The sequence below is a fragment of the Actinomadura nitritigenes genome, assembly GCF_017573545.1.
Taxonomy (GTDB): domain Bacteria; phylum Actinomycetota; class Actinomycetes; order Streptosporangiales; family Streptosporangiaceae; genus Spirillospora; species Spirillospora nitritigenes.
The window spans coordinates 287,997-403,339 of sequence record NZ_JAGEOK010000001.1 but is presented as its reverse complement, the minus strand read 5'-3'; the positions used below and the strand labels follow the sequence as shown (position 1 = coordinate 403,339).

At 75.1% G+C, this 115,343-nt stretch carries 96 protein-coding genes (1 of these 96 only partly in view); 46 read left to right on the top strand and 50 right to left on the bottom strand.

Going from position 1 to position 115,343, the window contains the following annotated elements; translation table 11 throughout:
- Positions 1-22: 22 nt before the first annotated feature.
- The 4 genes from J4557_RS01570 to J4557_RS01555 all read left to right on the top strand — a co-directional run bounded on the left by J4557_RS01570 (position 23) and on the right by J4557_RS01555 (position 3,197).
- Positions 23-1,312: a citrate/2-methylcitrate synthase gene (locus J4557_RS01570; RefSeq protein WP_208264473.1), complete on the top strand. Its 1,290-nt coding sequence runs from the start codon at positions 23-25 to the stop codon at positions 1,310-1,312.
- Positions 1,313-1,382: 70 nt separating this feature from the next.
- Positions 1,383-1,739, top strand: a complete 357-nt coding sequence (locus J4557_RS01565) for a hypothetical protein (protein WP_190865303.1) — start codon at positions 1,383-1,385, stop codon at positions 1,737-1,739.
- Positions 1,740-1,828: 89 nt separating this feature from the next.
- On the top strand, positions 1,829-2,185 hold the full coding sequence (locus J4557_RS01560) for a DUF3817 domain-containing protein (RefSeq protein WP_208264472.1): 357 nt from the start codon (positions 1,829-1,831) through the stop codon (positions 2,183-2,185).
- Between the two features lie 88 nt (positions 2,186-2,273).
- The gene (locus tag J4557_RS01555) at positions 2,274-3,197 is read left to right on the top strand and encodes a bifunctional helix-turn-helix transcriptional regulator/GNAT family N-acetyltransferase (RefSeq protein WP_208264471.1); all 924 of its coding nucleotides are present in this window, start codon (positions 2,274-2,276) and stop codon (positions 3,195-3,197) included.
- 749 nt (positions 3,198-3,946) lie between these two features.
- Here J4557_RS01555 and J4557_RS01550 read toward each other — a convergent pair.
- Positions 3,947-5,179 carry a PucR family transcriptional regulator gene (locus J4557_RS01550; protein ID WP_208264470.1) on the bottom strand — a complete coding sequence of 411 codons (1,233 nt, stop codon included), beginning with the start codon at positions 5,177-5,179 and terminating at the stop codon, positions 3,947-3,949.
- Positions 5,180-5,322: 143 nt separating this feature from the next.
- On the opposite strand from J4557_RS01550, the gene J4557_RS01545 reads away from it, so the two are divergent.
- Positions 5,323-6,621 carry an alkyl sulfatase dimerization domain-containing protein gene (locus J4557_RS01545; protein ID WP_243775093.1) on the top strand — a complete coding sequence of 433 codons (1,299 nt, stop codon included), beginning with the start codon at positions 5,323-5,325 and terminating at the stop codon, positions 6,619-6,621.
- 207 nt (positions 6,622-6,828) lie between these two features.
- Positions 6,829-8,247, top strand: coding sequence for an amidase (locus tag J4557_RS01540; RefSeq protein ID WP_208264469.1), 1,419 nt, complete (start codon positions 6,829-6,831; stop codon positions 8,245-8,247).
- 82 nt (positions 8,248-8,329) lie between these two features.
- On the opposite strand, the gene J4557_RS50675 is transcribed toward J4557_RS01540, so the two are convergent.
- Positions 8,330-8,800 (bottom strand): NUDIX hydrolase, encoded by a 471-nt coding sequence (locus J4557_RS50675; protein WP_208264468.1) that lies wholly within the window; start codon positions 8,798-8,800, stop codon positions 8,330-8,332.
- 166 nt (positions 8,801-8,966) lie between these two features.
- Here J4557_RS50675 and lon point away from each other — a divergent pair, with 166 nt between their 5' ends.
- Positions 8,967-11,363: an endopeptidase La gene (gene lon / locus J4557_RS01530; RefSeq protein WP_208264467.1), complete on the top strand. Its 2,397-nt coding sequence runs from the start codon at positions 8,967-8,969 to the stop codon at positions 11,361-11,363.
- A gap of 72 nt (positions 11,364-11,435) precedes the next feature.
- Here lon and J4557_RS01525 read toward each other — a convergent pair whose 3' ends face one another.
- Positions 11,436-13,079, bottom strand: coding sequence for a GMC oxidoreductase (locus J4557_RS01525; RefSeq protein WP_208264466.1), 1,644 nt, complete (start codon positions 13,077-13,079; stop codon positions 11,436-11,438).
- Positions 13,080-13,317: 238 nt separating this feature from the next.
- Between J4557_RS01525 and J4557_RS01520 the strand changes: the two genes are divergently transcribed.
- Complete coding sequence (locus J4557_RS01520) at positions 13,318-13,791, top strand: VanZ family protein (protein WP_243775092.1); 474 nt, start codon at positions 13,318-13,320, stop codon at positions 13,789-13,791.
- Positions 13,792-13,930: 139 nt separating this feature from the next.
- On the opposite strand, the gene J4557_RS01510 is transcribed toward J4557_RS01520, so the two are convergent.
- Positions 13,931-15,445, bottom strand: a complete 1,515-nt coding sequence (locus tag J4557_RS01510; protein ID WP_243775091.1) for a nitroreductase/quinone reductase family protein — start codon at positions 15,443-15,445, stop codon at positions 13,931-13,933.
- A 549-nt stretch (positions 15,446-15,994) separates the two neighbouring features.
- On the opposite strand from J4557_RS01510, the gene J4557_RS01505 reads away from it, so the two are divergent.
- The 8 genes from J4557_RS01505 to J4557_RS01470 all read left to right on the top strand — a co-directional run bounded on the left by J4557_RS01505 (position 15,995) and on the right by J4557_RS01470 (position 24,350).
- Positions 15,995-16,861: a Gfo/Idh/MocA family protein gene (locus tag J4557_RS01505; RefSeq protein WP_307799274.1), complete on the top strand. Its 867-nt coding sequence runs from the start codon at positions 15,995-15,997 to the stop codon at positions 16,859-16,861.
- Positions 16,858-17,709: a TIM barrel protein gene (locus J4557_RS01500; protein ID WP_208264463.1), complete on the top strand. Its 852-nt coding sequence runs from the start codon at positions 16,858-16,860 to the stop codon at positions 17,707-17,709. The genes J4557_RS01505 and J4557_RS01500 overlap by 4 nt, the downstream gene beginning before the upstream one ends.
- Positions 17,706-18,653, top strand: a complete 948-nt coding sequence (gene iolC / locus J4557_RS01495; protein WP_208264462.1) for a 5-dehydro-2-deoxygluconokinase — start codon at positions 17,706-17,708, stop codon at positions 18,651-18,653. Before J4557_RS01500 ends, iolC begins: the two co-directional genes overlap by 4 nt.
- Entirely contained in the window at positions 18,650-19,510 is an 861-nt protein-coding gene (gene iolB, locus J4557_RS01490) for a 5-deoxy-glucuronate isomerase (protein ID WP_208264461.1), read from the top strand. Before iolC ends, iolB begins: the two co-directional genes overlap by 4 nt.
- Positions 19,507-21,357, top strand: coding sequence for a 3D-(3,5/4)-trihydroxycyclohexane-1,2-dione acylhydrolase (decyclizing) (gene iolD, locus J4557_RS01485; protein ID WP_208264460.1), 1,851 nt, complete (start codon positions 19,507-19,509; stop codon positions 21,355-21,357). Before iolB ends, iolD begins: the two co-directional genes overlap by 4 nt.
- A gap of 61 nt (positions 21,358-21,418) precedes the next feature.
- Positions 21,419-22,438, top strand: coding sequence for a sugar ABC transporter substrate-binding protein (locus tag J4557_RS01480; RefSeq protein ID WP_307799272.1), 1,020 nt, complete (start codon positions 21,419-21,421; stop codon positions 22,436-22,438).
- On the top strand, positions 22,435-23,487 hold the full coding sequence (locus J4557_RS01475) for an ABC transporter permease (RefSeq protein WP_208264458.1): 1,053 nt from the start codon (positions 22,435-22,437) through the stop codon (positions 23,485-23,487). The genes J4557_RS01480 and J4557_RS01475 overlap by 4 nt, the downstream gene beginning before the upstream one ends.
- The gene (locus J4557_RS01470; protein WP_208264457.1) at positions 23,484-24,350 is read left to right on the top strand and encodes an ATP-binding cassette domain-containing protein; all 867 of its coding nucleotides are present in this window, start codon (positions 23,484-23,486) and stop codon (positions 24,348-24,350) included. Before J4557_RS01475 ends, J4557_RS01470 begins: the two co-directional genes overlap by 4 nt.
- A gap of 45 nt (positions 24,351-24,395) precedes the next feature.
- Here the strand turns inward: J4557_RS01470 and J4557_RS50670 are convergent, their stop codons facing one another.
- The 7 genes from J4557_RS50670 to J4557_RS01435 form a co-directional block, all read right to left on the bottom strand.
- A complete protein-coding gene (locus tag J4557_RS50670; protein ID WP_279575928.1) occupies positions 24,396-26,084 on the bottom strand; it encodes a serine/threonine-protein kinase in 1,689 nt (562 codons plus the stop codon).
- A gap of 15 nt (positions 26,085-26,099) precedes the next feature.
- Complete coding sequence (locus J4557_RS01460; RefSeq protein ID WP_208264456.1) at positions 26,100-27,782, bottom strand: serine/threonine-protein kinase; 1,683 nt, start codon at positions 27,780-27,782, stop codon at positions 26,100-26,102.
- A gap of 66 nt (positions 27,783-27,848) precedes the next feature.
- Positions 27,849-31,208 carry a hypothetical protein gene (locus J4557_RS01455; RefSeq protein ID WP_208264455.1) on the bottom strand — a complete coding sequence of 1,120 codons (3,360 nt, stop codon included), beginning with the start codon at positions 31,206-31,208 and terminating at the stop codon, positions 27,849-27,851.
- A gap of 41 nt (positions 31,209-31,249) precedes the next feature.
- Positions 31,250-34,426, bottom strand: a complete 3,177-nt coding sequence (locus J4557_RS01450; RefSeq protein ID WP_208264454.1) for a coiled-coil domain-containing protein — start codon at positions 34,424-34,426, stop codon at positions 31,250-31,252.
- On the bottom strand, positions 34,423-35,094 hold the full coding sequence (locus J4557_RS01445; RefSeq protein ID WP_208264453.1) for a DprA-like winged helix domain-containing protein: 672 nt from the start codon (positions 35,092-35,094) through the stop codon (positions 34,423-34,425). Before J4557_RS01445 ends, J4557_RS01450 begins: the two co-directional genes overlap by 4 nt.
- Positions 35,087-35,953, bottom strand: a complete 867-nt coding sequence (locus tag J4557_RS49160; RefSeq protein ID WP_243775090.1) for a hypothetical protein — start codon at positions 35,951-35,953, stop codon at positions 35,087-35,089. The genes J4557_RS01445 and J4557_RS49160 overlap by 8 nt, the downstream gene beginning before the upstream one ends.
- A 2-nt stretch (positions 35,954-35,955) precedes the next feature.
- Complete coding sequence (locus tag J4557_RS01435) at positions 35,956-37,161, bottom strand: hypothetical protein (RefSeq protein ID WP_208264452.1); 1,206 nt, start codon at positions 37,159-37,161, stop codon at positions 35,956-35,958.
- A 198-nt stretch (positions 37,162-37,359) separates the two neighbouring features.
- Between J4557_RS01435 and J4557_RS49155 the strand changes: the two genes are divergently transcribed.
- From J4557_RS49155 to J4557_RS01415, 3 genes are all read left to right on the top strand, one after another.
- On the top strand, positions 37,360-41,124 hold the full coding sequence (locus tag J4557_RS49155) for a LuxR C-terminal-related transcriptional regulator (protein ID WP_243775089.1): 3,765 nt from the start codon (positions 37,360-37,362) through the stop codon (positions 41,122-41,124).
- Between the two features lie 102 nt (positions 41,125-41,226).
- The gene (locus J4557_RS01420) at positions 41,227-42,732 is read left to right on the top strand and encodes an AMP-binding protein (RefSeq protein WP_208264451.1); all 1,506 of its coding nucleotides are present in this window, start codon (positions 41,227-41,229) and stop codon (positions 42,730-42,732) included.
- 98 nt (positions 42,733-42,830) lie between these two features.
- Complete coding sequence (locus J4557_RS01415; RefSeq protein ID WP_208264450.1) at positions 42,831-43,745, top strand: AMP-binding protein; 915 nt, start codon at positions 42,831-42,833, stop codon at positions 43,743-43,745.
- Positions 43,746-43,816: 71 nt separating this feature from the next.
- On the opposite strand, the gene J4557_RS01410 is transcribed toward J4557_RS01415, so the two are convergent.
- The 7 genes from J4557_RS01410 to J4557_RS01380 form a co-directional block, all read right to left on the bottom strand.
- Positions 43,817-44,491 (bottom strand): response regulator, encoded by a 675-nt coding sequence (locus tag J4557_RS01410; RefSeq protein WP_208264449.1) that lies wholly within the window; start codon positions 44,489-44,491, stop codon positions 43,817-43,819.
- Positions 44,488-45,747, bottom strand: a complete 1,260-nt coding sequence (locus J4557_RS01405) for a sensor histidine kinase (RefSeq protein WP_208264448.1) — start codon at positions 45,745-45,747, stop codon at positions 44,488-44,490. Before J4557_RS01405 ends, J4557_RS01410 begins: the two co-directional genes overlap by 4 nt.
- Position 45,748: 1 nt before the next feature.
- Positions 45,749-46,483: an ABC transporter permease gene (locus tag J4557_RS01400; RefSeq protein WP_208264447.1), complete on the bottom strand. Its 735-nt coding sequence runs from the start codon at positions 46,481-46,483 to the stop codon at positions 45,749-45,751.
- 12 nt (positions 46,484-46,495) lie between these two features.
- Positions 46,496-47,410, bottom strand: coding sequence for an ABC transporter ATP-binding protein (locus J4557_RS01395; protein WP_208264446.1), 915 nt, complete (start codon positions 47,408-47,410; stop codon positions 46,496-46,498).
- A gap of 181 nt (positions 47,411-47,591) precedes the next feature.
- Complete coding sequence (locus J4557_RS01390) at positions 47,592-49,025, bottom strand: aldehyde dehydrogenase (protein WP_208264445.1); 1,434 nt, start codon at positions 49,023-49,025, stop codon at positions 47,592-47,594.
- A 122-nt stretch (positions 49,026-49,147) separates the two neighbouring features.
- Positions 49,148-49,582 (bottom strand): cytidine/deoxycytidylate deaminase family protein, encoded by a 435-nt coding sequence (locus J4557_RS01385; RefSeq protein ID WP_208264628.1) that lies wholly within the window; start codon positions 49,580-49,582, stop codon positions 49,148-49,150.
- A 7-nt stretch (positions 49,583-49,589) separates the two neighbouring features.
- Entirely contained in the window at positions 49,590-50,276 is a 687-nt protein-coding gene (locus J4557_RS01380; protein ID WP_208264444.1) for a RibD family protein, read from the bottom strand.
- A 364-nt stretch (positions 50,277-50,640) separates the two neighbouring features.
- Between J4557_RS01380 and J4557_RS01375 the strand changes: the two genes are divergently transcribed.
- Both J4557_RS01375 and J4557_RS01370 read left to right on the top strand, forming a co-directional pair.
- Positions 50,641-51,771: an exonuclease SbcCD subunit D gene (locus J4557_RS01375; protein WP_208264443.1), complete on the top strand. Its 1,131-nt coding sequence runs from the start codon at positions 50,641-50,643 to the stop codon at positions 51,769-51,771.
- A complete protein-coding gene (locus tag J4557_RS01370) occupies positions 51,768-54,791 on the top strand; it encodes an AAA family ATPase (protein ID WP_208264442.1) in 3,024 nt (1,007 codons plus the stop codon). Before J4557_RS01375 ends, J4557_RS01370 begins: the two co-directional genes overlap by 4 nt.
- Before the next feature lie 35 nt (positions 54,792-54,826).
- Here the strand turns inward: J4557_RS01370 and J4557_RS01365 are convergent, their stop codons facing one another.
- A complete protein-coding gene (locus J4557_RS01365) occupies positions 54,827-55,618 on the bottom strand; it encodes an SAM-dependent methyltransferase (protein WP_208264441.1) in 792 nt (263 codons plus the stop codon).
- Positions 55,619-55,785: 167 nt separating this feature from the next.
- Complete coding sequence (locus tag J4557_RS01360) at positions 55,786-56,154, bottom strand: PH domain-containing protein (RefSeq protein ID WP_208264440.1); 369 nt, start codon at positions 56,152-56,154, stop codon at positions 55,786-55,788.
- A gap of 240 nt (positions 56,155-56,394) precedes the next feature.
- Here J4557_RS01360 and J4557_RS01355 point away from each other — a divergent pair, with 240 nt between their 5' ends.
- From J4557_RS01355 to J4557_RS01340, 4 genes are all read left to right on the top strand, one after another.
- Positions 56,395-56,592, top strand: a complete 198-nt coding sequence (locus tag J4557_RS01355) for a hypothetical protein (protein WP_208264439.1) — start codon at positions 56,395-56,397, stop codon at positions 56,590-56,592.
- Positions 56,593-56,675: 83 nt separating this feature from the next.
- On the top strand, positions 56,676-57,428 hold the full coding sequence (locus tag J4557_RS01350; protein ID WP_208264438.1) for a hypothetical protein: 753 nt from the start codon (positions 56,676-56,678) through the stop codon (positions 57,426-57,428).
- Between the two features lie 29 nt (positions 57,429-57,457).
- Entirely contained in the window at positions 57,458-58,315 is an 858-nt protein-coding gene (locus J4557_RS01345) for an alpha/beta fold hydrolase (protein WP_208264437.1), read from the top strand.
- A 206-nt stretch (positions 58,316-58,521) separates the two neighbouring features.
- Positions 58,522-59,943, top strand: coding sequence for an amidase (locus J4557_RS01340; RefSeq protein ID WP_208264436.1), 1,422 nt, complete (start codon positions 58,522-58,524; stop codon positions 59,941-59,943).
- A gap of 27 nt (positions 59,944-59,970) precedes the next feature.
- Here J4557_RS01340 and J4557_RS01335 read toward each other — a convergent pair whose 3' ends face one another.
- A complete protein-coding gene (locus J4557_RS01335; RefSeq protein WP_208264435.1) occupies positions 59,971-61,158 on the bottom strand; it encodes an ROK family transcriptional regulator in 1,188 nt (395 codons plus the stop codon).
- Between the two features lie 194 nt (positions 61,159-61,352).
- Between J4557_RS01335 and J4557_RS01330 the strand changes: the two genes are divergently transcribed.
- A complete protein-coding gene (locus J4557_RS01330; RefSeq protein ID WP_208264434.1) occupies positions 61,353-64,862 on the top strand; it encodes an alpha-N-acetylglucosaminidase TIM-barrel domain-containing protein in 3,510 nt (1,169 codons plus the stop codon).
- A gap of 80 nt (positions 64,863-64,942) precedes the next feature.
- On the opposite strand, the gene J4557_RS01325 is transcribed toward J4557_RS01330, so the two are convergent.
- From J4557_RS01325 to J4557_RS01300, 6 genes are all read right to left on the bottom strand, one after another.
- On the bottom strand, positions 64,943-65,263 hold the full coding sequence (locus J4557_RS01325; RefSeq protein ID WP_208264433.1) for a GroES family chaperonin: 321 nt from the start codon (positions 65,261-65,263) through the stop codon (positions 64,943-64,945).
- Positions 65,264-65,273: 10 nt separating this feature from the next.
- Positions 65,274-66,182: an NAD-dependent epimerase/dehydratase family protein gene (locus tag J4557_RS01320; RefSeq protein WP_208264432.1), complete on the bottom strand. Its 909-nt coding sequence runs from the start codon at positions 66,180-66,182 to the stop codon at positions 65,274-65,276.
- Positions 66,183-66,254: 72 nt separating this feature from the next.
- Positions 66,255-67,076 (bottom strand): serine protease, encoded by an 822-nt coding sequence (locus tag J4557_RS01315; RefSeq protein WP_208264431.1) that lies wholly within the window; start codon positions 67,074-67,076, stop codon positions 66,255-66,257.
- 17 nt (positions 67,077-67,093) lie between these two features.
- A complete protein-coding gene (locus J4557_RS01310; RefSeq protein ID WP_208264430.1) occupies positions 67,094-68,050 on the bottom strand; it encodes a DMT family transporter in 957 nt (318 codons plus the stop codon).
- Positions 68,051-68,172: 122 nt separating this feature from the next.
- Positions 68,173-68,940 carry an SDR family NAD(P)-dependent oxidoreductase gene (locus J4557_RS01305; RefSeq protein WP_208264429.1) on the bottom strand — a complete coding sequence of 256 codons (768 nt, stop codon included), beginning with the start codon at positions 68,938-68,940 and terminating at the stop codon, positions 68,173-68,175.
- Between the two features lie 22 nt (positions 68,941-68,962).
- On the bottom strand, positions 68,963-70,420 hold the full coding sequence (locus J4557_RS01300) for a flavin-containing monooxygenase (protein ID WP_208264428.1): 1,458 nt from the start codon (positions 70,418-70,420) through the stop codon (positions 68,963-68,965).
- 112 nt (positions 70,421-70,532) lie between these two features.
- Between J4557_RS01300 and J4557_RS01295 the strand changes: the two genes are divergently transcribed.
- From J4557_RS01295 to J4557_RS01280, 4 genes are read left to right on the top strand one after another with little or no spacing between them, the layout of a single operon-like run.
- Positions 70,533-73,040: a DUF4132 domain-containing protein gene (locus J4557_RS01295; protein WP_208264427.1), complete on the top strand. Its 2,508-nt coding sequence runs from the start codon at positions 70,533-70,535 to the stop codon at positions 73,038-73,040.
- Between the two features lie 50 nt (positions 73,041-73,090).
- Complete coding sequence (locus tag J4557_RS01290; RefSeq protein WP_208264426.1) at positions 73,091-74,593, top strand: DUF4132 domain-containing protein; 1,503 nt, start codon at positions 73,091-73,093, stop codon at positions 74,591-74,593.
- On the top strand, positions 74,593-76,923 hold the full coding sequence (locus tag J4557_RS01285) for a DUF4132 domain-containing protein (protein ID WP_208264425.1): 2,331 nt from the start codon (positions 74,593-74,595) through the stop codon (positions 76,921-76,923). Before J4557_RS01290 ends, J4557_RS01285 begins: the two co-directional genes overlap by 1 nt.
- Positions 76,920-77,312, top strand: a complete 393-nt coding sequence (locus tag J4557_RS01280; RefSeq protein ID WP_208264424.1) for a hypothetical protein — start codon at positions 76,920-76,922, stop codon at positions 77,310-77,312. Before J4557_RS01285 ends, J4557_RS01280 begins: the two co-directional genes overlap by 4 nt.
- Positions 77,313-77,342: 30 nt before the next feature.
- Here the strand turns inward: J4557_RS01280 and J4557_RS01275 are convergent, their stop codons facing one another.
- The gene (locus tag J4557_RS01275; RefSeq protein WP_208264423.1) at positions 77,343-78,008 is read right to left on the bottom strand and encodes a response regulator transcription factor; all 666 of its coding nucleotides are present in this window, start codon (positions 78,006-78,008) and stop codon (positions 77,343-77,345) included.
- 90 nt (positions 78,009-78,098) lie between these two features.
- Between J4557_RS01275 and J4557_RS01270 the strand changes: the two genes are divergently transcribed.
- Positions 78,099-78,971, top strand: a complete 873-nt coding sequence (locus J4557_RS01270) for an aldo/keto reductase (RefSeq protein WP_208264422.1) — start codon at positions 78,099-78,101, stop codon at positions 78,969-78,971.
- Here the strand turns inward: J4557_RS01270 and J4557_RS01265 are convergent.
- Complete coding sequence (locus J4557_RS01265) at positions 78,968-79,399, bottom strand: hypothetical protein (RefSeq protein ID WP_208264421.1); 432 nt, start codon at positions 79,397-79,399, stop codon at positions 78,968-78,970. The genes J4557_RS01270 and J4557_RS01265 overlap by 4 nt on opposite strands.
- A 141-nt stretch (positions 79,400-79,540) precedes the next feature.
- On the opposite strand from J4557_RS01265, the gene J4557_RS01260 reads away from it, so the two are divergent.
- Positions 79,541-80,098, top strand: coding sequence for a PadR family transcriptional regulator (locus tag J4557_RS01260; protein WP_243775088.1), 558 nt, complete (start codon positions 79,541-79,543; stop codon positions 80,096-80,098).
- 19 nt (positions 80,099-80,117) lie between these two features.
- Here the strand turns inward: J4557_RS01260 and J4557_RS01255 are convergent, their stop codons facing one another.
- A complete protein-coding gene (locus J4557_RS01255; protein WP_208264420.1) occupies positions 80,118-81,104 on the bottom strand; it encodes a diacylglycerol/lipid kinase family protein in 987 nt (328 codons plus the stop codon).
- Positions 81,105-81,268: 164 nt separating this feature from the next.
- Between J4557_RS01255 and J4557_RS49150 the strand changes: the two genes are divergently transcribed.
- Together J4557_RS49150 and J4557_RS49145 are read left to right on the top strand one after the other, a co-directional pair.
- Complete coding sequence (locus tag J4557_RS49150; RefSeq protein ID WP_243775087.1) at positions 81,269-82,198, top strand: alpha/beta hydrolase; 930 nt, start codon at positions 81,269-81,271, stop codon at positions 82,196-82,198.
- A gap of 41 nt (positions 82,199-82,239) precedes the next feature.
- A complete protein-coding gene (locus tag J4557_RS49145; protein ID WP_307799265.1) occupies positions 82,240-83,127 on the top strand; it encodes an amidohydrolase family protein in 888 nt (295 codons plus the stop codon).
- Positions 83,128-83,164: 37 nt separating this feature from the next.
- Here the strand turns inward: J4557_RS49145 and J4557_RS01245 are convergent, their stop codons facing one another.
- From J4557_RS01245 to J4557_RS01235, 3 genes are read right to left on the bottom strand one after another with little or no spacing between them, the layout of a single operon-like run.
- Positions 83,165-84,211, bottom strand: a complete 1,047-nt coding sequence (locus J4557_RS01245) for a cation diffusion facilitator family transporter (RefSeq protein WP_243775086.1) — start codon at positions 84,209-84,211, stop codon at positions 83,165-83,167.
- The gene (locus J4557_RS01240) at positions 84,208-84,597 is read right to left on the bottom strand and encodes an ArsR/SmtB family transcription factor (protein ID WP_190863600.1); all 390 of its coding nucleotides are present in this window, start codon (positions 84,595-84,597) and stop codon (positions 84,208-84,210) included. Before J4557_RS01240 ends, J4557_RS01245 begins: the two co-directional genes overlap by 4 nt.
- A 23-nt stretch (positions 84,598-84,620) precedes the next feature.
- The gene (locus tag J4557_RS01235) at positions 84,621-85,736 is read right to left on the bottom strand and encodes a DUF6777 domain-containing protein (RefSeq protein ID WP_208264419.1); all 1,116 of its coding nucleotides are present in this window, start codon (positions 85,734-85,736) and stop codon (positions 84,621-84,623) included.
- A 132-nt stretch (positions 85,737-85,868) separates the two neighbouring features.
- Between J4557_RS01235 and J4557_RS01230 the strand changes: the two genes are divergently transcribed.
- The gene (locus J4557_RS01230) at positions 85,869-87,677 is read left to right on the top strand and encodes a serine/threonine-protein kinase (RefSeq protein WP_208264418.1); all 1,809 of its coding nucleotides are present in this window, start codon (positions 85,869-85,871) and stop codon (positions 87,675-87,677) included.
- Here the strand turns inward: J4557_RS01230 and J4557_RS01225 are convergent, their stop codons facing one another.
- From J4557_RS01225 to J4557_RS01200, 6 genes are all read right to left on the bottom strand, one after another.
- Entirely contained in the window at positions 87,678-88,820 is a 1,143-nt protein-coding gene (locus tag J4557_RS01225; protein ID WP_208264624.1) for a VWA domain-containing protein, read from the bottom strand. It lies immediately after the preceding gene.
- Positions 88,821-88,882: 62 nt separating this feature from the next.
- On the bottom strand, positions 88,883-91,225 hold the full coding sequence (locus J4557_RS01220) for a DUF5682 family protein (RefSeq protein WP_208264417.1): 2,343 nt from the start codon (positions 91,223-91,225) through the stop codon (positions 88,883-88,885).
- Complete coding sequence (locus J4557_RS01215) at positions 91,186-92,295, bottom strand: ATP-binding protein (protein WP_425544042.1); 1,110 nt, start codon at positions 92,293-92,295, stop codon at positions 91,186-91,188. The genes J4557_RS01220 and J4557_RS01215 overlap by 40 nt, the downstream gene beginning before the upstream one ends.
- Complete coding sequence (locus J4557_RS01210) at positions 92,292-93,878, bottom strand: DUF5691 domain-containing protein (RefSeq protein WP_208264416.1); 1,587 nt, start codon at positions 93,876-93,878, stop codon at positions 92,292-92,294. The genes J4557_RS01215 and J4557_RS01210 overlap by 4 nt, the downstream gene beginning before the upstream one ends.
- A complete protein-coding gene (locus tag J4557_RS01205) occupies positions 93,875-95,173 on the bottom strand; it encodes an SWIM zinc finger family protein (protein ID WP_208264415.1) in 1,299 nt (432 codons plus the stop codon). The genes J4557_RS01210 and J4557_RS01205 overlap by 4 nt, the downstream gene beginning before the upstream one ends.
- A gap of 115 nt (positions 95,174-95,288) precedes the next feature.
- The gene (locus tag J4557_RS01200; protein ID WP_372442425.1) at positions 95,289-96,026 is read right to left on the bottom strand and encodes a M50 family metallopeptidase; all 738 of its coding nucleotides are present in this window, start codon (positions 96,024-96,026) and stop codon (positions 95,289-95,291) included.
- A 223-nt stretch (positions 96,027-96,249) separates the two neighbouring features.
- Between J4557_RS01200 and J4557_RS51460 the strand changes: the two genes are divergently transcribed.
- A complete protein-coding gene (locus tag J4557_RS51460) occupies positions 96,250-97,827 on the top strand; it encodes a CocE/NonD family hydrolase (RefSeq protein ID WP_208264413.1) in 1,578 nt (525 codons plus the stop codon).
- 225 nt (positions 97,828-98,052) lie between these two features.
- Here J4557_RS51460 and J4557_RS01190 read toward each other — a convergent pair whose 3' ends face one another.
- Complete coding sequence (locus J4557_RS01190) at positions 98,053-98,694, bottom strand: hypothetical protein (RefSeq protein ID WP_208264412.1); 642 nt, start codon at positions 98,692-98,694, stop codon at positions 98,053-98,055.
- Between the two features lie 18 nt (positions 98,695-98,712).
- On the opposite strand from J4557_RS01190, the gene J4557_RS01185 reads away from it, so the two are divergent.
- A complete protein-coding gene (locus J4557_RS01185) occupies positions 98,713-98,907 on the top strand; it encodes a hypothetical protein (protein WP_208264411.1) in 195 nt (64 codons plus the stop codon).
- Positions 98,904-99,836 carry a threonine ammonia-lyase gene (locus tag J4557_RS01180; protein ID WP_208264410.1) on the top strand — a complete coding sequence of 311 codons (933 nt, stop codon included), beginning with the start codon at positions 98,904-98,906 and terminating at the stop codon, positions 99,834-99,836. The genes J4557_RS01185 and J4557_RS01180 overlap by 4 nt, the downstream gene beginning before the upstream one ends.
- Here the strand turns inward: J4557_RS01180 and J4557_RS01175 are convergent.
- Positions 99,799-100,176, bottom strand: a complete 378-nt coding sequence (locus tag J4557_RS01175) for a hypothetical protein (RefSeq protein WP_208264409.1) — start codon at positions 100,174-100,176, stop codon at positions 99,799-99,801. The genes J4557_RS01180 and J4557_RS01175 overlap by 38 nt on opposite strands.
- Positions 100,177-100,466: 290 nt before the next feature.
- Here J4557_RS01175 and J4557_RS01170 point away from each other — a divergent pair, with 290 nt between their 5' ends.
- Both J4557_RS01170 and J4557_RS01165 read left to right on the top strand, forming a co-directional pair.
- On the top strand, positions 100,467-101,969 hold the full coding sequence (locus J4557_RS01170; protein ID WP_208264408.1) for a hypothetical protein: 1,503 nt from the start codon (positions 100,467-100,469) through the stop codon (positions 101,967-101,969).
- Positions 101,970-102,103: 134 nt separating this feature from the next.
- Positions 102,104-103,246 (top strand): CaiB/BaiF CoA transferase family protein, encoded by a 1,143-nt coding sequence (locus J4557_RS01165; protein ID WP_208264407.1) that lies wholly within the window; start codon positions 102,104-102,106, stop codon positions 103,244-103,246.
- A gap of 51 nt (positions 103,247-103,297) precedes the next feature.
- Here J4557_RS01165 and J4557_RS01160 read toward each other — a convergent pair whose 3' ends face one another.
- Together J4557_RS01160 and J4557_RS01155 are read right to left on the bottom strand one after the other, a co-directional pair.
- Complete coding sequence (locus tag J4557_RS01160) at positions 103,298-103,678, bottom strand: cupin (RefSeq protein WP_208264406.1); 381 nt, start codon at positions 103,676-103,678, stop codon at positions 103,298-103,300.
- Positions 103,675-105,117, bottom strand: coding sequence for an MFS transporter (locus J4557_RS01155; RefSeq protein WP_243775084.1), 1,443 nt, complete (start codon positions 105,115-105,117; stop codon positions 103,675-103,677). Before J4557_RS01155 ends, J4557_RS01160 begins: the two co-directional genes overlap by 4 nt.
- A 53-nt stretch (positions 105,118-105,170) precedes the next feature.
- Between J4557_RS01155 and J4557_RS01150 the strand changes: the two genes are divergently transcribed.
- Both J4557_RS01150 and J4557_RS01145 read left to right on the top strand, forming a co-directional pair.
- The gene (locus J4557_RS01150; RefSeq protein WP_208264405.1) at positions 105,171-105,830 is read left to right on the top strand and encodes a TetR/AcrR family transcriptional regulator; all 660 of its coding nucleotides are present in this window, start codon (positions 105,171-105,173) and stop codon (positions 105,828-105,830) included.
- A 249-nt stretch (positions 105,831-106,079) separates the two neighbouring features.
- Positions 106,080-106,937 carry an esterase/lipase family protein gene (locus J4557_RS01145; RefSeq protein ID WP_208264404.1) on the top strand — a complete coding sequence of 286 codons (858 nt, stop codon included), beginning with the start codon at positions 106,080-106,082 and terminating at the stop codon, positions 106,935-106,937.
- Positions 106,938-107,009: 72 nt separating this feature from the next.
- Here the strand turns inward: J4557_RS01145 and J4557_RS01140 are convergent, their stop codons facing one another.
- The gene (locus tag J4557_RS01140) at positions 107,010-108,149 is read right to left on the bottom strand and encodes an acyl-CoA dehydrogenase family protein (protein WP_208264403.1); all 1,140 of its coding nucleotides are present in this window, start codon (positions 108,147-108,149) and stop codon (positions 107,010-107,012) included.
- A gap of 60 nt (positions 108,150-108,209) precedes the next feature.
- Positions 108,210-108,860, bottom strand: coding sequence for a TetR/AcrR family transcriptional regulator (locus J4557_RS01135; protein ID WP_208264402.1), 651 nt, complete (start codon positions 108,858-108,860; stop codon positions 108,210-108,212).
- Between the two features lie 78 nt (positions 108,861-108,938).
- Between J4557_RS01135 and J4557_RS01130 the strand changes: the two genes are divergently transcribed.
- Positions 108,939-109,313, top strand: coding sequence for a hypothetical protein (locus J4557_RS01130; RefSeq protein ID WP_208264401.1), 375 nt, complete (start codon positions 108,939-108,941; stop codon positions 109,311-109,313).
- Positions 109,294-109,443, top strand: a complete 150-nt coding sequence (locus J4557_RS01125; protein ID WP_208264400.1) for a hypothetical protein — start codon at positions 109,294-109,296, stop codon at positions 109,441-109,443. Before J4557_RS01130 ends, J4557_RS01125 begins: the two co-directional genes overlap by 20 nt.
- Here J4557_RS01125 and J4557_RS01120 read toward each other — a convergent pair.
- From J4557_RS01120 to J4557_RS01100, 5 genes are all read right to left on the bottom strand, one after another.
- Entirely contained in the window at positions 109,440-110,693 is a 1,254-nt protein-coding gene (locus J4557_RS01120; protein WP_208264399.1) for an aspartate aminotransferase family protein, read from the bottom strand. The two genes, J4557_RS01125 and J4557_RS01120, sit on opposite strands and share 4 nt — an antisense overlap.
- A 71-nt stretch (positions 110,694-110,764) precedes the next feature.
- Positions 110,765-111,424 (bottom strand): GntR family transcriptional regulator, encoded by a 660-nt coding sequence (locus tag J4557_RS01115; protein WP_208264398.1) that lies wholly within the window; start codon positions 111,422-111,424, stop codon positions 110,765-110,767.
- A gap of 16 nt (positions 111,425-111,440) precedes the next feature.
- Positions 111,441-112,208: a maleate cis-trans isomerase family protein gene (locus J4557_RS01110; RefSeq protein ID WP_208264397.1), complete on the bottom strand. Its 768-nt coding sequence runs from the start codon at positions 112,206-112,208 to the stop codon at positions 111,441-111,443.
- 51 nt (positions 112,209-112,259) lie between these two features.
- Positions 112,260-113,021, bottom strand: coding sequence for a maleate cis-trans isomerase family protein (locus tag J4557_RS01105; protein ID WP_208264396.1), 762 nt, complete (start codon positions 113,019-113,021; stop codon positions 112,260-112,262).
- A gap of 16 nt (positions 113,022-113,037) precedes the next feature.
- Positions 113,038-113,520, bottom strand: coding sequence for a DUF3830 family protein (locus J4557_RS01100; RefSeq protein WP_208264621.1), 483 nt, complete (start codon positions 113,518-113,520; stop codon positions 113,038-113,040).
- A 260-nt stretch (positions 113,521-113,780) separates the two neighbouring features.
- Between J4557_RS01100 and J4557_RS01095 the strand changes: the two genes are divergently transcribed.
- Together J4557_RS01095 and J4557_RS01090 are read left to right on the top strand one after the other, a co-directional pair.
- On the top strand, positions 113,781-114,809 hold the full coding sequence (locus J4557_RS01095; RefSeq protein WP_208264395.1) for a D-2-hydroxyacid dehydrogenase: 1,029 nt from the start codon (positions 113,781-113,783) through the stop codon (positions 114,807-114,809).
- Positions 114,810-114,814: 5 nt separating this feature from the next.
- Positions 114,815-115,343, top strand: partial view of an amidase gene (locus J4557_RS01090; RefSeq protein ID WP_208264394.1) — the 5' portion only. 866 nt of this gene lie beyond the right edge of the window; 529 of the gene's 1,395 nt are visible here — the first part of the coding sequence; its start codon is at positions 114,815-114,817; its stop codon lies off the right edge, out of view.

The window sequence follows — 115,343 nt, the reverse complement described above, 5'->3', positions numbered from 1 at the left end:
AATCAATGTAGGTGGAGCGGGCATGGGCGAGAACGACCAGCTGGGCGGGTGGATCGACGCGGCGGCCGCCGCCGAACGGCTCGGTGTGAAGCCCGCCACGTTGTACGCCTACGTCAGCCGGGGCGTGCTGCGCCGCCGGCACGCCCCGGACGGCCGCCGCAGCCTGTTCGACGCCGCGCAGGTCGAGGAGCTGGCCCGGCGCGGCAGGCCCCGCCGGGGGCCCGGCCCGGGGGAGCTGGCGATCGAGTCGGCGATCACCGCGCTCGGCGCGGACCGTCCCTACTACCGGGGCCGCGACGTGCTCGGCCTGGCCGAGCACGGGCCGTTCGAGCGGGTCGCCGGCTGGCTGTGGACGGGCCGCGACGAGCCGGCCGAGGCGCCGTGGCGGGCGCGGGACGAGGGCGTCGCGGCGGCCGTCGCCGCGCAGTCCGGGCTGCCCGAGGGGCTGCTCCCGATGGACCGCCTCCAGGTGATCGTCGCCGCGCTCGCCGCGACCGACCCCCTGCGCCACCACCTCGACCCGGAGGGCGTCACCGCCACCGCCCGCGCCCTCATCGCGGGCCTCGTCGAAGCCCTCCCCGCGGCGGGTCGCCCCTTGGAGCGCGCCCATGACGACGACTCGCCGCAACCCGGCGGGGAGGGGGTGGCCGGGCGGCTGTGGGGGCGGCTGTGCCCGCGGCCGGGGGAGGCGGGGACGCTGCGCGCGCTGGAGGCCGCGCTGATCCTGCTGGCCGACCACGAGCTGGCGGCCTCGACGCTGGCCGCGCGGGTCGCCGCGTCCGTGCGGGCCGACCCGTACGCCGTCGTCGCGTCCGGGCTCGGCGTGCTCAGCGGGCCGCTGCACGGCGGCGCCTCCTACGGGGCGGAACGGCTGATCGCGGAGGTGGCCGACCCGGCGTCGGCCGCGCAGGTGGTCGGCGCGCGGCTGCGCGCCGGCGAGCGCGTCCCCGGGTTCGGGCACGTGGTGTACAAGTCGGGCGACGGGCGCGCGGCGCTGCTGCTGGACCTGGTCCGCGCGGCGGCGCCGGGGCACCCCCGGCTCGCCGCCGCCGAAGCCGTGCTGGACGAGGCGGAGCGGCGCCGGCTGCCCTCCGCGAACATCGACTTCGCGGTGGCGGCGCTCGGCGCGGTCGCCGGGTTCGTCCCGGGCGCGGGGGAGGCGGTGTTCGCGGTCGCCCGCACCGCCGGGTGGCTCGCGCACGCCATCGAGGAGTACGGCGGCGCGCACCCGCTGCGCCCGCGCGCCGTCTACACCGGGCCGCCGCTTCCGGACGCCGCCTCCGCACCCCGCCGCTCCGGGCGTTCGCGCTGACCACCGCACGGCCCGCGGCCATCCGGGGGTTGTGCACGGACGGCGCGGGACCGGGGGTACGCTCGTTGACGTGCGACGGTTCCTCACCCCGGCCTGGCTCGGCCTGCATGCGATCGCGGTCGTGCTCTGCGGCGCGTTCATCGGCTTCGGCTGGTGGCAGTACGACCGCGCCCAGGAGGGCAACGACCGCAGCTGGGCGTACACGTTCGAATGGCCGATCTTCGCGATCTTCGTGATCGTGATGTGGGTCAAGATGATCCGCGACGAGAAGGCCGGCGTGACCCCGGCGCCCAAGGTGATCGAGGAGCCGGCGGAGGCCGCGGTCAAGCGCGAGATCATCCGGCGCCAGGAGGAGGAGGACCCCGCGCTCGCGGCCTACAACCGCTACCTCGCGCGGCTCAACTCCCAGACCGACCGGCGCGGCTGACCGCGCCGCCGCGGGCGCCCCGGCCGCCGCGCGGCCGTCCGACGTGTGCGGGCCGCCGGAAGCGGCCGGCCGATGAAAGGGTGTGAACTGTGGAAGGCGCGGTGACCCGGTACCGGATCCTCGCCCTGCTCGTCGGCAGCCTCCTGGTGCTGCTGGTGATCGGCATGATCCTCAAGTACGGTCCGACCGACATGCCCGCGATGGCGGGCATCGTGGCGCCCGTCCACGGGCTGTTCTACATGGTCTACCTCGTCGCCGCCTACGACGTGTGGCGGCGGGCGGACTGGCCGCTGACCAAGATGGTGCTGATCGTGCTCGGCGGCGTCGTGCCGCTGATGACGTTCTGGGTGGAGCGCAAGGTCGTCACCGAGGCGCGCCAGGTGCGGCCCGCGGCGGCGGCCGAGCCCGAGCCCGAGCCGTCCGGCGCCGACTCGACCCGCGCCTGACCCTCCTTCCGCCTCGGCTCCTCCGGGGGCTGGATCCGGGGGCCTGCCCGGGAGTAACGTTTGACTCAGTCAAACGTGGAGGGCGAGCATGGAGGCGACGGCGGCGGACGTCGGCACGGTCCGGGCGTTCAACCGGTTCTACACCGGAGTGATCGGAGTGCTCGGCGAGGGCCTGGTGCGCTCCCCCTACTCCCTCACCGAGGCCAGGGTGATCTTCGAGCTGGCGCAGCGGGAGGACACCGAGGTGCTCGCCCTGCGGCGCGCCCTCGACCTCGATCCCGGCTACCTCAGCCGGATGCTGACCCGTTTCGAGAACGACGGCCTGGTCGTCCGCGAACGCGCGCCCGGCGACGCGCGCCGGCAGGTCGTCCGGCTCACCGACCGGGGCCGCGAGGTGCAGGCGATGCTGGACGAGCGGTCCAGCGCCGAGATCCGCGCGCTGCTGGGCGGCCTCGCCGAGGACGACCGCCGCCGGCTCCTCGGCGCGATGCGCACCGTCCAGGGGATCCTCGGCGGGCGCGCCCGCCCGGAGGGCGCCGTCCTGCGGCCGCTCGGCCCCGGCGACCTCGGGTGGGTCGTCGAGCGCAACGGCGCCCTCTACGCCGAGGAGTGCGGCTGGGACCGCACCTACGAGGCGCTCGTCGCCCGCGTCGTCGCCGACTACGTCCAGGATCACGACCCCGAGCGGGAGAGCGCCTGGATCGCCGAGGCCGGCGGCGAACGGGCCGGCGCGGTGTTCTGCGTCCGGCGCGAGGAGGACGTGGCCCAGCTGCGGCTCCTGCACGTCGAGCCCGCCGCGCGGGGCATGGGCGTCGGCGCGGCGCTGGTCGAGGAGTGCGTCCGCTTCGCCACCGACGCCGGATACCTCGAGATCATGCTGTGGACGACGGCGCTGCAGCGGCCCGCGCACCGGATCTACGAGCGGGCCGGGTTCATCCTGGAAGAGGAGGAGCCGCCGGTCGCCCGCTTCGGCGACGTGGTGCACGGCCAGGTCTGGCGCAAGAAGCTCTGACCCTCCTCGCGAGGGCTCCCGTGGAACGAACCGAGCCCGTGAAGGCGCTCTCGCCTTCACGGGCTCGGCTCCGCAGCGATCCCTTACTGCGTGTGGGCGGCCGGGACGGGGGTCGGACGGAGTTCCGGCCGCCTGGTGCACCGGCATGGCGCCGGCTCGGATCGGGGCTGATTCCCACCTCCCTTCCGTGCCCGGCCGGACGGGGGCGTGACGGCCCGTCCGGCTTCAGGGGGCGGGCACCGCAGGGGCGCCCGATCGAACGGGGGTTCCGGGGCCGGGCCGGCGGCGCAGGTCGGTGGGGCCGCCGGCCCGGCGGTGAGGGGCGCCGGCGCCGCGGGGGCGTACGGCACCGGCGCCCGATGGCGGTCGCGACGGGAGGCCCGGTCCGGTCCGGGGCGGCCGAGGACCCGAGGTGTGTCGCCGTGACCGGCCGGCAGGGCGCGCGTCGGGGGACGCCGCGTGCCCTGCCGGCCGGTGACGGGAACGCCCTCGGCCGCTCCGGCCGGGCCGTGCGGCGAACGGTCCGCGGGACCGGCGGGGCGGTGCTCACGCTGTGTGCCCTTCATCGCCCGCCTCCCCGGTCCGACCTGGGACTTTGCCGTCCCAGGAGCCTGTCGTTCACCCTGTGTCACGAACACGTTGCGGTAAGTACCCGCACGTCATGAGGGCGTAAACCGGGGGTGCCCAAAGAATCGTGATCGCGAAGCGGACTTTGCCAGCGCATTGCCCGGTGACAGCCGGATGATCCGTTACGCCCGGCGGCTCCGGTCGCGGAGAGTGAGCGCCGCGGCGCACAGCAGGACGCCGCGCGTGGTGCGGGGGTCGGCTCCGGTGAGGCGGGCGATGCGGGCGAGCCGGTTGTCGACCGTGTTGGGGTGCACGGCGAGCGCGGCGGCCGTCCTCCGGCGATCCATGTCCGCGTCGAGGAAGGCGCGGAGCGTGTCCAGCAGTTCGGGGCGCGCGCCGAGCGGGTCCAGGGCGGCGGCGACGGCGGGGCCGCTGTCGCCGGAACCGGTCAGGTGGTAGTCGAGCAGCACGTCGTCCAGCTCGTACACGCCCGCCGGGCGCCCGGCGGCCTGCGCGATGCCGGCGATCCGGCCCGCCCGCCGCGACGCGTCCGGGACGTCCGCCGTGCCCTCGGAGCGGGCCGCGCCGGCGATCAACGCCCCGGCCGCGGTGCCCGCCCCGGTGAGCAGCCGTTCCAGTTCGGGAAGGCGGTCCGCCGCGGCCGACGGCAGCAGGACGTGCACCCCGCGCTCGTCCCGCAGCGTCAGCGGCGTCCCCTCGCCGAACCCTTCGAGGCCCGCGCGGATCCGCCGCAGCACGCGGCGCTCGGCGATGCCCGCCCCGGCCGCGGCGCCCGCGCCCGCGAAGCGCAGGTGGAGCACCAGGTAGGCGTCCGCGAGCGGGATCCCGGACCGGTCCGCCGCCGCGCGCGCCGGCTCCCCGGCGAGGAGCGCCCGCGCCACCTCCCGGACGGCCTCGCGGCGCTCGTCCAGGATCGCCGCCCGCTCGGCCTGGTACGCCTCCGTCACCGCGACGACGACCCGGTTGGTGCCGCGCAGTTGCAGCCGCGCCAGCATCGGCAGCGCGGCCAGCTCGTCCGGGCGGGTCTCGGCGACCAGCGCGTCCCAGACGACCTCGGCGCCGATGTAGTACGAGGCCAGCAGGTTCGCCAGCGGCATGCCCTCCTCGGCGCGCTGCGCGGCGCGCTCGCGGAACGGCCGCAGGTCGTCCTCGTCCACCGGGGCGCCCTCGGCCATCCGCAGGAACCGCCTGATCGCGTACCGCGCGGTCGCCGCGATCTCCACGTCCCGCATGTCCGCCGGCAGGTCCGCGTACTCGGGGATCGCGGCGAAGCGCCGCTGCGTCAGCTCCCGCGCGAGCCGGTTGACCTGGCCCTCGCAGCGCGCCGCCAGGGCCGCCGCGACCCGCTGCACCCGGTCCTTCTCGATGACGGCCTCCCTGGTCGATTGTGACATGTCACAACTGAACCGGACGAACGCGGGAGAAGTGCCGGTTGTCGCGGCGCACCGCCTCGCAGGAGGGTGATCCGTACCACCCCCGCCGCCCGATCGGAGCACCGCCGCATGGCCGGACCGCTCGCCTGCTGAAGGGAAGCACCATGGACATCAAGGACTACGCGGATATCAAGGACTACGCGGACAAGGTCTGGCGCGGCGCCGCCGACGACAGCATCGTCCACACCGGCATGGGCGGCTCCGGCGTCATCGAGATCGCCGACGGCCTCGGCTGGCAGCCCGGCTTCGGCAACGTCATCGCCTTCCGCGGCCGGGACGAGCTGGTGCTGTTCGACACCGGCAACCAGCTGACGGCCGCGAGCCTGCACGACCGCATCCGCGCCTGGACCTCCGACCCGCTGACCCTCGCGTTCTACTCGCACGGCCACATCGACCACGTCATGGGGATGGGCCCGTTCGACGCCGAGGAAGGACCGCGCCCCCAGGTCGTCGCGCACGAACTCGTCCGCGACCGCTTCGACCGCTACGCCCTCACCGCCGGCTACAACTCCGTGATCAACCAGCGCCAGTTCCAGTCGCCCGGGCTGCGCTGGCCCACCGAGTACCGGCAGCCCGACGTCACCTACCGCGAGGCGCTGACCGTGACCCGCGCGGGCCTCACCTTCGACCTCTTCCACGCCAAGGGCGAGACCGACGACGCCACCGTCGCCTACGTCCCCGAGTACGGGCTCCTGCTGCCCGGCGACCTGTTCATCTGGCTCACCCCCAACTGCGGCAACCCGCAGAAGGTGCAGCGCTACCCGCGCGAATGGGCGCACGCCCTGCGCCGCATGGCCGCCCTCGGCGCCGAGATCATGATGCCGTCGCACGGCGCCCCCGTCTTCGGCGCGGACCGCATCGCGCAGGCCCTCACCGAGACCGCCGAATGGCTCGAGAGCATCATCGACCAGACCCTCGCGATGCTGAACGAGGGCCGCCGCCTCGACGACGTCGTCCACGCCGTCACCCCGCCCGCGCACCTGTCCGACCGCGTCTACCTGCGGGCCAGGTACGACGAGCCCGAGTTCATCGTCCGGAACCTGTGGCGCCTGTACGGCGGCTGGTACGACGGCAACCCCGCCCACCTCAAGCCCGCCCGCGACGCCGACCTCGCCCGGGCCGTCACGGCCCTCGCCGGCGGCGCCGCCAAGGTCGCCGACGCCGCCCGCCGCGCCGCGGACGGCGGCGACCTGCGCCTCGCCGCCCACCTCGCCGAGATGGCCGTCCAGGCCGACCCCGGCGACGCGTCCCTGCACGAGGTGCGCGCCGAGGTCTACGCCGCCCGCGCCGAGGCGGAGCCGTCCCTCATGGCCACCGGCGTCTTCACGTGGGCCGCCAACGAGTCCCGCAGCGCCACCGGCGGGACCGGCGCCCCGAGTACCCTCCCCGACCTCATGGGCTAGCCGGCCCGGGACAAACCACTCGTACCCGGCCGAGCCCCCGTGGCACGATGGGCCGTGATGAGCCGAGCGTAGGAGCACCTCGATCACCGAGGGGATGGTCCCCGGGCCCGCCGGGTCCGGTACCGCGACCATCGCCCCGGTCCGCGCTGTCACGAAACCGATGGTGATCGAGGTACGGGCGTCCAGGACGCCGGACAAGGGCTCTTCATGGAACTTCACGAGTACGCGCGGTACGACGCCGTCGCGATCAGCGATCTGATCAGGGCGGGGCACATCACCGCCGCCGAGGTCGAGGACGCCGCCCGGCAGGCCCTCGCCGCGGTGAACGGGACGGTGAACGGGCTGGCGCTGCCGGTCTTCTCGCCCGCGCTCGGCCGCGCCGCCGGCGGGGCGCTGGCGGGCGCCCCCTTCCTGATCAAAGACCACGGCCCGGTGGCGGCGGGCGTGCCGTTCTCCCTGGGCAGCCGCGCGCTGCCGGGCGTCGTCCCCGGGCACGACACCGACCTGATGGGCCGCTTCCGCGCCGCCGGGCTGGTCACCCTCGGCCTCACCACGGTGCCGGAGATGTGCCTGAGCTTCGCCACCGAGTCCGTCAGGTACGGCACGACCCGCAACCCGTGGGATCCGGGGCGGGGCGCGGGCGGGTCGAGCGGCGGCGCCGCCGCACTGGTCGCCGCCGGTGCGGTGCCGCTCGCCCACGGCAGCGACGGAGCCGGCTCCATCCGGGTCCCGGCGTCCTGCTGCGGGCTGGTCGGGCTCAAGCCGAGCCGGGGACGGGTGCCCTGCGGACCCGACGCGGGCGAGCCGATGCTCGGCATGGCGTACGAGTTCGCGCTCACCCGCACCGTCCGCGACGCCGCCCGCCTCCTGGACGCCGTCCAGGGCCCGGGGATCGGCGACAAGTACACCGCGCCGCCTCCGCGCCGCCCGTACGCCGCCGAGGCGGAGACGCCCCCCGGCCGGCTGCGGGCGGCGGTGCACACCGCGGCCTGGTCGGGCGCGGCGGTCGACGCGCAGGCCGCCGCGGCGGCGGTCCGGGTCGGGAGGGTGCTGGAGGAGGCGGGCCACGTCGTCGAGGAGGCGGGCCCGCTCGTCGACTGGGAGGCCGTCGTGCGGGCATGGACGGCCGAGGGCGTCGCGGTCGCCTCGACGCTGCTGCTGGCGCCCCGGCGACCGGACCCGGCCATGATGGAGGCGGTCTCGCGGCGCTTCCTGGAGGAGGCCGAGGCGTACACCGCGCTGGACATGCTGGCCGCGTTCGACGCCCAGAACCGGGTGACGCGGTCGGTGAGCGCGTTCTTCACCGACCACGACCTGCTCGTCACCCCGACGCTGGGGCGGTTGCCCGCGCCGCACGGCACCCTGGTCTACGACGACCCCGGGCACACCATGGCCGGCTGGCTGCGGACGCTGTCGGACTACGGCCCGTTCACCGTCCTGTTCAACATCACCGGCCAGCCCGCGGTCAGCCTTCCGCTCGGCACCGGCGACGGCGGCCTGCCGATCGGGGTGCAGATCGTCGCCCCCTACGGCCGCGAGGACCTGCTCTTCCAGGTGGCCGGCCACCTGGAGCGGGCGATGCCCTGGAAGGACCGGCGCCCGCCGGTCCACGCCGCGATCCTCTGACCGGGCGCGCTCCCGCCAGGGCACGATCGTGACCTCTCGCGCCGGGGACGCCGGAAGGGCGGCGTCCCCGTTCGCGGGCGGGCTAACCGCAGGCGAGGAGGGCGAGGGTCGTATCGAGGATCTGGGCGCCGGTGGGGGGTGCGGTGGCGGTGTCCCACCAGCGGATCGCGCTGATCTCGTCGTTGGGGACGAAGCCGGTGGGGCGGGCGGCGATCCGGCCGGTGAAGACGGCGGCGTACTCGTCGCGGGGCGGGTCGACGAGGTGGAAGCGGGCGTGGCCGGCGAGGTCGAGGGCGGGGAGGTGGAGACCGGTCTCTTCGTGGAGTTCGCGGACGGCCGCCTGCGAGGGGGTCTCGCCGGGGTCGATCCGGCCGCCCGGGAGTTCCCACTGGCGGCGGTGGCGGTCGAAGACCAGGAGGACGGACGTCCTGTGGCGGACGGCGACCAGGGCGGCGGGCATCGCGGCGTCGGTCGGTGCGTTGGACGTGGATACGGCAGGCAGGAACGCGGTCAGGACGTTGCCCTTCCCGTCCGTCGCCAAGGCCCGGTTCATGGGCCCAGGGTAGGCGGGGCTCGTGATCGCTGAGAGCGAACGTTGCTGAGGAAATTATTAGCTGCTCCGTTTTCTTGAGTGTGTATGACTCAACTTGGTGTTGGGTTCCCGGGCGACCGGGACGGTCCCTCCCGAGGGGGCCGCGACGAAGGACTTGGAGCTGAGCATGAGCGAGACCCTGACGCTGCCGGTGCTGCCCCTGGACGACGGGGCCGTTCTGCCGGGCATGGTGGTGCCCCTCGACCTGTCCGAGAGCGGGGAGGTGCGGGCGGCCGTCGAGGCGGCCAAGGCGGTGGCGCAGCCCAAGGGCCCCGGCATCCGGTCGGCGGGCAAGCCGCGGGTGCTGCTGGTCCCGCGGGTGAACGGGCAGTACGCCGGCGTCGGCACGCTCGGCGTCATCGAGCAGGAGGGGCGGCTGCCGGGCGGCGAGCCCGGCGTGGTCGTCCGGGGCGTGCAGCGGGTCCGGATCGGGACCGGGACGACCGGCCCCGGCGCGGCGCTGTGGGTCGAGGGCACGGCGATCGAGACCCCGCCGGCGAGCGGGCGCGCGCAGGAGCTGGCCAAGGAGTACAAGGGCCTGGTCAGCGCGATCCTGCAGAAGCGCGGCGCGTGGCAGGTCGTGGACGTGGTGCAGCAGATCGACGACCCCTCGACGCTGGCCGACAACGCCGGGTACGCGCCGTACCTGACGACCGAGCAGAAGGTCGAGGTGCTGGAGACGGTCGACGTCGTCGAGCGGCTCGAGCTGGTCATCGGCTGGACGCGCGACCACCTCGCCGAGCTGGACGTCGCGGAGACGATCCGCAAGGACGTCCAGGAGGGGATGGAGAAGACGCAGCGGGAGTTCCTGCTGCGGCAGCAGCAGGAGGCCATCCGCAAGGAGCTGGCCGAGCTGAACGGCGACCCCGCCGACGAGGAGGACGACTACCGCGCCCGGATCGAGGCCGCGAACCTCCCCGAGAAGGTCCGCGAGGCGGCGCTGAAGGAGGTCGACAAGCTGGAGCGGTCGTCCGACGCCTCGCCGGAGGGCGGCTGGATCCGCACGTGGCTGGACACCGTCCTCGACATCCCGTGGAACGAGCGGACCGAGGACGCCTACGACATCGCGGGCGCGCGGGCGATCCTGGACGCCGACCACGCCGGCCTCGACGACGTGAAGGAGCGGATCATCGAGTACCTGGCGGTGCGCAAGCGCCGCGAGGACCGCGGCCTCGGCGTCGTCGGCGGGCGCCGGAGCGGCGCCGTCCTGGCGCTGACCGGTCCTCCCGGGGTCGGCAAGACCTCGCTGGGCGAGTCGGTCGCGCGGGCCATGGGGCGCAGCTTCGTGCGCGTCGCGCTCGGCGGCGTGCGCGACGAGGCGGAGATCCGCGGCCACCGGCGCACCTACGTGGGGGCGCTGCCGGGACGCATCGTCCGGGCGATCCGCGAGGCGGGCTCGATGAACCCGGTCGTGCTGCTGGACGAGGTCGACAAGGTCGGCGCCGACTACCGGGGCGACCCGACGGCGGCGCTGCTGGAGGTCCTCGACCCTGAGCAGAACCACACGTTCCGCGACCACTACCTGGAGGTCGAGCTCGACCTGAGCGACGTGCTGTTCCTCGCGACCGCGAACGTGGTGGAGGCGATCCCCGGGCCGCTGCTCGACCGGATGGAGCTCGTCCAGCTGGACGGCTACACCGAGCACGAGAAGGTCACGATCGCCCGCGACCACCTGCTGCCGCGCCAGCTCGACAAGGCCGGGCTGGAGCCGTCGGAGGTGACGTTCGGCGACGACGCGCTGCGGCTGCTGGCCGCCGAGTACACCCGCGAGGCGGGCGTCCGGTCGCTGGACCGGTCGATCGCGCGGGTGCTGCGGAAGGTCGCCGCGAACGTCGCGCTGGAGAAGGCCGAGCTGCCGGTCGCGATCGGCGCGGACGACCTGAAGGACTACCTGGGCCGTCCCCGGTTCACCCCGGAGGTCGAGCTCAGCAGGTCGGAGCGGCGGACGGGCGTGCCCGGCGTCGCGACGGGCCTGGCGGTCACCGGCGCGGGCGGCGACGTCCTCTACATCGAGGCGTCGCTGGCCGACAAGGAGACCGGCGACACCGGCGTGACGCTGACCGGGCAGCTCGGCGACGTCATGAAGGAGTCGGCCCGGATCGCGCTCAGCTACCTGCGCTCGCGCGGCGCGGAGCTGGAGCTGCCGGTCGGCGACCTGAAGGACCGCGGCGTGCACGTCCACGTGCCCGCCGGCGCCATCCCGAAGGACGGCCCGAGCGCGGGCATCACCATGACGACGGCGCTGGCGTCCCTGCTGTCGGGGCGGCCGGTCCGGTCGGACGTGGCGATGACCGGTGAGGTGTCGCTGACCGGGCGGGTGCTGCCGATCGGCGGCCTGAAGCAGAAGCTGCTGGCCGCGTCCCGGCTCGGCATCACCACCGCGATCGTGCCGAAGCGCAACGAGCCGGACCTCGAGGACGTCCCGGCCGAGGTGCTGGACAACATGACGGTCCACGCCGTCAGCGACGTCCGCGAGGTGCTGGAGCTGGCCCTGGAGCCGGCCACCACGCCCGTGGCGGTCTGACCGACGAACGCGGAACGCCCGCACCGGATCCACCGGTGCGGGCGTTCCGCGTTCTCAGGTTCTCTGCGGGGTTCAGGCGAGGTCGGTCTTGATGATCTTCTCCATGTTCCGCTCGGCCAGCGCGGTGATGGTGACGAACGGGTTGACGCCGGTGCTGCCGGGGACGAGCGAGCCGTCGACCACGTAGAGGCCGGGGTGGCCGGGCAGCCGCCCGTAGGCGTCGGTGGCCTTGCCGAGGACGCAGCCGCCGAGCGGGTGGTAGACGAAGTCGTCGCCCCAGACCTTGTTGACGCCGAACATGTCCGACCGGTAGACGGTGACCGCCTTGCTGTTGATCTTGTCGAAGACGCGCTTGGCGGCGTCGATGGACGGCTGCGTCCAGGACGACTGCCACGACAGGTCGACCTTGCCGGTGCCGGAGTCGAAGGTGAACCTCGCCCGGTTCGGGTTCTTCGTGATCGCCAGGTACAGGCTGACCCACAGCTCCGTGCCGGCCGGGAACGGGGCGATCTCGGCGAAGACCGGGCCGTTCGGGTCGCTCCAGTTGTCGATGCCCATCGCCGGGATCGTGGACTGGTCGGCGCCGGTGGTGTCCCAGATGTGGTTGGCGCGGGCGACCATCACGTTCCCGTTGTTGCCCCAGCCGTCGCCCACCGCGTCGGGCAGGTCCGGCAGGCGCCCCTGCGCCTTCATGGCGACCAGCAGCTTCGGCGTGCCGACGCTGCCCGCGGCGAAGAACACCCGGTCGGCGGTGACGGTCTTGCGCGCGACGGTGTTGCCGGCCGTGTCGATCTGCGTCATCTCCACCGTGTAGCCGCCGCCCTGGGCGGGCGCCACACCGGTGACGGTGTGCAGCGGGCTGATGGTGAGCCGCCCGGTCGCGGCCGCCGCGGCCAGGTAGGTCTTGTCCAGCGAGCGCTTCCCGTAGTTGTTGCCGTAGATGACCTCCTGCGCGAGCGCCGACTTGGGCTTGGTGCCGGCGTCCTCCTGCTTCATGTAGCCGAAGTCGTAGACGTTGGGGACGAACGTGGTCCCGAACCCGGCCGCCTGGGCGCTGTCCCGTCCGACGCGCGCGAATTTGTACCACTTCGTGGACTCGAACCAGGACGTGTCGATGGCGTTGACGCCGAGCGCGGCGTTCGCGCGCGGGAAGTACGTGCCGTACATCTCGTTCGCGTCGACCGACGGCAGGATCTCCTCGAAGTACGCGCGCTTGGGCGTGACGGCCATGCCGCCGTTCACCAGCGAGCCGCCGCCGACGCCGCGGCCCTGGTAGACGCGCGTGTGGGCGAACGCCTCGGAGTCCAGGACGCCCGCGTACCGGTCGATGTTCTTGTTGGCGTCGACGCCGAGGAAGTACCCGACGGGCTGGTCGGTCCGGGTGCGGAACCAGTAGGACCGCCCGTCCGGGCTGAGCAGCGAGCTGAAGACCTTCCCGTCCGAGCCGGGCGTCGTCCAGCTCTGCCCCATCTCGACGATGTGGGTCTGGACGCCCGCCTGGGTCAGCCGCAGCGCGGCGACGGCGCCGCCGTAGCCGCTGCCGATGACCAGCGCGGGGACCCGGTCGCCGTCCGCGATCGCCTTGTCCGGCGCGGCCGCGGCGGCGGTCCGCCAGGAGGGCAGGAGCAGCGCTCCGGCCGCGACCCCGGCCCCGGTGAGGAACCTGCGGCGGGTGATCCCCGAATCCACGGCATGCTGCCGCCCATGACCGGCCATGACGCAACCTCTCTCACTGATGACATTCCGTGAGGGGGCCTCGCGCCGGCCACCCGCGATCAGATGTGACTCCGATCACGGCGAATCATGCGCTTGCTTGGTCAGTCCTGTCAACGCCCTGGTCCCGGCAGGATTCGGACATGCCGGAAACCGTCGCCCGGTCCCGGGAACGGTGCCCGTAATCCGCGGCGCGCATAGCCCGCGGCGGAACGGGGACCAGCGCGGGATGTTGGTGGAAATGTGGCAGCCGGCGGAGCGCGGCGAAAAGGTGTCCTGGTATGTGCTCGTCCTCCGCGCGTTCGTGGTGATGATCGCGCTCGCCATTCTCGGCGTCTTCTTCTATTTCGCCTTCCGGCTCACGCTGACACCCGTCCACGACAATGGCCAGGCGGGCGGGAACCTCCACCCCGGGCGTTCGCTCCGCTTCTATATGGACCGCCCGACGAAGGAGGCCTTCCTGCAGATCGGCGGGAACCTCGCGCTGCTCGCCCCCCTCGGCGTCCTGCTGCCGATCGTGTGGACGTCCCTGCGCGGTCCCCTCCGGCTCGCCCTCCTGACCGGCGTGCTCTCGCTGATCATCGAGACCGTCCAGGGCGCGGTCGTGATGGGCCGCGCCTTCGACATCGACGACGTCATCCTCAACGTCACCGGTGTGGTGATCGCCTACTTTCTGCTGGGCCGCCGCCTGTCGAGGACCCTCCGCGGCTCCTGAGAAAGGGCGCGGCTTCGACCTGGAGCATGTTCCGGCTCACAGCGTCGGAGGATGAGGCCGCCACGACCCGCCGATTCCGGATTCGGCGCGCGCGGCGGCGCCGGCACCGTTCTCCATGGTGTTAGGGAGCTCGACGCGGTCAGCGCGGAGCGAGCCGGAAGACCCGCAACTGGCGCTCGGCGCGTTCCACGTAGCGGTCGTAGACGGGCCAGACGGCGGTGAGGCGCGGCCAGGCCTCGGCGCGTTCGGCGTCGTCCAGGAGGTGGGCGGTGACCGGGGTGGTCGCCCCGCGGAAGCTCACCTCGGCCTCGGGGTTCTTGATGAGGTTGCCGGTCCAGGCCGGGTGCTTCTCGCGGCCGAAGTTCGAGCCGACGACGAGCCAGCCGTCGCCGTCCGGCAGGCACGCCAGGGGCGTCTGCCGGCGCAGGCCGCTGACGGCGCCGGTGGTGGTGAGGACGAGGCTCGGGACGAGGAGCTGGCCGAGCATGGCCCGGCCGCCGGTGACCTTGTGCAGGGCCCGGTCGACATGCGGCACGATCTTCGGGCCGACCTTGGCGAACCACGCGGCGCCGGAGATGCGCTGGAACAGCGGGCCCAGGGTCCGCTGGATCAGGGTGGGCTCGGCCATCGTGCGCTCCTCGGTGACGAGCCGGCCGGCCCGGCGGGGGTTGAGGTGTCCGCTCTCGGCCAGCCAGCGCAGGGCGTCCGCCACGGTCTCCTCGACGGGGCGCAGGGTGAGGTCCAGCGCGTCCAGGATCGGGCGGTCGTCGGTCGGGACGAGCGTGACCATGAACTCGGCGGCGTCGCGGGTCAGCGGGTAGTCGAACGGGCGGACGCGCTTGGCGGCGTCGAGGGCGGAGCCGAGCGCGAGCATCGTGCCGCTCGGCACCCGCACGCGGCGGCACTTCACACCGGTCAGCGCGTCGCAGAGGTCCGCGTACCGCAGCCAGGTGAGGTAGTGGCCGCCGAGCACCCACCGGCTCGGTTCCCGCCCGGACCCGACGGCGCGGGCCAGGGCGGTGGCGAGGTCGCGGACGTCGATGACCGACACGCCGCCGCCGGGCAGCGGCCACAGCTTGCCGAGCGCGGCGGCGAGGCCCTCGTTCAGCGCGTCGAGGTGGGGCTGGTCGGGCCCGCAGACGCCGCCGGGGTAGACGATCGTGACCGGGGCGCCGTCGTCCTGGAGGCCGCGGACGTACGTCTCGGCGGCCAGCTTGGACCGGCCGTAGCCGGTCCGGGGGCTCGCGAGCGGCGCGTCGGCGGTGATCACCGGGCCGGACGGGGGAACGAAGATCCCGATCGTGGACACGTGCACGACGGAGGCCAGGCCGCGGGCGACCGCGCCGCCGACCACGTTGCGGGTGCCGGTGACGTTGACCTCGACCAGGTCGCGGTGGGGGCCGGTGACGCCGATCGCGGCGGCGGCGTGGATCGCGGCGTCGCAGCCGTCCAGCGCGTCGGCCACGGCGGCGGCGTCGAGCATGTCGCCCGGCATCAGCTCGACCTCCTCCGCAGGGACGCCGATGGCCTGGAGCACCTTGGCGGTCTTGCCGGGGTCGCGGACGAGGGCGCGCGGACGGTGGCCCGCGGCGAGCAGGGCGCGGACGGTGTGGGAGCCGACGAACCCGGAGGCGCCGGTGACGAGGACCCGCATGGCATCAAACTAGCGCTTGGTGAGCACCGTGCGACAGCCAGGGCGCGGTGCCGCCGCCAGCCTAGTCGGCCGGGTTTCGGACACCTCATTTACCGGCGGCGCGCACGCCCGGCCGTTGACGCCCCTGGAACGCTCCAGCACACTCGGGACTCACCTGACCGCCGACCGGGGAGGGGTTCCATGAGGATCGGACTGGCCGGCGCGGGGCGCATCGGTGCGCGCCACGCCGCGGCCCTGTGTGAACTGCCCGAGGTGGAGGCGCTGGTCGTCGCCGACGCGGACGCCGCGCGCGCTCGGGCCCTGGCGGCTCGCCTGACCGGCGCCTGGAGCGGAGCTCCAGCGGAGCGTAAGGCGCCGGACAGGCCGCCTTTGCCGGGGGGTGTGGGGGGTCGTCCCCCCACAGAGATGCTGACCGGCGCCTGGAGCGGAGCGCCGGCGGAGCGTAAGGCGCCGGACGGGCCGCCTTTGCCGGGGGGTGTGGGGGGTCGTCCCTCCGCAGAGATGCTGACCGGCTCCGGCGGAGCGCCGGGCTCCTCGCGTGGGGGCGCCGTGGACGTCCGGGCCGCCGGTGAGGTGGCGGACCTGTTCTCCGCCGGGCTGGACGGCCTCGTGGTGGCCGCGGCGACGGACGCGCACGCCGACCTGGTGGAGCGGGCGCTCGAGGCCGGCTTGCCCGTCTTCTGTGAGAAGCCCCTCGCGTCCGATATTGATGGAACGTTCCAAATCGTGGCGTCCGCGAAGAGGGCCGGAGTCCCGGTGCAGGTCGGGTTCCAGCGCCGCTTCGACGCCGGGAACGCCGCGGCCCGCGAGGCCCTCGCGTCCGGGCGGCTCGGCTGGCTGCACACCGTCCGGTCGTGCAGCTTCGACCCCGCGCCGCCGCCCCCCGAGTACGTCCCGACGTCCGGCGGCCTCTTCCGCGACTGCGTCATCCACGACCTCGACCTGATCCGGTTCGTCACCGGCCGCGACGTCGTCCGGGTGATGGCGTCCGGCGCCAACCGCGGCGAGGACTTCTTCCGCGAGAACGGCGACGTCGACACCGGGGCGGCGCTGCTCGTCCTGGACGACGGGACCCTCGCGCAGGTGTCGGCCACCCGCTACAACGCCGCCGGGTACGACGCTCGCCTCGAGCTTTTCGGCTCCAAGGACAGCATCGTCGCCGGACTGGACGAGCGGACGCCCGCCACCGCGGTGCCCGAGCGCGGCGAGGGCCCCCGGGACCCCTACGCCGGGTTCCTCGAACGGTTCTCCGACGCCTACGACGCCGAGCTGCGCGCCTTCGTCGACGTCGTCGCCGGGCGGCGCCCCAACCCCTGCACGCCGGAGGACGCCCTGGAGGCGTTCTATCTCGCCGAGGCGTGCGAGCTGTCCATGCGCGAGGGCCGCATCGTCGGCGCCGAGGAGGTGCGGCGATGAGGATCGCCGGCGCCCCGATCTCGTGGGGCGTGTGCGAGGTGCCCGGCTGGGGACACCAGATGGCGCCCGCACGGGTGCTGGCGGAGATGCGCGACCTCGGGCTCGCCGCGACCGAGCTCGGCCCGGACGGGTTCCTGCCGGCGGCGCGGGACGAGCGGGAGGCGCTGCTGTCGTCCTACGGGCTGGGGCTCGTCGGAGCGTTCGTCCCGGTCGTCCTGCACGACCTGGACCACGACCCGATGCCGGAGATCGAGCGGGCGCTGGACGCGATGAGCGGCGTCCTCGTGCTGGCCGCCGCGACCGGGCTCGCCGGCTACGACGGGCGGCCCGCCCTGGACACCCGGGCCTGGGCGACGCTGCTGTCCAACCTCGACGCGATCACGGCGCGGGCGGCCCGGCGCGGCCGGCTCGCGGCGCTGCACCCGCACGTCGGGACGGTCGTGGAGACCCGCGCGGACGTCGAGCGGGTGCTGTCGGGGTCCGCGGTCCCGCTGTGCCTGGACACCGGGCACCTGCTCGTGGGCGGCACCGACCCGGCGTGGCTGACGCGGTTCGCCGCCGCGCGGATCGCGCACGTCCATCTCAAGGACGTCGACGCCGCGCTCGCCGAGCGGGTGCTCGGCGGCGAGGTGGCCTACTCCGACGCGGTGCGCGACGGCCTCTACCGGCCGCTCGGCGAGGGGGACGTCGACATCTCCGGCATCATCGCGACCCTGGAGGGCGCCGGATACGGAGGCTGGTACGTGATGGAGCAGGACGCCGTCCTGACGACGGAGCCGGCGGCGGGCGCCGGCCCCTGCGACGACGTCCGGCGCAGCCTCGACTACCTCGCGAAGGCGGCCTCATGACCGAGCCCCACGACCTGGTCACGATGGGGCGGGTGAGCGTCGACATCTACCCGGACCAGGTGGGCAGGCCGCTGGAGGACGTCGAGTCGTTCGGGAAGTACCTCGGCGGCAGCCCGACGAACGTCGCGGTCGCCGCCGCGCGGTACGGGCGCCGCGCCGCGGTCGTCACCCGGACGGGGGCCGATCCGTTCGGCCGGTACGTCCACAAGGCGCTCAAGGAGTACGGGGTGGACGACCGGTTCGTCACGTCCGTCCCCGGCCTGCCGACGCCGCTCGCGTTCTGCGAGATCTTCCCGCCCGACGACTTCCCGCTGTACTTCTACCGCTATCCGAAGGCCCCCGACCTGGAGATACACCCGCATGAGCTGGACCTGGACGCGATCGGGCGGGCTCGCATCGTGTGGGCGACGGTGACCGGGCTGTCGCAGCAGCCCAGCCGGGAGGCGACGCTGCTCGCGCTCGGCGCGCACACCGGCCACGCCGTCATCGACCTCGACTACCGGCCGATGCTGTGGGACGACCCGGGGGAGGCGCCGCACTGGGCGGGCCGGGCCCTGGAACGCGCGACGGTGGCGGTCGGCAACCTCGAGGAGTGCGAGGTGGCGGTGGGGGAGCGGGAGCCGGAGGCGGCCGCCCGCGCGATCCTCGACCGCGGTCCCGATCTCGCCATCGTGAAGATGGGGCCGGACGGCGTGCTCGCCGCGACGCGCGAGGAGACGGTGCGGGCGCCGGCCGTCAAGGTGGACGTGGCGAACGGGCTCGGAGCGGGCGACGCGTTCGGCGGCGCGGTATGCCACGGCCTGCTCGCCGGCTGGGACCTGGAGCGGGTCATCGCGTTCGCGGGCGCGGCCGGGGCGATCGTCGCCTCCCGCATCGCCTGCTCCGCCGCGATGCCGACCGAGGCCGAGGTGGACGCGCTGCTGGCGGAGAGGAGGACCGGATGAGGCACCACTTGCCGGCGGGCTCCGCGGCGGAGGGGCCGTACGGGGTGGTCGTGACGCCGGAGTCGGCGGGCTGGGCGCACACGGCGCTGCGCGTCCTCGACCTGCCTGACCCGGGCGGCCACACCTTCGGCACCGGCGACTTCGAGATGATCGTGCTGCCGCTGGCCGGGTCGTGCGCGGTCGAGTGCGACGGCGAGCGGTTCGAGCTGGAGGGCCGCGCCGACGTCTTCAGCCGGGTCAGCGACTTCGCGTACGTGCCGCGCGACGCGCGGGTGACGGTGCGGGGGCGGGGCCGGTTCGCGCTGGCCGCGGCCCGCTGCCAGGCGCGCCTGGAACCCCGCTACGGCCCGGCCGAGGACGTCCCCGTCGAGCTGCGCGGCGCGGGCCCGGCGAGCCGCCAGGTCAACAACTTCGGCACGCCCGAGGGGTTCCCGTTCGCGGAGAGGCTGATCGCGTGCGAGGTGCTCACCCCGGGCGGCTGCTGGTCGTCGTTCCCGCCGCACAAGCACGACGAGGAGGGGCCGGACGAGGCGGTCCTGGAGGAGATCTACTACTTCGAGGTGTCCGGCGACGGCGGCATGGCCTACCAGCGCGTCTACGGCACGCCGGAGCGGCCGATCGACGTGCTGGCGGAGGTGCGCGGCGGGGACGTCGTGCTGATCCCGCACGGCTGGCACGGCCCGTCGATGGCGGCGCCGGGCCACGACCTGTACTACCTGAACGTGATGGCCGGGCCGTCGCCGGAGCGCGCGTGGCGGATCTGCGACGATCCCGCGCACGCGTGGGTCCGCGGCACCTGGTCCGGGCAGGCCGTCGATCCGCGGCTGCCGCTCACCTCGGCGAAGGGACGGTCATGAGGCTCACGGTCGGGCAGGCGCTGGTGCGCTTCCTGGCGGCGCAGTGGTCGGAGCGCGACGGGCGGGAGCAGCGGTTCTTCCCGGGGTGCTTCGGGATCTTCGGGCACGGGAACGTGGCGGGGATCGGGCAGGCGCTGCTGGAGTACGGCGAGGAGATGCCGTACTACATGGCCCGCAACGAGCAGGCGATGGTGCACACCGCGTCGGGCTTCGCGCGGATGAACGACCGGTTGTCGGCGCTGGCGTGCACGACCTCGATCGGGCCGGGCGCCACCAACATGGTCACGGGTGCGGCGCTGGCGACGATCAACCGGCTGCCGGTGCTGCTGCTGCCGGGGGACGTCTTCGCGACCCGTCCGGCCAACCCCGTCCTTCAGGAGTTGGAGGACGGGCGGTCCCATGACGTGTCGGTCAACGACTGCTTCAAGCCGGTGTCGAAGTACTGGGACCGCATCAACCGCCCCGAGCAGCTCCCCAGCGCCCTGATGGCGGCGATGCGCGTCCTCACCGACCCTGCGGAAACCGGTGCCGTCACCTTGGCGCTGCCCCAGGACGTCCAAGCGGAGGCGTACGACTGGCCGGAGGAGCTGTTCACGCGGCGCGTCTGGCGCATCCCGCGCGCGCTTCCGGAACCGGCCGCGCTCGACGAGGCGTGTGCGCTCCTCCAAGCGGCGGAACGCCCGCTCATCGTGGCGGGCGGCGGCGTCATCTACTCCGGCGCCACCGACGACCTGCGCGCGTTCGCCGAACGCACCGGGATTCCCGTCGCGGAGACGCAGGCGGGCAAGGGCGCCCTGCCCTGGAACCACGCAAGCTCCGTGGGCGCCATAGGCGCGACCGGCACGACCGCCGCGAACGCCTTGGCGCGCGAAGCCGACGTCGTCATCGGCATCGGGACCCGCTACAGCGACTTCACCACCGCGTCGCACAGCCTCTTCCAGAACCCCGGCGTCCGGTTCGTCAACGTCAACGTCGCGCGGTTCGACGCCGCCAAGCTCGCGGGCACCATGGTCGTGGCGGACGCCCGCGAAGGAATCCGGGGCCTGAACGCCGCCCTCGACGGCTACGCCGTACCGGACGCCTACAAGCACGAGACCACGGCGCTCATGGCCCGCTGGAACGCCGCTGTGGACGAGGCGTACGCCCCGCAGGACCGCCCCCTTCCCGCCCAGTCGGAGGTCATCGGCGCCGTCAACGAGGTGAGCGGCCCCCGCGACGTGGTCGTCTGCGCGGCCGGGTCGATGCCGGGCGACCTGCACAAGCTCTGGCGGGCGAGCGACCCCAAGGGCTACCACGTCGAGTACGGCTACTCCTGCATGGGCTACGAGATCGCCGGCGGCCTCGGCGTGAAGATGGCCGACCCGTCCCGCGAGGTGTTCGTCATGGTCGGCGACGGCTCGTACCTGATGATGGCGCAGGAACTCGCCACCGCCGTCGCCGAGGACGTGAAGCTGGTCGTGGTGCTCGTCCAGAACCACGGGTTCGCCTCGATCGGGAACCTGTCGGAGTCGGTCGGCGCGCAGCGGTTCGGCACCCGCTACCGCGCCCGCACCGGCACCGGGCTCGACGGCGAGCGGCTCCCCGTCGACCTCGCCGCCAACGCCGCCAGCCTCGGCGCCGACGTCCTGCGCGCGTCCGGCGCCGCGGACCTGCGCGACGCGCTGCGCCGGGCCCGCGAGAGCGACCGGACGACCGTGGTGCACATCGAGACCGACCCGCTCTCGGACGCCCCCGGCAGCGAGGCGTGGTGGGACGTCCCGGTCGCCGAGGTCTCCGCGCTCGACTCCACCCGCGAGGCGCGCGCCCGCTATGAGAAGGAGGTCTGGTCGCGCCGCCGCCATCTGTGATCAACTCTCTGTCCCGGCTCACTTTCTCGGGGGAGAATCGGAGAGCGTCCGTATGAAAGGCGTGTTCGCGCGAACGTCGTTCAAAGGCCGTGCACCCGGCAGGGGCCGCGCGCCCGTCACCCGCCTGGCGGCGCTGACCCTGGCGGGGGCGCTGGCGCTCGGCGCGTGCAGCAGCTCCGGCGGCAAGAAGAGCGAGGAGAAGGCGACCGGCGGGAGCGGCCCCCGGCTGAAGATCGCGATGGTCACCCACTCGGCGCCCGGCGACACCTTCTGGGACATCGTCCAGAAGGGGGCCAAGGCGGCCGCCGCCAAGGACAACGTCCAGTTCCTCTACTCGGCCGACCCGGACGGGGGCAAGCAGGCGCAGCTCGTCCAGACCGCGATCGACCAGAAGGTCGACGGCATCATCGTCACCCTGGCCAAGCCCGACGCGATGAAGGACGTCCTGGCCCGCGCCACGGCCGCGAAGATCCCCGTCGTGTCGATCAACTCCGGCGCGGAGGACTCGGCGAAGCTCGGCGCGCTCGCGCACTTCGGGCAGGACGAGTCGATCGCGGGCGAGGCGGCCGGCGAGCAGCTGGCGAAGATCGGCGTGAAGAAGGCGCTGTGCGTGGTGCACGAGCAGGGCAACGTCGGCCTGGAGAGCCGCTGCGCCGGCGCGAAGAAGACCTTCTCCGGGCAGCTGCAGAACCTGTACGTGCAGGGCAGCGACATGCCGCAGGTCAAGTCGTCGATCACCGCCAAGCTCCAGTCGGACAAGGGCATCGACGGGATCCTGACGCTCGGCGCGCCGTTCGCCGCGACCGCCGTCGACTCGGTCAAGGAGACCGGCGGCAAGGCCAAGGTCGCCACGTTCGACCTGAACAAGGACCTGATCGCCTCGATCAAGTCCGGTGACATCCAGTTCGCCGTCGACCAGCAGCCCTACCTGCAGGGCTACGAGGCCGTGGACGAGCTGTGGCTCTACAGGACCAACGGCAACGTGCTCGGCGGCGGCCGTCCGGTGCTGACCGGGCCCGCGATCGTCACCAAGGACAACGCCGCCTCGCTGGAGGGCTTCGCCGTCCGGGGGACGCGGTGACGCAGGCGGTCGCCGAGCCGCCCGCGGCCGTGCCGGACGAACGGCTGGCGCGGCAGTCGCCCCTGCGGCGGCTGCTGCGCCGGCCCGAGTTCGGCGCGCTGCTCGGCGCGGTCGCGGTGTTCGTGTTCTTCTCGCTGGTCGCCGACGCGTTCCTGCAGGCCGACTCGTTCTCGACGGTGCTGTACGCGAGCTCGACGTTCGGGATCATGGCGGTCGGGGTGTCGCTGCTGATGATCGGCGGCGAGTTCGACCTGTCCGCCGGGGTCCTGGTGACGACGGCGGCGCTGGTCGCGACGCTGGTCAGCTACCAGCTCACCCTGAACCTGTGGGTCGGCGTCGCGATCTCGCTCGCCGTGACGCTGGCGATCGGCGCGCTGAACGGCCTGCTCTACATCAGGACGGGCCTGCCGAGCTTCATCGTCACCCTCGCGACCTTCTTCATGCTCGCCGGGGCGAACCTCGGCGTGACGAAGGCGGTCACGGGGAACGTCGCGTCCGACTCCGTCCGGGACATGGACGGCTTCGAGAGCGCGCGGAAGGTGTTCGCGTCCGACGTCGACATCGCCGGCGTCAACGTCAAGATCACGGTGTTCTGGTGGCTGCTGTTCGTCGCGGTCGCGACCTGGATCCTGCTGCGCACCCGCGCCGGCAACTGGATCTTCGCGGTGGGCGGCGCGGCCGGCAGCGCCCGCGCGGTCGGCGTCCCCGTCGCCCGCACGAAGATCGGCCTGTTCATGGGCGTGGCGTTCTGCGGCTGGTTCTCCGGGATGCACCTGGTGTTCGCGTTCGCGACCGTCCAGTCCGGCGAGGGCGTCGGCAACGAGTTCAACTACATCATCTGCGCGGTCATCGGCGGCTGCCTGCTGACCGGCGGCTACGGGTCGGCGATCGGCGCGGCGATCGGCGCGTTCATCTTCGGCATGGTGAACAAGGGCATCGTGTACGCCGAGTGGAACCCGGACTGGTTCCGGTTCTTCCTCGGCGCGATGCTGCTCATCGCCACCGTGGTCAACCTGATCGTGCGGCGCAGAGTGGAGCGGTCGACATGACGGCGGAGGCGCGGGAGGCGGGCGCGGCGGCGCCGCCGCTGGTCAGGCTGGCCGGCGTCGGCAAGAACTACGGCAACGTCATCGCGCTGCGGGACGTGGACCTGGAGGCTTCCGCCGGCGAGGTGACCTGCGTGCTCGGCGACAACGGCGCCGGCAAGTCCACCCTCATCAAGATCGTCGCCGGGCTGCACCGGCACGACCTCGGCACCTACGAGGTGCAGGGCGAACCGGTGGCGTTCTCCTCGCCGCGCGACGCGCTCGACCGCGGCATCGCGACCGTCTACCAGGACCTCGCGGTCGTCCCGCTGATGCCGGTCTGGCGGAACTTCTTCCTCGGCTCGGAGAAGCGCAAGGGGTTCGGCCGCATGGACATCGCGTTCATGCGCCGCACCGCCAAGGCCGAGCTGGCGGCGATGGGCATCGACCTGCGCGACGTCGACCAGCCCATCGGCACCCTGTCCGGCGGCGAGCGGCAGTGCGTGGCGATCGCCCGCGCCGTCTACTTCGGCGCGAAGGCCCTGGTGCTGGACGAGCCGACGGCCGCGCTCGGCGTGAAGCAGGCGGGGACCGTCCTGCGGTACATCGTGCAGGCGCGGGAGCGGGGCCTCGCGGTCATCTTCATCACCCACAACCCGCACCACGCCTACCCGGTCGGCGACCGCTTCCTGATCCTCAACCGGGGCCGCCCGATCGGCTACCGCACCAAGGACGGGATCACCCGCGAGGAGCTGACCGCGCTCATGGCGGGCGGCGCGGAACTGGAGGAGCTCGCGCACGAGCTGGACGCCGCCGTGTCCGGATCGGGCAGGCGCGCCGCGAGGGAACTGGCGGAGGGCGCCGACGACCTCCGCAGGACCGACTGATCCCGGCGCACGGCGGGCCGTCGAACGGACGGCCCGCCGTGCGCGTCAGGTCCAGGTGGCGCCGGCGAGGACGCGGTCGAGGCCGGGGATGCTCCACTGGTCGACGATCAGGATCTTCGACTGCGGCAGGTACCACAGCCGCTCCGTGTAGGAGACGGACGTGCGGCGCGTGGGACCGAACCCGTCCGGGTCGCGGCTGGTCTTGTCCCGCGTGTAGCAGGGGACGCGCCATTCGCGGTACTCCGCCTTGCGGTCGCCGACGGGCGCGAGCCGGTCGGCGGTCTTCACGGCGCCGTCCGCCACGCCGACGGCGCGCAGTTCGTCGTGGTCGGGGCAGTTCATCCCCTCGTCCTGCGTGAACATCGAGGCGTAGGTGTCGCTCCTGCGGTAGGAGCCGGCGATGTACCCCGAGGGATCGGTGAGCAGGCTCGGGCCGAACAGGTGGAAGCCCGGGCACCAGGTCTGGCTGGCGGCGAGCGACGCTTCGAGCGAATGGCTCTTCCCGCACTTCGTCCAGGCGCTCACGAAGTAGCTGTCGGGCTTGCCCCCAAGGTGCGCCTCGGACGGCATGTACGGGACCAGATGCGCCTTCCAGTAGGCGGGCGCGCGCACGGTCAGCGGTCCGATCCGCAGCAGCACACCGGACGGCGTGGGACTGGCCGCCGCGGCGGCGTGGTGGGACGCCGGGTCGGGCTGGGCGGCGCGGTAGGCGGCGGCTCCGCCGATCGTGGTGCCGGCGACGGCCGTGGCGGCGACGGCCACGGCCGCCTTGGTGCCGACGGCCGCGAGCACTCCGCCGGATCCCGCCGCGGCTCCCGCCGTCCCGGCTCCGGCCGCGGCGCCCGCGCCCGCGGCACCGGCCGGGACGAGGCCGGCGGCGGCCAGCGGGAACAGCGCGGCGAGCGCGACGGCTGCGCCCGCCAGGGCGCGGACGCCCCGCGACTCCCAGTCCGGCCCGTACGCGCCGCCCGCCACCTCGTCGAGCTGCCCGACGAACGCCGACGCGCTGACCGGGCGGTCCGCCGGGTCCTTGGCCATGCCGCGCGCGACGAGCGGGCGCAGCGGCTCCGGGACGTGCTCGGCCGGCACGGGGCCGCCGAGATGGCCCGCCATGATCGACGCGCGGTCCCCGCCGTACGGGCGGCGGCCGGTCAGGGCCTCGTAGAAGACGCACGTCGCCGCGTACACGTCGGTCGCGGGCGTGGCGGGCTCGCCGCGCCACTGCTCCGGCGCCATGTACAGCGGCGTCCCCGCGGCGGAGGCGCCGCCCGCCACGACGGCGATGCCGAAGTCGACGAGCCGGCTGCGGCCGTCCGCCGGGACGATCACGTTCGCGGGCTTGTAGTCGCGGTGGACGACCCCGGCGGCGTGCGCCGCGGCGAGCCCGAGGAGCGACCCCTTCAGCGCGCTGAGCGCCGCCTCCGGCTCCAGCGCCCCGTACCTGCGCAGGATCTCCCGGAACGGGACGCCGTCCACCGCCTCCATCACGATGGCGAGGTCGTCGCCGTTCTCGACGAGCCGGTAGAGCCGGGCCACATGGGGGTCGTCGACCCGGCCGAGCATCCGCGCCTCGTCGCGGAACCGGTCCCGCGCCTCCGGATCGGCGCCGGCCGCGAGGTACTTGATCGCGACCGGTGTGCCGCGGTCCGCGTGCCGCGCCAGCACGACCCGGCCCTGCGCGCCCCGTCCCAGCTCCCGCACCTCGTCGAACCCGGGCACCCGCCACTCCGCCATGGGGTGTCCCTCCCGTCAGGTCCAGGTCGCTTTCGCGAGGATCTTGTCGAGGTCCGGGGTGCCGAACTCGTCGAGGATGAGGAGGCGCGGCTCCGTCAGGTACCAGAACCGCTGGACGTAGGTCACGCTCGTGGGCTTGAACTGGTCGGCGCCCTGCAGGACGAGGCAGTGGATGCGCCACTCGCGGTACTGGGCCGTCCGCGTCCCGACCTTCGCGGTGCCCGTGCGGACCGGCTTGGCCCGGTCGGCCTCGGTGCCGATGCCGTTGAGGTCGCCCCGGTGCGGGCAGGTCCGCACGGCCTCGGTCTCCGGCCCCCAGGGGCGATTGGGGCTGAAGCCGCTCCAGCCGTTCTGCTGGTCGTTGCGCCACGGTTCGCCGATCACCACGAAGCCGGGGCAGTTGTTGTCGTAGGCCTTCCGGTTCTTGTCCTTCCGGGCGCCGATCGTGGACGGGGAGCACTCGCCAGGGGAGTTCACCCAGTAGTCGCCCTTGGGGCGGCCCGGCAGGTCGGTCAGCGGCGAGAGCCTCCAGTCCACCGGGGTCGTGAGGGTGAACGTGCCGAACGACATCCGCTGCCCGGACGGCGTCGGCGTGGCCGTCGCCGCGGCCGCGACGGGGGTGTGCCGGTCGCGGTCGGGGCGGGTCGCGGCGTAGACCCCGACGCCGACCGCGGCGGTGCCGGCGACGGCGGCGCCCGCGATCGCGACGCCCGCCTTGGTGCCGACCGCCGACAGGAGCCCGCCCGAGCCCGTCGCGGCCCCGCTCGTCCCCGCCGCGCCCGCCGCCCCCGCCGTACCGGCGCCCGCCGCGCCCGCACCGCCGGGCAGCAGGCCCGCGGCGGCGAGCGGGAACAGCGCGGCGAGGGCGGTGGCCGCGATGGCCAGGGCGCGCACCCCCCGCTGCTCCCAGTCCGGGCCGTACGCCCGGACGGCGATGCGGTCGAGCTCGCCGGCGAAGTGGGCGGCGCTCGGCGGGCGGTACGCGGCGTCCTTGGCCATCCCCTGCAGCACCAGCGCGCGCAGCGGCTCGGGGACCTTCTCCGCCGGGACGGGCGCGTTCGCGTGCTGCCCCATCAGCGCGACCCGGTCGTCCGCGCGGTAGGGCCGCTCACCGGCGACGCACTCGTAGAAGACGCACGTGGCGGCGTAGACGTCGGTGGCCGGGGTGGCGGGTTCGCCGCGCCACTGCTCGGGCGCCATGTAGGCGGGGGTGCCCGACCGGTCGCCCTCGCCCGTCCACACGGCGATGCCGAAGTCGATGAGCTTGCTGAGGCCGTCCGCGCGGACGACGACGTTGGCGGGCTTGTAGTCGCGGTGCACGACCCCCGCGGCGTGCGCGGCGGCGAGCCCGCGCAGCGACCCCTTCAGGACCAGCAGCGCCGCCTCGGGGGCGAGGGCGCCGTGCTCGGCCAGGACCCGCTTCAGGGAGACGCCCTCGACCGCCTCCATGATCAGCGCGGTGCCGTCCTCGGTCTCGACGAGCCGGTAGAGCCGCGCCACGTGCGGGTCGTCGACCCGGCCGAGCATCCGGGCCTCGTTGCGGAAGGCGTCCCTGGCGCGCGGATCGGCGTCGGCGGGCAGGTACTTGATGGCGACGGGCGCACCGGTCCCGCCGTGCCGGGCCAGCGCCACCCGTCCCTGGGCGCCGCGGCCGAGCTCGCGCACCTCCTCGAATCCCGAAACCCGCCACTGCGTCACCGGCCACCCCTTGGGTTCGTCCCGATCGGTCCACCATTGTGACGCGGCATACCGCCGGAAGGTTGGTCACTCCCGCGCGGTGAGGATGCCTCTCGCGGTGAACGCCACGTCCGGGTGCGGGTGGGCGCGCAGGGCGCGGAGCACCGAGCGCCACGAGGCGGGCCAGCCCGCGCGGGGGGCGTGGGCGCCGGTGAGCGCGGCGGCGAACAGCCCGCCCGCGAGGTCGCCGCGTCCGGCCAGCCGTTCCGCGTGGGGGAGGACCGCTTCGGGCTCGGGCGTGCCGGCGGGGACGGAGACGTACTCCGGGTAGTCGATCCACGTCTCGTCCGCCCACGGGACGAGGGCCTCGGCGACCTCCCGGGCCGCGAGGACCCCGCCGGCGCACCCGTCCGCGAGGGCGTCCAGCGCGGCGGCCGTGCCGGGGGCGTCCCAGCGCAGGGTCGCGGCGGCCAGTTCGCGGGCGAGGTCGCCGGGGAGGAGGCCGTCCAGGGCGGCGACGGCCCGCCCGGCCCGGTCGCGGTCGCGGTCCGCGGCGGCGCGCACCGCGCCGGCCAGCGCCGCCAGCCGCTGGAACGCGGGCAGGTCCCGTTCGGCTCCGGCGCTCGGCTCGTCGGGCGCGGCCGCCAGGCGGGCCGCGGCCGCGCCGAGTTCCGCCGCGCCGTAACCGGCGACGACGCAGCCGACCAGGGCGTCCAGGGCGGGCTTCCAGCCCTCGGTCACGGCGAGGTCGGTGACGAGACCGGCCAGTACCGCCGGAGCGTCCGGCGCCCACTGCGCCCACTGGGGGACGTTCGGCAGCGCGGCGGCGCGCGCCTCGGTGTCGTCGGAGCCCGCCACCCGCAGGACCAGCGAGGCGTAGAAGCCGCGGAACCGCTCCTCGACGGCCAGCGGCGGCGTTCCCAGCACCTGGCGGGCCAGGTCGCGCGGGCCGTCCGCGGCCTCGCCCAGGATCCGCCGCGCCACCGGGTCGGCCAGGTACGGGCGGACCGCCGAGGCGATCGCGGCGCGGACGTCCCGGTGCTGGCCGGGGTCGTCCCAGGCGGAGGCGACCAGGTCCAGGGCGTCCGGCACCCGGTTGTGCAGCAGGATCCGCAGCGCCTCCTTGCGCGCGGTGATCTTGCCTTCCCGGAGCGCCGGTCCCAGGACCGCCGCCAGCTCCGACGGCCGGACGAACCGGGCCGCACGGGTCATCGCGTACATGGCGACGTGCGCGTGGTCCGTGGCGGCGTGCGCGAGCAGATCCGGCAGGACGCCCTGCGGGGACGCCGTCCACGCCACGGCGGTCAGCGCGGTGCGCCGGATCCGGTCGTCGCCGGAGTCGAGGTAGGGGCGCAGCCGGGCCGCGTCCACGCCGGGGACCGTGCCCATGGTCCGGATCGCGCTCGCCCGCGCGTCGCCCGGCTGCTCCTCGTTCCCGGCCACGCGGGCGAGCAGGCCGAGGTAGGCGCCGCGCTGCCGGGACGTCCACCGCCGCATCCACGCCGCGGCCATGTGCGGGACGTAGGTGACGTCCGCGCGCTGGAACCGTCCGGGCGGTGTCGTCCCGCCGAGGACCAGGTGCAGCAGGTCGGTGCGCTCGCGGGCGATCGCGGCCAGGACGGCCGGGACCGCGACGGCCGACGGGTCCTTCGCGACGACCCGCCCGACGCGGTCGGCGCGGGTGCCCGGGGGAGCGAGCCACAGCCCGATGGCCTGCGTGAGGACGTCGTCGCTGCGCGCGTCGAGCGCCGCCTCCAGCGCGTCCTGGAGGCGCGTGACGTGGTGCGCGCGGCGGCCCAGCGCCCGGACGAGCACCAGCGCGAGCCGGTGGTCGTCGCGGCGCGCGGCCGCGTCGAGGTGGGGCGCGAGCGTGTCGGCGAGCCGGAACTCCTGGCCGTGCCGCAGCGCGCGGTCGAGGCGGCCGAGGAACACCGCGCCGGCATGGCCGATGAGCCGCTCGACCAGCTCCAGCCCGAACACGACCAGGTCGGCGTCGTCGCGGATCGCGCCCTGCCGGCAGAACGCGGCGGCGATCCGCCCGAGTGCCTGCCGGGTTATGTACGAGCAGTCGCGGGCGGCCAGCGCGTCGTCGGCGAACCGCGCCACCGCCGCCGCGTGCTCGCCGCGCAGCAGGCCCTCCGGGACGTTCGCGAGCGCGTTCAGCGCCGAGTACCGGACGGGGTCCTGCTCGTTGCGCAGCCGGACGAGCGACTCCAGCGTCGCGGTCAGCGTCTCGGGATCCCGGCTGCGGCCCGCGCACGCGATGAGCAGCGCGTAGCCGGTCGCGCGGTCGTCGGCGTCCGGGCGGCGGGTCAGCGCCTCCAGGACCGGCAGGCCCTCCTCGTACGGAAGGAACGCGCTGATGCTCCAGTAGCGCGCGGGCGTCTCGGCGACCCGGCGCAGGCGCAGCATCCGCCGCGCCTCCCGCGTCCGGAGCGCGCGCGGCAGGACGTCCAGGAGCGACTCGTCCAGCTCGACGGCCGACAGCTCCACCCCGGCCATCGCCGCGTCGAACACCCGCTCGCGGCGGGACGGCGGGAACGCCTTCAGCAGGAGGCGGAGCGCATGGCCGTCCTCGCGGACGACCCGCGCCACCCGCGCCACGTCGCCGTCGCCGAGGGCCGCCAGCCGGTCCCGGACGGACCTGCGCCCCAGCACCCGGCGCAGCGAGCGCTCGTACCGCTCGGAGGTCAGCAGCCGGATCATCCGGACCGGCTCCGCCTCCACCAGCACACCGGCCTTCGGATCCAGCGCGAACGGCAGGCCCGGGTCGCCGCCGAACCGCTCCAGCAAACCGACGACGCGTCCCGGGTCGTGCTGCACCGCCGCCGCGATGCCGGGCCCGTACAGCCCCCACAGCCCCGCGCGCAGCCAGTCAGCCGCCTCCGCGAGCCGCCGCTCCGCATGGTCCAGGACGACGCCGGGATGCGCGCCGCCGAGCGACGCCCAGTTCGGGACGGCGCGCGCGAACGCGTCGATCCGCTCGGCCGCCACCGGCGGGCTGCAGGCGGGCAGCAGCGCGGCGGCCTCCTCCACGCCCCAGCGGTCCGCGACCGGCCCGACGAGCGCGTCCGCCAGGTCCGCGCGGCGCCGCCTGCGGACGGCGTCGTAGATCTCCGAGCGGATCGCCGCGGGCGCGTCGCCGAGCCCGGCGAGGAACGGCTCCGGGCCGTTCCCGTGCAAGACGTACAGCCGGATCGCCCGGCACGCCAGCTCCGCGTCGGCGTCGCCCATGGCGCGGGCGATGTGCGCGAGCGACGCCTCGTCCCGCACGGCCGACGCGACGAACAGCGCCACCGACCGCTCGTAGTGGCCGCCGCCCGCCAGCTCGCCGAGCAGCGCCGCCGGCTCCGGCGTGCCGGCCCGCCGGCGCAGGTCCGCCAGGCGGCGGCAGCGCTCCCCGAACGGCAGCGGTTCGATCTCGGTCAGGAGCTCGTCAGCACGCATGCCGGGCATCCTTCCGAATTCGCCCGCCGCCTTCACATGATTTACGGCGCCTCGGTGGTCGCGCCGGTCGCGCCGGTGACGCCGGTCGGGCCGGCCACGTGGGCCCGCGCCCGGGTGACCGCCTCCGCCAGCTTCCGGACCCGCGGCTCGTGCTCGTCGTACCCGACGACGACCGGCGGCTCGTTGTACGGCATCGTGTCCGACGAGCGGCGCAGCTTCACGTACTGCCCGCACGCGTCGATCGCGTACGGCTCCATGTCGTCCTGCAGCGCGCCGATCACCGTGATGCCGTGCGTCTCGCCGATCTTGCGGAACAGCGCCACGGCCTCCTTGCGGTGCTCCTTGCCCAGGTTGCGGCCCAGCTCGTCCAGCACCAGGCACAGCCGACCGCCGCCGGAACTGGCCAGCGCCGCCGCGCACACCAGCTTGACCGCCTTCTCGTCCATCAGCGCGGTGTTCGCGCGCCGGTTGTACGGGACGTACCGCTGGCCGTCCGAGCGCCGCCACTTCGGCGTCACCCGCCAGCGCCACTCCCGCTCCGGATCGCCCGGCTGCTCCGGCGTCGGGAACTCCAGCGTCGAGCCGTACCCGCCGTACGTCACGTCCAGCTTCTCGAACTCCTCCGACACCCGCTGGAGCCGCGCCCGGATCGCCGCCGTCAGCGCCGTCCGGTGCGCCTCCGCGGCGCCCGCCGCCTCCGTCGCGCCCTTGCGCGCCTTCTCCAGGTCGGCGCGGCGCCCGGACAGCTGCACCTCGATCTGCCGCCGCTGGTGCTTCTCGTAGTCCTCCTGGCGGCGCAGATAGCCCTCCAGCGACTTCGCCAGCCGCAGGAACGTGGCCTGCTCGCGGTCGGTGCGGCGGCCCTCGCCCTCGGCGCGCTCCCGCAGCAGGAACCGCGTCTCCTCCGGCATGTCCTCATCGGACGGGCCGTCGGGGAAGACGCGCCGCAGCGCCTCCGCCAGGTGCTTCTCGGCGGTGTGCCACCACTCGGCGGGCGTCCACGTCGCCTCGTCGTCGCCGAGGCCGGACAGCCACTCGGCGGCGCCGTCCCGGGACCCGCCCCACTCCTTCTCAAGCTCCTCCAGGCCGAGCGCCGCGCGCTTGTCCGCCAGCTCCGCGGCCTTGCGCCGCACCCGGTCGCGGTCCCGGTCGTGCGCCTCCTTGCGTCCGCGCAGCCGGTCCACCTCCAGCGCGCGCGTGTCCGCCTTCGCCTGGAGCCGCCGCACGGCCTGCTCCGCCGACCCCAGCCGGGGGCCGAGCTTCGACTCGCTGCCCGCCAGCTCCTCCAGCTGCGCCCGCAACTCCGCCATGCGCTCGTGCACGGCGTCCAGCTCGTCCGCCGCCCGCGCGCCCGCGAGGCGGCGGCCCGCACGCGCCACGTCGGCGGCGGCGTCGGACGTCGCCTGCCGCGCGCTCTCCAGCGCCTCCTTGGCCGCCTCCAACGCGGCCCGCGCCGCCTGCACGCGCGCCACCCGCCCCGTCACCGGCTCGGGGAACCCGCCGACGATCACGACGCCCTTCCCGTCGCCGTCGAAGGCGCCGAAGAAGCGCGTCAGCGGCAGCGCGCACCGGACGCCCCCGGGATGTCCCGGCACCGGCTCGCCGCCCGGGTTCAGGTCACCGTCCGCCGGGACGATCATCGAGCCGGGCAGGCCCTTCAGCGCGTCCGCCGCCGCGTCCAGATCGGACGTCCCGACCACGACGGCCTCCCGGTACGGCCACAGCGCGGCCTCCCACCGGTCACGGACGTCCTCCGCCAGCTCCACCGCGTCCAGCAGCCCCACCGCCGCGATCCCGGCGGCGGCCAGCGCCCGGATCTGCGCGGGCGCGCTGCTCTCGCCCGCCTCCGCCTCCACCAGCGACCGCTCCGCCCGCGCGATGGAGCCGCGCGCCATCCCGAACTCCTGCTGCGCCTCGTCACGGCGCGCCTCCGCGTCGGCCAGCTCCGCCTTCGCGGCGGCGCCGTCCCGCCCGTCGGCCTCCCGCCGCCGGTCCTCCAGCGCCGACACCTGCCGCCGCAGCTCCTCCAGCCGGTTGCGGGCGACCGCCTTGTCCGCGCCGAGCTTGTCGGCCTGCCCCTTCAGCTCGGCGAGCGCGGCGCCCGCCTCGCCGAGCCGCGCGTCCAGCGCGCCGCCGGTGAGCTGCTCGATCTCCCGCTCCGCCGCCTTCGCCGCCGCGGCCAGCTCCTCCGCCTCGGCCCGCAGCCCCTCCTGCTCGGCGGCGAGCGCCGCGTCGGCCTCGGCCGCGTCCGCGAGCAGCCGCGCCTGCCGCGTCCGCCAGTGCCGCAGCGCCGCCGCGACCTCCTCGCGCGCCCGGTCGCGCCGGTCGAACGTCTTCAGCAGCGCCGCCGCCTCGCGCTCCCACTCCGCGAGCCGGTCCGCCGCCTCCGCCGCCTTCGCCCGCTCCCGGTGCTCCTCCGCCCGCGACTTCCGCTCGGCCTCCAGCTCCCGGTCCAGCCCGGTCAGCGCCGCGATCGCGCTGAAGATCCGCTCCGGGCTGATCTCGTTCAGCGGCTGCGACAGCAGGTTCGTCGCGACCTTCGAGCGCACCGACGTCGACAGGAACGACACGCACCGCACCTGGCCGCCGTACAGGACGCGGCTCAGGTCCTTCGCCACCAGGTCGCGGCGGCCGGCGCTGCGCGGCAGGCTCGCCCACAGCCGGTCCGCGAGCGCGACCCGTCCCGCCTCCGACGGCGCCGACGCGAGGTACACGCCCTCCTGCCAGCGGATCTCCAGATGCGGCGCGTCCACGTTCACCCGCAGCCACACGGTCAGCGCGGTCTCGCGGTCGCCGTCCCCGTCCTCGTCTCGCCCGTCCTCGCCGTCGTTCCGGCCGTCCGGGTCGGCCGCGTCGGCGTAGTCGAAGACGCCCACGATGTACCCGTGGTCCGCGCTCGCCCACTGGCTGTCGCCCTGCGCCGCCAGCTCCGCGTTGAACAGCAGCTCCGCCACCGCCCGCGCACCCGACGCGAACCGCCACTGCTCGTCGCCCAGCAGCGCCGTGATCGCCGCGATGAACGACGACTTGCCCGCCCCGTTGGAGTCCTTCGGGCCCTGCCCCGCCACCACGATCAGCGTGCCCGGGACGGTCGGCACCGGATGCGTCGACAGCCGCGAGATGTTCACCGCCTGCACCGCCACCAGCGTCCGGTCGCCGACGAGGTTCTCCGCGTCCCGGACGGGCCCCGGCACCAGCGGTTCCAGCACGGCCGTCATTCGCTCTCCCCCTGCTCGCGTTCCCGCCCCCGCCGCCGCGCCCGGATCGCCGCCGCCAGCGGCGAGTCCGGCCCCGCGGCCAGGATCAGCTCCTCCTGCAGCCGCCTGCGGGCCGCCGGCGTCAGCCGGTGGAACTGCGGCCCCGGCACGAAGCCGCCCGCCTGCGCGGGGTCGGCCGGGTCGGCGCCCGCCTTCACCTGCGCCACCAGCCCGGCCAGCCGCAGCCGCCGCAGCGCCGCGTCCAGCTCCCCGACGGGCAGCTGCGTCCGCCGCCTCAGCTCCTCCACCGGCGTCGGGTACGGCGACAGCCACGAGTCGTCCTCCAGCAGCCCCGCCGCCCGCGGGATCGCCACCGAATGGATCAGCACCAGCGTCAGCACCGCCCGCTCCCGCACCGGCGGCACGCACTCCTCGTCCTTCGCCAGCTCCGCCGCGACGTCGTCCCGGTATCCCGAGATCCACGACGTCTGCTCCGAGCGGACCAGCGTCCGGCCGCTCAGCGCCAGCATCTCCTCGACCGTCCGCCGCAGCGCCGGCTCCCGCAGCGCCGGGAACCGCACCTCCGGCACGGGCTCCGCGGCATGCTCCACCGCCATGTACGCCGCGACCAGCTCCGCCCGCCGCCGCTCGTCATAGCTCCGCAGCAGGCCCTCGAACAGCTCACTCACCGCCGCTCCCCGGACCTTCCTCGCGCGACCCGCCCTCGCGTGCGGGCCGGGGGCCGTCCTCCGGGTCCGGCTCGGCCTCGCCGGGGCCCGCCGGCGGCAGGTTATCCACAGGAAGAGATTTCTCCGCCGCCGGTGCCGGGGGCGCGGCAGGCTCGTTCACGGAAGGCGACCTGAACACCGCAGGAGGCGCGGATGACGCACGTTCACCACCCGCACTACCCGGCCCCGAAGGCTCCGCGGCCGACGCCGGCGCCTCGCCGGCGGCCGGTTCGGACGGACGGGGGGACGGAACGGCCGGAGGCCCGTCGAGCGGGTCCTGGGCGTGCGACTCCGCGGGAGGCGGCGGCGGTTCGGGCAGGCGGTGCAGGAGGGAGCGCAGCGACGACAGCGTGTGCTCCGCCCACAGGGAGACCCGCGGACCGGGACGGACGGTACCGCCCTTCGCGGCGGTGCCCTCGTCCAGGAGGAGCCACCCGGTGTCGGCCAGGCGGCGCAGCTCGCCGGTGGCCCACCGGCGCGCCAGGTCCGCGTCCCCACGGGACATGTCCGCGTAGACCTCCAGGACGGCCGCGACCGTGGCCGGCGCGCCCGGCCACGGAGCGTCGTCCAGCCGCGTCCAGCAGCACCGCAGCGCGGCGGCGAGGACGCGGCGCGCCTGGCCCGCGCGGTCCAGCGGCATGGGCGCGGTCTGGTACTCCTCCAGGAGCGCGGGCGTGGCGCCGTCCGGCCAGACCGGCAGCAGCCACACCCGGTCGCCGTCCGTGGCCGCGGCCGTGCCCGCCGGGACGGGATCGGCCGCCGCGACCGACGTGGCGCCGAGCACGCGGGCGCGGGCCCGCGCGAGAACCTGCGGGTCCACGGTCACGTCCTCTCGAACCATCCGGGCGTCACCCAGGTGGGCGCCCCGTCCGGGCGCACGTCCAGGCCGTCCGACCAGACGAGCCGGTACGGGAGCTCCGGGTGCAGGTGGGCCGACGACAGGTCGGCCAGCGTCCGGCGCGCGGTCACCCAGTCCTGCGCGAGGACGTCGTGCACGGCGACCCGGTCCCGCCCGCGCAGGACCTCCTCGGCCATGGCGCGCAGCCGCTCCATCGCGGTGATGTCGGAGCCGGTCTCCGACGACAGCCCGGTGTCGGGCACGGACGGCCGCGGCGGCGCCGGCCGGGGCGGGGTCGCGCGGGGCCCGTCCTCCACGGCGGTCACCACCGCGGACGGCTCGTGCCACGGCGCGGCGGCGTCGAACACGAAACCGTCCAGGACGGCCGCGAGCTCCTCGCGGCCGGCGGTGCGCGAGAAGGTGCGCCACGTCTCGGGCGGAAGCAGGGTGAGGTTGCGGGTCGTGCCCGCGGAGTCCGTCAGGCGCGCGGCCGCGCGCCGCGACGCGTCGCCGTAGGCGTAGATGGCGGCGCGCAGGTCCGTGCAGGTGCGGTCGAGCTGCGGCCACCGCCGCAGGATCGCCCCGTGCAGCCGCTCGGCGCGCAGCAGGATCTCCTCGGTGCCCCACAGCTTCGGCGCCTGCTCCCGCAGCTCCTCGATCGTCCCGTTGGTGAGGGTGACGAGCTCGACGCTCCACAGCCGGAACGCGCGGGCCAGGCCGTCCGCGCCGTCGCGCGCCTGCTCGGGCGTCATCCGCGGGTCGGCGACGTTGAGCTGCTCCAGCGCCAGGAGCCGGTGCATCTCGCTCTGCCCGCCGTCCAGCATCATCCGCCGGACGAACATCAGCCCGACCACGCTGGTGAACGACGCCCGGTACCGCAGCTGGTTCGGCTTGGGGAACACCTCCCGGACGGCGCCGAGCCCCTTCAGCACCCGCAGCCGGTTCTCGAACACCTCGGACGGGTACCGGCGGCACACGTACCGCATCTGCTCCCGGCTCAGCCCGTCCTCGCCCGCGTCGGCGAACGCGGCGAGCAGCGTCTCGGCGACGTCCACCAGCTCCGGATCGTCCACCACGGCGCCGCTGTCGCGCGCCAGCGCCGCGAACATCTGCCGGTACACGCCCAGCACGGCCTCGCCGACCAGCACGTCGTCGAGGCTGGCGGCCGCGTTGTCGGAGGCGGTGGACACGGCGCACTACGGTACGGCCCCGCGGCGCCCAAGGTGGAATCGGCGGCGGGACCGCCCGCGAGAAAGGGCCCCCGAAACCGCAGACGGAGCACGCAGGGCGATGACACACTCACAGAGCGACCCGGACTTCGCGGGCCGCAGGCCGCACCAGGGCACGGAGCGCGACGGGCCGGGCCCTTCGGACACGGCAGGAGGGGCATGACCGAGCCGAGATCTCCTCTGAGGACGAACCTCCCCGCCGAACCCAACGCCTTCGTCGGCCGCGAGCGCGACGTGGCCGACCTGCGCCGCCTCCTGGAGGGCATGCGGTCGGTCACGCTGTGCGGAGCCGGCGGCATCGGCAAGACGCGGCTGGCCCTGCACGTCGCGCGGACGATGCTGGACGCCCACCCCGACGGCGTCTGGCTCGTGGAACTCGCCGGCGTCCGCCCCGACGGCACGCCCGAACCGGTCGCGCGGCGCGTCGCGGCGGTGCTGGACGTGGCGGAGGAGGAGGGCCGCCGGACGGCCGACACGCTCGCCGACGCGCTGCGCGGACCGTCGGTCCTGATCGTCCTGGACAACTGCGAGCACGTCATCGAGGAGTGCGCGGAGCTGACCGGCCTGCTGCTGGCCCGCTGCCCGCGGATGCGGGTGCTGGCGACCAGCCGCGAGCCGCTGCGGATGGCGGGCGAGAACGTCTGGCGGGTCCCGCCGCTCGAACCGCACGAGGCGGTGCGCCTGTTCGCCGACCGGGCCCGCGCCGCCCGGCCCGGCTTCGACGTCACCGGCGGCGTCGAGGAGGTCACGCGGGCGCTGGACGGCATGCCGCTGGCGCTGGAACTGGCCGCCGCGCGCGTCCGGGTGCTGTCGGTCGAGCAGATGGCCGGCCGCCTCGCCGACCGGTTCCGGCTGCTCAGCGCCGGCGACCGGACCGCGCCGCCCCGGCAGCGGACGCTGCGCGCGGCGATCGACTGGAGCCACGACCTGCTCGACGTGCGGGAGCGGACGCTGCTGCGCCGGCTGTCGGTGTTCGCCGGCTGGACCCTCGAGCAGGCCGAGCACGTCTGCGCGGACGCCGCGCTCCCCGCCGAGGACGTCCTGGACCTGCTGACCGCGCTGGTCGACAAGTCCCTGGTGGCCGTCGTGGGGGAGCTGGCGGGGCAGGTCCGGTTCCGCCAGCTCGACAGCATCCGGGAGTACGCCGCCGAACGCCTCGCGGAGGCGGGCGAGGACGCCGGGTTCCGGACCCGGCACCGCGACGCGGTGCTGGAGGCCGCCGAGCACGACGGAAGGCTCGGGGTGGCGGAGGTGCCCGGTGCGTGGGCCGACCGGGTCGCGCTGTTCCGCCGGTACGACGCCGAGCTCGGGAACGTCCAGGCCGCGCTCGGCTGGTCGCTGGACCGCGGCGACATCGGCGAGGGCCTGCGGCTGTGCACCGCGCTGCGCACCTTCTGGATCGTCCGCGGACGCGTCGCCGAATGGGCCGGCTGGACGGACCGGTTCCTCGCCCGCTCGCACGGCGCCGACCCGCGCACCCTGGGCGCGGCGCTCGCGGGACGCGCGCAGCTGGCCGTCGGCGGCCGCGACTTCGCCCAGGCCGCCCGGTACGCCGAGGAGGCCCTCGACCCCTGCCGGGCCGCCGGCGACCCGTTCACGACGGCGTCCGCCCTGGTCACGCTGGCCGAGTCGCTCGCCCGCGCGGGCCGGTTCGAGGACGCCGCGGCGCGGCTGGACGAGGCCGACGCGATCGCCGCGGGGCCCGGCCGGGACTGGGTCCGCGCCTATGCCCGGATCACCCGCGGCTACCTGCTGATCCGCCGGGTCCGCCTCCGCGAGGCACGCGAGCACCTGGACGCGGGCGCGAGGCTGATGCGGGAGATCGGGCAGCTCTGGGGCGCCGCGCACGCCATCATCGGCCTCGGCCGGCTGGCCGAGCTCCGCGGCGACCCCGGCGCGGCCCGCGCCCACTACGCCGACGTCCTGCCGATCCTGGCGGAGATCGGGGCGCGGCCGGAGATGGCGCGGGCGCTCGCCGGCATCGGCCGGGTCGCGCTGGAGCAGGGGGACCCGGCGTCCGCCCGGGAGGCGCTGGCGGAGAGCCTGTCGCTGAGCCGTTCGTCCGGCATCCGCCTCGACGTCGCCCGCGCCCTGGAGACGTTCGCCGAACTGGTCGCCGTCGAGGGCGACGCGCGCGGCGCGGTGATGCTCGCCGGCGCCGCGGCGGCGCTCCGCGAGGCCACCGGCCGCCACCCCGCCGCCGGCGCCCGCCGCGAACGGATGCTGGAACCGATCCGCCGCCGCCTCGGCGAGCCCCTCGTCGCCCAGTTCTGGGGCGAGGGCCGCGCGATGTCCCCCGACGACGCGGTCGACTACGCCCTGCACGCCCGCAACGTCCCGTCCACCACCGGACCGGCCTCCGTCCCCTCCCCGCGCTCCAGCCAAGAAGCCGCACCCCCCGAACCGCGCCCCGTCCCAGACCAGCCGCGCGCCCCTCGCCGAGAGCAGACCCGGCCCCCGGGACCGCTCACCCGGGAACACCCGACGCCCCGTCCCACCCGAGAATCAACGACGAAACACGACCCGGACGCGCCCCGGGCCCCCGCCCCAGCGCAGGCCCCCGCCCCAGAGCAGGCCGTTGATCCGGGGCAGGCGCTTGATCCGGGACAGGCTCTTGATCCGGGGCAGGCTCTTGATCCGGGACAGGCCCTCGACCCAGCGCAGGCCGTTGATCCGGGACGGGCTCTTGACCCGGGGCAGGGTCCCGGCCCGGGGCAGGCCCTCGAATCGGGGCAGGGGCTCGGCCCGGGGCGGGCTCTTGACCCGGGGCGGGCTTCCGAAGCCGCCTCTCGGCCGCCGAGCGGCGGGCGGACAGGGGCACTTCAGCGCTCGCCTCATCCCGGCGAGGAACGGGAGTCGAGCGCACGGCGCAACCGGGAAAGCGCCGGCAGGGAGCCGGGCGCCGAGCCGCTGGCTGCGGCGCAATCGCCTTCGGGCGAGCCCGCCCGACGAGAGATGCCTCTTACTCGGGCGGGGGAGGCCGGCCCGCGCACGCCGGGCGGCGACCCCGCACGCGCAACGCAGCCTCCAGGAAGCGCGATGCCTTCCGAGGCCGCTCCGGAGTCGGCCACCGGCCGACTGGGGGAAGCCGACCGGCGAAGACCGCAGGACGAACCGGCGGACGCGTCACAAGGGCCGGTGGTGACGTGGTTCGAGGGCGAACGGGAGCCGAGCGCGAAGCAGGTACCGCAGCCGGGCGCGCAGGATGCCGGACGACGAGTGCCGGGTTCCGGGCGGGCATGCGCGTCGCGGGAAGCGGCGGCGATGCCGTTCGAGGACGAGCCGGGTCCGGGCGCGGTCGGGGCCCGGGAACCTGGCCGGCAGGAGCAGAGCGGGCCTCGAGTCCGGAGTGGCCGGCAGGAGACCGGCGGACGAGCGTCGAGCGTGGAGGAGGACGCGCCGCCAGGGTCGGCGATGCGGTCGGGAGTGCGAGGAGCAGCGGCGTGGAGTGGGGGCGAACCGGAGGTGGGTGCAGGCCGGGGCGGCGCCGGCCGTGAGACGGCGGCTGGTGAGCGGTCAGGGGTGTGGCGGGGGGCGGAAGAGGCGGGGCGGGTCCCGGACGGACGTGGGCCGGGCGCCGTCGGGGAGCGGGAAGCCGGCCGGGACCTTCTGGGCGGGGAGCAAGGAGGCGAGGCGCGGCATGCGCGTCCGTGGAGCGGCCCGGGTGGGGGCCGGGCGTTGGAGGGGCGGGCGTTGGAGGGACGTGCTCGGCCGTTCACGCCGCCGAGCACGCTGACGGGGCGGGAGCGGGAGATCGCACGGCTCGTGGCGCGCGGGCTGACCAACCGCGGGATCGCGGACGAGCTGGTGATCAGCCCGGCGACCGTCGCGCGGCACGTGACGAACATCCTGACCAAGCTGGGCTACTCGTCCCGCGCGCAGATCGCCGCATGGGTCGTGGAGACCCTCTCCGCCGAGGACTGAGGGGTGTGTACACATCGCGGAGCGGTGCGGAGGTGCCGAATACGACCATGCCTGCGTAGTCCGGTGCATGTGCTGACGCGGCGTCCACCATAGCGTCGGCGCATGATCTCCCAGGGTGTGGACGCGGCCTCCGCGTACCCCGGTGCGACCGTGACGCGGGCCGTGCTCGGCGGGGCCGGTTCCGGACCGGAGAAGTCCGCGCGGCCCGCCGTGGCCGACGCGTCGTCCGGCCGGTCGCTGACGTACGGCGAGCTGGCCGCGCGCACGGACGCGGCCGCGGCCGGGCTCGTGCGGGAGGGGATCCGGCCGGGCGACGTGGTGGGCCTGCACCTGCCGGGCGGCCCCGAGTTCGCCCTCGCGCTGCACGCGGTCACCGCCGCCGGCGCCGTCCCGTTCCCCGTGGGCGGGCTGCCCGCCGCCGAGATCGCGCGGCTGCTGGAGTCCGCCGGAGCCCGGACGGCGATCACCTGGCCGGGGCTCGCAGGCGGCGTCCGGGGACGGGACCGGCGGCTGTTCTGCTTCGGCGCGGAACCGGGCACGGAGCCGTTCTCGGCGCTGCTCACCGGTGCCGCGGCGCCGGTGGTCCCCGTCGACCCGGCCCGCGACCTCGCACTCGTCGCCTGCACCGGCGGTCCGTCCGGACCGCTCCGGACGGTCCGGCTCACCCATGCGGAGATGGTCGCCGGGCTGGTGCGGGTCGCCGAGGCCGGCATGGTCGGCTCCGCCGACACCGTGCTGACCGCGCTGCCGCTCACCGGAGTCCTCGGCCTGAACGGCGTCCTCAACCCGGGCCTGCGGCTCGGCGCCGCGGTCGTCGCCTTCACCGGCGGCCGCCACGACCTGCTGCGCGCGCTGCAGCGGTGGCGCGCCACCGTGGCGGTGCTGCCGCCGCCCCTGGTCGAGGCGCTCGGCCGCGATCGCACGGTCGGCCGCTACGACCTGCGGACGCTGCGCGCCGTCGTCACCGCGGGCGGGCCGCTCGCCGCCGAGGACGCGCGCGCCGCCGCGGCCCGGCTCGGCTGCCCGGTCAGGCAGGCGTACGGGATCGCCGAGGCCGCCGGCATCACGCACCTCAACCTGCGCGCCGCCGAGGAGGGCACGCTGGACTCCGTCGGGCGCGGCCTGCCCGGCGTGAAGTGGCGCGTCGTCCATCCGCGGACCGGCGCCGGCCAGCCGTCCTACCAGCCGGGCGAACTGTGCGTGCGGTTGCCGGTGACCCGGACCGCCGCCGTCCCCGCCCGCTGGCTGCCGACCGGCGACTCGGCGTTCGCCGACGACCACGGCCGCGTGTTCGTGCTCGGCCGGGTGGGGCGCGCCCGGCCCGAGCCGCCCGGCGAACCCGAGGCGGTGCTCGCCGCGCATCCCGCGGTGTCCGACGCCGCCGTCGCGCCCGTCCCCGACGAGGACCTCGGCCTGGCGCCGCACGCCTTCGCCGTCGTCACCGACGAGACCTCCGTCGACGACCTGCTCGCCTACCTCGACACCCACCTCGCCGGGCGCCGCGGGGTCGTCGCCGTGCACCTGGTCGAGGAGATCCCCCGCGACGCGGGCGGGAGCGTCCGGCGCCGGGCGCTCCTCGACCGCGCCGGCCTCGGTCGCCGCCCGTGATCCACCCGGGCGGCCGCACGTGGGCCTGCGGCGGCTACACATGTGTCTACATAGGTCTTCGGATGTGGCGGCGCCGGGGCCGGGCATACGGTCGCCGCATGCTGGACGGAGAGACCGGCGCGGTGGGCGTCGCCGACGCGACGGTGACGCGGGCGGTGCTGGCGGCGATGGGCGGCGGCGGCCGGACGGCGGTCGTCGACCGGGGGCGGACGCTCGGCCGCGCCCGGTTCGCGGAGGCGGTGCCCGCGGCGGCGCGGGGGCTCCGGCGGCACGGGGTGCGCGGCGGCGACGTCGGCGCGATCCACCTCGCGGACGCCTGCGACCTGGCGCTCGCCGTGCACGCGGCCGCCGCGGCCGGAGCCGTGCCCGCGCCGCTGCCGCCGCACGCGCCCGCGGACGAGCTCGCCGCGATGATGAACGAGGCGGGAGCGCGGTTCCTGATGACGGGGGAGGAGACCGCCGCCCGGTCGATGGCCGCGGCGGACGACTCGTACGTGCGGCAGGTCTTCGCGTTCGGGGACGTGCCGGGCGCCACCCCGTTCGGGCGGCTGCTGGAGGCGGGCGCCGGGTCCGGCGAGGCGCCGTCCCCCGATCCGCTGCGCGACGCGGCGCTGCGGCTGACGGGCCCGCGCGAGGACGTCACGCATGCCGACCGCCTCGCGGACCTCTACCGGCTGGCCGGCGCCGTCGCGCTCGGGGAGGACGACGTCCTGGTCTGCTGCGGTGCGGACGTGCCGGTGCGGACGTGGGTCGGGCTCATCGACCTGTGCCTCGTCCAGGGCGCCGCGTTCGCCGGGGTGCCGGAGCCGGGCGCCCGCGACCTGCTGGAGGCGATCCTGCGGTACGGGGCCACCGCCCTCGTCGTCGGCCCCGCGAAGCTGCGGGCGCTGGCGTTCGACCACGGCGCGGTCCCGGCGCGCGGGCTCCGCGTGCTGGTGGCGGGCGCACCGTCCGCGGAGGCGGCGCGCGCCTGCAGGATCCGGCACGGGTGGACGGTGTCGCCGCTGCCCTGAGCGGCCCGCTCGGGAGGGCCCGCTGCCGGGGGCAACACGCTCAGGAGGGCCCGCTATACCGAGCGGCCTGCTCAGGAGGACGCGGAACCGGGCTGGAGCAGGCCGCGGTCGAACGCCGCGGCGACCGCGGCGGCGCGGTCGTTCACGCCGAGCTTGCCGTAGATGTGCAGCAGGTGGGTCTTCACCGTGGCCTCGCTGATGAACAGCCGGGCGGCGGCCTCCCGGTTGGTGCTGCCGCGCGCGACCAGGCCGAGGACCTCCAGCTCGCGGGGGCTGAGCGGCTCCTCGCCGCGCGGCTCGGCGGGACGGGCGGCGGCGGCGCGCATCCGGCTCATCAGCCGCGCCGCCACCGACGGCGACAGCACGGACTCGCCGCGGGCGGCGGCGCGGACCGCGCGGAACAGCTCGTCCCGCAGCGCGTCCTTGAGCAGGTAGCCGGTGGCGCCCGCCTCGATCGCGGGCAGCACGTCGCTGTCGGTGTCGTAGGTGGTCAGCACCAGCACCCGGGCGGGCAGGCCGCGCTCGGCCATCCGGGTGATGGCGGTGACGCCGTCGGTGCCGGGCATCCGCAGGTCCATCAGCACGACGTCCGGGCGGAGGGCCTCGGCGAGCCGCACCGCCTCGGCGCCGTCGGCGGCCTCGGCGAGCACCTCGAAGCCGGGCTCCCCGGTGAACATGCCGCGCAGCCCGTCCCGCACCACGGGGTGGTCGTCGGCGATGAGCAGGGTGATCGCGCCGCCGGTCATCCGGCGTCCCCCATCGGGACGGCGGGGACGCTCGCGGAGATCGCGGTGCCCGCGCCCGGCTCGGACTCGATCTCCAGCGTCCCGGCGACGCGGGCGACGCGGCGGCGCATCGCGGTGAGGCCGTAGCCGCCGTCCGCGGTCGGCGCGACGCGGTCGGGGACGAACCCGGCGCCGTCGTCGCGGACGTCCAGGGTGATCAGGTCGCCCATGTACGACAGGGTCACCGCGACGCGGGACGCGCCGGCGTGCTTGGCGACGTTCGCCAGCGCCTCCTGCGCGGTGCGCAGCAGCGTCCCTTCGACCTCGGGGTGCATGGTCCGTACGGTACCGGTGGTCCTCACCTCGGCGGGCACGCCGTGCAGGGCCGTCCAGCGGCCGGCGACCTCGGCGAGCGCCTCGGGCAGCGCGGACTCCTCCAGCGACTGCGGCCGCAGCGCCTGGACGGACCGGCGGGCCTCGGCGAGGCTGTCGCGCGCCATCCGCTGCGCGACGTCCAGGTGCCGTTCCCAGGCGCCGTCGCGCTCGCGGGCCTGCCGGGCGGCCTGGAGCTGGGTGACGACGCCGGCGAGGCCCTGGGCGATGGTGTCGTGGATCTCGCCGGCCATCCGCTGCCGCTCGTCGTGCACGCCGGCCTCGCGGGCCTGCGCGAGGAGCTGGGCGTGCAGGCCGGCGTTCTCCTCCAGCGCCGCCTCCAGCCGTGCGTTCGCCTCGGCGAGCTCGGCGATGACGTCCCTGCGCCGGTCGGACTCCTCGCTGATGCGCCAGGCGAACAGGGTGATCCCGCCTGCCAGCAGCACGTTCACCGCGAAGACCAGCAGGTAGACGAGCAGATCCCCGCGGTCGATGTTCCCGATCCCGCCCAGCTGCGCCGCGGCGCCGAGCGCGGCGCAGACGACCACGGCGAGCGCCCGCCAGCGGGGCCCCAGCCAGAACGCGTGCATGTATCCGGTGATGATCGCGAACCCGTACATCCCGTTCACGGAGATCAGCGCACCGATCAGGCCGATCAGGACGACGAAGTAGGCGCCCGCGACGCGGGGGCGCTCCAGCCGGTCCGGATGGAGGACGGCGAACCATGTCACCCACGCGACCGCCGCCCCGCTCAGTCCGAGCTGGAGCGCGATCCTGCCGGGCGACCCGTGGTCCACCAGCAGCCCCAGCGCCGTCGCCAGCCCGAGCGAGACGTACGGGACGACGCCCAGGACGAGCCGCTCGCGGCGTTCCCAGGCGTCGACGTCGTACTGTTGTGCCGGCACGTCACTCCCACCGGAAGAGCCGGGCGGCGGCCAGGGTCGCGACCACCGCGTATGCGGCCATTATCGCCAGATGGAGGGGCTGCGGCGTGTGGCCCATCCAGGCGTCCCGCATGGAGCGGATGCCGGCGCCGAGGGGCGTGAGGTCGCAGATCCGCTGCAGGGTGCGCGGCATCTGGTCGTAGGGGATGTACACGCCGGCGAGGAACATGCTGGGGAAGAACAGGAGCGACCCGACGGCGTTGCCGGCCCGGCCGGTCGGCACGACGGCGCTGACGAGCGAGCCGAGCGCCAGCAGCGCGAGCAGGCACAGGACCGCGGCGAGCAGGAACCAGCCGAAGCCGCGCGGGACGGGGGTGCCGAACGCCGCCGCACCGGCGACGATCATGATGGCGGCGGTCACCGCGCCCGCCCCCGCGTTGATCACCAGCTGGGCGGTGAGCAGCGCCGACGGCCGGACGGGGGTGGCCCGCATCCGGCGCAGCACGCCGCGCTCGCGGTAGTCGGACAGCACGCCGGGCAGCATGATGAGGCTGAGGATCGCGAACGCGATGCCGGTGCCGAGGACGGCCATGTACTCGGTGGTGCTCTGCCCGCCGAGGTCCTTGGACGGCTTGGTGGCGTCCGGCATCAGCCCGAAGCCGAACAGCAGGGCGAGCGGGAGCACGACGGCGAACACGGGGGTGAGAGCTTCGCGCATCCGCATCCGGAGCTCGACGGCCAGGATCTTGCCGAACATTCTGCGGCTCCTTCAGTCGCGGGCGGACGGCCCGCCGGTCAGGGCGAGGTAGGCGTCGTCGAGGGTGCGCTGGTCGATGCGCAGGTCGGCGACCACCACGCGGTTGCGGGCGAGCGCGGAGGTGACGGCGGTGGCGAAGTCGCCGCGGCCGGTGACGGCCACGTAGGCGCCGGACCGCCGGACGTCGGTGACGCCGGGCACGCCGGCCAGCAGGGCGAGGTCCAGGTCGTCGACGGGCCGGAACCGCATCCGGCCGCCGCCCCCGGTGGTCTCCTCGATGAGCCGGCCGGGGCTGCCGGTGGCGACGATGCGGCCGGCGTCGAGGACGGCGAGCCGGTCGCACAGCTCCTCCGCCTCGTCCATGAAGTGGCTGATCAGCACGACGGTGACGCCGTCGTCGCGGATCCGGCGGATCAGGTCCCAGGTGGCGCGGCGGGCGTGCGGGTCCAGGCCGGTGGTCAGCTCGTCGAGGAACGCGACGCGAGGCGCGCCGACGAGCGCGAGCGCGATGTACAGCCGCTGCGCCTGCCCGCCGGACAGCTTGCGGACCCGGGCCTCCCGCTGGTCCTCCAGCCCCCATTGGGCGATCAGCTCGCCGGGGTCGCGGGGGGAGGCGTAGAAGGAGGCGTACAACTCGAGCGCCTCCCGCACCCTGATCGATCCGGGCAGGCCGGTCTGCTGCAGCTGGACGCCGATCAGCTCGTGCAGCCGGCGGCCGTCGGCCCACGGGTCGAGGCCGGCGACGCGGGCGGTGCCGCCGTCGGGGCGGCGCAGGCCCTCCAGGCACTCGACCGCCGTGGTCTTCCCGGCGCCGTTCGGGCCGAGGATCCCGAAGATCTCGCCCTCCTCGACGGAGAAGGACACCCCGTCCAGGGCGGTGCGGCCGCCGTACCGCTTGCTCAGGCCGTTCACCTCGATGATCGCCAACGCGGGCTCCTCCGGTCGTCTGCCAACGACCACAAGGCTCCCGGAGCGGCCCGCACCGGGGCATCGACCGACCGGCCACGCGGCGGCTGATCCGCCGCATCAACCGATCGGTGGACGGGGCTGAGACGTCGCGTGCCGTCCCGTGCAGGCGCTCACGGGACGGCACGCGGGTCGGGGGGCGTCAGGCGGGACGCGGGATGGACTTGTGCTCCAGGTAGGCGTTCAGGCCCTCCGGGCCGAGCTCGCGGCCGAGGCCGCTGTTCTTGAAGCCGCCGAACGGGGTGTTGGGGTCGAGGCTGTAGAGGTTCACGCCGCAGCTGCCGGTGCGGATGCGGCGGGCGACTTCGACGCCGTGGTCGACGTCGCCGGTCCAGACCGAGCCGCCGAGGCCGTAGTCGCTGTCGTTGGCGATCCGGACGGCGTCCTCCTCGTCCTCGTAGGGGATCAGGACGAGCACCGGGCCGAAGATCTCCTCGCGGGCGATCCGCATGTCGTTGCGGACGTCGCCGAACACGGTCGGGGCGACGTACCAGCCGCGGTCGTGCGGCCGGTTCAGGCCGCCGGTGATGACCTTGGCGCCCTCGTCCTGGCCGATCCGGATGTAGTTCTCCACGCGCTCCTGCTGCCGCTTGGCGACCAGCGGGCCGATCTCGCTGGAGTAGTCGGCCGGGTCGCCGACGGTGAGGCCGCCGACCATGGTCGCCAGGGCGTCGGCGACCTCGTCGTAGCGGCGGCGGGACGCCAGGATGCGGGTCTGCGCGGCGCACGCCTCGCCGTTGTTCATCAGCGACGCCATCTTGAAGCCCTCGATGGTGGAGGCGAGGTCGGCGTCGTCCAGCACGATCGCGGCGGACTTGCCGCCGAGCTCGAGGGTGACCCGCTTGAGCTGCTCGCCGCAGACCGCGCCGATCTTGCGTCCGGCGGCGGTGGAGCCGGTGAAGGACACCTTGTCGACGCCGGGGTGCGCGACCAGGTACGCGCCGACCTCGCGGCCCGCCGGGACGATGTTGACGACGCCGTCCGGGATGCCCGCCTCCTTGATCCACTCGGCCAGCAGGTAGCTGTCGAGCGGCGTCTCGGGGGACGGCTTGGCGACGACGGTGCAGCCGGCGATCAGCGCGGGCGCGAGCTTGAGCATCAGCGTGAACTGCGGCACGTTCCACGGGACGATCGCGGCGACGACGCCGACCGGCTCGCGGGTGACGGTGACGGGGCCGAGCATGCCGGGCCGCTCGTCCTCCCAGGCGTAGGTGCCGGCGAGGTCGACGTAGTACTGCAGCACCATCTGCGGGATCGCGGCCTGCCCGAACACCGAGAACAGGATCGGCGAGCCCATCTCCGCGGTGACGAGGTCGGCCATCTGCTGCTGCCGCTCGGCGTAGATCGCCGACAGCTTCCCGACCTTCTCGGCGCGCTCGGCGGGGGTCATCCGCGGCCAGGGGCCCTGGTCGAAGGCGCGCCGGGCGGCGGCGACCGCCGCGTCCATGTCGGCCTCGGTGCCGTCCGGCACCCGGCCGATGACCTCCTCGGTGTGCGGGGAGATGACCTCGATGGTGCCGGTGCCGGCCGGTGCCGTCCACTCGCCGCCGATGAACAGCCGATCGTGCTCGCGCATGCTGATGTGCCTCCTGCCGGGGGTCCGCGGAGAGTCCGGGGCGCATCCGCTGACCGAATGCTTGCTTGGCTCAGCATTGCACGCGGTCGAGGGGGGTTGGCAAGAGAAATGAGACTAGAGTCTCATCGAGCGAGCAGGTGCGCGTTCGGCTCCTGCGCCGCCCTCGCCAGCTCGGGCAGTTCCACCAGCTCCACGCCCGCCGCCTCCAGGATCTCCGCGCCCGTGCCCGCGACGAACACCGACGGCTCGCGCCAGGCGAACACCACCCGCCGCGCCCCCGACGCGACGATCAGCTCCGCGCACGGCCGCGGCCGCGACGCGCGGTTCCCGCACGGCTCCAGCGAGCTGTAGACGGTCGCGCCGCGCAGTACCCCGCCGGTCTTGGCGATCGCCGCCTCCTCGGCGTGGTCGTGCGGGTCGGCCTCCCGGGAGTGCCCGCGCGCGATCTCCCGGCCGTCCGCGTCGACGATCACCGCGCCCACCGAGAACGCCGTCCGGGACGGCGGGCACAGCGTCGCCAGGTCGCAGGCCAGCGCCAGCCACCCGGCGTCGTCCATGATCGCGTCAGCCACGCTCGCCGCCCGGCAGGTAGCGCAGTAGCGCGAGGTCGCCGATCCGGGTGATCTCCGCCAGCCGCATCGGCCGCTCCGGCGACTGCGGGAACACCCCCGACCGGACGAACCGCGGCGCCGACGGGTCGCCGACGAGGAACGGGGCCACGACCAGTTGCAGCTCGTCCACCAGTCCCGACGTGAGGAACAGCGTGTGGATCGCGCCGCCGCCCTCCACCATCAGCCGCCGCACGCCGCGCGCCGACAGGTCCGCCAGGACGGTCGCGAGCTCCAGCGGCTCGCCCGCGTCGACGACCTCGCCCAGCCCGCCGAGCCGCTCCGCCAGGCCCGTGGCCGTGCCGGACGGCGCGTACACCAGCTTGGGCGACTCGCCCGTGGTGAAGAACCGCGCGCGCGGATCCAGGTCGCCGCTCCATGTCAGCGTCACCTTGGTGAGGTCGGGCGGGAGCCCGCGCGAGGCCCGCCGCTCCCGCCGCGCCTGCGAGCGGATCAGCAGCTTCGGGTCGTCGGCGCGGACGGTCCCGGCGCCGACGAGGATCGCGTCGCAGCCGGCCCGCACCGCGTCGACGCGGTCGAAGTCCGCGGCGCTGGACAGCCGCAGCCGTTCCGGCGCCGCGTCGTCGATGTACCCGTCGACCGACATCGCGCAGCTCAGCAGCACGTAAGGACGATCACCCACCACCCCAGCCTAAAACCTGCCGCACCACCCCCAAGCCACCAGCACACCGGAAGCCGGAGGCGGGCCCGGCAACGCCCCGCGCCGAGCCGAGCCACCCAGCGAGCGCGCTGTCTGCCCGGTGGGGGCGAAGCCGAAGGCGAGTGGGGGGAGCGCACGGAGCCGAGCCACCGCGCGAGCGCGCTATCTGACCGGTGGGGGCGACGCCGAAGGCGAGCCCCCACCGGGAAGCTCGCGAAGCGAGGTCGCGCTCGCCCGATCACGGTCAGCGGGCGAGCCGCCAGGCGAGCCCGCTGGGCCGGGATTGAAGCCAACACGGCGTTTCTGCGCCGGATGTGTCGGACGGGGTGCCTATGGTTGCTGCGACATGCGAATCCTGCACACTTCCGACTGGCATCTCGGCAGATCGTTCCATCGCGAGGACCTGCTGGCCGCGCAGGCGGCGTTCGTCGACGACCTCGTCGCGACCGTGCGAGAGCAGCGGGTCGACTGTGTGCTCGTCTCGGGCGACGTCTACGACCGGGCGCTGCCCGCCGTGGACGCGGTGCGGTTGTGCGACGAGGCCCTGGCGCGGCTCGCGGAGCTGACGCGGGTCGTGCTGATCGCCGGGAACCACGACTCGGCGCGGCGGCTCGGGTTCGGCTCCGCGCTGATGGACGGGGCGGGCGTGCACGTCCGCACCGATTTCGCGCGCGTGGGGGAGCCGGTCGTCGTGGGGGACGCCGCGATCTACGGCGTCCCGTATCTGGAGCCGGAGCTCGTGCGGCATCCGTGGGGGCTGGAGGAGCGCACGCACGCGGCGGCGCTCACCGAGGCGATGCGGCGGGTCCGCGCGGACGCGGCGGGGCGTCCCGGCCTGCGCTCGGTCGTGCTCGCGCACGCGTTCGTGACCGGCGGCGAGAGCAGCGAGAGCGAGCGCGACATCTCGGTGGGCGGGTCGGCGCAGGTGTCGGCGTCGGTGTTCGACGGCGTGGACTACGCGGCGCTCGGGCATCTGCACGGCCGCTGGGCCATCACGGACCGCGTCCGCTATTCGGGGTCGCCGCTGGCGTACTCGTTCTCCGAGGAGCATCACGTCAAGGGGTCGTGGCTCGTCGATCTGCGCGAGGACGGCGTGGCGGCGGAGTTCGTGGAGGCGCCCGTGCCGCGCCGGCTGGCGCGCGTCCGCGGCCGCATCGACGACCTGCTGTCCGGTTCGCGGTACGAGGAGTACGAGGACCGCTGGCTGCAGATCACGCTGACCGACGAGCGCCGACCGTCCGCGGCGATGGAGCGGTTGCGCCGCCGTTTCCCGCACGCGCTGGTCCTCGGCTTCGAGCCGGAGGGCGGCGGCACCGGCGACGCGCGCACCTGGACGGAGCGGGTCCGCGAGCGGTCGGAACTCGACATCGCCGGCGACTTCGTCGCGGAGGTCACCGACGGTCCCGCGACGGAGGCGGAGCGCGCCCTGCTGGACGAGGCGTTCGAGCACTGCCGCCGGAAGGAGGCGCTGGCGTGAGGCTCCACCGGCTGGAGGTCGCCGCGTTCGGCCCGTTCTCCGGGACGGAGGAGATCGACTTCGACGCGCTGTCGGACGCGGGGCTGTTCCTCATCCAGGGCCGGACGGGCGCGGGGAAGACGAGCATCCTGGACGCGGTGTGTTTCGCGCTGTACGGGCAGGTCCCGGGCGTCCGGAACGCGGTGAAGGGGCTGCGCAGCGATCACGCGGCGCCCGGCGCGGGTCCGCGCGTGGTGCTGGAGACGACGATCCGGGGCCGGCGGCTGCGCGTGACGCGGTCGCCGGCGTGGGAGCGGCCGAAGCTGCGCGGGTCCGGCACGACGACCGAGCACGCCAAGGTGATCCTGGAGGAGTTCGAGCGCGGCGGCTGGACCGGGCTCACCACCCGGCTGGACGAGGCGGGGGACCTGATCTCCCGGCTGCTCGGGATGAACGCCGCGCAGTTCTGCCAGGTCGCGCTGCTGCCGCAGGGCGAGTTCGCAGGCTTCCTGCGCGCGGGCGCCGACGAGCGCCGCAAGGTGCTGGAGCGGCTGTTCGCGACCGAGGTGTTCACGCAGGTGGAGAAGTGGCTGGCCGACCGGCGCGCCGCGACGGGCCGGGAGGCGGCGGAGCTCGCCGCCGCCGCGTCCTCGATCGCGGACCGGATCGCGGAGGCGACGGGCGCCGCGCCGCCGCGCGGTGAGCGCGCGCCGGTCCCGGCGCCGCGCCGCGGCGAGCAGGCGCCGGAGCAGGCCGCGGACATGGAGGTGCTTCCGGCGTGGGCGGCGGAGCTGGCGGGCGAGCACGCCGACGTCCGCGCGACCGCCGGCCGGCTGCGCGACGAGGCGGACGCGGCGGTGCGGGCCGCGCGCGAGGCGCTGGAGGCCGGGCGGGAGGTGGCGGAGCGGCGCCGTCGGCGCGCCGACGCGCTGGCGCGCCGTGACGCGCTGGCCGCGCGCGCCGAGGAGCGGTCGCGGCTGGCGTCGGAGCTCGACGCCGCCGCGCGCGCCGACCGGGTCGTGCCGCTGGTGCGCGCCGTGCAGGACCGTCATGTCCGCGCGGGCCAGGCGCGTCGGTGGGCGGAGGAGACCCGTTCGCGGGTCGGGGCGCTGCTGCCGCCGAACGCGTCCGAGGACGTTTTGACGAAGGCCGAGCGCGCGCGCCGCGACGAGATGGCGCAGCTGGCGGACCGCAGGCAGGGGGCGGCGCGGCTGAGCGAGCTGGAGGCCGAGCGGGCGGAGCTGGACCGCGAGATGGCGCGCCTCGAGCCCGAGGAGGCGCGGATCGCGGCGGCGCTCGCCGACCTTCCCGGCATCGTCGAGACGCGCCGCGCCGAACTGGACGAGGCCCGCATCGCCGCGGCCGGGCGTTCGGGCGCCGAGGCCGCGGTGGCCGAGGCGCGGCGCCGGCTCGACGCGGCGCACCGCCGCGACCATGTCGGGCACCTGCTCGGCGAGGCGGAGGCCGCGCAACGCGACGCGGTCGACGCCGCGCAGGACGCCCGGCAGCACGTCCTCGACCTGCGGCAGGCGCGGCTGGACGGGATGGCGGCGGTCCTCGCCGAGGAGCTGGAGGACGGCGAGCCCTGCCGGGTGTGCGGCTCCACCGATCACCCGGCCCCGGTGACCTCGCTGGCGCTGATCCCGACCGAGGAGCAGGTCGACGGGGCGCAGGCCGCCGCCGACCGCGCGCAGCACGGCCGGGAGGACGCGGCGCGCCAGGTGGAGGCGCTGCGCACCGAGCGCGACGGCCTGCTGGAGACGGTCGGCGAGGAGGCGGCCGAGGCCCTAGCCGCCGATCTGGCCGAGGCGGAGGATGCGCTCGCCGCGGCGACGGCGCGCGCCGCGGAGGCCGACCGGCTGGAGAGCGTCCTGCACCGCGACGAGCAGGAGCTGGAGCGGGTCCGCGACGCCCGGGACGGCAACGTCCGGGCGCTCACCGCGAACCGCACCCGGCGCGCGGAGCTCGACGCCGAGGAGAAGCGGCTGCGCGCGGCGCTCGACGAGGCGCGCGGCACCGACGCGACCCTGGAGGCCCGCATCGACCGGCTCGGCCGCGAGGCCGACGCGCTGGCCGAGGCGATGGACGCGCTGCGGGAGGCCGACCGCGCCGCCGAGGAGCTCGCCGCCGCTCGCGCGCGCGCCAAGGCCACCGCCGAAGAGGAGGGGTTCCGCACGCCGGACGAGGTGCTCGCCGCCGCGATGCCGGATGAGGACCAGGCGGCCCTGCGCGACCGGCTCCGCCGGTTCGACGACGAGGAGGCCCTCGTCCGCGACCTGCTCGCCGACCGCGCGCTGGCCGAGGCGGCGGCCGGCCCCGCTCCCGACCTGGACGCGCTGGGGGCGGCGCTGGCGTCGGCGGAGGACGCCCGGACCGGCGCGGCGTCCGCCGCCGACCGGGCCCGGCACCGCTGCGAGCGGCTCGCGCGACTGCGCGCCGACCTCGGCGCCGCCGTCCGCGACTGGCGACCGGCGGCGGACCGGTACCGCACCGCCGAGCGGCTCGCCGGGCTCACCTCGGGCAAGCACGCCGCGAACCGGCGCTCGATGTCGCTGTCGGCGTACGTGCTCGCCGCCCGGCTGGAGCAGGTCGTGGCCGCGGCGAACGAGCGGCTCGGCCGGATGTCGGGCGGCCGCTACGCGCTCGTCCACACCACCGACAAGGCGGCGGGCGACCGCAGCCACGGCGCGGGCGGGCTCGGGCTGCGCGTCGCCGACGCGTGGACGGGCCTGGAACGCGACCCGGTGACGCTGTCGGGCGGCGAGTCGTTCATCAGCTCGCTGTCGCTGGCGCTCGGCCTCGCCGACGTCGTCACCGCGGAGGCGGGCGGCGCGGAGATCGGCACGCTGTTCGTCGACGAGGGCTTCGGCACCCTCGACGAGGACACCCTCGACGAGGTGATGGACGTGCTGGACGGCCTGCGCGACGGCGGCCGCGCCGTCGGCATCGTCAGCCATGTCGCGGAGCTGCGGGCCCGGATCCCGGCGCAGCTCCGCGTCACCAAGGAGCGCACCGGCTCCACCGCCCGCATCGTCGTCTGAGCCGCGGGCCCCGGCGGCTCCGGCCGCCGCCGGGGTCAGGGCTTGCGGCCGACGCCCGCCACGAGCCAGCCCGTCGCGGGCTCGTGCGGGCGGTCGGGGCGCCACTCGGGCGCGGGCACGAGACCGGGGTCGACCAGGTCCAGGCCGTCGAAGAACGCGGCGATCCGGGACCGGGGCCGGGCGGTGAACACCAGCCCGTTCTCGGCGACGATACGGTCCTTCAGGGCGCGCTCGGCGGGCGTCATCGCGTCGCCGGTGAAGTCGCAGATCGCCAGGTGCGAGCCCGGCGCCATCGCGTCGGTGAACGCGCGGACGATGGCCTCCGGGTCCTCCTCGTCGAGGATCGCGTCGAGCGTCGCGGTCATCAGCACGCCGACCGGGCGGCTCAGGTCGATGAGCGCGGTGACCTCCGCGTCGGCGAGGATCGCGTGCGGCTTGCGGGCGTCGCCGTGCACCGCCGCCGCGTTCGGCACGGCGTGCAGCAGCGCCTGGTAGTGGACGACGGCGACGCGGTCGTTGTCGATGTACACGACGCGGCCGGCGGCGTCGCGGGCGTGCACGACCTCGTGCACGTTGCCCTTGCCGGGCAGGCCGCAGCCCACGTCGAGGAACTGCCGGACGCCCTCGTCCAGCATGTGGCGGACGGCGCGGCGCAGGAACTTGCGGTTCTCGCGGGGCAGCAGCCGGGCGGCCCGGAAGGAGCCGAACGCCTCGATGGCGACGGCGCGGTCGGCGCAGTAGTTGTCCTTGCCGCCGAGCGAGTAGTCGTAGATGCGGTTGAGGGCGGCGCCGGAGAAGCCGGGACCGGGGGCAGGGCGGTCTGTCATGGTGTCCCCTCGACTGGGAGCGGGGGTGGGTCGAGGAGCCTCCAGCCTAGTGGATCGCGATCACCGTGCGCAGGTCCGACGTCGCGGAAAGCCACCATCGATCCCGGGGCGCCGGAGGCCGTGCCCGGCCCGGGGAGGGGCGGGCACCGGCTCCGGCGCGGAGGCGGTCAGCGGGAGATGAAGTCGAGGATCACGTTGTGCACGTGGTGGCTCTTGTCGGCGCCGCGGAACTCGACCTCGTAGGAGATCGTCCCGACGTTGATCGCGATCGAGCCGGAGGAGAAGTAGGGCCCCGCCCACGACCTGTTGCTGACCACGCTGACCGAGGTGATCCTGGAGTACGGGATGCTGGTGATCGCGTACTTCTTGCCCGCGAAGCTCTTGTCCTGGATGATCACCCGCCGGTCGGTGAGGCCGACGAACCCGGTGCCGGTGCCGATCGCGTCGTAGACCGCGATGACCTGCTCGCCGGGCAGCAGCCCGCTCTCGATCTGCTTGAGCTGGCCCGACCTGTCGTGCTCGACGTCGTCGCCCATGTCCGTCCTCCGTGCTCGTGGATGGTCCGACACGTTTCGACGAGCGTGGAGCGCCGCCCGTTCCCGGCGAGGGCGGCTGCGCCCTGCCGGAATGTGGCCGGGTGCGGCGCGGTGGCGGAGCGCGGCGCGGTGGCGGGGGACGTTAGGTCCGGTTCCGAGTGGGCACACCACAGACACCCCCGGCCGCCGATCATGACCCGACCAGGAGAGCGCGGCGGCCCCGTCCCCCCGGAGGCAGCCGTGCGCGTCGGAACCGCCATCGTCCTGATCTGGCTGGTCATCGGTGCCATCGCCGCCGGCCAGCGGCACTACTACGACGACCGGAAGGCCAGCTGCGCCAAGGTCGGCACGGTCCTCGTCACGATCGTGGCCGGCCCGCTCAACTACGTGGGAGCGAACCCGAAGGTCCACTGCGAGACGCCTCAGCCCAGCAAGTGACCGCGGCGCGCCCGCCGGCGCGCGGCCGCCCCTTTTGATCGGCGTCTGCCCTGCCTTTGCGCGGGAGCGGGAACGTGCCCGGCATGGGCGCGTGGTTCACCCGGGAGATCGCCGACACCGGCAGGCTCCGGCTGTTCTGCTTCTTCGTGGCGTTCATCGCCGGGTTCCTGTTCATCCGGTTCAGCGTCCGGATGATCCGGCGGCAGGCGCGGTGGTGGCCCGGGAACGTCGCGCCGGGCGGCCGGCACATCCACCATGTCGTGTTCGGCCTGGTGTTCATGTGCGTCGGCGGCATCGGCGGGCTGGCGGTGACCGACGACTCGTCCGGGTGGGCGGCGGGCGCGGCGGCCCTGTTCGGGGTGGGGATGGCCCTCGTCCTGGACGAGTTCGCCCTGGTCTTCCACCTCAAGGACGTCTACTGGAGTGAGCAGGGGCGGCTGTCGGTCGAGGTCGTGTTCGTGACGGTGGCGCTGTGCGGGCTGCTGCTGCTCGGGCTGCGTCCGGTCGGCGCGGACGCCTTCGCGAGCTCCGGTGACACGGGCGGCGGGTGGGGGATCGCGGCGGTGCTGCTGGTCGATCTCGGGCTCGCGGTCGTCGCCCTGCTCAAGGGCAAGACGTGGACGGGCCTGCTCGGGCTGTTCATCGGGATCGTCGCGCTGGTCGGGGCGGTCCGGCTGGCCCGCCCCGGATCGCCGTGGGCGCGGCGCCGCTACAAGCCGGGCTCGCGCAAGGAGCGGCGCGCGCTGGCCCGCGAGCGCCGGTACCGGCGGCCCGTCCAGCGGCTCGCCACCGCGGTGGGCGACCTGATCGCCGGGCGTCCCTCCATCCGGGGCTGAGCCCGCCCGGCCGGAGTAGATTGCCCGGCATGAGCGGGTATCGCAGGACGGCCGTCGCCGTCCCCGGCGGCGGCCTCACCGTGGGGATCTGGGGCGAGGGGACGCCGTCGGTCCTCGCCGTCCACGGCATCACCGGGTCGCACCTGGCGTGGGGGCCGGCCGCCGGCCGGTTCGCCGCCGCGGGCGGGACCCTCGCCGCCGTCGACCTGCGCGGCCGCGGCCGCAGCGGCGCGCTGCCCGGCCCGTACGGCATGGCCGCGCACGCCCGCGACTGCGCGGCCGTCCTCGACGCGCTCGGGATGGACCGGGCGGTCGTCGCCGGGCACTCGATGGGCGGGTTCGTCTCCCTCGTCCTCGGCGACCTGTACCCGGACCGCGTGGAGCGGATCGTGCTGGTCGACGGCGGGCCGCCGCTGCCCGTCGCGCCGGGCAGGACGCCCGCGGAGCAGGTCGCGGACACCATCGGCCCCGCCGCCGCCCGGCTGCGGATGCGGTTCGCCGACCTGGAGGCCAACCGCGCCTTCTGGCGCGCGCACCCGGCCTTCACGGTCTGGACGCCCGCGATCGAGGCCTACGTCGACTACGACATGACCGGCGCGGCGCCGGAGCTGCGCAGCCGGGTCTCGCTGGACGCGGTCACCGAGGACTCCGCCGACCTGCTCACCGGCGACGCGCTCGCGGGCGCGTGGCGGCGGCTGCGCCGGCCGGCGGAGATGCTGCGGGCCGGGCGCGGGATGCTCGACCAGCCGGTGCCGCTGTACCCCGATCCCGCGCCGATCGCCGAGCGCGTCCCGGTGCGCACCCTCCCGGACGCCAACCACTACACGATCCTGCTCGCCGACGCCCCGGCCGCCGAGGTCGCCGCGGCGCTGTCCCGGCCCGCCTGATCCGCCCCGCCTGATCCGCCCCGCCTGATCCGCCCCGCCTGATCCGCCCCGCCTGATCCGGCCCGCCTGATCCGGCCCGCGCGATCCCGGCCGCGCCGGGGTGCGCGCCGATCCCCTCCTGACATACCGACCGGTCGGTATTAGGGTGGCGGTGATCGTGGCATCGCGGGGCGGACGCCGCTCCCCGCCGTCGAGGGAAGGCGCGCATGACGGAACCGCACGAGCTCACCGCACTCGAACAGGCCGCGGCGGTACGGGCGGGCGAGGTCTCCCCGGCGGAACTGGTCCGCCACTACCTGGACCGCGTCGAGCGCCTGAACGATCGCTACGGCGCGTTCCTCACCGTCACCGCCGACCAGGCGATCGCGCAGGCCGAGGCGATGACGAACGGAGCGGCGGCGGGCGGGGCCCGCACACCGCTGTCCGGAGTGCCCACCGCGATCAAGGACCTGACCCCGACCGCCGGCGTGCGCACCACCTACGGCTCCCGGGCCTACGCCGACCACGTCCCCGACCGCGACGCGCACCTCGTGACGCTGCTGCGCCGCGGCGGCATGATCAGCCTCGGCAAGACCAACACCCCCGAGTTCGGGCTCTGCTGCTACACCGACAACGACCTGGCCGGCCCGGCGCGCAACCCGTGGGACCGCGACCGCGCCGCCGGCGGCTCCAGCGGCGGCGCGGCCGCCGCCGTGGCGCTCGGCCTCGCGCCCGTCGCGCACGGCAGTGACGGCGGCGGCTCCATCCGGATCCCCGCGAGCTCCTGCGGGCTCTTCGGGCTCAAGACGTCCCGGGGCCGGATCAGCACGGGCCCGGACGGCGCCGACGTGAGCGGCCTCGCCGTCCAGGGGCCGCTGGCGCGCAGCGTCCGGGACGCCGCCGCGATGCTCGACCTGATGGCGGTCCCGATGCCCGGCGACCCGCACTGGGCGCCGCCGCTCCCGGACGGCGAGACCTTCCTCGGCCACGCCGGCCGCGAACCCGGACGGCTGCGCATCGGCCGCTACGCCGAGCCCGCCGCGCCGGGCGTCGAGGTCGACCCGGCCTGCGTCGAAGCGTGGGAGCACGCGTCCCGCGTGCTGGAGGGGCTCGGGCACGAGGTCGAGGACATCCCCACGCCGTTCGGCCCCGAGGTCTCCGACCACTTCGTCACCGTCTGGAGCGTCCAGTCGCTCGGCCCCGCCGTCGAGCCGGGCGCGGAGGAGGCGCTGCGCCCCGTGACCCGCGCCTGGCGCGCGTACGGCCGCCGGATGGACGGCGCCGCCTTCGCCGCCGCGGTCGGCGGGATGCAGCGCGCCGCCCGCGCGTCCATCGAGGCGACGGCCCGCTACGACGCCGTCCTGACGCCCACGCTGGCGGCGCTGCCGCAGCCGGTGGGGTTCTTCGACGAGAAGGACACCGAGCCCCTCGACAACCTGCGCAGGCAGAGCGCGTTCAGCGCGTTCACCAGCGTCTACAACATGACCGGCCAGCCCGTCGCCAACCTGCCGCTGCACCGCACCGGCGCCGGCCTGCCGGTCGGCGTCAGCCTGGTCGGAAGGCCCGCCGGGGAGGCGGCGCTCCTCGCGCTGTGCGCCCAGGTCGAGGCGGCCGACCCGTGGATCCGGCACCGCCCGCCCGAGTGGTGACCCCCGCGTCCCGCGCGCCGCGACCGGTCAGACGGGGAGCCGCCCCCAGACCTCGTCGAGCGCCAGCCGCAGGGCGCCGGTGAGGACGGTGTCCTCGGCCAGTCCGGAGAACTCCACGGCGGGCGGGGTGAGGGTCAGCCCGCCGAGATGCCGGGTGATGGCCGTCAGCAGCACGGACCCGGCGCGGGCGACGCCGCCGCCGATCACGACGGCGTCGGGGGCGAGGACGAGCACGGCCGGGGCGATGGCGCGCGCGAACGACGCGGCCACCTCGTCGACGACCTCGACGGCCGCCTCGTCGCCCCCGGCGGCCGCGGCGAAGACGGCGGCCGCGTCGAGCCCGTCGGCCCGGAGGGCGGTGCCGGGACGGTAGCGGGCGGCCCGGCGGGCCCGCTCGGTGATGGCCTCCGCGCCGATGGCCCGCTCCAGGGGGCCCCGGCCGTCGCCGGTGTCGGGGACGTCGCCGGGCTGCCGGATGAAGCCGATCTCGCCGGCGGACCCGGTGCCGCGGTGCAGCCGGCCGCCGATCACGACGCCGGCGCCGAGCCGCTCGCCCCACTGCACGGCGAGCAGGGTGCCGGCCCCGCTGCGCTCCCCGGCGACGGCCAGCGCCGCGAGGTTCGCGTCGTTCTCCACCTGGACCGGGCAGCCGAAGCGGCCCTGGAGGTGCTCGGACAGGTTCACCGACGTCCAGCCCGGGACGCTCGGCGCCAGCAGGATCCGGCCGGACGCGGGGTCGACGATCCCCGGCGTCGCGACGACCACGGCGGCGATCTCGTCCGCGCCGAGCCCGGCCTCGGCGAGGGCGCGCCCGACCGCCTCGTCGACGACGCCGAGCAGCCGCCCGGCCCCGGTGTGGTCGACGGGGAGGCGCACCGCGGCGAGGCGGTGGGCGGCCAGGTCGTCGATCCCGGCGCTGACGGTGTGGGGACCGACGTCCAGGCCCAGCACGGGGGCGGCGCGGCCGCGCAGCGAGACGCGGACCGCGGGGCGGCCGCCCTGCGGGGACGCCGCGGCCGGGTCGTGCTGCTGGAGCCACCCGGCCTCGACCAGGTCGTCCACCGCCTGGCCCACGGTGGGGCGGGTGAGGCCGGTCAGCCTGACCAGCTCGGCCAGCCGCACGGGCTCGGGGGCGCAGTCGCGCACCGCGCGCAGCACGGCGGCGGTGTTGAGGCGGCGCAGCACCGGGGTCCCGACCGCCCGTTGGTCTCCCATCGCCCCTCCGAAAGATCGTCCGGACCCCTTGACCGGAGGGCCCCGCGCATTGATTATGAACTTCGTCCTGGTATTGCAAGGACTTTAACAAACCCCCGCGCGGTGGAGGTTCCGCCATGGTGTTGGGCCGGAGACCGGACAGACGACAGGCAAGGCCACGGGGAAGACGACGGAACGCCGGGCGGCGCACACGGATGCTCGCCGTCGCGGCGGCGGCGGCACTGGTGGTGCCGGTCGCCGGGGCGGCGCCGCCGGCGGCCGCCCGGACGGGCCCCGCCGGAGCGCCGGCCCCGGCCTCGCAGACCGGGCCCGCGGCGCGGGCGCTGGAGCGCATCCTCGGCAGGCAGCGCGCCGCGCAGGTCACCCTCCAGACGATCGAGAAGGGCACCGGCGCCGACCGGTTCCGCATCTCCGCCGCCGGCGGCCGGCTGGTGGTCGCCGGGACCTCCCCGGCCGTCCAGCTCACCGGCTTCGGCTGGTACCTGCGCAAGGTCGCGCACGCCGACTACGCGATCGGCGGGGCGCAGCTCGACCTGCCCGCCCGGCTGCCGCTGCCGGCCGCGCCGATCGAGGAGGACGCCTCCGTCGCGCACCGGTTCGCGCTCAACGACACCAACGAGGGCTACGCCGGCGCGTACCTGAGCTGGGACGAGTGGCAGCGCCGCATCGACGCCCTCGCGCTGCACGGCGTCAACGAGGTGCTGGTGTACGAGGGCCAGGAGGCCGTCTACCAGCGCGCCTTCCAGCAGTTCGGCTACAGCGCCGAGGACATGCGGCGCTGGATCCCGCTACCCGCCCACCAGGCGTGGTGGCTGCTGCAGAACATGTGCTGCACCGGCTCGCCGATCTCGCAGCAGCTGATCGACGGCCGCGCGGCGCTCGCCCGGCGCATCGTCGACCGCCTCCGCGAACTCGGCATGACGCCCGTCCTGCCCGGCTACTACGGCACCGTCCCGACGGACTTCGAGACACGCGACCCGGGCGCGAACACCGTCCCGCAGGGCACGTGGAACGGTCTGGAGCGCCCCGACTGGCTCGACCCGACCGGGCCCGAGTTCGGGAAGGTCGCGGCGGCGTTCTACCAGGCGCAGACGCAGCTCTACGGCAAGAGCACCATGTACAAGATGGACCTGCTGCACGAGGGCGGCAGGGCCGGATCGGTGCCGGTGGGGCCCGCGTCGAAGGCCGTACAGGACGCGCTCGAAGCCGCCCACCCGGGCGCCCTCTGGGTGATCCTCGGCTGGCAGAGCAACCCCCGCAAGGAGACCCTCCAGGCCGTCGACCGGTCGCGGATGTTCATCGTGGACGGCATCACCGAGCAGCCGAGCGTCACCGACCGCGAGACGGACTTCCTCGGCACCCGGTACGCGTTCGGGACGATCTGGAACTTCGGCGGCCACCAGAACTTCGGCGCCGGGCTCACCGTGTGGAACGCCAAGTTCCACGCCATGCGCACCAAGCCGGGCAGCGCGCTGGACGGCATCGCGCTGATGCCCGAGGCCATCGACAACAACCCCGCCGCGGTGGCGTTCTTCACCGACATGCCCTGGGTGGACGGGCCGGTCGACATCGACGCCTGGTTCGCCGAGTACGCCGCCGCCCGCTACGGCGCGGCCGATCCGCACGCCGTCGCGGCCTGGCGGATCATCGGCCGCACCGCCTACGCGTGGCCGGCGGGCAAGGACACCCGGCACGTGACCGCCCTGTTCGACGACCAGCCGAGCCTGAACGACACCGGCACGGCCCTCCAGTACGACCCGGCCGAGTTCGAGCGGGCGCTGCGCGAGCTGCTCCAGGTCGACCCGCGGCTGCGGCGCTCCGAGGCGTACCGCTACGACCTCGTCGACGTGGCCCGGCAGGTCCTCGCCAACCGCAGCAGGTCGCTTCTGCCGAAGATCCGCGCCGCCTACCGGGACGGCGACCGGGCCGCCTTCGAGCGGCTCACCGACCGCTGGACGGCGGAGATCGGGCTCATGGACCAGGTCCTCGGCACCGATCCGAACTTCCTGCTCGGCACCTGGCAGAGCGAGGCCGCCCGCCAGGCCGCGGACCGGAAGGAGGCCGCGGCCCTCGACTACGACCTCAAGTCGCTCGTCACGCTGTGGCAGACCGAGAGCCCCGGCCTCCAGGACTACGCGCGCCGCGAGGTCAACGGCCTGGTCGGCGGCTACTACGGCAAGCGCTGGACGATGTTCTTCGACGAGCTGAAGCGCGCGATGAGGACCGGCGCGCAGCCCAAGGAGATCGACTGGCGCGCGGTCGCCGAGAGCTGGGCCCACGCCGGCACCCGCTACCCCGACCGCCCGCACGGCGACGCCTACCGGCTGGCCGCGCGGATCGCCGAGGAGCCCGCGGGCGCGCTGGCCCTCGCCTCCGACCGCAAGGGGATCACCGCCGGCGGCACCGTCCGCGTCACCGCGACCTACACGAACGAGTCGACGCTGAGCGCCGCGAGCGGCGTCCGGTTCGCGCTGTCGGCACCGCGCGGCTACACCGTCCGCGAGGCTGCGGGCTCCTCCGGGAGCGATGTCGCCCCAGGCGGCACCACCACCTCGACGTGGACCGTGACAGCACCCGCCGACGCGAAGCCGGGCGCCCTGCCCGGCCTGGACGCGACCGTCTCCTGGCGCAGCGGCAACGGCGGGTCCGAGCAGGCGAGCGCGCACTCCCTGCTGATGGTCGGCGGGAGCACGATCGGCGCGCCCTTCAAGACCGCAGCCTCGGCGCCCGCCGAGTTCGCGCAGGACGGCGGGACGATCGGGATCGCCGCCGGCGGCGAGGACGTCTGGGGCTCCACCAACGAGCTCGCCACCGTCTACAGCGAAGGAGGGCTCGCCTCGGGGCAGGCGGTCGCCACGAAGGTGACGCAACTGGACGGCGCCTCGCCGTACTCACGCGCCGGCCTGGTCGCCGCCGCCGACCTGACCAAGGCCGGGTCCGGCGGATACGCCGACATCGCCGTCACGCCCGAGCACGGCTGCGTCTTCTCCTACGACGCCGACGGCGACGGCGGGCTCGACCACGTCACCGAGGTCGGCGGGTTCACCGCGGGCGACGTCCGGGTGCGGCTGCGCCGGGACGGCGACCGCATGACCGGCTCGTGCAGCTCCGACGGCGAGAACTGGACCGTCGTCGGCTCCGGCACGGTGTCCGGCGCGTCGGGCGCCGAGGACGTCGGCATGTTCGTCAGCGCGGTGAACCGGCACACCGGGCAGGAGGCGATCGCCCGCTTCGACGGCGGCGTCACCGGCGCGCCCGACACGTCGCGCGACGGGTCCGGCGACCAGCTGCAGAGCCTCCGCAAGCCGGTGACCGCGCTGTCGTCGGAGGCCGGGCGGCCGCCCGAGGCCGCCAACGACGGCAGCCGCGCCAACTCGCCGTACTGGGGCGGGCAGCTCACCTACGGCGAGACGTGGTGGCGCGTCGACCTCGGCGCCGTCAACGCGGTGTCCCGCGTCAACGTCCGCAACTACGTCGACGGCACCCGCTACTACACCTACCGGCTGGAGGGCAGCCTCGACGGCGAGCACTGGTTCACCCTCGGCGGCCGCAACGGCCCCGATCCCGCCACCGACGCGGGCGACACGATGAACACCGAGGCCGAGGCCCGCTACGTCCGCGTCGTCGGCCTCGGCAACACCGCCAACTTCACCTTCCACCTCACCGAGGTCAGCGTGTACGGGACGCCCGTCGCGAAGACCTGACCGCCCGACCGGAAGGGCGGGGCGCGGGACGGCCGGACCGTCCCGCGCCCCGCCCTCCCGCCGTCAGAGGCCGTGCGGCGTCACAGGTAGAGGCCGGTGCCGTGCTCGGGGCGCTCGCTGGCGATCGCGTGCAGGTCGCGCTCCCGCATCACCAGGTAGTTCTCGCCCTGGATCTCGACCTCGTACTGGTCGCCGGGGTGGAACAGGACGCGGTCGCCCACCTTGACCGTGCGCACGTGGTGGCCGACCCCGCACACCTCGCCCCACACCAGCCGGTTGGCCTGCTCGACGGTCGCCGGGATCACGATGCCGCCGGTGCTGCGGCGCTCGCCGGCGTCCTTCTCGACCTTGATCATGACACGGTCGTGCAGCATCTGGACTTCGAACTTCGGGTCGGACACGCTGGAGAGTTTATCCGTCCCCGCGGGTCAGGGCGGACCACGAGCCCCGGATGATCTCCCGGAGGGCGGTCCGCTCCGGCCGCCAGCCGAGTTCGGCGCGGATCGCGGCGGCGTCGCAGACCAGCACCGGCGGCTCCGGCTGCGGCGGTCGCCGCAGCGTCGGGACGGGCCTCCCGGTCACCTCCTCGACCGCCGAGACGACCTCGTGGACGGCCGTCCCCGCGCCGCCGCCGACGTTGTACACGCGGTCCTCGCCGAGGCCGACGGCCTCCAGCGCGGCGACGTAGGCGGCGGCGAGATCGTCCACGTGCAGGAACTCGCGGACGGCGAGCCCGTCGCCGTTGATCTCCAGTCGGGGCGCCCGGCCCGCCGCCACCGCGAGCGCCTTGGGGATCAGCCGGCTCTCGTCCGGGTCGATCCGGCCGTCCACCGAGCCCGCGACGTTGAACGTCCGCAGCACCACCGCGCCGATCGCGCCCGTCCGGGCGTGGTACCGGACGGCCTGCTCGGCGGCCAGCTTCGACGCCCCGTACGGGTTGGACGGCGCGCTGGCCTCCGTCTCGGGGATCGGCTGCCGCTCGGGCGTCCCGTACACGGCGGCGGTCGACCCGAACACCACGCGCGCCCCCGCGGCGGCGTTCAGGACGTTGACCGTGCCCTGCACGTTGGAGGTGAAGAAGCGCAGCGGTTCCCGGAACGACTCGCGGACGCGGGTGAGCGCCGCGAGATGGCACACCCCCTCGTACGGCCCGGACGGCAGCGAGCCCGGGTCGAGGATGTCGCCGCGGACGGGCCGCACCCCGTCCGGCAGCTCGGCGTCCCGCCGGGTCAGGCCGTCGACGTCGTGCCCGGCGGCCGCCAGCCGCCGCGCCACCGCGTAACCGATGTAACCCGCCGCCCCCGTCACCAATACGCGCATGCGTCACAGCATCGCCGGACGCGGGGCCGCGGCGCCAACCGCTGCCCGCTTCCGGCCGGGCGCCGCGGGCGGCTAGGGCAGGTCGGTGACGCGCGTGTAGACGCCGGGGTAGCCGGGCTTGGCGCAGCCGTAGGCCCAGGAGGTGAGGGCGACGACGCGGCCGCCCACCAGCAGGGGGCCGCCGCTGTCGAACTGGCAGGTGTCGGCCTTCGGCGATCCGGCGCACGCCATGTCGGACGCGTCGTAGGAGCCGCCGTAGGCCTTCTTGCAGGCGTCGTCGCCGGGCAGCGGCACCTGCGCGGAGCGCAGCCGGGTGTTGAACCAGTCGGACTCGGACGTGGTGCCCCAGCCGGCGACCACGCCGGTCGTGGCGGACCGGGGGGAGCCGAGCGGGACGGTCGGCCGGTCCACCCGCCGGGAGAGGGTGAGGACGGCGAGGTCGTGGTGGCTGACCGTCTCGCCCTTGAAGGACGTCTCGCTGTACTTCGGGTGCAGCTTCACGGACGTGACGGACACGCTCTCGCCGCCGCCGCCGGACAGGTCGTCGCGGCCGAAGGTGACCTTGAGCAGGCCGGGGACGCTGCGCAGCACCGACACGCAGTGCCCGGCGGTGAGGAGCCGGTCCGGCTCGATGAGGACGCCGCCGCAGAACTGGCCCGCCGGGCGGACGAAGAAGACCGGCGAGCCGACGGCGGCGAGCCACGGGTAGGAGGCGGCGGAGGCGGGCGCGCCGCCGACCACGGCGGACGCGGGGGAGGCGGCGAGGGGCAGCAGGGCGGCGCCGAGGGCGGCCGCGGCGAGCGCGGCCGAGCCGAGGGCCCGGCCCGGCGCCGTCCTCCGGGCGCGCGCCCTGCGGGGCGCCGCGCCCGGAGACGACGGGAGGAAGGGGGCCATTCCGGCAATGTAGGGGATCAAGGGAGGGCGCGCACGCCCTTCCGGCGCGGAGCCCGCGCCGGCAGCGACCGGGTGGCGCCCGGCTCCTCGTACCGCGGGAAGGTCACCAGCGCGACCAGCGCCAGCACGAACCCGCCGGCGCGCAGCAGGAACGGCAGCGCGTCCCGTGGCCACTCCTCGCCGAACAGGACGGTGCTGCTGACGATGAGGTAGGTGCGGCCGATGACGGTCAGCACCACCGCGACGATCGCGACGCGGCAGCGCTGGAGGGCGATCTGGAGCTGCCCGAGCGCGATCGCGGCCAGCCCGAGCGTGAGGTACGGGTACGCCGACTCCAGCACGGCGCGCAGGCTGCCGGTGTCGGCGTAGACGAGCGAGATGCCGCGGATGCCGGCCTCGGCGAGCCCCGCGCAGGCGCCGGCGCCGATGCCGTAGGCGACCCCGGCGAGCTTGCGGGCGTGCCGGCCGCCGGCGCGCCGGTCCCCGACCAGCCACACCAGCCCGGCGATGATCACGGCGGGCGAGCAGATCGCCAGCATCGTCCAGGGGGACTCGATCGTGCCGGCGAGCGTGGCCTTCGCCTCCGGGGTGCCGTCGCCGGTGGCCGACAGCCCGATCAGCACGGTCGCCAGCACGAACAGCGCGACGCTCGCCCACTCCCGGGCGCTGAGCCGCTCGTCGAGGAACCAGACGGCGTAGCCGACGAGGCACACCAGGCTGACCGCGAAGATCGGCTGCGCCACGGCGAGCGGCATCTGCTGGAACGCCACCACCTCGTAGCCGAGGCCGAGGAACAGCAGCAGCCCGCCGCCCAGCCACACCGGATCGGTGAGCATGAGCCGGGCGACGCGGAACGGGCGGCTTCCCCTCAGCGGCTCCATCCGGCGCGCGGAGACACGGAAGACGAGGAAGGCGATGTAGTAGACGGTGGTCGCGATCAGAGCGAGGGCGGCGTAACCCAGGTCGTGACCCATCGGGGACCTCTCGGCGGATTGCGGGCGGGCGGAACCGGGGTTCCGCGCGCCTGAGAACCGCCGGAAGTCCAACATGCCCCGTCGGACTCCGGGTGACAAGACCGTGACACTTGACTACTTGATCAATCGTAGTGACGGCCCGTGTCGGACGACACCCGCGCGACCAGCCCGCGCGGCACCAGCCGGCTGAGCCCCACGATCGCCTTGTACTGCGCGCCGGGCACGCTGACCTGCACGCCGCGCCGCAGGTCGCGCAGCGCCGCGTCGACGACGTCGGCGTCCTTCAGCCACATGAACTCCGGCAGGCCGGACATGTCCATGCTCGCCCGCTGGTGGAACTCGGTGCGGGTGAAGCCCGGGCACAGCGCCATCACCCGGACCCGGCCCCGCGAGCGGCCGCGGATGTCGGCGGCGACGCCCTCGCTGAAGTTGACGACCCACGCCTTGGACGCGCCGTAGGTGCCGCGGTTCGCGAACGCCGCGACCGACGCGACGTTGACGACGCCGCCCCGGCCGCGCTCCAGCATCCCCGGCAGCGCCGCGTGGGTGAGCCGCAGGACGGCCTCGCAGTGCACCTTCAGCATCGTGATCTCGTTCGCCACCGGCACGTCGAGGAACACGCCGTTGTGGCCGAACCCCGCGTTGTTGACCAGCAGGTCGACGCCCTCGCGGGCGCGGTCCTCGGCGGCGGCGAGGCCCGCCTCGGTGGCCAGGTCGGCGGTCAGCGCCTCGGCGCGCACCCCGTACCGCTCGCGCAGATCGGCGGCGGCCCGCTCCAGCCGCTCGGTGTCGCGGGCCAGCAGCACCAGGTCGAAGCCGTCGGAGGCGAGGCGGCGGGCGAACGCGGCGCCGATGCCCGCGGTCGCGCCCGTGATGAAGGCGGTCGGCATGCCCCCGAGCCTAGCCTGCCGCCTACCGGGCGGTAGCCCTCCGCGCGGTGAAGTGCCGGGGATCGGGGCGCCGGGTCGCGTTGCGGTAGGCGAAGGTGAACCCGGGCCAGTTGTTGACGACCCTGCCGTCCGCGGTCATGTACCAGCTCTGGCAGCCCGCCTCCCACACCGTCGTCCGCATCCGCTCCCGCATCTCGCGGGTGAACGCGTCCTGCACGTCGGGCCGCACGTCGATCCAGTCCAGGCCGTGGCGGCGCAGCGCCTCCACGCAGCCCAGCACGTACCGGAACTGCGACTCCAGCATGTAGATGATCGAGTTGTGGCCGAGGTTGGTGTACGGCCCGTACAGCAGGAACAGGTTGGGGAAGCCGCTGACGGTGATGCCGAGATGCGCCTGCGCGCCGTCCCGCCACGCCTCGTTCAGCTCCCGCCCGTCCCGCCCGACGATCTTCATCGGGGACAGGAAGTCGGTGGACCGGAACCCGGTCGCGTAGACGATCACGTCCGCGTCGTGGTGCTCGCGCGCGGTCGCGATGCCCGACGGCGTGACGCGCTCGATCGGATCGGTGACCAGATGGACGTTCGGCCTGTTCAGCGCCGGATAGTAGGTGTCGGACAGCAGGATCCGCTTGCACCCCATCCGGTACCCCGGGACGAGCCGGGCGCGCAGCGCCGGGTCGGCGACCTGCTCCTCCAGGTGCTTGCGGAAGCCCTTCTCCATGAGCCCCATCAGCTTCGGGTACTTGACGAAGCCGAGGGCGCGCGACTCGAACATCGCGTAGATCCGGGCGCGGCTCAGCGCGTACGCCCCGGGCACCGTCCGCAGGACGGCCTTCTCCCACGCCCGGTACGGCCGGTCCGGCTTCTCGATCACGTAGGGCGCGGACCGCTGGAACAGCCGCAGCTCCGCCGCCTCCTTCGCGATCTCCGGGACGATCTGGATCGCGCTCGCGCCCGTCCCGACCAGCGCGACCCGCTTGCCGCGCAGGTCGGTGCCGTGGTCCCAGCGGGAGGAGTGGAAGCTCGCGCCGGCGAACGACTCGCGGCCTTCGATCGGCGGGAGCGCGGGCCGGTTCAGCTGCCCGCACGCCGACACCAGCACCCGCGCGTCCAGCTCGCCGGTCGTCGTGGAGACCCGCCACAGCGCCGCGTCCTCGTCGAACCGCGCCTCGGTCACCTCGGTGCCGAACCGGATCCTGCCGAGCAGGCCGTACTTGCGGGCGCAGTGCCACAGGTAGTCGAGGATCTCCGGCTGCGGCGGGAACCGGCGCGTCCAGTCCGTCTTGCGCTCGAACGAGAACGAGTACAGGTGGGACGGGACGTCGCAGGCGGCGCCGGGGTAGGTGTTGTCGCGCCAGGTGCCGCCGAGGCCGTCGGCCTTCTCCAGGATCACCACGTCATGGACGCCGGCCTCCCGGAGCCGGATCGCCATGCCGATCCCGCCGAACCCGCTTCCGATGATCACCACGCTGTGCGCCATGGGCCGTCCCGAATCTCGTTCTGTCCCGTTGCCCCGAGCGTAGGTGACCGGAAGGTCACTGACCAGACGCCCGGTCGCCGTTTTGTCGGTCCTCCCTGCCACCCTCACGGCCATGCTCTACGACACCCTCGTAGCGGCGGCGCGCAAAGGCGACGCCCTCGACGACATCCGCTTCGCCGCCCTGACCCGCGGCCGCGCCCTCGTCGACCTGCTCGACCGGCAGCTGCAGCAGACGCGGGCCCTGCGCCTCCATCCCCTTCACGATCAGGGCGGGTACGGGAAGCACGAGGCGGCGCTGCGGGCGACCGATCGCGAGATCGACCGGCGGCTGGAGCTCTGCGGCGACGCCGAGGGCAGGGACGCGGTGCTCTGCCTCCTCCTCGCGGCCCGCTTCGACGAGGTGACCCTCTGGCAGTACCGCCGGGAGGTCGGCGCGCTCGTGGCGCGGGTGCGCGGCTGGACGCCCGCCGAGGTCGCGGTCATGATCGAGCGCGTCTTCGAGTACGACATGGACTTCTGGTGCGCGGAGGCGCTCGGGGAGGTGCTCACGGCCGCCGAGCGGCTCGACGCCGAGGGCGTCGCCGCGGTGGCGCCGTGGCTGCACCGGGCCCACAAGCAGGTCCTGGAGCTCGATGCAGGAGCGCACCTGCAGGGTTCGCTGACCAAGCGGCTCCGGAGCCTGCTCGCCGGCGTGGACCCGGCGGTGCTTCCCGAGGGCCTGGTTCCGGGCGAGGAGCCCTGGGCGGCGCCGCTGCGGGAGCGTCCGGAGACGCCGCCGGGCCGGACGTGGGCGGACTTCGTCCGGCATCTGGCGGGGCTGTCGTCGCCCCGGCCTTCGGGGAAGTGGCGGCGGACGTGCGTGTCGCTCATCGACGAGGCCGGTGCGCGCGCCGCGGCGGCCGAGTGCCTGCGGCTTCTCGGCGAGGGCGAGCCCCTGTGCAGCCGGGAGCACGGCAGCTACGCCGACTGGGCGAGCGGCGATTACCACTACCACTACCTCGTCCACCAGAACCACCGGGACCTGGCGCGCGGTGCGGTGTGGGCGGCGACGCTGACCGGCGGCCCGGAGGCGGTCCCGCTCCTGGGCGCGCTCGCGCTGCGGGCAGGGGCCGACCGCTCCGGCTTCATCCAGGATCTCAAGCTCGCGGGGGCGGCGATCAACGCCCTGGGCGCCGTCGAGGACCCCGCGGCGCTGGCGGAGCTCGGGCGGCTCCAGGCGAAGATCAAGGACCGGGCGCTGCGCAAGCAGATCGGCACCGCGCTCCTGGCTGCCGCCGAACGGCAGGGGATCACCGCCGAGCAGCTGGTCGAGCGCAGCGTCCCGGCCCACGGGCTCGGCCCGGACGGTGCGCTGGAGCGCAAGTTCGGGGAGCATGTCGCGCGGATCGCGATCGAGGACGCGGCGACCGTGCGGCTCACGTTCACCGGTGCGGACGGGCGCGCGTCCAGGACGGCGCCGGCGGCGGTCAAGGACGGGTTCGCCGGCGAGCTGAAGGAGCTGAAGGCGCTCGCCAAGGAGATCCGGGGGACGCTGTCGGGGGAGCGGGCGCGCGTCGAGGCGATCATGTCGGACGGCGCGCGGTCCTGGCCGTTCGCCGAGTGGCGTGAGCACTACCGCGACCATCCGGTCACCGGGGCCGTCGCGCGCGGGCTGATCTGGGAGTTCCAGGGCGAGGACGGCACCTGGCGCGCCGCGATGGAGAGCCCGGACGGCGGAGCGGTGAACGTCCGGCTCTGGCATCCGGCGCGCGCCGCGCTGGACGAGGTCCGGTCGTGGCGGGAGCGGGTCATGGACGCCCGGGTCCGGCAGCCGTTCAAGCAGGCGTTCCGGGAGATCTACCTGCTCACCCCGGCGGAGGAGGAGACCGGGACGTACTCCAACCGGTTCGCGGCGCACATCGTGCACTACCGCCGGCTCTACGCGCTGTTCAAGGAACGGGGCTGGCAGAGCAACTTCCTCGGTTCCTACGACGGCGGTCACGACGGCGAGGCCCGCGGCGAGTTCGGCGGCGGCGCGTGGCGGGCCTGCTTCTACCACGAGCCGGCCGAAGGGGGGTTCGACCACGGGCCCGAGTACGCCGCGACCGACCAGGTGCGGTTCGAGCGCAGGCAGGGTCGCCGCTGGGAGAGGGCGCCGCTGGCGGAGGTCCCGCCGCTGGTGTTCAGCGAGGCGATGCGGAACGTGGACCTGTTCGTGGGCGTCACCTCGATCGCCGCCGATCCGGCCTGGACGGACCGGGGCGAGGACCGGTACGCCGCCTACTGGCGCGCGGCGACGTTCGGCGAGCTGACCGCGAGCGCGGAGGTCCGGCGCGCGGCGCTGGAGCGGATCCTGCCCCGCACGAGGATCGCGGACCGGTGCTCGCTGGACGGGCGGTACCTGGTCGTCCGCGGCGACCTGCGCACCTACCGGATCCATCTGGGGTCGGCGAACGTCCTGATGGAGCCGGACGGCGCGTACCTGTGCATCGTGCGGGGCGGCCGCACGGCCGGCGGCACGGTGTTCCTGCCGTTCGAGGACGAGCGGCTCTCGCTGATCCTCAGCAAGGCGTTCCTGCTCGCCGCCGACGCGCGGATCAGCGACGAGACGATCCTCCGCCAGCTGTCACCGTCGCGATGATCCTTACCGAACGGCCCGGCTCGGGCGGAAGGATCTGCCAAGATCGCGACATGTTCGACGACCTCCGGGCGCACCTCGCCGCGCTCGACGGCCCGTGGCCCACGCGGAAGCGGCCCATCGCGACGCGGACCGCGACGGCGCGGCCCGGGCCCGCGGCGGCCCCGCCCACCGACGACGGCGCGCCCGGCGCGCCCGGCGTCCCCGAGCCGACCGGCGTCCCCGACGTGCCCGCGCACGGTCTCGGCGGGGACGGGTCCCTCGCCCGCGACGTCGGCGGCTACCAGGCCGTCCTCACGATCGAGGACCCGCTGACCGTGCGGCTGACCTACGTCGGCGCGGACGGGTATCCGCTGCCGACCGTCCCCGGGGCGCTGAAGGTCCCGCACGCCGCGGAGATCCGGGAGCTGAAGGCGCTCGCGAAGGGCGTGCGCGGCACCCTCGCGGACGAGCGGGCCCGCGCCGAGGCGCTGATGGCGGCGGACGGGCGGTCCTGGCGGCACGGCGCGTGGCGGCGCGAGTGGCTCGACCACCCGGTGAGCGGCGCCGTCGCCCGCGGCCTGATCTGGGAGTTCCAGGACCCCGACGGGGTCTGGCACGCGGCGACGCCGGGCGAGAGCGTGCTGGTGACGGTGGACGGGCGGGCGCTGCCCGTCCCCGCCGACGCCGCGCCGGTGCGGCTGTGGCATCCGGCGCGGGCGCGGCCCGCAGCGGTGCGGGCCTGGCGCGACTTCGTGATCGACAACCGGATGGTGCAGGCGTTCAAGCAGGCGTTCCGGGAGGTTTGCGCCCTCGGCCCCGACGAGGAGGGGGCGCTGCGGTCCGACCGGTTCGCGGGGCACATCGTCCGGTACGCGCGGCTGCGGGAGCTGTTCCGGGAGCGCGGCTGGCGGCCGGACCACCGCGGCCGGCTGCACGGCGGCGCCCCGCCGGCGGCGCGGCGCGTCCTCGGCGGCGGGTGGCGCGCGGTGCTGCACTACGACCCGGCGGAGGCGGCGGGGCAGGGGGACCGCGTCGTCACCGGGCACGTGCGGTTCGAGCGCCGGGACCGCCGGCACTGGAGCCGCGCGGGGCTCGCCGACGCGCCGCCGCTGGTGTTCAGCGAGGCGATGCGCGACGTCGGCCTGTTCGTGGACGCGGCGTCGATCGCCGCGGACCCGGACTGGCCGGACGGCGAGGACCGCCACCACCTGCACTACCGGCGGGAGGCGGCGTTCGGGCGGCCGGGCGCGGCGGCGGAGGCGCGGCGGGCGGCGCTGGAGCGGATCCTGCCCCGCACGAGGATCGCCGACCGGTGCGCGCTGGGCGACCGGTTCCTCGACGTCCGGGGGGAGCTGCGCACCTACCGGATCCATCTCGGCACGGCGCACGTGCGGATGGAGCCGGAGGGGACACTGCTGCGGGTCGTCCCGTCGCGCCGCAAGGGGCAGTCCGGGCTGTTCCTGCCGTTCGAGGACGAGCGGCTGTCGCTGATCCTCACCAAGGCGGTGCTGCTCGCCGCCGACCACAAGATCACGGACGAGCCGCTGCTGCGGCGGATCAGGACGGGGCTCTGATGGACGGCCCGGCGGCGCGGATGCTGCGCGCCATGACCGACCCGGCGCCGGAGGACGCGGAGTACCACGGCTGGTACGCCGACGTCTCCCGGATCTCCGACGAGGACCTCGGCACGCTGGTGCCCGCCGCGTACGCGGCGGTGGGGAAGGCGCCGGTGTCGATGAGCGTCCGGTTCGCGGTCGAGGGCGAGGGCAGGGAGCGGCAGCCGAGGTACACCCCGGACGCGTGCCGCCGGATGTTCGACGCGCTCGTCCAGGGCCTGGAGCAGCGCAAATGGGCGGACGTGCGGCTCGGCGCCGGGGCGCTGCTGCGCTGCACGGGGCCGTGGCCGGATGTCGCCGGTCAGGCGCGCACCCTCGTTCGGTTCCTCCTGGACAAAGGGCGGCTCGACCAGCCGTACGCGCTGCTGGCGCTCGCCGGTGTCGCCGGATCCGGCCCGCTGCGCGAGGTCGCGGCGCGGCTGGCGGACGGCGCCGGCCCGATCGCGCGCGACGAGATCGACGTCATCGCGGGGCTGGGCGCGGAGGAGCGCGTGGTCGTCGCCGAGTTCGCCGCCGACGATTCCTACACCGGCCCGCCGACCGCGGAGGACGCCGCCGAGAGGGCGGCCGGGATCCCCGCCTACGCCGGGTTCGCGCGCCGCGCGCTGAAGGCGGCGGCCGAGCGGGCCCGCGCGATCCAGGACGGGACCGTCCCCTACCGGGCCGACAAGGCGTTCGCGTCCGGCGAGGTGAAGGCGCTCGGGCACGCCGCCCGGATCGCGCTGCTGCGGGACGAGCCGTGGCTGCCCGCGCTGCTCGCCCGCCTGCTCCCGGACGTGTCCGTCGCGCCGACGCAGGCGAAGACCCTGCCGTCGCAGGCGCTGCTGTACGAGATCGTCCGCGCCGCTCAGGACTTCCCGATCCCCGAGCTGGTCACCACGATCCGGACGGTCCGGGGCTCCGTCCGGCACGCCGGGGTGCCCAAGCAGCTCGACAAGATGCTGAAGAGGGTCGAGGCGGCGCTGGCGGAGCGGGCGGACGTCGCGCTCCGCCTCCCGGACCTCGGCTTCGGCCCGGACGGCGCGTACCGCCGCGACCTCGGCGCTCACACCGCCGTCATCACCGCCGGCGAGAAGGCCGTGCTGGTCTTCGAGAAGGACGGCAAGGCCCTCAAGGGCGTCCCCGCGGCCGTCCGCCGCGACCACAAGGCCGAGGTCAAGGAGCTGCGCGAGCTCGCCAAGCGGGTCGACGCGCACCTGACGACCCTCGTCCGGGCGCTGGAGGCCGGGTTCACGGCCGGTGCCGTCCATGAGTTCGGCCGGTGGCGGGACGGCCTGGCCCGGCACCCGGTCGCGGGCCCGACCGTCCGGCGGCTGCTCTGGGAGGTCGAGGAGGCGCCGGGGGAGTGGCGGACGGTGCTCCCCGAGACGGGCGGCGTCCCGGACGCGCCGGACGCGGCGGGCGTCCGGCTGTGGCACCCGCTCCGCTCCGCCCCGGACGAGGTGCGCGCCTGGCGCGACCTGCTCGTCGAGCGGCGGATCCGGCAGCCCTTCAAGCAGGCGTTCCGCGAGGTGTACCTGCTCACGCCCGCCGAGGAGCGGACGGGCACCTACTCCAACCGTTTCGCGGCGCATCTCGTCCACTACCGCAGGATGTTCGCCCTGTTCCGGGCGCGCGGCTGGACGAGCAGCCTGCTCGGCCCGTGGGACGACGGCCACGAGGACGAGGCGGTGCGGGTGCTCGGCGCGGGGGAGTGGCGGGCGCGGTTCGCGCACGTCCTCGCCGACTGGCAGGACGAGCTGGTGCTGGCCGGCACCGACCGGGTCTCGTTCGAGCGCCGGGACGGCGGCGCGTGGCGGGCCGCGCCGCTCGCCGAGGTCCCGCCGCTGGTGTTCAGCGAGGCGATGCGGGACGTCGACCTGTTCGTCGGCGTCACCTCGATCGCCGCCGACCCGGAGTGGAGCGGCGACGGCGAGCCGCGCCGGTACTGGGAGCGGTCCGGGTTCGCGGAGCTGACCGAGAGCGCCGCCGCCCGCCGCGACGCGCTGGAGCGGATCCTGCCCCGCACGAGGATCGCCGGCCGGTGCTCGCTGGACGGCCGGTTCCTGGTCGTCCGCGGCGACCTGCGCACCTACAAGATCCATCTGGGGTCGGCGAACATCCTCATGGAGCCGGACGACGCCTACCTGTGCATCGTCCCGAGCGGGCGCACGGCCGGCGGCACGGTGTTCCTGCCGTTCGAGGACGGCCGGCTGTCGCTGATCCTCAGCAAGGCGTTCCTGCTCGCCGCCGACGGCGAGATCACCGACGAGTCCATCCTCGCCCAGCTCAAGGGAGGCGCCCGATGACCGCCGTGACGTTCCGCGACGAGACCGCGACCGGCACGCCCGTCGCCGCGTTCGAGGTCGGCGGGCTGCCCGCGCGGATGACCGTCCGCGAGCTGATCCGGCTCCGGGTCCGCGAGGAGGTCGCCCGGTTCAACGCCCGGCCGTCCACCCGGTTCAACGGCCTGGTCCGCCTGGACGACGCCGAGACGGAGCTGAACGGCTACCGGATGCGGCACGGCCGCCGCATCGACTGGGAGCGGCAGGCGGAGATCGCCGAGCGGGCGTTCCTCGGCAACGGGTTCTTCATGCTGGCCGGGGACCGCCAGGTCGAGGACCTCGACGAGGAGATCGACCTCACCGGCGACCCCGACCTGGTCTTCATCAAGCTGGTCCCGCTGGCCGGGGGCTGACCCGCCCGGCCGCGCGGCCGCCCGGGGGCGTCAGCCGATCAGCCCGAGCTCGTGGGCGCGCAGCCCCGCCTGGAACCGGGACCCGGCGTCCAGCAGGGTGAGGATCTCGGCGACGCGGCGCCGGTAGGTGCGCAGCGACATGCCGAGCTGCCGTGCCGCGGCCTCGTCCTTCAGCCCGCCGGCGAGCAGCCGCAGGATCCGCCGGCTCTCCTCGCTCAGCGCGGGCGGCCGCTCGCGCCGGTAGTCGGCGAGGTCGGCGGAGGTCTCCCAGGTCGCCCAGAACAGCGACACCACGCCCTTCACCACGCTCGGCGACCGGACGACGGTGTACTCGCGCACCCCGTTCTCCGGCGGCCCGGCGAGGATCGCGGTCCGGCGGTCCACGATGATCGTCTCGTGCGGCAGCGGCGTCGTGCAGATCCGCACGCTCGCCCCGGCCTTGGCGATCTCCACCAGCCGGCGCTCGGACTCCTCGTCGGCGAGCGCGGCCGGGTTGTGCAGCTTGTAGGCGGCGGGCCGCGGCACCAGCCTCCGCCGGTCGGCGGCGATCCGCTCCCGGATCTCCGGCATGGCCCAGGTGCGCATGTCCGTCGCGGCGCACGCGAACTCCTCGCGCGCCAGGAACAGCCGCCACGCCCGCTCGAGCAGCTCCCGCTCGCCGCGCAGGATCACGTTCTGGTCCAGGTCGGCTGTCATCACCCGCCAGTCTGCCACGCGGGCGGGACGGGGTGGCAGCAAGATGCCACCGGCTCGTCCGGGCGGGACCGGCGCAGCACAGTGGGACGCATGACGACACCGATCACCCGTGACGACCACTTCGACCTCGGCGGCGACCTGCGGGTCTCCCGGATGGGCTTCGGCGCGATGCGGCTGCCGGCGAGCACCCGCGGCGGCGCCCCCAACGACCGGGACACCTCCCTCCGGGTGCTGCGCCGCGCCGTCGAGCTCGGCGCCGACCACATCGACACCGCCGCGTTCTACTTCCACCCGTCCGGCCTCGCCGCGAACGAGATGATCCACAGCGCCCTGTCGCCCTACCCGGACGGCCTGGTCATCGCCACGAAGGTCGGCCCCTACCGGGCGCCGGACGACCCCTACCCGAGCGGCCAGCTCCCCGCGTCCGGGCTGCGCGCCGAGGTCGAGCGCAACCTGCGCGAGCTGGGCCGCGACAGCCTCGACCTGGTCTACCTGCGTCCCGGCGGCCTCGAGTCGCCGCAGGACGAGCCGATCGGGGAGCGGTTCGAGGTCCTCGCCGGGCTCCGCGAGGAGGGCCTGATCCGGCACCTCGGGCTCAGCCACGTCAGCGCGGCGCAGCTCGCGGAGGCCCGGACGATCGCGCCGGTCGCCGCCGTCCAGAACAGGTTCGACATCACCCTGCCCGCGGACACCGAGCTGCTCGCGATCTGCGAGCGCGACGGCATCGGCTACGCCCCGTACTTCCCGCTGGGCGGGTTCGGCATCCCCGACGACGACCGCGTGAAGGCCGTCGCCGCGCGCCACGGCGCCACCGTCCCGCAGGTGCTGCTCGCGGGGCTGCTCGCGCTCTCCCCGGTGATGCTGGCGATCCCCGGCACCGGCTCCCCGGCGCACGTGGAGGAGAACATGGCCGCCGTACGGCTCGCGCTCACCGCCGCCGACCTCGCCGAGCTGCGCGCCTAGCCCGCGCCCGCGGCGCCCGCGCCCGTACGGCCGGGGTCCGGGAGGCCCGCGGCCGTGAGGTCGATGATCGGCTCGGGCTCCGGCGGCACGGCCTCGATCGCCGCGGCGCCCGGCGCCGGGACCGGCCGCCGGGGGACCGGGGCCCCGGACGACCCGCCGCGGCCCCGGTACACCACCAGCCCGTTCACCGGGTCCGGCACGGCGTCCAGGGCCGCGCGCACGACGGGCAGGGCCCGCCACGCCTCCCACTGCCCGTCGTCCTCGAAGAACACCTCGAAGACGACGCCCCACGTGTGCGCGTGCCACTCCCAGTGGACCGCGCCGTACGTCAGCGCGGTCTCCGCCAGCGTCTCCTGCCAGGACCGCTGCCAGGCGGACGCGGGCAGGGACGCGTCGAACACCTCGATGGACCACCATTCCGCTGCCATGGCACGACGCTAGGCCGGTCCCCGTCGCCCGGCCAGTGCCCGCCGGGGAAGAACACCGTGGCAACGCGCGCGCCGAGGGGGCGTGCCACCGGCGCGCGCCGCAGGCTCTACCCTGAACGTCGGCTCGGACAGGGAAGGGTGATGATGTCGGCGACGCGGCTGCTGGTCCTCGGCGGGGTGCGGAGGTTCGGCCGGGCCCACGGGTACGAGGTCCGCCGGGAGCTGATCTCCTGGGGCTCGGACGAGTGGGCCCACGTGAACCCGGGCTCGATCTACCACGCGCTGCGGCAGCTGGCCAAGGAGGGCCTGCTGCTCGCCCACGACGTGGAGGAGAGCGACGCCGGGCCGCCGCACACCGACTACGAGATCACCGACGCGGGCCGGGAGGAGTTCTTCCGGCTGCTGCGCTGCGCGATCTCCACGGTTGACATCCGGCACCCGGAGATGCTGACGGCCGGGCTCGCCTTCCTGGCCGAGCTGACCCGCCCGGAGGCGATCGAGCTGCTCCGGCAGCGGCTGGACGGCCTGGCCGCCCGGCGCGCCAACGTCATGCCGCTGTACGAGGCGCCGACGGACCCCGCGCACCTGCACGAGCTGCTCGGCTGGTGGGTGCACTCCGCCGACGCGGCCATGCGGTGGGCGCGCGGCCTCATCGAGCGCCTGGAGGCCGGCGACTACGTCATGGCCGACGAGCGCTAGACCTCCGCGTCGTCCGCGATCAGGTGTCGTCGAACGTCTGCGGGACGATCACGCGCAGCGCGTTGCCGCGCAGCCGGATCGTCACCGGCGTCCGGCCGCGGACCTCGCCGTCCACGTCCACCCGCATCGGCGGATCGGTCTCGATCTCCACGTGCGCGGTGGTGAGGAACGCGTCCTCCTCCAGCGTCCGCCACGGGCCGGTCAGCACGTGCCGGGCCGTCGCGGACGCCAGCTTCAGCCGCCGCTCGTCGCCCAGCCGGTAGACGGCCAGCAGCCGGTCGTCGGGGCTCGCGTCCCGGGCGATCCGCTGACCGCTGTGGTGCGCGCCGTTCGCGATGTTCAGCTGGTGCGTCCGGAGGGACGTCGTCTCCCCGTCGATCGTGATGCGGGCCGTGAACGCCTTGTGCCGGGGCAGCAGCCCCGCCGCCGTCAGCGCGTACGCGGGACGTCCCAGGTACCGCTTCAGCAGGTGCGGGACCTTCCCCGCGACCTGCACCGACAGGCCGAGGCTGACCATGTTCGCGAAGATGTGCTCGCGGTCGGCGCCCGGCCCCTCGCCCTGCGGGTCGCCGGTGCTCTCGAACCAGCCGACGTCCACGTCGGCGACCTTCCCGCCGCCGGCGCCGCCCAGCGCGACGGTCCGGACGGCGCCGGGCAGGTCCAGCGGCAGCTCCAGGCTGCGCGCGAAGTTGTTGGTGGTGCCGAGCGGCAGCACGCCGAGCGCGATGTCGCGGTGCGCGAGGTGGCCGACGGCCTCGGCGACCGTCCCGTCCCCGCCGCCGACCACGACGAGGTCGGGCTCCAGCGCCAGCACGTCGCCGAACAGGTCGCGCAGCCGGGTCGGATCGGTCACCGGGAACACCTGGTCGAAGGCGATCCCGGCCTCGTCCAGCAGGCGGCGCGCCCGGCCGTACAGCCGGCGGCCCCGCCGCGACCGCGAGTTGATCACCAGGACCGCGCGGCCGCCCTTGCCGATCGCCGACTCCAGCTCCGCTTTGCTCCGCATCTCGACTCGGTCGCCCTCCACTCGTTCGCGCCACCCTACCCGGCGGCCGCCCGGGAATCCGGGTCCGCTGCTTTATAAACCCATTACTTGACGTTGAAACATGGGAGGAAGTGGGGACATTACCGGTGAACCACAGCTGAATGACCGGGACGGAAAATATGTCCATGGCCACCGGGGGCGCCGCCCCGTCCGCAGCCCCCGCCGACGACGGCGCGACCGTCGTCGGCGAGCACCGGCCCCGCCGCCGCGTCCTGGACCTCGCGGTCCGCTCGCCCGTCCTCACCGGCGTCGCGCACGCCCGGCTCCTGCTGCCTCCGGGCTGGTCGCGGGACGCCTCCCGGACCTGGCCCGTGCTGTGGCTGCTGCACGGCTCCGGTGCCGGGCACACCGCCTGGACCGACCACGGCGGCGTCGAGGAGCTGACCGGGGACGGCGAGGTGATCGTCGTCATGCCGGACGGCGGCCGCTGCGGGAATTACACCGACTGGTGGAATCGCGGCGACGGCGGGGCGCCGAAGTGGGAGACGTTCCATCTGGCCGAGCTGCGCCAGATACTCGAACGCGGATACCGCGCCGGAACGGGGCGCGCCGTCGCCGGGAATGGAACCGGCGGGATGGGGGCGCTGTCCTACGCGGCCCGGCACCGCGGCCTGTTCCGCGCCGCCGCGTCGTTCAGCGGACCGGTGCACACCCTCCACCGCGACCCGCGCGGCCTGGACGTCGCCGACCTGGTCGAGCTGACCGTCGCGATCGGCGAGCCCGCCCGCGACTGGACGGACGTGTGGGGCGACCCCGACGAGCAGCGCGTCGTGTGGCGGCAGCACAACCCGTTCGACCTGGCCGACCGCCTCGCCGGCGTCCACCTGCACGTCAGCGCGGGCGACGGGCGTCCCGGCCCCTACGACCCGAGGCCCGGCACCGGCCACGACGTGGTCGAGGCGCTCACCGGCACGGTCACCCGCGAGTTCGCGGGCAAGCTGAAGAAGCTCGGCATCCCGATCTCCACGCACTTCTACCGCGGCACGCACACCTGGCCGTACTGGCGGCGGGAGCTGCGCACCGCGCTGCCCGCGCTGCTGGCCGCGATCGGCTAGCCCCCGCGGCGGCCCGCCCGCCTCCGGCTAGGGTTCGGGACGTGACTGAACCCCGTTCGGATTCCGCCGTCCCCGCGTTCTGGCAGGCGCTCGGGCTGCCCGGCATCATCGACGCGCACGTCCACTTCATGCCGCCGCGGCTCATGAGCGCGGTCTGGGCGTACTTCGACGACGCCGGACCGCTGATCGGCACGGAGTGGCCGATCCGCTACCGGGATTCGGAGGAGGAGCGGCTCGCGTTCCTGCGCGGCCTCGGCGTCCGCGCGTTCACCGCGCTGGTGTACCCGCACCGGCCCGGCATGGCCGAGTCGCTGAACGAGTGGGGCGCCGAGTTCGCCGCCCGCGTCCCCGAATGCCTGCAGACCGCCACGTTCTTCCCCGAGCCGGGCGCCGCCGCCTACGTGCGGCGCGCCCTGGAGTCCGGGGCGCGCGTGTTCAAGGTCCACCTCCAGGTCGGCGGGTTCGACCCCCGGGACAAGGAACTGGACGAGGCGTGGGGGATCCTCGCCGACGCCGGGGTGCCCGCCCTGGTCCACGCGGGGTCCGGCCCGGTCGCGAACGGGTTCACCGGCCCGGAGCCGTTCGCCGGGGTGCTCGCCCGCCATCCCCGCCTCACCGCGATCATCGCCCATCTCGGCGCGCCCGAGTTCGGCGGCTTCTTCGACCTCGCCGGCCGGTACGGCGGCGTCCACCTGGACACGACGATGACCTTCACCCGCTTCGCGGGCGGCCTGGGCTCGTTCCCCGAGGCGCTGCTGCCGCGGCTGCGCGACCTCGGGCTGGAGGGCCGGATCCTGCTCGGCACCGACTTCCCCAACATCCCGTACGCCTACGCCCACCAGCTGGAATCGCTGGCCGCCCTCGGCCTCGGCGACGACTGGCTCCGCGCCGTCTGCTGGGACGCCGCCGCCGAGCTCTTCGACCTCTGACGCGCACCTCTGACGCGCACCTCCGACGAGGGGCGGGTCAGTGGTCGCAGGGGGTGGAGCCCGCGTGCTGGTGCGGCTGGTCGGCCTCGCCCACGTGCCGGGGGCCGTGCGAGTCCTCGCAGTGGCCGTGCCGGGACGGGCCGTCCACGTGATCGACCTCCAGCGTCGTGTGGGTGATCCCGTACGAGGCGCGCAGCAGGTCCTGCATGTCGCGGCGGACGGCGTGGCAGTCGCCCTTCGCGTGCACCAGCACGTGCGCCGACAGCGCCGGATAGCCGGACCCGACCTCCCACACGTGCAGGTCGTGCACCTCCTCGACGCACGGCCGCTCCGCCAGCCGCGCGCCCAGCTCGGACGGGTCGATGCCCGCCGGGGCGGCCTCCATCAGCACCCGCCCCGCGTCACGCAGCAGCCCGTACCCGGCCTTCAGCATCAGCGCGGCCACCACCAGCGACGCGATCGCGTCCGCGCGGGCGAACCCCGTCGTCCACACCACCAGGCCCGCGACGGCGGTGCAGACGAACGCGAACAGGTCGTTCAGGATGTGCTGGAACGCGCCCTCCACGTTCAGACTCGTCCGGTTCGCGCGGCTCAGCAGCCAGCTCGCGCCCAGGTTGACCGCGATGCCGGCGAGGGCCGTCCAGAACACGAACCGCCCGCCGACGTCCGGCGGGCTGATCAGCCGGTGGACGCCCTCGTAGACGAAGAACGCCGCCAGCAGGATCAGCGTCAGCCCGTTCAGCTGCGCCGAGAGGATCTCCGCGCGGCGCATCCCGAACGTGAAGCCGCCCTGCGGCGGGCGCGCCGCGATCCGCATCGCGACCAGCGCCAGCACGATCGCGAACGCGTCGGTCAGCATGTGCGCGGCGTCGGAGAGCAGCGCGAGCGACCCGGCCAGCAGGCCGATCACGACCTCGCCCGCCATGTAGGCGACGATCAGCGCGAGGGCGCCGCCGAGCAGCCTCCGGTCCGCGTTGGCGGAGATGCCGTGACCATGCCCGTGCCCGTGTCCGTGCCCCTGGCCCATTTCCTGGCCATGGCCGTGTTCGTGCTGGTCGGGCTCGTTCTCCGGCTTCGCGGTCATGCGCCTTCCTCCCCGTGGCCGACGTGGGCGAGGGCGAGATCGAGCAGCATCCGGACGTGCGAGTCGTCCAGCCGGTAGTAGGCCATCCGCCCGGCCCGGCGGACCCGGACCACGCGGTTGGCGCGCAGCAGGCGCAGCGCGTGCGACACCGACGACTCCGACTGCCCGCAGGACGCCGCGATGTCGCACACGCACATCTCTCCCCCTTCGAGCAGCGCCGTGATCACCCGGAGCCGGCCCGGGTCGGACAGCAGCCCGAACACCTGCGCGAGCTCCCCGACGGCCTCCGCGCCCGGCATCGACGCGGAGACGAGGGCGACCTTCTCCGCGTCGACCACGCGGACGGCGCACGCCTCCGCCGGAATGACATCTGAAGCACTGCTCATATGAACAAATGTAGCAGCGCGGATCAGAGGGCCGGGGACGGCCCCGCCGATCCGCCGGGCGGCGCCATCGAGATCACCGGGCTCTGCGGCTCGTCGCCGGGCGTCCCGGCGCCGCCGGTGCCTTCGGTCCCGGTGCCACCCGACCCATCATCGCCGGTGCCGGTCGCGGTCCCCGTGCCCGGTTCGCCGCCGGGCGACACCCCCGGCTGCGAGATCTCCGGCCCCGGGGACCCCGGGGCGGGGGATCCCGGGTCGGAGATCCCCGGCTCCGGCGACCCGGGGGCCGGCGACCCGTCGCCCGGCGCGGGGGAGCCCGACGATCCGTCCCCCGAGTCGATCGGCGCCGGGGAGTCGCTCGGCGTGCCGCCCGCGGGCTCCGTCTCGGTGGCCGGGAGCGGCTGCGGCGGCCCGTCGTCGCCGCCCGTGGTCGCGCGCGGCCGCTCGAAGCCCATCGTGGCGCCCGGGTCGACGAGCACGAAGACCATGATCGTGCCCTTGCGGGAATCCCGCGGCCGGATCCGGGTCACATTCCGCTTCTCGAATCCCGGCCACTTTCGGCCACTGTACCGCGCGTTCGAGGTATTGATCTTGCCCTCCGGCGCGGTCAGCGGATTACCGCAATTGCACTTCACCGCCGGAACGCCGTAGCCATTGACCAGAACGCCCATACCGGCCTGGAGCACGGCGCTCTCGCTCGTCGCCCCGCCGTCCCGGTAGCCGTGGTTGGTCACGAGGGTGTCGGTGCGCAGCAGCACCGGCGTCAGCCGCGACACGTACCGCGGGATGTCGCTCGCCGGAATGCCCTGCACGCCCGCCCACGCGCGCGCCTTGGCCGGGTTGGCCTGCAGGAACGCGACGAGCCTGCGCTGGTCGCAGCTCGAGATCCGGCGCGTCCCGCCGTACAGGCCGGGCGCGTCGCCGTCCTTCGTGCCGCCCCGCGCCGGGCGTGCCGCCACCTTGACCTGGTCGGTGTTCGCCGCCAGCGTGTACGGGTCGCGGCCCGGCGAGCCCACGGTCAGCCGGGTGATGGTGGCCCCCGCGTCCCCGCAGCCCGCCAGCGTCCCCGCCGCCAGCACCAGCGCGCCGGCCGCCATGATCGGAATCCGGCCCCGCGCCATTCGTGAATTGATCTCGAGCATGCGTCGTCTCCCGCTCCGGGTTCGGTGAACCTATACTCTTGGATGCCGGGCGGCGCCGATTAGTGCCCGGGAGAATACGGAATTCTTGCGCCCGGCCGGCGGCCGGCATTGCGGGACCTGACGGGGGTCACAATGGCGAGCCCGCTTCCCCTCACCGCCGCGGATCCCACCCGCCTCGGCGGCTACGAGATCCTCGGGCGGCTCGGCACCGGCGGCCAGGGCGTGGTCTACCTCGGCCGCCCCGCCGGCGCGGGCGACCACCCGCCCGGCGCGCCGCAGCGCGTCGCCGTCAAGCTTCTGCACGCGCAGCTGCTCGGCAACGCCGCCGCGCGCAGCCGGTTCGTCCGCGAGCTGGCGCTGCTGCAGCGGGTCGCGGGGTTCTGCACCGCGCAGGTCCTCGCCGCCGACATGGACGGCGACCGCCCCTACATCGTCAGCGAGTACGTGCCGGGCCGGTCGCTGCGCGAGCTCGTGCACGAGCGGGGCCCGCGCACCGGCGCCGACCTGGACCGGCTGGCGATCGGCACGGTCACCGCGCTCACCGCGATCCACCGCGCGGGCGTCGTGCACCGCGACTTCAAGCCGCAGAACGTGCTGATGGGCCTGGACGGGCCGCGCGTGATCGACTTCGGCATCGCCCGCGCCTTCGACGCCGGCGCCACGATGACCAGCCAGGTCGTCGGGACCCCCGCCTACATGGCGCCCGAGCAGTTCGCGGGACGGGTGTCGCCGGCCACCGACCTGTTCGCGTGGGCGGCCACGCTGCTGTTCGCCGCCACCGGCCGCGATCCGTTCGCGGGCGGCGCGCTGCCCGCCGTGATGTACCGGATCATGCACGAGACGCCCGACCTCGGCGCGCTGCCGGGCCCGATCGCCGAGGTCGCCGCCGGCTGCCTCGCCAAGGACCCCAAGGCCCGCCCCACCTCCGAGGACGTCCTGCTCCGCCTCCTCGGCGACCGTCCGGGCCCGCCGCACCCGCGCCCCGACCCGTCCGCCGCCCCCGCCACGGCGGCCCTGCCCGAACCCCCGACCGCGACCTGGACGGGCGCCGCCCGGCCCGGCCCCACCCCTCCCCAGGGCGCCCAGCACGGTCCGCCCGTTTCCAGCGCGACCCCGCCTGGCCCCGCCTCGCCTGGCGTCGCCCTGCCCGGAGCCGCCCTACCTGGAGCCGCACAGGCCGGGCCGGCGCAGGCCGGGTCCGTGCCCGGGGAGGGCGCCACGGGATCTCCGCCCGGCGCGTACGGCGCCGCGGAAGCGCCGACCGCCGCCGGCTTCGGCACCGGCCCCGGTTCGACCGAGGCCGCCGCCCCTGGCCGCCCGCCCGGTCCCAGCGCGCCGGCGACGTGGGGCGCCGCGGGAGGACAGGGGCAGGGCGCGGAGTCCGCGTCCTACCGGGCGTCGTCCGAGCACTCCGGTCCCTCCGGTTACTCGCAGCCCCTCGAATACCAGCGGCCTCCCGTGCCTCAAGGGCCCCCGGGCCTTCAAGAGCCGGCCGGCCACCCGGCGCCGTTCGGTGACGGCGGGCGGCCGGCGCCTCCGGGCCCGCAGGCGCCGCCCGCGCGGACGTACCGGCGGCTGCGGCGTGGCCCGGGAGTCGTCACCGGTCTGGTGCTCGCGACGCTGCTCGCCGCGCTTGACGTCGTCGCGCTGGCGATCCTGATCGCCCGTCCGTCGCTCAGCACCGGCCACCGGGGCGGGCTCCTGCCGGTGGTCGCGGCCTCGTTCACGCTGGTCGCGATCGTCACGCTGGTCGCGGTGATCGTCGCGTGGCGGGGCAGCCGGGCGGCGGCGTGGACGGTCGTGGGCGCGCGGGTCGTCCGCGTCGCGATGTGGGCGGCGTGGGGCGCGCTGGTCCCCGTGGAGCCGGCCGCGCTCGCCGGGCACGCCGCCCTCACCGCGCTGGTGGTGCTCCTGCTCGCCCAGGGCATCTGGGCCTCCTGATCAGCGCCGCTCCGCCCACTCCCCGAGGTCGCGCCGCTCGATCGCGGCGGCCATCAGGTCCGGGAAGGCGTCCGGGGTGCAGGCGAACGCCGGGACGCCGAGGGCCGCGAGGGCCGCGGCGTTGTCGTGGTCGTAGGCCGGCGCGCCGTCGTCCGACAGCGCCAGCAGCACGACGACCTGCACCCCCGCCGCCGCCAGCGCCGCGACCCGCTGCAGCATCTCGTCCCGGACGCCGCCCTCGTACAGGTCGCTGACCAGCACCAGGATCGTCTCGTTGGGCCGGGTCACGAGGCCCTGGCAGTACGCGACCGCGCGGTTGATGTCCGTGCCGCCGCCGAGCCGGGTCCCGAACAGGACCTCGACCGGGTCGTGCAGCTGGTCGGTCAGGTCGGCGACGGCGGTGTCGAACACCACCAGCGACGTCCGCAGCGACCGCATCGAGGCCAGCACGGCGCCGAACACGCTCGCGTACACCACCGAGGCCGCCATCGAGCCGCTCTGGTCGATCGCGAGGACCACGTCCCGCTGCACCGCCTGCCGGCGCCGCCCGTACCCGATCATCCGCTCCGGCACGAGCGTGCCGTGCTCGGGCAGGTAGTGCCGCAGGTTCGCGTGGATCGTCCGGTCCCAGTCGACGTCCGCGAGCCGCTTCGGCCGCCGCACCCGCGCGGACCGGTCGAGGGCGCCGCCGACCGCCGAGCGGGTCCGCTGCGCGAGCCGCCGCTCCAGCTCGTCGACGACCTTCCGGACGACGGCCCGCGCCGACTCCCGCGCCCGGTCCGGCATGACCTTGTTCAGCGACAGCAGCGTCCCGACCAGGTGCACGTCCGGTTCGACGGCCTCCAGCATCTCCGGCTCCAGCAGCAGCCGGGTGAGGTCGAGCCGCTCGATCGCGTCCTTCTGCATCACCTGGACGACCGTGGACGGGAAGTAGGCGCGGATGTCGCCGAGCCAGCGGGCGACCGACGGGGCGGAGTCGCCGAGCCCGGCTCCGCGGCGGCCCGGCCGGGGCCGGCCCCCGCCGGCGTCGCCCGCCCCGTAGAGCTTCTCCAGCGCCGCGTCCATCCGGGCGTCGTCGCCGGTCAGCGACACCCCGGTGCCGTCGGCTCGCTCGCCGCCGAGCACCAGCCGCCAGCGGCGCATCCGCTCCGGGCCGTCGTTCACGGTGCCGTCGTTCTCAGGGCCGTCGATCTCTGTGCCTCCGCTCACGGTGCCCCCCAGCCGAGGACGCGCAGCGCCGTCGCGACGGCGGGCGCCGCGCGCTTCCCGTCGAGGTCGTCGCCGGACGGGCGGGACGGTCCGGCGGGCGCGGCCCCGGCCCGGCGGACCCGCTCGCCGATCGCGCGCCGCTCGGCGGCGGCGTACGCGCCGAACGTGCGGCGCAGCAGCGGCAGGACGTCGGTGAACGCGTCGGCGGGCAGCCCGGCGATCCAGCCGTCGACCAGCCGGAGCAGCTCCTCGTCGTGCACGAGGACGAGCCCGCCGCCGGACAGGAACCCCTCGACCCAGGCGGCGGCGCGGGCGGGCGCGGCGCCCACCGACACGGCGCGCGCCATCCGGGCGGGGACGTCGTCCAGCCGGCCCGCGTCCAGCAGCAGCCGGGTGACGCGGCCTTCCAGCAGGCCGTGGAGGGTCTCGGGCCGGGCGATCAGGGCCGTCAGGGCCGCGCGCCAGCGCTCGAGGTGAGACTCGTCGGCGAGCAGGGCGAGGGCGCCGTGGACGGAGTCGACGTGCCCGAGGAAGTCGCGGGCGGCGTCGTCGTCGAGGCCCGACACGGCGGGCGGCAGGCCGACGCACACCCGGACGACCAGGCCGTCGACCACGGTGCGCAGCGGGCCCGTCGCGGTGCCGCGCACGTCGCCGTAGCGGAGCGCGCGCACGAGCGCGGGCAGCGCCGCCATCAGGTGCGCGACGTCGGTGTCGAGCGCGGCCCGGTCGGCGAGCGCGCGCATCACCGTCGGCAGCGCGTCGCCGAGGTCGGCGAGCAGGCAGCGCTCCGCGACGGACGTCAGCTCCGGCAGCGTCCGGGCCCCGGAGGCCATCGCCTCCGCGCGGGCCGCGGTCGCGTCCCGCACGGTCGTGCCCCACGCGCTCGCCTCGATCAGCTCGACGTCGAACTCGGGCCGCCACACCAGCGTCCACGTCTCCCGGAACGTCCCCTTCGACCGGCTCTCCGCGGGCACGCCCCAGTCGACGTCGAGCAGCCGGAGCCGGTGCAGCAGCCGGCTGCGCTCCAGGTCGGTGGGCTTGCGGAGGTCGAGGTCCTGCTCCTTGCCGAGCGCGGACGGCCGGAGCCGCAGCCGCCGCTGCTCGGCCTGCAGGTCGCGCTGGAGCGGCACCATCGGCGTCCGGTCCGGGACGGCGCCGAGCCGCTCCCCGACGACCATCCGCTCGCGGATCAGCTCGACCGGCGCCTCCGCGCCCTCGCACAGCACCGCGCGGGTCGCCTCGGTGACCTCGTCGAGCCCGGCCAGCGGGCGGCCGCGCAGCGCGGCGAGCGCCTCCGCCAGCCGGACCGCCTCGATCACGTGGGCGGACGAGACGTGCAGGTCCTCCTCGCGCAGCAGCCGCGCTGCGGCGGCGAGCCACCGCTCGACCGGCCGGTCCGGCGCCGCGAACAGGTGGTGGTACCAGCCGGGGGAGCGGACGCCCGCGCCGTACCCGGAGCGGCCCGCCAGCCGCCCGTGCGTCCACGGCACCCACGTCATCGCGACCTTCGTCTTCGGCAGCCCGCGCAGCGTCCGGTCGTCGTGCGTCGCGGGGACCTTCGCGCGCAGTGCCGGGACGTGCCAGGCGCCGCAGACCACCGCGACCCGCTCGAACCCCTCCTTGAGGGCGCGGCGCACGGTCCGGCGCATGTGGGCCTCGCGCTGCTCCTCGCGGCGGTCGGCCCGGGACGGCTCCACCCGCTCGCGCAGCTCGGCCATGGCCTCGGCGATCGCGGGGAACGGCGAGGGGCCCTCGTGGCGGTGCTCGACGACGTCGTCCCACCAGCGTTCGGCGTCGTCGTAGCCCGCCGCCTTGGCCAGCGTCCCGAGCGGATCCAGCCGGATGTCCTCCGGCGGCGCGGCGCCCGCCGCCTCGTCCCCGGACTCCTCGCCGCCGGGTCCGGTGCCGTCCGGTCCGGTGCCGGAGGGGTCGGCGCCGTCCGGTTCGGGCGGGACGAGCTGCTGCGCGGCGGGCAGGTCGCAGAACCGGACGGCCGCGCCCGCCGCCAGCCCGTACCGGATCGCCTGCCACTCCGGGCTGAACTCCGCGAACGGCCAGAACGCGGCCTTCCGGTCGCCCTTCTCCGCCGCGCCGCCGGACGGGCCCGCGGGGGAGTAGGCCAGCAGCGCGACCGGCGGGACCATGCCGGGGTCGCCGGCCAGCTCCACGATCCCGTCGGCCTCCGGCGGCCCCTCGATCAGGACCGCGTCGGGACCGTACTCCTCCAGCGCGCCGCGCAGCGCGCGCGCCGAACCGGGACCGTGGTGGCGGATCCCGAAGACCTCGACCCGTCCGGCCGTCAAGACACCTCCCGGCAGGCGCGGTAGAAGTCCCGCCATTCGGGCCGGTCCCGCACGACGGCCTCCAGGTACTCCTGCCACACCACCCGGTCCGACACCGGGTCCTGGACGACGGCGCCGACGAGCCCGCCCGCCACGTCCGCCGCCCGCAGCACCCCGTCGCCGAAGTGCGCGGCGAGCGCCAGCCCGCTGGTGATCACCGAGATGGCCTCGGCGGTGCTGAGCGTCCCGCTCGGCGACTTCAGCTTCGTGCGGCCGTCGGCGGTCAGCCCCGAGCGCAGCTCCCGGAACACGGTGACGACCCGCCGGATCTCCTCCAGGCCCGCCGGGGCCTGCGGCAGCTCCAGCGGCGCGCCGATCCGGTCGACGCGGCGGGCCACGATGTCCACCTCGTCCTCGACGGTGTCGGGCAGCGGCAGCACCACCGTGTTGAACCGCCGCCGCAGCGCGCTGGACAGCTCGTTCACGCCCCGGTCGCGGTCGTTCGCGGTCGCGATGACCGTGAAGCCCTTGCGCGCCTGCACCTCGGTGCTCAGCTCCGGGACCGGCAGCGTCTTCTCCGACAGCACCGTGATCAGGGCGTCCTGGACGTCGGACGGCATCCGGGTCAGCTCCTCGATCCGCGCCACCGACCCGCGCCGCATCGCCCGTATCAGCGGGCTCTCCACCAGCGCCTTCTCCGACGGCCCCTCCGCGAGCAGCCGCGCGTAGTTCCAGCCGTAGCGGATCGCCTCCTCCGCCGTCCCGGCCGTCCCCTGCACCAGCAGCGTCGAGTCGCCGCTGATCGCCGCGGCGAGGTGCTCCGACACCCACGTCTTCGCGGTGCCGGGCACGCCGAGCAGCAGCAGCGCCCGGTCGGTCGCCAGCGTCGCCACCGCGACCTCCATCAGCCGCCGCCGGCCGACGTACTTCGGCGAGACCACGGTGCCGTCGGGCAGCTCCCCGCCGAGCAGGTACGTCGTGACGGCCCACGGCGACAGCCGCCAGCCCGGCGGCCGGGGCCGGTCGTCGTGCTCGGCCAGCCGGGCCAGCTCGCCGGCGTACTCCTGCTCGGCGTGCGGGCGCAGCACCCCGGCGGGCACGGGATCTCCGGTCACGGGTTCGGTCACGGGGCGAGCTCCTTCAGCATCTCGTCGCGGAAGCGCAGGGTGGTGATCAGGGCCGGGACGGCCCGCGGCAGGGCCCGCCCCGGCTCCTCGGCCGGGCGCCGGGCGAGCAGCTCCTCCAGCCGGGACGCGGCGGACGGGTCGAGGCGCTGCTCGGCGAGCCGGCACAGCTGGGTCAGGGCGTGCTCGTCGCGGCGGGTGGAGGCGGGCCGCCCGGCGGACGCGGCGAGCGTGCCGACCACGGCGGCCGCGAGGTCGCCGGTCCACGGCCCGGGCACCCGCTCCAGGATGGGCGGCAGCTCGGAGCGGCCCTCCACCCAGCGGATCAGCCCCGCCGCCGCGGCGTCCCGCTCGCCGGCGGGCAGGACCGCCAGCAGGTCGGCGAGCGCGCCGGGCTCGTCCACCATGACGCCGCCCTTCAGCAGCGCGCGCGCCCACGCGGCGTCCTGCTGCTTCAGCGCGGCACGCGCCCACCCGATGTGCACGTCGCGGGCGTCGCCGTCGTGCTCGTCCCGGCCGGGCCGCCCCTCGGCCGCCCCGGCCGCCGCCACCGGCAGGCACACGATCTCCATCGGCGGCAGCCCGAACAGGTCCGTCCAGGTGCCGAGCGGCGTGCGGGCGAGGATCTCGCGCAGCCAGGCCGCCCGCGTCCCCACCGGGCGCCCTCCGCCGCCGGGCGCGAACGACCCGCCGGGATGGAACGGGACCCCGTCGCGCGCCAGGTCCTCGTCGTGCGCGGCCGGCGGCTCGACCATGATCCACGTCTGCTCGCGGCCCCGCACGGTGCGCACCCGCGGGACCAGGCAGGAGCGGGCGCGCGCGGCCATCCGCTCCCCGTACGGGGAGCCGGGCAGCCGGGCGAGCAGGTCGGCGGCGAGCTGCCGGACGTCCTTGCCGCGGTCCTCCAGCACCGACTCCAGGAACTCCTCGTCGTCGGGCGACAGCCCGGTCCGGAACGTGCCGAGGAACGCGGCGCGGTCGGGCGCGGGCTCCTTCGCCCACGTCTCCCGCAGCGCCTCGCGGGCGGCGGCGGGATCGGTGCGGCGCAGCGCGGTCAGGTGCGCGGCCCGCTGGTTGCGGGTGCCGGTCTCCCATACCTCGGCGCCGCCGCCCGGATCGCCGCCCGCCCCGACCAGGTACGCCCAGTCGGTGTTCCGCAGCGCCAGCCACACGCCGCGCCGCCCGGCCGCGCGGCTGATCGACGGCCGCAGCATCCGGTCGCCCCGGCCGCGTTCGAGCAGGTCGGGCAGCAGGCGCGCCGGCACCCGCAGCCCGCGCGCCGCCGCCGCGTCCAGCCACTCGGGCAGCACCTGGACGTACTCGCCGCGCAGGATCCGGCCGAGCCGGTCGGCCGCCGCGGGCGGCACGACCGGCGCCTCCTCGGCGGGCGCCGGGGCGATCACCTCGGCGGCTCCGCGCCCGGGGACGCGCCCGGCCCGCCGCGCGACGGTCAGCAGCGCGGCCTGGTCCAGCAGCCGGCCCGCCTTGTCGGTGCCGGGGCCGTCCGGCGCCTCCGGCAGGACGGGCGGGTCGCGGCGCTCGGTGCCGAGGAGCGCCGCGGTGACGTGCTCGTTCCAGCCGGTCACAGCGGCACGGCCCCTTCGTCGGCCTGCCAGGCGGTCAGCGGCCGGAGCCCCTCCGGCGTCCACTCCCCGGCGAGCGTGACGGGCCCGCCGCCGGACACCGCGAGCAGCCGCCAGGGATCGGCCGTCCGCAGCGGCAGCGCGTCGCCCGCCTCGTCGACCACGTGCAGGCCCCCGCCCTCACCGCGGGCGAGCCGCACCCCGTCCAGCGTCGCGGGCCAGCGCTCCAGCCACGGGTCGCTCGCCAGCGCCGCGGCGTGCTCGTCCAGGAACCCGGCGACGGACGTCCCGCCGGGCGTCGCCGGGACGGCCGGGCCGTGGCGGTCGGCGACCAGCGCCCGCAGCGGCCGTGCCCCCGGGTAGAAGGCCAGCTCGGCCTCGACCTCCGTGCCGACGACCAGCGAGGAGTCCAGGGCGGCGCCGGGCGCGGCGAACGACAGCACGAGCGCCGGACGCCCGCTCTCGCGCCCCCGCAGCCAGATCCGGCGGGTGGTGAGCTGGTCCTGCACGGTGTCCCGCGCCCCCGTCACGCACCAGCGGTCCCGGACGTGCTCCCCGTGGCCGAGCACGTCGTCCTGCGCGACGGTGAACCCGACCCGCGAACGCACGGTGTCGCGCAGGCCGCCGGGCAGCTCGTCGCGCCGCCGGTAGGCCCGGACGAGCAGCCGCAGCAGCGCGTACTCCTCCAGCAGCCGGTCGGGCCAGCCCGGCTGCCGGGGGATCGCCGCGAGCGCCCTGACCTGCCCCGCCAGCGCGCCGGCCTGCGCGTCGACGAGCCGGCGCGCGGCGTCGTCCCACAGTCCGTAGGGCGCCTTCTCCGCCTGCGCGAGCCCGTGCGTCACCTGGTCGCGGAGCCACTGGTCGAGCTCGGCGAGCCCGTCCTCGACCCGCCGCTCGCGCCGCTCCACCGTCTTCGGGTCACGCGCCTTGGCCGCCCCCGCCGCCTTGCGCTCGTGCGCCTTCCCGGCCCGGTCGCGGCGCTGCTCGATCCACTCGGCCGCCCAGCCGGGACGCGCCCCGGCCGCGACCGTCCCGTCCGACCACAGGAGCAGCAGCCCGAGGACGTGCTTGCACGGGACCTTGCGGCTCGGGCACGTGCAGCGGAACGCCGGCCCGGCCAGGTCGGCGCACGCCCGGTAGACACTGCCGCCGCTGCCCTGGCACTCGCCCCAGACGGCCTCGTCGTCGCAGCCCGTCCCGCCCCACCGGGCCGGCCGGGCGATGCCGCCGGCCGCCTTCGCGGACGCCGTGTCCGGCGCCAGCGCGGCGACCCGCCCCCGATCCCATCGACCGCTCACCCCCCGAAACTATCCGCCCCGTCCGACATTCCCAGCGTCACGTTCCCCCGGCCGCGACCGGGAGCCGCCTGGTGGGCGGCCTGGAAGCGGGCGGCTCGCGCGGCGGGAGGCGGGCTCACCGGCCGGGGAGGTGGAGGGAGACGTCGGGGAAGAGGAGGGCGCCGCCGGCGAGGAGGGCGACGAGCGCGGTGGCGCCGAACAGGGTGACCCACGCCAGGCCCGGGACGCCGGTGAGGTGCGCGAGCTGGTCGGCGTCGGAGCTCGGCGCCATGTGCCGGGCGCGCATCCGCTGCAGCTCGATCACCGGCCGGGTCGCGGCGAGGAGCAGGAACCACGCGGCGAGGTAGGCGAAGCCGGCCTGCACCTCGGCGCCGCCGAACCACGACACCAGGAAGACGACCGCGCCGGTCGCGACGACCGACAGCGCGCCGTAGGCGTTGCGGATCATCACGAGCATCGCGGCGAGCAGGGCGAGGGTGAACCAGAGCATCAGCGTGATGCGGCCGGCGGCGAGCAGCAGCGCGAAGAACAGGCCGAGCAGCGGCGGCGTCACGTACCCGGCCATCGCGGTGAAGATCATTCCGGGGCCGTGCGGCCTGCCGCGCGAGACGGTGACGCCCGAGGTGTCGGAGTGCAGCTTGATGCCGTCCAGCTTGCGGCCGGTGAGCAGGGCGATCAGCGCGTGCCCGCCCTCGTGCGCGATCGTCACCGTGTTGCGCGCGACCCGCCAGGTGGGGCCGTGCAGCACCGCGGCGAGCGCGACGGCGCCGACGAGGACGACGAGCCACCACGGGGGGTCCGGCTGCGTTCCCGTCACCCGGTTCCACAGGTCGGCGATGCTTGCGTGTTCCACGTCCACCTCGGGGTCGTCGGTCGGGGATGCCCAACATTAGGACGTCGGGGATAACGTTCGCGTTCGGTTCGCGACGCTCGGGATCAGGTGATGACCGCCGCTACCGACATTGGACGACTCGTCCCAATGAGGGGTGGATCGCCCGTGACAACCCCGGTCGGCTCTGCCATGCTGAACGCCGTTCTCTTGGTCAGTATCCACTTACTGGGGCGAGGAGCGGTCAGTGATCGGACGGAAGGCCGCGGCGCTCGGGCTCAGCGGCGTCCTCGGGGGCGTGCTCGCGGTGGCGGCGCCCACCGCGACTGCGAGCGCCGGAACGGTGCGGCGGGCGGCGGTCCCGTACGACTACCGGGAGATCGCCGTCCCGAGCACCGGCGGGGTGAAGCTCGACGGCAACGTCTTCGTCCCGCGCACGCCGGGACCGCACCCGGCCGTGGTGTTCATCTCCAGCTGGTCGCTGGAGGACCACGAGTACATCGCGCAGGCCGCGAAGCTCGCCGACAAGGGCTACATCGTCCTCAGCTACACCGCGCGGGGCTTCTACGACTCCGGCGGAGGCATCGACGTGGCAGGGCCGGACGACTGGGCGGACGGCTCCAAGGCCATCGACTGGCTCATCGCCCACACCGACGTGGACCGCGCCAGGATCGGGATGGCGGGCCTGTCCTACGGCTCGGGCATCAGCCAGATGGTCGCCGCCCGCGACACCAGGGTCGCGGCCGTCGTCGCGATGGACACCTGGGGCGACATGATCCAGTCCCTCTACGCCAACGAGACCCGGCACATGGGGGTGTACGCCCTGCTGAACGTGGCCGGGCGGCTCACCGGCCGGTTCAGCCCCCGCACCGCGCAGATCATGGACGACTTCGGTGCGAACCGGAACATCCCCGACCTGCTCGCGTGGGGCGCCGTCCGCTCGCCCGGCACCTACCGGGCCCGGCTCAACGCGCGCAAGGTGCCGGTCTTCTTGAGCAACGGCTACGGCGAGACGCTCTTCCCGCCCAACCAGCTCCTCGCCCACTTCACCGGGCTCACCGGCCCGAAGCGCCTCGACCTGTCGATCGGCGACCACGCCACCGCGAACGCGACCGGCCTCCTCGGCGTCCCCTCGCGGACCTGGGACGACGCGCAGCGCTGGTTCGACCGCTACCTCACCGGCGCGCGCAACGGCATCGACCGCGAGCCCGCGATCTCCTCCGAGACCGCCTGGACCCGCACGGTCGAGAGGTACCGGACCGTCGCGTCCATGACGAAGCGGACCGAGCACCTTGACCTCGGCGCCGCCGGCTCGCTTGGCGCCGCGGCCCCGGCCGGCTGGGCCAAGCCGCTTCCGGCGGGCGCGGACAGCGGTGCCACCGCCGGCTTGCCGATCATCAGCAACGGGCTCCAGACGTTCGGCATCCCCAACCAGGTCGCCACCGCGCAGATCTCCCGGTGGGCCGCCGGGGTCTGGACCACGCCCGTCCTCACCGCGACCCGGCGCGTGCGCGGGATCCCTGACCTGACCCTGTCGGTGACGCCGTCCGCGAAGTCCGCGACGCTGGTCTCCTACCTGTACGACGTGGACGCCGCCGGGACCGGCCGTCTCATCGGCCAGAACGCCTACACCCTGCTCAAGGCCGCACCAGGCAAGACCGTCGAGGTCCCGATCCGGCTCCAGGCCGCCGCCTACGACGTGCCGGCCGGGCACCGGCTCATGCTCGTCGTCGACACCAAGGACCCGCTCTACGGCGACGCCGACGTGCCGGGGTCCACGGTCACCGTCCGGTCGCCGTCGAGCCTGGACCTGCCGCTCGGCTGACGATGATCCACATCACGCCCACCGTCGCGTGAACAGGGTCGTTCCCCGCGCCGACCGTCCGGGGGTGCAGTTGACGACCGAGAGCGGCGGGGTGGACGCGGAGACGCGGACCCGGGCGACGCCGACCGGGCCTGGCACCACATCGACCGGCTCGGACGCCTCGTCACCGCGAGGGCCGGGCGCCTCCGCCGCCGCCTGCCCCCCGGTCGCTGCGCGACCGCCGCGCTAGGGACGCGCGGGCAGGCTGACGGCGATCTCGCCGCCGAGGACCGCGCCCGACTCCAGGTCCAGGTCGTCGCCGCTCCAGAACCGGCCCGGGTCGAACCAGTTCGGGCGGCGGCCCTTCGGCAGCAGCCCCATCGCCTGGTACGTCACCGCGACGATCTCCGCGCAGAACGCCGTCTCCAGGTTCGTGTCGCGCTCGGCCGGGCGGCGGATCGGGACCCGGCCGCGCAGCCACCGCGACGCCAGCCGCGACGTGGACGGGAACGGCGTGCCGTCCAGCCGGGCCACCGCGCGCAGCGCCGCGTCCTCCATCGCCCCCGACACCGGAGGGTCGAGCTGCCGCAGCCAGGCGCGCTGCCCGTAACGGTCGCCCCAGGTCAGCACCGCGTCGCGCAGGTCGTGCAGCTGCGCGCCGCGCTGGTGGCCGCCCGACCACAGGTCCGGCAGCGAGCGGCCGAGCTCGGCGTGCCACATCAGCGGCGGCAGGTCGTCGATGACCAGCGACATGCCGACGTGGTTCACCGGGCTGTTCGTCGTCATCTGGATGGCGCGGTCGGCGACCGTCCGGCCGCGGAACACCCACACGTCGCCGGTGCGGGTCAGGTCGGCGGCCTCGTCGAGGGAGATGCTCGTGCCCGGCATGATCGATACCGTAGCCGTATGCGGTGGTGGAGAAGGGCCGGCCTGTGGAAGGCGCTGGGCGTCGCGGGGTTCCTCGGCGTGGCGGCGACCGGTGCGGTGATCGTGCGCTCCGAGCGGCGGCGCCGCGCGTACACGCCGGAGGAGATCCGGAGCCGGCTGCACGAGCGGCTGGACCGGACGGAGGGGCACGGAGCGCCGGGGGACGGCTCGTGACGGCCCGGCAGGTCCGCGTGCCGGGCTCCCTGGACCTGGAGCTGGCCTGGGAGGCGGTGTCCGGGGTGCTCGCGCCGACGCCCGCCGTCCCGTCCGGCCTGGCACCGGACGCGCTGCTGAAACTGGAGACCTTCCAGCCGACCGGCTCGTTCAAGGTGCGCGGCGCGCTCGCCGCCGTGGCGGCGCTGCCGGACGGCGCGCCGGCCGTCACCGCGAGCGCCGGCAACCACGGCCTCGGGATGGGGTACGCGGCGGCGAGGTCGGGCGCGGACGTGACGGTGGTCGTGTCGAGGCGGGCGTCCGAGGTGAAGGTGGATCGGATCGGCGCGTTCCCGGTCCGGCTCGTCCTGCACGGCGACACCTACGACGAGGCCGAGGCGCACGCGATGACGCTGCCCGGCCACTACGTCTCGCCCTACAACGACCCGGCGGTCATCGCGGGGCAGGGCACCATCGGCCGGGAGCTGGACGCGCAGGCGGACGGCCCGCTCACGGTGATCGCGCCGGTCGGCGGCGGCGGGCTGCTCGCCGGGCTCAGCATGTGGGCGCGCGAGCGCGGCGGCGTGCGGATCGTCGGGGTGGAGTCGGCGGTGTCGCGTGGCGTGTCGGCGTCGGTCGCCGCCGGGCGGGTCGTCGAGGTGGAGGTCGGCGAGACGTTCGCCGACGGGCTGCCGGGGAACCTGGAGGCCGGCTGCGTGACGCCGGAGGTGATCGGGGCGGACGCGACGCTGACCGCCGTCACCGACGCGGAGATCCGCACCGCGCTGCGCTGGCTGTTCGCCGAGCACGGCCTGGTCGCCGAGGGCGCGGGCGCGGCGGGCGTCGCGGCGGTGCTGGCCGGCAAGGTCGAGATCACCGGACGGCCGGTCGTGGTCGTGTCCGGCCGCAACATCACCGTCCCGGCGTACGCGGACGCCCTGCGGCCATGACGCGGGACGCGCCTTGTCGTGCACGCACGCGGGGCGCCGACCACGCCACGTCCGCGGCCCTGCCCTTCGGCAGCCGCAGCGCGGCGGTCGGCGGAGCGTTCCCGCCGCCCTGCTGACCCGACGCGGCGGGCGTGCTCGCCGTCCCGTTCGTGTCGGGCGGCTCGTCGTGGCCGCCGCCGCGCGACAGGGCGAGCGCGCCGGCCATCTTCACCCCGATGCGCAGCGCCTCGGCGACCGGCAGCGGCCCCTCCCGGGCGAGCCGGTCGGTGAGCGCGCCGTGCTCGAAGTACTCCATCGCGATGTAGGGGCGTCCGGACCGGGTCATCCCCGTGTCCAGCACCGTCACGATGGTCGGGTGCCCCGACAGCCGCCCGGTGATCGGCGGGGCGGCGTCTGGGGCTCTGCGCCTTATCCGTGCGGAAATAGGATGACATTTCTTTTGGCCTTGCTCATCGTTGCCCCAATTCCGCTCCAGTGCGCGCCGGTGCCGCATAACCTCGGTCTCCGCGGTGCGAGGAACGCCGCGCCCGGGGACGGAAGGGGGAGGGGCCCGCCGTGACGGAGGACGTCATCGCGCAGCCGGCGCAGGAATCGCCGCCCAGGAAATCGCATTACGGAAATCTCGTTCGGATGGCGTATTTCGTTCTTCCGGGCCGCGGAAAGCGCGTCTACCGGCTGGCGGTCGCCCGCCGGATCGTGGACGCCACCGCCCGCGGTCCGCGCGACCGCACCGCCCCCGGCCTCGCCCGCCGCCGCACCCGCGTGCTGCGCCGCGCGCTGCGCCCCGCCCGCCGCCTGCACATCGGCCTCGGCCCCTGGCTGCGCGCGCTGCCCGCGCGGCTGCCCGACCCGGCGCTGACCGCCGCGCTCGCCGAGCTCGACCCCTACGTCCGGGTCGCCTACGTGCTGCTGCGCATCGAGGGCCTGCCGAAGTACGCCGTCCGCGACCAGCTCCGGGAGCTGCGGGTGCGCGACCCCTGGCCCGTCATCGACGCCGCCTGCGCCGTCTCGATCCCCGTCCCGCGCCGCGCCGAGCGGTTCGACCCGGCGCACCTGCGCCCCGTCCGGACCCGCTCGGTGCTGCCGCTGGCGACCGCCGCCGCGCTCACCACCGCGCTGCTCGGCGTGCTGATCCACACCGGTTCGGGACGGCCGGACGCCGCCGCCCCGGGCCTGCGGCTCGCCTCGGCCCCGCCGTCCGCCTGGACGCGCGGCGCCCGCACCCTGGACGCCTGGCCCGCCCGCGGCGACCTCACCGGCGACCGCGCGTTCCTCGACCGCGCCGCCGCCGCATGGGCGGCGGCCAAGGGCGACCGGAGCCCCGGCGGCGGCACCGCCCAGCTCCTCTACGCGGGGCACGCGGGCGGCGCGCCGCTCGCGCTGATGCGGCGCGGCGACCGCGTCGCCCGCTATATCCCGCCCGGCCTGGACGTCGTCACCGCCGGCACCGACCCGTCCGCCCCGATCGCCCTCGGCGGCGGACGCTACCTCCTCGCCCCCTGGGAACCGGCGCCCCGCACCCTCGCGGGCGCCGCCCTGCCCGTCCGCGACGGCGTCGTCGCGCCCGCGCCCGCCGCCACCCCCTGCGGGCGCGGCCCGCTCTTCCACCTCGGCGACCGCACGCTCGGCTACCTCGGCGGCCCGCGCGCCACCGTCCTCACCTACCACTCGCCCGACCACGCGCCCGGCGGGCCGCCCGACGCGCCCGCCCGCCTCGGCCCCGGCGCGGTGCGGACCTGGAACCGCCTCGGCTGCCTCGAACCGCCGCGGAGCCGCCCCGTCACCGACGCCATGGCCTGGGAGTTCTGGTCGGGGACGCTCCCGCACGGCGGCGCGCCCGCCGGCTGGTTCTGCACCCGGACGACCTATGCCGGCGGCGGGCGGGCCGGCGCGTCCACGCTCGTCGCCGACCGGCCGCACGACACCGGCCCCTGCGACGCCCGGCGCCCGGTGTCGGGCACCTGGTGGCAGTCGCCGTCGGGCCGCTGGTACTACCTCGCCGCCGCCGCGTCCGGGCTCGTCCCGCGGGCGCGGGGGCCGCTCGGCCCCGCCACGACCGCTCACCGGCTGCTGGTCGCCCGGCCGGAGCGCGGCCCGAACGTCCCGGTCGCGGTCACCGCCGCGTCCCGCTGAACGGGGCCGGTCAGAACCCACTTACCGCGGTCGGGCACACTAGGGTGACCGAACGGGATTCAGCGCCGGTCGCGGGGAGACCGCCCCGGGGCCGGCTCCCGGCGGAGATCAGGTGGGACCGAAAGGGGCTGCAGATGGGCAAGGGGCCGCTCTCCGGAGTGCGCGTGGTCGAGCTGGCCGGGATCGGGCCGGGGCCGTTCGCCGCGATGCTGCTCGCCGACCTCGGCGCCGACGTCATCCGGGTCGACCGCGCGTCCGCGGTGCGGGACGCCGCCACCGGCGGCACCGACTTCAGCAACCGCGGCAAGCGCTCGATCGCCATCGACCTCAAGAGCGAGAAGGGCAAGGAGGTCGTGCTCCGCCTCGTCGAGCGGTCCGACGTCCTGATCGAGGGCTTCCGGCCGGGCGTCACCGAGCGCCTCGGCCTCGGCCCGGACGACTGCCTCGCCCGCAACCCCCGGCTCGTCTACGGCCGGATGACCGGCTGGGGCCAGGAGGGCCCGCTTGCGCAGACCGCCGGCCACGACATCGGCTACATCGCCATCACCGGCGCGCTGCACGCCATCGGCCGCGCCGGTGGCCCGCCGCAGGTCCCGCTGAACCTGCTCGGGGACTTCGCCGGCGGCAGCATGTACCTCGTCGTCGGCGTCCTCGCCGCCCTGCTGGAGGCCAAGACCAGCGGGCGCGGGCAGGTCGTCGACACCGCCATCGTGGACGGCGCCGCCCACCTGTCCACCTTCATCCACGGCTTCCTCGCGGGCGGCATCTGGGAGGACCAGCGCGGCGTCAACATGCTCGACACCGGCGCCCCCTGGTACGACGTGTACGAGACCGCCGACGGCGGGCACATGGCGGTCGGCGCGATCGAGCCCCAGTTCTACGCCGAGTTCGTCCGCCGCCTCGGCATCGACACCGAGGGCCTTCCCGAGCAGTACGACCGCGCCCGGTGGCCCGAGATGCGGGAGCGCTTCGCCGCCGCCTTCAAGGCGAGGACCCGCGACGAGTGGACCGAGGTCTTCGTGCCCAGCGACGCGTGCGTGGCGCCCGTCCTGTCGATGAACGAGGCCAAGGAGCACCCCTTCAACACCGCCCGCGACGTCTTCCCCGAGCGCGCGGGCCACCGCCAGCCCGCTCCGGCGCCGCGCTTCTCCCGCACCGCCACCGACACCGACGGGCTCCCCGTCCTGCCCGGCGGCCAGACCCGCGCCGTCCTGGAGGACCTCGGCTTCGACGACATCGACGCCCTCCTCGCCGACGGCGCCGTCGCCCAGGCCTGACGCGCCCCGGCGGGCGGCCCGGCCCCGCGGCCGGGCGCCCGCCGGGCGCCGTCAGCGTCCTTCCTGCCGGGAGCCCCGCCGCAGGGTGATGGACATGATGTCGCTCGGGCCGTCCAGTTCGAGGCGGTGCCAACGGCCCCGGGGGACGATCACGGCGCGGCCCGCGGGGAGCCGGACCATCTCCTCCTCGCCGCCGGGCTCCTCGGGGCGGAAGTACATGCGGACCCCGCCGCCGGCCAGGCAGCAGACCGCCTCCTCGGCGGCCGGATGCACCTCCCAGTGGTCGGCGTGGACGTCCGCGTCGGTCTCGACGTGGAACGTCGCCACCTGCCACCCGCCGTCGTCGGTGGTCATCCGGTGCTCGGCGCTCCCCACCGCGCCGTCCGGATAGAAGTCGAGGGCGAGCGCGAACATGTCGATCGTCTGCGTCATGACGGTGTTCCTTCCAGTCGGTTCTCCGCCGGGGCGGCGGACGGCGCGGACGCGGCCCCCTCCCGGCGGGGGAGGGCCAGTGCCACGAGTGCGGCGAGGACGAACAGGGCCGCGGAGACGGTGAGGCTCAGCGCGTAACCGCCGTTCAGGGCGGACGGCGAGGTCGCGCCGCCGGTGCGGTGGGCGGCGGCCGTGGCGAGAGCGGCGAGGCCGACGCAGCCGCCGAGTTGGCGGGAGCTGTTGAGCAGCCCCGAGGCCATCCCCGCCTCGCGCGCCGCGACGCCGGTGGTCGCGGCGGCGGCGACCGGGGCGAGCACGAGCCCGATGCCGACGCTGCCCACCACCGACGGGCCGAGCACGTCGGTGAGGAAGCCGCCGTCCGGGCTGATCCGGGTGAACCAGGCCAGGCCCGCGGCGGCGAGCAGGCTGCCCGGGACGAGCGCCGCGCGGGGCGAGCGGTTCCCGGCGACCCGGGTCGCGAGCAGCGTGCCGAGGACGACGCCCGCCGAGAAGGGCAGGAAGGCCAGGCCGGTCTCGGCGGCGCCCATGTGCAGCACCTGCTGCATGTAGAGGGAGACGAAGTAGAACGCGGCGAACTGGCCCGCCGCCGCCAGGAAGACGATCAGGTTCGCGCCCGCCACCCACCGGCCGCGCAGCAGGCCGAGCCGGACGAGCGGCGCGCGGACCCGGGTCTCGACGGCGGCGAAGGCCGCGAGGAGCAGGGCCGCGGCGGCGAGGCGGGCGAGGGTCGCCGGGGCCGTCCAGCCGACGGCGTCGGTGCGCACCACGCCGAAGACGAGCAGCCCGAAACCGGCGGTCGCGAGGAGCGCGCCGGGGACGTCCATCCGCTCGCGCGGGCCCGTGCGCGCGTGGGCGGCCACGCCGGCCGGGACGAGCGCGAGGGTGAGCGCGACGAACGGCAGGTTGACCAGCATCACCCAGCGCCAGCCCGCGTACTCGGTGAGCACGCCGCCCGCGAGGACGCCGAGGGCGCCGCCCGCCGCGTTCATCGCGCTCCAGACGCCCAGGGCGCGCACGCGCGCGCGGCCCTCGGTGAACGTGGTGGTCAGCAGGGCCAGCGAGGCCGGTGCCGCGGCGGCGGCGCCGAGGCCCTGGCCGGCGCGCGCCGCGACGAGCTGCCACGGCGCCTGGGCGATTCCGCCGGCGAGCGAGCACAGTCCGAACACGGTCAGGCCGAGGACGAACATCCGGCGCCGCCCGTACAGGTCGCAGGCCCGGCCGCCGAGCAGCAGGAACCCGCCGAAGGCGAGCGCGTAGACGTGGACGACCCAGGACAGGTCGACCGGTGCGAAGCCGAGGGCGGTCCTGATCGCCGGGAGCGCGACGTTCATCACCGCCATGTCGAGCGCGAAGACGAACTGGGCGACACAGGCCGCCGCCAGCACCGCCCGGGGCCGGGCCCATTCTTTTTTGTACATGTATAGAAAGTAACGACGGCGGGCCCGGCTGTCGAGTCCGGGATGATGGGGGCATGCCGCAACCGTCCGCCCAGCGGGGCAGGCCGCCCCGGATCTCCCGCGCCGAGATCGTCGAGACCGCGCGCCGGATCGTGGACGCGGAGGGCGTGGACCGGCTGACGATGCGGCGGCTGGCCAAGGAGATCGGCAGCACGCCGATGGCGCTGTACCACCACGTCCGCGACAAGGAGCAGCTGCTCGTCCTGCTGCTGGACGACTACGCCGCGCGGATGGCGCGCCGGCCCGACCTGCCCGCTGATCCCCGCGAGCGGGTCGTGGCGGCGGCCGCCGCCATCCGGGAGACGCTCGCCGCGTGCCCCTGGATCGCGGAGGTGCTCACGGCCGACGACCTGATGTCGCGGTCGGCGCTGTGGTTCGTCGAGCAGATCCTGGACGGCCTGGAGGAGAGCGGGCTGAGCCCCGAGCGGGCCGTCCACGCGTACCGCGCGATCTGGTACTACACCGCCGGGGAGATCATCGTGCGCGCCGCGGCGGCACGGCGCCGGGACGGCGACGAGCGGCCGACCTACCGCGAGCGGGTGTTCGCCGACATCGACGCCGCCGAGCTGCCCCGCCTGGCGGAGGTCTCCGACCGCTGGGCGGCGCTGACCGCGCAGGACACCTACCTCGAGGGCCTGCGCGCGCTGGTCGACGGGCTCGCGGGCGCACCGTAGTACACGGCCGCGCCGCAGGTCGGAGGGAGTGCGGCGGACCCGGTTGTGAGCCGCCTGACAATTCCCCGGGGCAAGTGGCGAGTCCTGCCACAAGACCGCGCGGAAACGCGGCCGTACCTTGTCAGCACCTCAGCTGATCAGCGCGGCCGCACCCACCCCCGATCTCACGACGATCCGCGGCCGGAACCCGCGTTCCCGCATTCCGGGTTCCGGCCACCTTTCGGCGTGCCCGCTTCCAGGGAGATGAACATGCGTTTCAGGCGACTCAAGTCCTGGGCCGTCATCGCCGCGGCGATCCCCACCGCCGTCGGGCTGTCCGCCGTGGCGGCGCCCGCGGCCCACGCGGAGACGAGCCCGGACGGCGCCAACGACTGGAACTGCAAACCGTCGTTCCTGCACCCGCGCCCGGTGGTGCTGGTGCACGGCACGTTCGAGAACATGGCCTTCAACTGGCAGAAGCTCTCACCCGCGCTGAAGAAGGCCGGATACTGCGTCTACGCGCTCAACTACGGCGGCGCGCAGGACGCCCCGATCCAGGGCACCGGTGAGATCGCCGAGTCCGCGGGCCAGCTGTCGGCGTTCGTCGACAAGGTGCTGGCCGCGACCGGCGCCTCGAAGGTCGACATGGTCGGGCACTCCCAGGGCGGGATGATGCCCCGCTACTACCTGAAGTTCCTCGGCGGCGCGTCGAAGGTCAACAAGCTGATCGGGATCGTGCCGTCCAACCACGGGACGAACCTGGACGGCCTCGTCACGCTCGGCAGCCTGCTCGGCATCACGCAGGCCGTGGTGAAGGCCGCGCCGGCGGCGGGCGAGCAGATCACCGACTCCGACTTCCTGAAGAACCTCAACGCGGGCGGCGACACGGTGCCCGGCGTGCAGTACATCGTGCTGTCCACCAAGTACGACGAGGTCGTCACGCCGTACACCTCGGAGTTCCTGAACGGCTCGAACGCGCAGAACGTGCTGCTGCAGGACAAGTGCGCGAGCGACACCAACGCGCACGTGGGCATCGCGTTCGACCCCGTAATGATCAAGTTCGTGGAGAACTCGCTCGACGTCTGGGGCCCGTACTGGCCCATCGACTGCGGCAACCCGCTCGGCTGACGTTCCCGGAGAGAGGCGGCGCCCGGCGGCTTTCCCCTTTCACCGCCGGGCGCCGCGCCGCGCCCGGCGCGCTCAGAGCCCGAGGCGCTTCGCGACGATCTCGTTCATGATCTCGGTGGTGCCGCCGCCGATGCCGAGGAGGCGGGCGTCGCGGTAGTGGCGCTCCACCTCGGACTCCCGCATGTAGCCCATCCCGCCGTGCAGCTGCACCGCCTCGTGGACGACGTGCTCGCACGCGTGGACGGCGGTGTTCTTCGCGTACGCGGTCTCGGTGAGCACGTCCTCGCCCGCGGCGTGCCGTTCGGCGACCGAGCGGGTGTAGGCGCGCGCCACGTCCACCTGCCGGGCCATCTCGGCGACCTTGTGCCGGACGAGCTGGCGGGACGACAGCGGGCGGCCGAACGTCTCGCGGTCCCGGATCCAGCTCAGCGTGAGGTCGAGGCAGCGCTGCGCGGTCGCGTACGCCTGGACGGCCAGGGACAGCCGCTCGGTGACGAAGTTCTGCACGATCTGCAGGAACCCGCTGTTCTCGGCGCCGATCAGGTTCGCTGCGGGCACCCGGACGTCGGCGAAGGCCAGCTCGGCGGTGTCGGAGCACTGCCAGCCCATCTTGCGCAGCGCCTTGGAGACGGTGAAGCCGGGCGTCCCCTTCTCGATGACGATCAGCGAGATCCCGCCGAAACCCGGTTCGCCGGTGCGGACGGCGGTGGTGACGAAGTCGGCGCGCACGCCGGAGGTGATGAACATCTTGGCGCCGTTGACGACGTAGGCGTCGCCGTCGCGGACGGCGGTGGTGCGGATGCCCGCGACGTCGGAGCCGGTCCCGGGCTCGGTGACGCCGAGCGCGCCGATCTTCTCGCCGGCCAGCACGGGCCGCGCGAACCGGTCGATCAGGTCCTCGCCGCCGGACGCGATGAGGTGGGGGAGGGCGATGCCGTGGGTGAACAGCGACGCGACGACGCCGCCCGACCCGCCCGCCTGGATGATCTCCTCGGCGACGATCAGCGCGTCGAACAGCTCGCCGCCCGAGCCGCCGGCCTCCTCGGGGAACCCGGCGCCGAGGATGCCCGCGTCGGCGGCCCGGCGGTGCAGGGACCGGGGCAGCTCCCCGGCGTCCTCCCACTCCGGCAGCGACGGGACGATCTCCCGCGCGGTGAAGTCGCGGACGAGCTCGCGGAGCGCCGCGCGCTCGGGGGTCTGCCAGGGGGTCAACGCGCCCTCCTCGATGAGAACGAGGTTCGGAATCTAGCAGCCCCCGTCGGGCGGGCGTCCCTACCGGGTGCCGCCCCCGTCCTCGGCGGGGAGTCCGGTGAGCTCGCCGATATGGCGGCGCAGCACCGTCCGCATCTCCTCCGGGCCGGTGCTCTCCGGCTGCAGGACGGCGTGCAGCGTCAGCCCGTCGACCAGTGCGTGCACCCGCGCCGCCTCCGCGGCGATGTCGAGGCCCGGCCGCAGGACGCCGGCGCGGCCGGCCGCCTCCAGCACGCGCACCGCGATCGAGCGCAGGTCGTCGTGCATCTCCCGGGCGAGCGGCCGCAGCTCGGGGCGGGTGCGGGCGCCGACGGAGAACGCCAGCCACACCTCGGCCTCCTCGCGCCGCTCGGCGTCCAGCGGTAGCAGCTCGGCGAACAGCGCCTCCAGCGTCGCCATGTGCTCGGCGGGAGGGGCCGCCGGGTCCGGGACGGCGAGCCCGCCCGCGCGGCGCCGCATCCGCTCGCCGGCCCGCTCGGCGAAGTACCGCATCGCGAAGATCATGATGTCGGCCTGGCCGCCGAAGTAGTGCCGCACGGACCCGATCGCGAGGTCCGCCTCGGCGGCCACGTTGCGCAGCGACGCCTGCTCCAGGCCGTCCCGGCGGGCGACCCGGAACACGGCCTCGGCCACCTCGCGGCGCCGCGCCTCGGGATCGACGATCTTCGGCATGGACCCTTTATAGCACGCTCGTGCTAGAGTGAATTTAGCACGGGCAAGCTAAAAACGAGACCGAGGGGGGAGAGGGGCGTGCAACAGGTGATGGACCTCCTGCTCATCCGGTTCGCGATCATCGTCGGCGGGATCACGCTGCTGATCATCGCGGGGTTCACCACGGCGATCGCGCTGAAGCGGCGGGGCCGGCTCGGCCAGGCCCGGCGGCTGCTCGAACCGGCCGTCCGCGCGTGGGCCGACCGCCCGGCCGACCGGCAGGCCGACCGCCCGGCCGGCCGACAGGTCGGCCGCTCGACCGGCGTCCGGTACGCGGGCCCCGGCGTGTCCGGCGGGCCGCGCGGCGGCGGCCCGTCCGGACTCGGCCGGCTCGCCGTCCGCGGCGCCCTGCACTACCTGGACCGCGCCGAGACCCGCCGGACGGAGGGAACCGGTGATCGTCGCGACCGGTGACGGCGAGCTGCTCACCGAGCTGCTCCTGGACCGTCTGCTCAAGGGCGCGATCGTGCTGGCGGCACTGGTCGTGCTGGTGGTGGTCCTCACGATCGTCTACCGCAGGACCGGGCCCAAGGACCCGCCCTAGCCGGCCGCGCCGGCGACCGCCTTGGCCCACAGCGCGAGGGCGTCGTCGATCTGGGACGCGTCCACCACCAGCGGCGGGATCATCCGGACGACGTTGCCGAACGCGCCGCACGTGAGCAGCAGCAGTCCCTGCTCGGCGGCCGCGCGGTGGGCGCGCTGGGCGGCGGCCGTGTCGGGCTCGCCGTCCGGCGTGCTGAACTCGCAGGCCTGCATCAGCCCGAGGCCGCGCACGTCGCCGATCTCCGGATGGTCGGCCGCGACCTCGCGCAGGCCCTCGTTCAGCCGGGCGCCGAGCACCGCCGCGTTCTCGACCAGGTTCTCGTCCCGGATCACCTCCAGGGTGGCGAGCGCGGCGGCGCACGCGACCGCGTTGCCGCCGTAGGTGCCGCCCTGCGAGCCCGGCCACGCCTTCTCCATCAGCGCCGTCGGCGCCGCGATCGCCGACAGCGGGAACCCGCTGGCCAGCCCCTTCGCGGTGATCAGCACGTCGGGACGGACCGCCGCGTGCTGGTGGCCCCAGAACCGGCCCGTCCGGCCGTACCCGGTCTGCACCTCGTCCACCACGAGCAGGATCCCGTGCCGGTCGGCGCGCTCGCGCAGCCCCTCCAGGAACGCGGGCGGCGCCGGGATGTAGCCGCCCTCGCCGAGCACCGGCTCGACGACGAACGCGGCGGTGTCGGACGCGGGGCTGGACGTGGCGAGCGCGTAGTCCAGCTCGCGCAGCGCGAACCGGGTCGCCTCGTCCTCGTCCCACCCGTACCGGTAGGCCTGCGGGAACGGCGCGACGGCGACGCCCGGCATCAGCGGGCCGATGCCCGCGCGGAACTTGGTGCCCGCGGTCGTGAGGGCGGCGGCGCCCATCGTCCGCCCGTGGAAGGAGCCGTGGAAGACGACGATGTTCTGCCGCCCGGTGGCGTGCCGGGCGAGCCGGATGGAGGCCTCGACGGCCTCGCTGCCGCTGTTGAGGAAGAACAGCGAGTCCAGGCCGTCCGGCAGGACGTCGCCGAGCGCCTCGACCAGGCGCAGCAGCGGCCGGTGCATCACCGTCGTGTACTGGCCGTGGATCAGCGTGCCGACCTGCTCGCGCGCCGCCTCCACGACGCGCGGATGGCAGTGCCCCGTGTTGGTGACGCCGATGCCCGCGGTGAAGTCCAGGTGGCGGCGGCCGTCGGCGTCGTAGAGGTAGACCCCCTCGCCGCGCTCGGCCAGGACGGGGGTGGCCTGCTTGAGCAGGGGTGAGAGCTGAGCCATCGCGTCCTCCGGTAGATTGTCGACAATCTGCACGCTAGGTCGCCCGGGACCGGATGTCCAGGGGACCCCTCCTACGAGGCGCGCAGGCGGTGGATCGAGTCGGTCATGTGCTCCTCGATCAGCTGGAGCAGCCGCTCCTCCTCGCCGTCGCCGATCGCGTCCACCAGCCGGCGGTGCTCCTCGACCAGCTCCGACGGCTCGGGGTAGGTGTCCTGCAGCGCGTTCAGGCACATCCGCGTCTCCACCAGCAGCGTGTGCGCCATCCGCTCCAGCCGCGGGCTGCCGGACGAGCTGACCAGCACCTCGTGGAACGCCTGGTCGGCGTCGCTCATCGCGACCCGGTCCCGCTCGCGCGCCGCGTCGATCAGCGCCTCCAGGGCCTCGGTGAGCCGGGCGACCGCCTCGCCCCGGTTGCGCTGCATGATCAGCTGGCAGGCGGCCCGCTCGATGGCCAGCCGGGTGAGGTAGACGTCCTCGACGTCGCCCTCGTCCAAGGTGATCACGAAGAGGCCGCGGTGCGGCTCGCTGACCAGCAGTCCCTCCTGGACGAGGCGCTGCATCGCCTCGCGCAGCGGGCCGCGGCTGATGCCGAGCCGCGCGGCCAGCTCCGCCTCGCCGAGCTGCGCGCCCGGCTCCAGCGCCCCGTACATGATCGCCGAGCGCAGCTCGTCGGACACGATCTCGACCGTCGACCTGCGCGGGACGGGTTCCAGCTCACCCAACCGGCCCATCGGCGGGCCCCTTTCGTCATAGCTGCCAGGGATCTGCTCCCGGCGCCGGGGCGGGGGCGGCGAACAGCCGGCCGAGCCCGGCGCGCGGCGCGAGCCCGGCCCGGCCGGCGGCGAGCCGCAGCCCTTCCCACACGCTCACCTGGTTGGCGGTGAGCACCGGCTTGCCGACCCGTCGCTCCAGCTCGTCGAGCCAGGCCACGGTGTGCAGCGCGGTGTCGGGCACCAGCACCGCCTCGGCGTCGGGATGGTCGTTGGCCGCGACGAACTCCAGGACCTCGTCGCGGCCGAGGGTGCCGACCTCGGCGGCGGTGACGATGCCCCGGCAGGACAGCGCCACCACCTCGATGCCGGCGTGGCCGAGGAACGCGCCGAACCGCTCGGCGACGTCGGCCGGATAGGTCGCGGCCACGGCGACCCGGCGCAGGCCGAGCGCGCGGGCCGCGTGCACGAACGCGAACGACGTGCTGGACGCGGGCACGCCCGCGGCGTCGCGGACGCCCCGGACCTGCGCGGCGGCGCCGTCCCAGCCGAACACGAAGCTGCCGCTCGTGCACGCCCACACGGCGGCGAGCACGCCCATCGCGCGCAGCGCGCGGGCGCCCTCGCCGAGCACGTCGTCGCCGCCGATGTCCAGCAGCGCGTCCACCCGGTGGGCGTCCTCGCGCATCAGCGTGTGCACGACCGGCAGGCTGACGTCGCCCAGCGCGCGCTCGATCGCGGGGTAGTCGTCCTCGGCGCTGCGGCCGGGGTAGAGGAACCCCGCGGCGGGACCATTGTGCTGCATGTTGTCGACAATCCTAACTTGATCGATCATGCCTTTGCCGATCATGGGACGTCAGGCGGCCGTCGGGCTGCCGAGCTGCACCAGCCACTGCCCGGGACCGGCCGCCGCGCGGCCCATCGCGCGCAGCGCCGAGCACATGGTGACCTGGTTGGCGGTGAGCACCGGCTTGCCGATCATCTGCTCCAGCGGGGCGATGATGTCGTAGGTCGGCACGTTGGTGCAGCTGATGAAGACCGCCTCGGCCTCGGGCCGGTCCACCGACGAGACCGCGCTGACGATCTCGCCGTAGCCGACCTTCCAGATGTGGCTGAGCAGCCCCATCCCGACCGACGACACCACCTCGATGCCGTACTCGCCGAGGAACGAGACGAGCCGCTCGGTGACCGCGTCGATGTAGGGCGTCACCACCGCGATCCGGCCCGCGTTCAGCAGCCGCAGCGACTCCACCAGCGCGCCGGACGTGGTCGCGACCGCGGGCGCGCCCGCCGCGGCCATCGTGCTGTGCAGCGCCAGCTCGCCGGCCCTGCCGCGGATGAAGCTGCCGGACGCGCAGGCGTAGGCGACCGCGAGCGGCTCCGGCGCGAGCACGTCCCGGGTCGCCTGCCGGACGATCGAGTGGTCCGACAGCGCCGAGGCCATCTCGACGGTGACGGGCACCGGGACGTACGGCAGCCGGGTCATGAAGAGCGACACGTCGTCGGGGGTCCACCGCCACAGCTCGCGGTCGAGCGCGAAGTCGAACGGCGCGACCACGCCGATGCCCTGCTGCGCCACCAGCTCGGGCCCGACGACCAGCGTGGGGTCGAATGTCATCTGCGCGGCCACCGCTCTAGGACTCGTGCCGGCGGTAGACCAGGCGCTCGCCGACGGCGCCGGACCGCCAGACGTCGTTGCACGCCTCGGCCATCCGGTCCAGCCCGTCGACGATCGTCGCGTACACGTTGCCGGGCACCCAGCCGACGTCGCCGTTCAGCAGCAGGTTGTTGCGGCCGTAGAAGATCGCGAGGTCGATGACGCCGGGCAGCTCGTGGATGTTCTTCTCCTCCTTGAACGCCCGGTCGAGCATGCCGCCGTGGAAGGAGAAGTAGACGACGTCGCCGGGGATCGGTGTCACCGTCGGGTTCTCCAGCCCGATCTCGTCCTCGGCGAACCGCTCCACCATCGTGTAGACCTCGTTGCGGGCGTACTTGGCGTGGTACGCGTCCCCGCCGAGCGGCAGGGCGCGCCATACCGCCTCGCAGGTGCGCGGCGCGTCCTTCTCGAGGAGTTCGGCGACGCAGGACACGCCGCGCTTCTCCAGTGAGATGGTCATGAGCCTGGGCATGCCGGACCTCCCCGTGGACAGGGGGTGAGCGAGAGCGTCGCCACCCGAAAGGACTCTTGCGTTAGAGCGCTCTGGGACGCGTCCTGGCCTTGGGCAATACGGTTGCGACGGTCTTGCAGCACGATCAGCGCGGCCACCTGGCGGTCCATCCCCGCTGATTGTTGACAATCCTACGAAGCGTTCCTAGCGTGTCAATGCCTCCCGATGTTGCCTTCCCGTAAATTCCGGAACTCCGAAAGTGGCCGCCGATGGAGCCAGGTCCGAACGCGTCCGGTGAGCCGCCCCGCGTGGTGGTGCTCCGGGACGACGTCCCGCCGCCCGGGATGGCGGCCGCCGAGCGCCTCGCGCAGGTCGTCTACGTGCGGAAACCGCAGCTCGCGGGCGCCCTTCCCGGCTGCGACGCGCTGTTCATGTGGGACTTCTGGTCGGACGCGCTGGCGGCGGCGTGGCCCCGCGAGGGCGGTCCCCGCTGGGTCCACATCGCGAGCGCCGGCGTCGACCGCCTGCTCTTCCCTGACCTGGTGGAGAGCAACACCATCGTCACCAATTCGCGAGGGGTGTTCGACGAGCCGATCGCCGAATACGTCCTCGGCCTGGTGCTCGCCTTCGCCAAGGACCTGCCGGCCACCGTCCGGTTGCAGGACGAGCGGCGCTGGCGGCACCGCGAGACCGAGCGGATCACCGGGGCCCGCGCGCTGGTCGCCGGCACCGGGCCGATCGGCCGCGCCATCGCCCGCCGGCTCGCCGCCGCCGGGCTGCGCGTGGCGGGCGCGGGCCGCACCGCCCGCGAGGGCGACCCCGACTTCGGCGTCGTCCACCCGATGGAGCGGCTGCACGACGCGCTCGCCGAGGCCGACTACGTCGTGCTCGCCGCGCCGCTCACCCCCGCCACCCGGAACATGGTCGACGCCGCGGCGCTCGCCCGGATGCGGCCGTCCGCGCGGCTGATCAACGTCGGGCGCGGGCCGCTGGTCGCCGAGGACGACCTGGTCGAGGCGCTGCGCGCCGGCCGCATCGCGGGCGCGGCGCTCGACGTGTTCGTGGACGAGCCGCTCGCGCCGTCCTCGCCGCTGTGGGCCATGCCCGGCGTGATCGTGTCGCCGCACATGTCGGGGGACGCCGTCGGCTGGCGCGACGAGCTGGTCCGGCTGTTCACCGACAACCTCGACCGGTTCGTGCACGGCCGCGAGCTGCGCAACGTCGTCGACAAGCGGCTGGGCTACGTGCGCCCGGACGCCGGGGCCGCACCGAGCCCGTACGCCGGGCAGAGGAGGTAACCGCCATGACGGACGCGGCAGACCTGACCGCCGTCGAGCTGCTGGAGGCGTACCGGGCGAAGGAGCTCTCGCCCGTCGAGGCCGCCGAGGCCGTCCTCGCGCGGATCGACCGGGACGACCCCGAGCTCAACGCGTTCTGCCTGCTCGACCCGGACGCCACGCTGGAGGCGGCGCGGGCCTCGGCCGAGCGGTGGCGGCGCGGCGAGACCCTCGGGACGCTCGACGGCGTGCCCGTCTCGATCAAGGACGTGCTGCTCACCCGCGGCTGGCCGACGCTGCGCGGGTCCACGACGATCGACCCCGCCGGGCCGTGGACGGAGGACGCCCCGTCCGTCGCGCGGCTGCGCGAGCAGGGCGCGGTGTTCGTCGGCAAGACGACCACGCCGGAGTTCGCGTGGAAGGGCGTCACCGACAACCCGCTCACCGGGATCACCCGCAACCCGTGGGACACCGCCCGTACGCCCGGCGGGTCCAGCGGCGGCGCGGCGGCGGCCGTCGCGGCGGGCATGGCGCCGCTCGCGCTCGGCACCGACG

Coding starts and splice junctions, on each gene's coding strand:
- J4557_RS01570 (WP_208264473.1), top strand. CDS start 23: ATGGGCGAGAACGACCAGCTGGGCGGGTGGATCGACGCGGCGGCCGCC.
- J4557_RS01555 (WP_208264471.1), top strand. CDS start 2,274: ATGGAGGCGACGGCGGCGGACGTCGGCACGGTCCGGGCGTTCAACCGG.
- J4557_RS01550 (WP_208264470.1), bottom strand. CDS start 5,179: ATGTCACAATCGACCAGGGAGGCCGTCATCGAGAAGGACCGGGTGCAG.
- J4557_RS01545 (WP_243775093.1), top strand. CDS start 5,323: ATGGACATCAAGGACTACGCGGATATCAAGGACTACGCGGACAAGGTC.
- J4557_RS01540 (WP_208264469.1), top strand. CDS start 6,829: ATGGAACTTCACGAGTACGCGCGGTACGACGCCGTCGCGATCAGCGAT.
- J4557_RS50675 (WP_208264468.1), bottom strand. CDS start 8,800: ATGAACCGGGCCTTGGCGACGGACGGGAAGGGCAACGTCCTGACCGCG.
- lon (WP_208264467.1), top strand. CDS start 8,967: ATGAGCGAGACCCTGACGCTGCCGGTGCTGCCCCTGGACGACGGGGCC.
- J4557_RS01525 (WP_208264466.1), bottom strand. CDS start 13,079: ATGGCCGGTCATGGGCGGCAGCATGCCGTGGATTCGGGGATCACCCGC.
- J4557_RS01520 (WP_243775092.1), top strand. CDS start 13,318: ATGTGGCAGCCGGCGGAGCGCGGCGAAAAGGTGTCCTGGTATGTGCTC.
- J4557_RS01510 (WP_243775091.1), bottom strand. CDS start 15,445: ATGCGGGTCCTCGTCACCGGCGCCTCCGGGTTCGTCGGCTCCCACACC.
- J4557_RS01500 (WP_208264463.1), top strand. CDS start 16,858: ATGAGGATCGCCGGCGCCCCGATCTCGTGGGGCGTGTGCGAGGTGCCC.
- iolC (WP_208264462.1), top strand. CDS start 17,706: ATGACCGAGCCCCACGACCTGGTCACGATGGGGCGGGTGAGCGTCGAC.
- iolB (WP_208264461.1), top strand. CDS start 18,650: ATGAGGCACCACTTGCCGGCGGGCTCCGCGGCGGAGGGGCCGTACGGG.
- iolD (WP_208264460.1), top strand. CDS start 19,507: ATGAGGCTCACGGTCGGGCAGGCGCTGGTGCGCTTCCTGGCGGCGCAG.
- J4557_RS01470 (WP_208264457.1), top strand. CDS start 23,484: ATGACGGCGGAGGCGCGGGAGGCGGGCGCGGCGGCGCCGCCGCTGGTC.
- J4557_RS50670 (WP_279575928.1), bottom strand. CDS start 26,084: ATGGCGGAGTGGCGGGTGCCCGGGTTCGACGAGGTGCGGGAGCTGGGA.
- J4557_RS01455 (WP_208264455.1), bottom strand. CDS start 31,208: ATGCGTGCTGACGAGCTCCTGACCGAGATCGAACCGCTGCCGTTCGGG.
- J4557_RS01450 (WP_208264454.1), bottom strand. CDS start 34,426: ATGACGGCCGTGCTGGAACCGCTGGTGCCGGGGCCCGTCCGGGACGCG.
- J4557_RS49155 (WP_243775089.1), top strand. CDS start 37,360: ATGACCGAGCCGAGATCTCCTCTGAGGACGAACCTCCCCGCCGAACCC.
- J4557_RS01420 (WP_208264451.1), top strand. CDS start 41,227: ATGATCTCCCAGGGTGTGGACGCGGCCTCCGCGTACCCCGGTGCGACC.
- J4557_RS01415 (WP_208264450.1), top strand. CDS start 42,831: ATGCTGGACGGAGAGACCGGCGCGGTGGGCGTCGCCGACGCGACGGTG.
- J4557_RS01410 (WP_208264449.1), bottom strand. CDS start 44,491: ATGACCGGCGGCGCGATCACCCTGCTCATCGCCGACGACCACCCCGTG.
- J4557_RS01400 (WP_208264447.1), bottom strand. CDS start 46,483: ATGTTCGGCAAGATCCTGGCCGTCGAGCTCCGGATGCGGATGCGCGAA.
- J4557_RS01390 (WP_208264445.1), bottom strand. CDS start 49,025: ATGCGCGAGCACGATCGGCTGTTCATCGGCGGCGAGTGGACGGCACCG.
- J4557_RS01385 (WP_208264628.1), bottom strand. CDS start 49,582: ATGGACGACGCCGGGTGGCTGGCGCTGGCCTGCGACCTGGCGACGCTG.
- J4557_RS01375 (WP_208264443.1), top strand. CDS start 50,641: ATGCGAATCCTGCACACTTCCGACTGGCATCTCGGCAGATCGTTCCAT.
- J4557_RS01365 (WP_208264441.1), bottom strand. CDS start 55,618: ATGACAGACCGCCCTGCCCCCGGTCCCGGCTTCTCCGGCGCCGCCCTC.
- J4557_RS01360 (WP_208264440.1), bottom strand. CDS start 56,154: ATGGGCGACGACGTCGAGCACGACAGGTCGGGCCAGCTCAAGCAGATC.
- J4557_RS01350 (WP_208264438.1), top strand. CDS start 56,676: ATGGGCGCGTGGTTCACCCGGGAGATCGCCGACACCGGCAGGCTCCGG.
- J4557_RS01345 (WP_208264437.1), top strand. CDS start 57,458: ATGAGCGGGTATCGCAGGACGGCCGTCGCCGTCCCCGGCGGCGGCCTC.
- J4557_RS01340 (WP_208264436.1), top strand. CDS start 58,522: ATGACGGAACCGCACGAGCTCACCGCACTCGAACAGGCCGCGGCGGTA.
- J4557_RS01335 (WP_208264435.1), bottom strand. CDS start 61,158: ATGGGAGACCAACGGGCGGTCGGGACCCCGGTGCTGCGCCGCCTCAAC.
- J4557_RS01330 (WP_208264434.1), top strand. CDS start 61,353: ATGCTCGCCGTCGCGGCGGCGGCGGCACTGGTGGTGCCGGTCGCCGGG.
- J4557_RS01320 (WP_208264432.1), bottom strand. CDS start 66,182: ATGCGCGTATTGGTGACGGGGGCGGCGGGTTACATCGGTTACGCGGTG.
- J4557_RS01315 (WP_208264431.1), bottom strand. CDS start 67,076: ATGGCCCCCTTCCTCCCGTCGTCTCCGGGCGCGGCGCCCCGCAGGGCG.
- J4557_RS01310 (WP_208264430.1), bottom strand. CDS start 68,050: ATGGGTCACGACCTGGGTTACGCCGCCCTCGCTCTGATCGCGACCACC.
- J4557_RS01305 (WP_208264429.1), bottom strand. CDS start 68,940: ATGCCGACCGCCTTCATCACGGGCGCGACCGCGGGCATCGGCGCCGCG.
- J4557_RS01300 (WP_208264428.1), bottom strand. CDS start 70,420: ATGGCGCACAGCGTGGTGATCATCGGAAGCGGGTTCGGCGGGATCGGC.
- J4557_RS01295 (WP_208264427.1), top strand. CDS start 70,533: ATGCTCTACGACACCCTCGTAGCGGCGGCGCGCAAAGGCGACGCCCTC.
- J4557_RS01290 (WP_208264426.1), top strand. CDS start 73,091: ATGTTCGACGACCTCCGGGCGCACCTCGCCGCGCTCGACGGCCCGTGG.
- J4557_RS01285 (WP_208264425.1), top strand. CDS start 74,593: ATGGACGGCCCGGCGGCGCGGATGCTGCGCGCCATGACCGACCCGGCG.
- J4557_RS01280 (WP_208264424.1), top strand. CDS start 76,920: ATGACCGCCGTGACGTTCCGCGACGAGACCGCGACCGGCACGCCCGTC.
- J4557_RS01275 (WP_208264423.1), bottom strand. CDS start 78,008: ATGACAGCCGACCTGGACCAGAACGTGATCCTGCGCGGCGAGCGGGAG.
- J4557_RS01270 (WP_208264422.1), top strand. CDS start 78,099: ATGACGACACCGATCACCCGTGACGACCACTTCGACCTCGGCGGCGAC.
- J4557_RS01265 (WP_208264421.1), bottom strand. CDS start 79,399: ATGGCAGCGGAATGGTGGTCCATCGAGGTGTTCGACGCGTCCCTGCCC.
- J4557_RS01260 (WP_243775088.1), top strand. CDS start 79,541: ATGATGTCGGCGACGCGGCTGCTGGTCCTCGGCGGGGTGCGGAGGTTC.
- J4557_RS01255 (WP_208264420.1), bottom strand. CDS start 81,104: ATGCGGAGCAAAGCGGAGCTGGAGTCGGCGATCGGCAAGGGCGGCCGC.
- J4557_RS49150 (WP_243775087.1), top strand. CDS start 81,269: ATGGCCACCGGGGGCGCCGCCCCGTCCGCAGCCCCCGCCGACGACGGC.
- J4557_RS01245 (WP_243775086.1), bottom strand. CDS start 84,211: ATGACCGCGAAGCCGGAGAACGAGCCCGACCAGCACGAACACGGCCAT.
- J4557_RS01240 (WP_190863600.1), bottom strand. CDS start 84,597: ATGAGCAGTGCTTCAGATGTCATTCCGGCGGAGGCGTGCGCCGTCCGC.
- J4557_RS01235 (WP_208264419.1), bottom strand. CDS start 85,736: ATGCTCGAGATCAATTCACGAATGGCGCGGGGCCGGATTCCGATCATG.
- J4557_RS01230 (WP_208264418.1), top strand. CDS start 85,869: ATGGCGAGCCCGCTTCCCCTCACCGCCGCGGATCCCACCCGCCTCGGC.
- J4557_RS01225 (WP_208264624.1), bottom strand. CDS start 88,820: ATGCGCCGCTGGCGGCTGGTGCTCGGCGGCGAGCGAGCCGACGGCACC.
- J4557_RS01220 (WP_208264417.1), bottom strand. CDS start 91,225: ATGGCGGGACTTCTACCGCGCCTGCCGGGAGGTGTCTTGACGGCCGGA.
- J4557_RS01190 (WP_208264412.1), bottom strand. CDS start 98,694: ATGCCGGGCACGAGCATCTCCCTCGACGAGGCCGCCGACCTGACCCGC.
- J4557_RS01185 (WP_208264411.1), top strand. CDS start 98,713: ATGCGGTGGTGGAGAAGGGCCGGCCTGTGGAAGGCGCTGGGCGTCGCG.
- J4557_RS01170 (WP_208264408.1), top strand. CDS start 100,467: ATGGCGTATTTCGTTCTTCCGGGCCGCGGAAAGCGCGTCTACCGGCTG.
- J4557_RS01165 (WP_208264407.1), top strand. CDS start 102,104: ATGGGCAAGGGGCCGCTCTCCGGAGTGCGCGTGGTCGAGCTGGCCGGG.
- J4557_RS01160 (WP_208264406.1), bottom strand. CDS start 103,678: ATGACGCAGACGATCGACATGTTCGCGCTCGCCCTCGACTTCTATCCG.
- J4557_RS01155 (WP_243775084.1), bottom strand. CDS start 105,117: ATGTACAAAAAAGAATGGGCCCGGCCCCGGGCGGTGCTGGCGGCGGCC.
- J4557_RS01150 (WP_208264405.1), top strand. CDS start 105,171: ATGCCGCAACCGTCCGCCCAGCGGGGCAGGCCGCCCCGGATCTCCCGC.
- J4557_RS01145 (WP_208264404.1), top strand. CDS start 106,080: ATGCGTTTCAGGCGACTCAAGTCCTGGGCCGTCATCGCCGCGGCGATC.
- J4557_RS01135 (WP_208264402.1), bottom strand. CDS start 108,860: ATGCCGAAGATCGTCGATCCCGAGGCGCGGCGCCGCGAGGTGGCCGAG.
- J4557_RS01120 (WP_208264399.1), bottom strand. CDS start 110,693: ATGGCTCAGCTCTCACCCCTGCTCAAGCAGGCCACCCCCGTCCTGGCC.
- J4557_RS01115 (WP_208264398.1), bottom strand. CDS start 111,424: ATGGGCCGGTTGGGTGAGCTGGAACCCGTCCCGCGCAGGTCGACGGTC.
- J4557_RS01110 (WP_208264397.1), bottom strand. CDS start 112,208: ATGCAGCACAATGGTCCCGCCGCGGGGTTCCTCTACCCCGGCCGCAGC.
- J4557_RS01105 (WP_208264396.1), bottom strand. CDS start 113,021: ATGACATTCGACCCCACGCTGGTCGTCGGGCCCGAGCTGGTGGCGCAG.
- J4557_RS01100 (WP_208264621.1), bottom strand. CDS start 113,520: ATGACCATCTCACTGGAGAAGCGCGGCGTGTCCTGCGTCGCCGAACTC.
- J4557_RS01095 (WP_208264395.1), top strand. CDS start 113,781: ATGGAGCCAGGTCCGAACGCGTCCGGTGAGCCGCCCCGCGTGGTGGTG.